Raw genomic sequence first — 87,110 nt, forward strand, 5'->3', positions numbered from 1 at the left:
GAGCTACCTGATGCTTGCGCAGCAGATGATCCGTGCCGACAAAGTCACCGCCATCTTCCGTCTCGGCGTCTCGGCCGACATCGCCGACCTGATCGAAGGCATGAGCAACGCCCAGATCCTGAAGCTCGCCGGCGGCAACATGATGCTGGCCCGCTTCCGCTTCGACGACACCGCCATCCTGTCGATGCTGACCAGCCACACCAAGGACCGCAGCCTGGCCCAGTCGCACGCCGCCATCCTGATGGCCGGCCAGCCAGCTGAAGAGATCGTATAATTCCCGTTACTGCGGCTCCGCCGGGGCTGCAACGCACGTGACACGCAGGGCGGGAACATATGAGCAAGAAAAGCGTCGTATCCGAAGCGCAGGAAATCGGGCTTGCCATCGAGCTGATCAACCTGGGCGCGCGCCTCCAGCTGCTCGAAACCGAAGTCTCGCTTTCCCGCGAGCGCCTGCTCAAGCTCTACAAGGAACTCAAGGGCGTCTCTCCGCCCAAGGGCATGCTGCCGTTTTCCACGGACTGGTTCCTGACCTGGCAGCCGAACATCCATTCCTCGCTCTTCATCAATATCCATGACTTCCTGGTCGACCATGCCGGCGCCACCGGCATCCAGGCAGTGATGAAGGCCTACAAGCTCTACCTCGAACAAATGCCCCCCGAGCCGGGCGAAGAGCCGCTGCTGTCGCTCACACGCGCCTGGACCCTGGTGCGCTTCTTCCAGAGCGGCATGCTGGTACTGGCCCCTTGCGGCAAGTGCCAGGGCAAGTTCATCGTCAACGCCCTCGACCTGAATGCCGACTACCTGTGCGGCCTGTGCCACATGCCTTCGCGCGCCGGCAAGACGCGCAAGGCCAAGGACGCGAAAGACGCCCAGGACGCGCAGGACGCCCGCGACGCGGCGGCCAACCAGGCCGAGTGAAACCCGCCGTTGCGGCGCTGCTGCTGCAGGTCGCTGCTTTCCCCCTGACCCTGGCGAGCGTCTGGCTGCTGGCCAGCAGCGGCCTGCCGATGTCCTACCTTGTCGTCGCCCTGGTGCAGGGCGTGCTCGCCGCCGGCCTGACCTGGTGGCGGGGCCTGGCCAGCTGGTGGCGCCTCATCCAGCTGCTGTTCCCGCCGGCCCTGTACGGCACGGTCCAGCTGGCGGTCCCGCCCCTGGTCTTCCTCGCCATCTTCCTGTTCCTGCTGCTGCTGTACTGGTCGACTTACCGCACCCAGGTGCCGTATTACCCGTCCAACCGCCGCGTGTGGGATGCGGTCGCCGCCCTGCTGCCGGCCGAGGGCAGGGTGCGCGTGATCGACATCGGCAGCGGGCTGGGCGGCCTGGTGCTGGACCTACAGGCGCGCCGTCCCGGCATCGAGGCGACGGGCATCGAGCTGGCGCCGCTGCCCTGGTTCGTCAGCAGCCTGCGCGCGCGGCTCTCGAGCAGCGGTGCGCGTTTCATGCGAGGCGACTACAACCGGCTCGACTTTTCCCGCTTCGACCTGGTCTTCGCCTACCTCTCGCCGGCAGCCATGCCGGCCCTCTGGCGCAAGGCAGCGCGCGAAATGCAACGCGGGTCAATCCTGGTCAGTTACGAATTCGGCATTGACGATCGTTTACCGAACCGTACCGTCTATCCCACAGAGGGTGGCCCAGCCCTTCATATCTGGCACTTTTAGGCGACAAAAGCGGCCTTTTTGCTTGCCCGTAGCCCATTCTCCCGATAGAGTGGTTCCCTGCATCAACTTTGCTTGAAATCACTTTTTTAGTTTGGCGAGCCGGCGGAACGTTTCCCGGCCTTTCTGGAGCGGGATTCCCTTGTTAGTCATTATCGGTTACGTCATCGTCTGCGCCAGCGTCTTCGGCGGCTTCGCCCTGGCCGGCGGTCACCTGGCTTCGCTGTGGCAACCGATCGAGCTCCTGATGATCGGCGGCGCCGCCGTCGGCGCCTTCTTCGTCGGTAACACCATGAAGAACGTCAAGGCCACCGCCAAGGCCTTCCCGAGCATCTTCAAGGGTTCGCAGTACACGCGCGACATGTATATGGAGCTGATGGCGCTGCAATTCGACGTGCTGTCGAAAGTGCGCAAGGAAGGCCTGATGTCGATCGAAGGCGACATCGAGGCGCCGGACGCCTCGCCCCTGTTTTCCAAGTACCCGGCCGTGCTGGCCGACCATCACATCATCGAATTCATGACCGACTACCTGCGCCTGATGGTGTCGGGGAACATGGACGCGATGCAGATCGAAAACCTGATGGACAACGAGATCGAGACCCACCACCACGAAGGCGCGATTCCCGCGCACGTGATCGCCAAGATCGGCGACGGCCTGCCGGCTTTCGGTATCGTCGCCGCCGTCATGGGCGTGGTGCACACGATGGAATCGGTGGGCCTGCCGCCGGCCGAGCTGGGCATCCTGATCGCGAAGGCGCTGGTCGGCACCTTCCTGGGCATCCTGCTGGCTTACGCGTTTGTCAGCCCGCTGGGGAACATCCTCGAACAAAAACTCGAGGAATCTACCAAGATGTTCCAGTGCGTGAAAGTCACGCTGCTGGCGAGCCTGAACGGCTATGCGCCGGCGCTGGCCGTCGAATTCGGCCGCAAGGTGCTGTACTCGACCGAGCGCCCGACCTTCGCCGAGCTCGAAGAACACATCAAGAAGAAGAAATAAGCGCGCGATGCCTGTTCACTCCACTGACTTGACGACGGGAGGGCGCCATGGCCGATGAAGGCATGCGCCCCATCGTCGTCAAGCGCATCAAGAAGGTCGCCGCCGGCCACCACGGCGGCGCCTGGAAGATCGCCTACGCCGACTTCGTGACGGCGATGATGGCCTTCTTCCTGCTCATGTGGCTGCTCGGCTCGACCGCCAAGGGCGACCTGAACGGCATCGCCGAATACTTCGCGACGCCGCTGAAGGTGGCGATGGCGGGCGGCTCCGGTTCCGGCGACTCGTCCTCGGTCATCAAGGGCGGCGGCACCGACCTCACGCGCCGCAACGGACAAGTGAAGAAGGGCGACATCGACCCGAGTTCCAAGACCTACAACCTGGAAGCAGCCAAGGCCCAGGTGGCCAAGGCCGAAGCCGACCGCCTGCAGTCGCTCAAGTCCAAGATCGAGTCGGTCATCGAGGTCAACCCGCTGCTCAAGAAGTACAAGAACCAGATGCTGCTCGATATCACCAGCGAAGGCCTGCGGATCCAGATCGTGGACGAGCAGAACCGCCCGATGTTCGCGCTGGCCCGTGCCGAGGTGCAGCCCTATACCCGCGAAATCCTGAACGTGATCGGCATGGTGCTCAACGAAGTGCCGAACAAGATCGGCCTGTCGGGCCACACCGACTCGACGCCCTATGTGAGCGACGCCGGCTACAGCAACTGGGAACTGTCGGCCGACCGCGCCAACGCCTCGCGCCGCGAACTGGTGCGCGGCGGGCTGTCGGACGACAAGGTGCTGCGCGTGGTGGGCCTGGCCGCGGCCGCCCACCTCGACCGCGCCGACCCGTTCAACCCGATCAACCGCCGCATCAGCATCATCGTGATGAACAAGCGCACCGAGGAGGCTGTCCAGCGCGACAACGCCAGCATCGAGGTGCCCGCGCAGCAACCCGCGGCGGCAGCCGAAGCAGCCCTCGCCGCCGCCGGCGCGCCGGTGAAGAACTAGCCGGCCAGGAGAATGACAATGACAAGAAAAAAGATACTCGGTTCGCACGTGAAGCGCCTGCTCTCGGGCGTGGCCGTGCACGGCCGCCGCCACCTGAACGAGGTCGAGACCGACCTGCTGCAGACCGAACTGCTGCTGGAAGAAGCCATCGACAAGCTCACCAGCAGCTTCATGGCGATCCATTCGGCCGTCGGCACCCGCCAGGAAGCGATCAACCGCCTGCTGGCGGGCGGCACCCCGAGCGCGGAGGACAGCGCCCACCTGGCCGACATGTCCGGCGAAATCGGCCAGCACGTGAACACGGCGATCACCAGCATGCAGTTCCAGGACATGACCAGCCAGCTGATCGACCGCACGCTGCGCCGGGTGGCCGGCCTGCGCGAATTCCTCGGCACGCTGAGCGAACATGGCGCGAACATCGCACCGGAAACGGACAGCGACGAAATCGTCGAGCGCCTCGGCAAGGTCAGCATGGCGCTGGCGATCCAGTCGCTCGAACTGCGCAGCATGCTGCGCAAGTCGGTCGAACAGCAGCATCTCGAAAGCGGGGACATCGAACTCTTCTGAGTGCGACGGCCACCATACCTATAACCGGATCTCCGGACTTAAAACAGCAGGAGCAAAACATGGCAAAAACGATTCTCGCGGTCGACGATTCCAGTTCGCTGCGCCAGATGGTGGCGTTCAGTCTCAAGGCCGCTGGCTATAACGTGGTCGAGGCCGTCGACGGCCAGGATGGCCTGGACAAGGCCAAGCTGCAGAGCGTGGACCTGGTGCTGACCGACCAGAACATGCCGCGCATGGACGGCCTGGCCCTGATCAAGACGCTGCGCACGCTGCCGAACTACGCCAAGACCCCGATCCTGATGCTGACCACCGAATCGTCGGACGAGATGAAGGCCAAGGGCCGCGCCGCCGGCGCCAATGGCTGGCTGGTCAAGCCTTTCGATCCGCAGCGCCTCATCGAAGTCGTTAAAAAAGTCATTGGCTAAGCGATGACGCAGCGGGCCACACAAGGGATAGCATCATGACGATCGACATCAGCCAGTTTTACCAGGTCTTTTTCGACGAGGCAGAAGAGCTGCTCGCCGAAATGGAACGGCTGCTGCTGGGCGTCGACGTGGCACAGCCCGACCCCGAAGACCTGAACGCGATCTTCCGCACCGCCCACTCGGTCAAGGGCGGGGCGTCGACCTTCGGCTTGAGCGACATGAGCGAAGTCACGCACGTGCTCGAGTCGCTGCTGGACCGCATCCGCAAGGGCGAGATGGCGCTGACCTCGAACCACGTGGACGCCTTTTTGGCGGCCAAGGACAGCCTCAAGATGCAGCTCGACGGCCACCGCCATGGCGCCACGGTCGACCAGGAAGCCGTCGCCAACGTGCGCATGGTGCTGCACGACCTGGCCGAGGGCCTGGTGCCGCAGGCGCCCGTGGTCGCGGCGTCCTACCTGACGGCCGAAGCGAAGACCCACCACCAGGTCGAAGGCGCGCACCGCTACAGGATCGAGCTGCCGCCGGTCGAGCAGCGCGACATTACCGCCCTGGTCGACGAACTGGGCCTGATGGGCCGCGCCAAGGTCACGCCGCTCGACGGCGGGCGCAGCGCCATCGTCATCACCACCCACGAAAGCCTGGACGACGTCATCGCGATCTGCTCCTTCGTGCTCAACCCCGAAGACCTGAAGATCTTCGAGGCGCCGGCCCTCACGCCCGAACAGCGCGCAGTGGAAGCGGCCGAGCGCAAGCGCATCGAGAACGACCAGGGCTACGGCTTCTTCGACTTCGACGACGATGCGGCCGGCAAGGTCGAGGACGACCTGTCCGACGACGAGCGCGGCTACGGCTTCTTCCAGCCGATCGAGCAGATCCGCGCGCAAGCCGGCATCGTCGCCGAGGCGCCGCAGCAGGTGGCCTCGGTGCAGCGTCCGGAGCCGATCGAAGTGTCCGAGCTGGCCGCCGAGAAGAAAGTGGCCAGGAAGGACCCGGGCGCCGAATCCTCGTCGATCCGCGTCTCGGTCGAGAAGGTCGACCAGCTGATCAACCTGATCGGCGAGCTGGTGATCACCAACGCCATGCTCGAGCAGCGCAGCAGCAACCTGGACCCGATGGCCAACGAGCGCCTGCTCAATTCCATCAGCCAGCTCGGGCGCAACACGCGCGAGCTGCAGGAAGCGGTCATGTCGATCCGCATGATGCCGATGGACTTCGTGTTCTCGCGCTTCCCGCGCATGGTGCGCGACCTGGCCTCGAAACTGGGCAAGAAGGTCGATTTCATCACCAACGGCGCGGCGACGGAACTGGACAAGGGCCTGATCGAGCGCATCGTCGACCCGCTGACCCACCTGGTGAGAAACAGCATCGACCACGGCATCGAGATGCCGGCCGCGCGCGTGGCAAGCGGCAAGTCGGAAGCAGGGCGCCTGTTCCTGTCGGCCGGCCACCAGGGCGGCAACATCGTCATCGAGGTGGCGGACGACGGCGGGGGGCTGAACCGCGAGCGCATCCTGGCCAAGGCCCTTCAAAACGGCCTGCCGGTGTCGGACAACATGAGCGATTCGGACGTCTGGCAGCTGATCTTCGCGCCGGGCTTCTCGACCGCCGAGCAGGTGACCGACGTGTCGGGCCGCGGCGTGGGCATGGATGTCGTCAAGCGCAACATCATGGCCATGGGCGGCACGGTCGACATCCGTTCGGCGCGCGGCTTCGGCACCACGATCTCGATCTCGCTGCCACTCACCCTCGCCATCCTCGACGGCATGTCGATCCGCAGCGGCGACGAGATCTACATCCTGCCGCTGTCGTTTGTCGTCGAGTCGCTGCAGCCGGCACCAAGCGACATCCGCGAGATCGCCGGCCGCGGCAGCGTGCTGAAGGTGCGCGGCGAATACCTGCCCCTGATCCCGCTGTACCAGATGTTCGAGATCGCCCCGCGCATCACCAATCCCGCCGAAGGCATCGTCGTGATCCTCGAGACCGAGGGCAAGAAGGCGGCGCTGTTCGTGGACGAGCTGGTAGGCCAGCAGCAGGTGGTGGTCAAGAACCTGGAAGCGAACTACCGCAAGGTGGCCGGCATTTCCGGCGCCACCATCCTGGGCGACGGCGGCGTGGCCCTGATCCTGGACGTGGCCGCGCTGGTGCGCTCGTCGCGCCAGCTGGTTGATGGCGCGGCCATCCTATAATCATTTACACCAAGAGGACCTGAATATGTCTAATGTACAAACCCACAAGCCGGCCGACGGCGCCGCGCACGATGGCGCTGGCAGCGAATTCCTGGCCTTTACCCTCGGTTGGGAAGAATACGGCATCGACATCCTGAAGGTGCAGGAAATCCGCGGCTACGAAGCGGTGACCCGCATCGCCAACGCACCGGAATTCATCAAGGGCGTGATCAACCTGCGTGGCATCATCATCCCGGTGGTGGACATGCGCATCAAGTTCAACCTCGGCACCCCGGTCTACGACCAGTTCACCGTCGTGATCATCCTGAACATCGCCGGCCGCATCATGGGCATGGTGGTCGACAGCGTGTCGGACGTCACCACGCTCACCCCGGACCAGATCAAGCCGGCCCCGGAAATGGGCAGCGCCTTCAATTCCGACTACATGATCGGCCTGGGCACGGTGGACGAGCGCATGCTGATCCTGGTGGACATCGACAAGCTGATGTCCTCCGGCGAGATGGGCCTGATGGACAAATTGGCTGCTTGATGGACTCGGTACGGCAAGCGGCCATGCCGCCTGCCCTATCCACCGGTTTTGGCACGCAACACAGTAACGCAGGCCCGGACGACCGGGCACACAGCATCGACGAGGTAAGCACGTGCCGCAGCAAAAAACCGATACGGTCAAGGAATTCGACTTCACGAAGAGTGACTTCGAACGGGTTCGCGCGCTGATCTACCAGCGCGCCGGCATCTCGCTGGCCGACAGCAAGCAGGAAATGGTCTACAGCCGCCTGGCGCGGCGCCTGCGCGCCACCGGCATCCAGTCGTTCGTGCGCTACCTCGACGACCTCGAGGCCGGGCGCATGGCGTCCGAATGGGAGTCGTTCACCAACGCGCTCACCACCAACCTGACCTCGTTCTTCCGCGAGTCGCACCACTTCCCGCTGCTGGCGGACCACCTGCTGGGGCTCAGGCACAAGGCGGGCAGCGGCGCGCCGATCAAGATCTGGTGCTCGGCCGCCTCCACCGGCGAAGAGCCGTATTCGATCGCGATGACGGCCTGCGAAGCCTTCGACACGCTCAATCCGCCCGTGCAGATCATCGCCACCGACATCGACACCAACGTGCTGGCCACGGCCGGCGCCGGGGTCTATCCGATGGAGCGCATGGAAAAGCTCTCGCCCGAGCGCCTCAAGCGCTTCTTCATGCGCGGCAAGGGCGCCAACGAAGGCATGGGCCGGGTGCGCCCGGAGCTGCGCCAGCTGATTACTTTCCGTCCGCTGAACCTGCTGGCCGACGCCTGGCCGCTGGAGGGGCCGTACGATGCGATCTTCTGCCGCAACGTGATGATCTACTTCGACAAGGACACCCAGCGCAAGATCCTGGCGCGCTTCGTGCCCCTGATGAAGCCGGACGCGCTGCTGTTCGCCGGCCACTCCGAGAACTTCCTGTACGTGTCGGACGCGCTGCGCCTGCGCGGCAAGACGGTGTACGAGCTTGACGGAGCAGGGCGCGCCAGCCGCGCGTGAGCAGACCATGAACAACCAGTTTGCCACCAACGTCTATTACGACCGCACCTTCGATTGCGACGCCGCCAAGATCCTGCCGGGCGAGTACTACTACACCGGCAAGAACATGCTGATCGTGACCGTGCTCGGCTCTTGCGTGTCGGCCTGCATCCGCGACCGCGTCACCGGCCTGGGGGGCATGAATCACTTCATGCTGCCCGACGGCGGCGACGTCAGCAACCCGGTGTCGGCCTCGATGCGCTACGGGAGCTTCGCGATGGAGATCCTGATCAACGACCTGCTCAAGGCGGGCGCGCGGCGCGAGCACCTGGAAGCGAAGGTGTTCGGCGGCGGCGCCGTGCTGCGCGGCTTCACGGCGATGAACGTGGGCGAGCGCAACGCCGCCTTTGTGATGAATTTCCTCAAGACCGAGCGCCTCCCGGTGCTGGCCGAAGACCTGAACGACATCTATCCGCGCAAGGTGTATTTCTTCCCGAAGACCGGCAAGGTCCTGGTCAAGAAACTGATGCAAACCCAAAACGACACGCTTGCCAAGCGCGAACTCGACTACGCCAAGCGGCTCAAGGTCGAGCCGGTGGGCGGCGACATCGATTTGTTCTGAAAGGACGCTGCATGATCAAGGTACTGATCGTCGACGACTCCGCGCTGATCCGCAGCGTGATGAGCGAGATCGTCAACTCCCAGCCCGACATGGAAGTGGTGGCCACGGCCCCCGATCCGCTGGTGGCGCGCGAACTGATCAAGCGCCACAACCCCGACGTGCTGACGCTCGACGTCGAGATGCCGAAGATGGATGGCCTCGATTTCCTCGAAAAGCTGATGCGCCTGCGCCCGATGCCGGTGCTGATGGTGTCTTCGCTGACCGAGCGCGGCTCGGAAATCACGATGCGCGCGCTGGAACTGGGCGCCGTGGACTTCGTCACCAAGCCGAAGATCTCGATCCAGACCGGCATGCGCGAGTACACCGAACTGATCGCCGACAAGATCCGCGCCGCCTCGCGCGCCCGCGTCAAGGCGCGCACGCTGCAGCAGGCGGCGCCGTCGAGCCAGCTGGCGGCCCTGCGCAGCCCGCTCATCTCCTCGGAAAAGCTGATCATCATCGGCGCCTCCACCGGCGGCACCGAGGCGATCCGCGAATTCCTGATGCAGATGCCCTCGGACTGCCCGGGCATCCTGATCGCCCAGCATATGCCGGAAGGCTTCACCAGTTCCTTCGCCAAGCGGCTCGATTCGCTGTGCAAGATCAGCGTCGTCGAGTCCCAGGGCAACGAGCGCGTGCTGCCCGGCCACGCATATATCGCGCCGGGCCACTCGCACCTGCTGCTGGCCAGGTCCGGCGCCAACTACATGACCAAGCTCGACCAGGGCCCCCCGGTCAACCGGCATCGTCCGTCGGTGGACGTGCTGTTCCGCAGTGCCGCCGAGGCGGCCGGCAAGAACGCCGTTGGTGTTATCCTGACCGGCATGGGCAAGGATGGCGCCGCAGGCATGCTGGACATGCGCAATGCGGGGGCGCACAATTTTGCCCAGGACGAGGCAAGCTGCGTGGTATTCGGCATGCCGCGCGAGGCAATCGCCCTCGGCGGCGCCCATGAAGTGGGTGCTTTGCAGCAATTGCCACGCATGGTGCTCGAACATCTGGCCTCGCAAGGCAGCCGGGCGTTGCGCGTTTGATGCGGATGCTGGTGTATTGCTGCCATTTTATCGCCGTACGGCAACAAAAATGCTATTCTTGAGGCTGCTTGTCGCTGTTCCCTCGACGCTGCATGATCGGGTCAGGCACGGCGCCCACCATTTAAACCAAAGTAGAAGATTCAACGGAGTAATTCATGGCTGATCCAAAGATGCGTTTTCTGGTTGTTGACGATTTCTCGACGATGCGCCGCATCGTCCGGAATCTGTTGAAAGAATTGGGATACGCCAACGTTGACGAGGCCGAAGACGGCGTGATGGGCCTGGCCAAGCTGCGCAGCGAGCAGTTCGACTTCGTGGTCTCGGACTGGAACATGCCGAACATGGACGGCCTGACCATGCTGCAGAACATTCGTGCCGATCCCGCACTGGCCAAGCTGCCGGTACTGATGGTCACCGCCGAAGCCAAGAAGGAAAACATCATCGCGGCGGCCCAGGCCGGCGCAAGCGGCTACGTGGTCAAGCCGTTCACGGCGGCCACGCTGGACGAGAAGCTCAACAAGATCTTCGAAAAAATGGACAAGGCCGGCTGAGATGATTGAGCAGACTGGCGACAGTGTCCAGGCCTCCAACGAAGAGGTCCTGAGCCGGATCGGGCACATGACGCGCGCGCTCCACGAGAGCCTGCGCGGCCTAGGCCTGGACAAGTTGATCGAGAAGGCGGCAAGCGAGATTCCCGACGCCCGCGACCGGCTCGACTACGTCGCGCGCCTGTCGGAACAGGCCGCCAAGAAGGTGCTGGACGCGACCGATGCGGCCGGCCCCGTGCAGGATGCGATCGAGACCCGCTCCGGCGAGTTGTCCGCCTCCTGGCAGGCGCTGCTGGACAATGGCGCAACCGAGCTTGAGTGGCGTGCGCTGGCGCAGCGCACGGTCGCCGGCCTGGACGAGACGCGCGCCGGTGCAGTGGCCACCCGCGGGCAGCTGATGGACATCATGATGGCCCAGGATTTCCAGGACCTGACCGGCCAGGTGATCGGCCGCATCACGGGCATCGCGCAAAACCTCGAGCAGCAGCTGGTGCAGGTGCTGGTCGACTTCGCCCCGGACGAAATCAAGCGCGAGCTCGACAACGGCCTGCTCAACGGTCCGCAGATCAACCCGGAAGGCAAGCAGGAAGTCGTGGCCGACCAGGGACAGGTCGACGACCTGCTCGACAGCCTCGGTTTCTGACGCGCGTCGGGCCGCGGTTTCTTTCCGGCCTCGTTACAGGTTTCATTACGCGCCCACATGCACCAAACAAACTTCATTGTCCGTGAACCGCTGCTCGACCCGAAGCAGCGGGTCATCGGCTACGAGCTGTCGTGGCAGCACAACGACGGCAAGATCCCCACCGACCAGGAGCTCGAAGACCTGGTCGGCTTCGTCGCCGAGCATGTCGTGCATCCGGAGCACGGCTGGCTGTTGCGCGACAAGATCCTGTTCCTGGACGCCGTTCCGGAAATGCTCTCGCTCGACGCACTGCACGCACTGCCGCCCGAGCGCACCGTCCTGACCCTGCACATCCGCAAGCTGACCGACCCGAACGTGCGTTCGGCGGTGGCGGCCGTGCGCGTGGGCGGCGTGGGCGTGTCGATCCGCGGGGCCGACATCAACCTGCTGGGCCGCAACCTCTCGCCCTATGCCTCGTATGTCGAGGTGCAGTTCACCGGCGTCGACGTGGGGGCCCAGGCACGCACCTATGCCGCCGCCAAGCACGCGGCGATGCGCATGGTGGGCCGTCCGGTGACCACCTGGGCCGATTTCGATGCCTGCGCGGCGCTCGGCCTGGACGCGTTCGTCGGCAAGCTGCACCTGACGCCGCGCCCGGGCAATGCGGTCAAGGGCATGAACGCCACCCAGAGCACCATCCTGCAGCTGATGCAGATGGTGCAGAACAACGAAGACGTGCCCAAGATCGAGAACGTGCTCAAGCGCGATCCGGCACTGACCTACAAGCTGCTGCAGTTCATCAATTCGGCGGGCTTCGGCGCTGGACGCGAGGTGCAGACCCTGCGCCAGGCGATCGCGCTGATGGGCTATGCGCCCCTGTACCGCTGGCTGGTGCTGCTGCTGGCCACGGCCAGCCAGAGCGGGTTTTCGCCGGTGCTGATGGAGACGGCGGTGATCCGCGGCCGCCTGGCCGAGCTGCTGGGCCAGACGGCGCTGGCGCGGGGGGAAGGGGAGAACCTGTTCGTCGCCGGCATGTTTTCGCTGCTCGACCGCCTGCTCGGCCTGCCGATGAAAGAGGTGCTGGAGACGGTGCCGCTGCCGGACGAGGTGGTCAAGGCCCTGCTCACGCGCGAAGGCATCTACGGGCCCTATCTGGCGCTGGCCGAAGCCTGCGAGCTCAACTCGAACCTGGTGGCCTCGCTGGCGGCCTCGCTGGACATCAGCCCGCAGGACGTGAACAAGGCGCATTTGTCGGCGCTGGCGTGGGCGCAGAGCGTGGCAGCCTAGGCGCCTGGAACAGCACGGTCCAGAACGAATTGGGGGAACATTGCCGGTGGCAGTGTTCCCCCAATGTCCTTGGCGCAGCGTAAACGTCTAGCGCGCCACCGAGCGCCGCTCCACCGCCCCGCTGGTCACGAACCGCTCCAGCGTCTGCTTCATCTGCATCGAAATCGCCGAGAAGCTGCAGCCGATCTGCACCTGCTCGCCCAGCAGAAAGGTGCGGAAGGGACGCATCAGGCGCACTTCCAGGTCGGCCGTCAGGGTCAGGTTCGGGCCGAGCTCGAGGCGCACGCCGTCGAGCTTCTTCCCCACATGCAGCCCGAACACCTGCTCGGGCGTGGCACGCAGGCCGACGCCGGTTTCCGAAAAATCATAGAGCGGCAGGTCGACCAGCTTGCCGTTGCAGCGGAACACAGCCGTGTAGTTCACGCCGACGGGGGTTTCGACGCGGCGCGCGGCGCGGCGGTTGAGCACCATGCAGGCGTTCGGGAACTCGGCCGCCACGTGCATGTCCTGGCCGGGCAGGGTGGTCCATTTCTGCTCGAGGTCGAACTGCAGCTTGGCATTGCCGCCCAGCGAGGCGACCAGGGTGGCCTTGCCGCTCGGAGGCAGTTCGCTGCCGGTGAAGTCGATCACGAAATGCGGCAGTTCCGGGTCCACCGAGGCGATGCGCGCCAGCAGCGGCTCGATCCAGCCCGCCGGGAACACCGTGACCGGTTCGCCCGAGAGCGACAGCGTGGTCAGCGCTTCGCCGATGTCGAAGGGGTCGCGCATCTCATGCGGCTCGGCCTTGCCGCCGATGCGGTTGAGGGCGTCGGAGGGCTTGGGCGGGCCTTTGCGGATCTGGGGAGTAGCGATTGCGTTCACGGCGAATTCCTTGGTTGTTGCGCAGTTGCCTGGATAACTAGCCCACTGCGCGGTCAAGTATACAGCCTTCCTTCCCGATATTGCAGTTTCGCAAGCATAGATAGTTTTTTGCTAAGCTCAAATTTCCAGGTTGTCGATCAGGCGGGTGGCGCCCAGCTTGGCCGCGGCCAGCACGACCAGCGGGGCGCCGGCGGCCAGGTCGGACGCCGATGGCGCGCGCAAGTCCATCTGCTTGCGGATCGAGACATAGTCCGGATTCCAGCCGCGCGCGCTGAGGGCTTCCATGGCCGCGCGCTCCACCGCCACCGGGTCTTGCCCGCCCGCGCGCATCGCTGCGGCGACCGCGTTCAGCTGCCGGTACAGGGCCGGCGCCTCGAGCCGCTCGCTTGGGGACAGGTAGCCGTTGCGCGAGGACAGCGCCAGGCCATCCTCGGCGCGGAAGGTTTCCGCGCCGATGATCTCGGTCGGCATGGCAAACTGGCGCGCCATGTTCCGGATGATCATGAGCTGCTGGTAATCCTTCTTGCCGAACACGGCAACGCGCGGCTGCACGCAGGAGAACAGCTTGGTCACGACCGTGCAGACGCCGTCGAAGAAACCGGGACGGAACTCGCCTTCCAGCGTGTTGCCCAGGCCGTCAGGCGGGCGCACGCGGTATTCCTGGGGCTCCGGGTACATGTCCTTCTCGGTCGGCGCGAACAGCACATAGACGCCTTCCTTCTCGAGCTTGGCCACGTCGTCCTGGAAGGTGCGCGGGTATTTGTCGAAATCCTCGTTCGGGCCGAACTGCAGGCGGTTGACGAAGATCGAGGCGACCACCGGGTCGCCGTGCCTGCGCGCCAGTCGCATCAGGGACAGATGGCCTTCGTGCAGGTTGCCCATCGTCGGCACGAAGGCGGTGCGCAGCTGGCCGCGCAACTGGTCGCGCAATTCGTCGATGGAGGAGATGATTTTCATGAGCTATTGGTACAAAGAAAGTAACCGGCCTCAAGCCGGAGAATAGGCCAGCCTGACATAGATCGGCGCGAATGGTTCCGCCTGTGTGATCTCGATCAAGGTTTCCTTCGCAAGTTCGAGCATGGCGACAAAGTGTACAACCACGATCGGCACCGTGTGCTGGCCTGCGAAGAGTTCGGAAAATTCCACGAAGCGCTGCGACTGCAGGGTGCGCAGGATGGCCGACATGTGCTCGCGTACCGACAGTTCCTGGCGGCTGATCCGATGGTGCTGGGTCAGCTTGGCGCGGCGCACGACGTCGAGCCAGGCGCGCTGCAAATCCCAGGGATCGACTTCGGGCAGGTTCGGCGCCAGGCCCTGTTCCACGAACAGCTGCGGGCGCACGAAGTCGCGGCCTTCCTGCGGCAGGCTGCCGAGATTGACCGCCGCCACCTTGATCTGCTCGTATTCCAGCAGGCGCCGCACCAGTTCCGCGCGCGGGTCGCCCACGTCCTCGACCAGCTCGTCGTGGCGCTTGGGCAGCAGCATGCGCGACTTGATCTCGATGAGCATGGCCGCCATGAGCAGGTATTCGGCGGCCAGTTCCAGGTTGTGCTGGCGGATCTGCTCGACATACTTCAGGTATTGCAGGGTCACCTGCGCCATCGGGATGTCGAGGATATTGAAGTTCTGCTTGCGGATCAGGTAAAGCAGCAGGTCGAGCGGACCTTCGAAGGCGTCGAGGAAGACTTCCAGCGCATCGGGCGGGATGTACAGGTCGGTCGGCAGGCGCGTGAGCGGCTCGCCGTACAGGCGGGCGATCGCCGCGTCCGCAGGCGCGGCGGATGCCTCTGGCGCATCAAGGGGGGGCGCCCCGTCCTGCTGGGGTTCGGCCGGCAGCTCGTGCTCGGCCTGCTCGGGCAGCATGGGGGCGCTTCCTGCCTCAGACCTTGTTCTGGTACGGGTAGGCGTTCTGGCGCAGGCGCGACTGCTTGGCGCGCTCCTGCTCGTCCAGCGATTGCGGAGCCTTGTCCCACAGCAGCGAACGGCCTTCCTGCTGGCGCTCTTCCATGCCCGGTGTTTGCGCCTTCAGTTCCTTGATGAACTTGGTGTGCTCGGATTCGTAGAGATTGTGTTTTTTGGAGAAGATCATATTACCTAAGTAGAAGAAGGGGAGGCCGGGCAGATTCTTGTGCCATGGCCTGCATGCGTCAAGTTTACTTGTGCAGTTCGTTCAGCTGGCGCGCGATGATGTCGTGGCTGAGCCACACGACCGGGGCAATCTTTTCCGACGCACCATAGAACATCAAGGGGCCGGCGCCTTCCAGCACCAAGGACGACAGGTGGTCCGTGATCAGGGCTTTCTTGTCCTTGTGCAGGGCCGTGATCGCCTCCGAGGTGCCGATCATGACGTCGGCCAGTTCCGGGGTGTTGTCCATCGGCCAGGCTTCGAAGTTGCGGAACTGGGCGCTGGTGGCGTCCATGTTATAGCGCTCGATGGTTTCCAGCAGCGACTCGAGCGAAGTGCCTTCGCCCAACAGGTCCTGGCAGATCTGCCATTGCTGGTCGGCCCAGGCGCCGCCGCCTTCATTCTTGAGGGCGGTGAGCAGGGGGAACAGCGACAGCTCGACGCCCACGAAGATGTCGGAGGAATTGGTACGGATTTCCGGGCAGTTGAACACGGTGGCATACACGCCCCCGTTCCAGGCAGCCTGGGCCACCGACTCCAGGCGCATCTTGGCATAGCCCTGGGTGTAATTGGTGTAGGTCTGCCACTGGTACTTGCCGTCGATCAGGATCTCGGTGCCGTGGTAGCCGTAGGCGGTGTAGCGCACTTCGCCGCCGGCCTGCGTCACGCGCTCGCGGATGGTGCTCGATGCGTCGATCAGGTATTTCAGGGTATTGGCGGTGACTTCGTCGAAGTTCATCAGGATCAGCTTGCCCAGGTCGCTTTCCAGCAGGGCGCGCGAGGACATGAAGCGATCGCCGCGGCCCTTGTAGATGCGGTTGGCAATGGCCAGGAAGGCCTTGATCTTCGGGATGCCGCCGGCCATGGTGTGAGCGAAGAAGACGTTCGCGCCTTGCGGGATCAGCTTGTCGATCTCGCCCATGACGGTGGCGGCCGAGCTGGTAAAGCGTGCCACGCCGGCGGCGCGGCAGGCTTCGATCTTTTCCCAGTCCAGCTTGTCTTCCTGCCAGCTCTTCAGGGTGATCTTCGAGAGCATCTCGGTCGGGTTCTGCTCGCCTGCCGGGGCGTCCATGTCGAAGCCGGCCATCAGCGGCACGTTGATGATCTTGCCGCCCAGCTTTTCTTCCGCTTCCGCCAGCTCTGCCGCGTCCAGCGCGCGCAGGGCGCCGGTCTCGTCGCGGCGGCCCACGGTGATGCCGACGATGGTCATGCCGGCGGCGCGCGCCTCGTCGATCAGGCCGTTCACGTAGCCGCGGCCGAACAGTTCGCCGAACAGGACGAACACGTCGCCCTTGCGGAACACGTTGGTATGCGGGATGTGGCGGAGAGGGGTCAGTTCAGTCATGTTCTTATCTACCTGTCTTGTATGGTCTGAAGGAAGTCGTGCCGGCGCAGGGCGCAGCGGCGCATGTTTCAGAAAAACACGCCATTATACCGCCGGGGCTGGCGTGGGAACGCATTTCGGGAGCCCTGGCGCAAGGCAGCGGCGGCCCGGCCAGATGAGATCCGGGGGAATAATGCTGCCTGCATTATCCCCCCGAATACCAGGATGGTTTTGCTTAGCGGATGCGCATGCCGGGCGTTGCGCCCGCCATCGGGTCGAGCAGGTACAGGCCCGGGTTCGCCTTCTCGTCCGCCGCCGACGCGCACAGCACCATGCCTTCGGACACGCCGAACTTCATCTTGCGCGGGGCCAGGTTGGCGACCATGACGGTCAGCTTGCCGACCAGCTCTTCCGGCTTGTAGGCCGACTTGATGCCCGAGAACACGTTGCGGTGGCGGCCTTCGCCCACGTCCAGGGTCAGGCGCAGCAGCTTGCCGGCGCCTTCGACGTGTTCGCAGTTGACGATGCGGGCCACGCGCAGGTCGACCTTCAGGAAGTCGTCGATCGAGATTTCCGGAGCCAGCGGCTCGATGTCGCCGGCGACAGCGTCGGCAGCGGGTACGGCAGCTTCGGCGACCGGAGCGGGCGTTGCCGCAACCGCCGGAGCAGCCGCCGGTTTGTCGAACAGGTTCTCGACCATCTTCGCGTCCACGCGCTGCATCAGGTGGCTGTAGGCGCCGATGGTGCGGCCCAGCATGGTTTCGTACACGGCCGCGCCATGGGTGTCGCTCCAGGCCAGCTCGCCGTCGCCCAGGAACTCGGTCACGCGGCTGGCCACCTGCGGCAGCACCGGCGAGAGCATGATGGTCAGCTGGCGGAACAGGATCAGGGCAGTGGTGCAGACGTCGTGCAGTTCGGCCAGTTTCGTTTCGTCCTTGGCCAGCAGCCAGGGCTTGTGCTCGTCCACGTACTGGTTGACGACGTCGGTGATCTCCATGATCTCGCGCAGCGCGCGGCCGTAGTCGCGCGCCTCGAAGGCGGCGGCGATATTCGCCTGGCGCTCAAGGCCATCCTGCATCAGTGCCTTGCAGATCCAGTCCTTGGCGGTGCCGGACAGCGTATCGGCGAGTTTACCGTCGAATTTCTTGGCGATGAAGCCGGCGCAGCGGCTGGCGATGTTGACGTACTTGCCGATCAGGTCGCTGTTGACGCGGGCAACGAAGTCTTCGCCGTTGAAGTCCAGGTCTTCGACCTTGGCATTGAGCTTGAAGGCCAGGTAGTAGCGCAGCCACTCCGGGTTCATGCCCAGTTCCAGGTAGCGCAGCGGCGAAATGCCGGTGCCGCGCGACTTCGACATCTTTTCGTTGTTCACGGTCAGGTGGCCGTGCACGGCGACCTTCAGGCCGTCGATGATCGGGTGGCCCGAGAAGTTCAGCATCGCCGGCCAGAACAGCAGGTGGAAGGAAACGATGTCCTTGCCGATGAAGTGCACCTGCTCGGCTTGCGGGTCATTCAGGAAGGCCTCGAAATCCAGGCCTTGCTTGTCGAAATAGTTCTTGAGCGAAGCCAGGTAGCCGACCGGGGCATCCAGCCATACATAGAAGAACTTGCCCGGCGCATCGGGAATCGGGATGCCGAAATAGGGCGCGTCGCGCGAAATATCCCAGTCGGCCAGCTTCTCGCCGGACTCGCCCAGCCATTCCGAGACCTTGTTCACCATTTCCGGCTGCAGGCGGCCCGGGGTGTTCATCCATTCTTTCAGGAAGGCGAAGCAGCGCGGGTCGGACAGCTTGAAGAAGTACTGTTCCGAAGGCTTGAGCACAGGCGTGGAGCCGGTGAACACCGAGAACGGGTTGATCAGTTCGGTCGGCTGGTAGGCGGCGCCGCAGACTTCGCAGTTGTCGCCGTACTGGTCCTTGGCGTGGCAGGTCGGGCACTCGCCCTTGATGTTGCGGTCGGCCAGGAACATGCCCTTGACCGGGTCGTAGAAGCGGTCGACGGTCTTGGTGACGATCAGGCCGGCGTCGCGCAGCTTGCGGTAGATGCCTTGCGAGAGCTCGACGTTTTCCGGCGAATCGGTCGAATACCAGTTATCGAAAGCGATGTGGAAGCCGTCCAGGTACTGGGCGCGGCCGGCGGCGATCTTGGCCACGAATTCCTGCGGCGTGATGCCTTCCTTTTCGGCGGCGATCATGATCGGCGTGCCGTGGGTGTCGTCGGCGCAGACGAAGTGGACCTGGCGCTGGACTCCATTGTCGCGCTGCATTCGCTGGAACCGGACCCAGATGTCGGCCTGGATGTATTCCATCATGTGGCCGATGTGGAAGGCAGCGTTAGCGTAGGGCAGGGCGGTGGTGACGAACAGCTTGCGGGTCATGGTCGAAGCGCTTTAGGTTTTAGGAAAGAAGCATTTTAACAGCGGATGGCCCTTGCCGCGCAGTGGGTATTGGCTGGTTTTGCCATTCCGGCAAGAGGGTGGCGTGCAATTTGCGCTACACTTCCGCCCATCACATTGGAGAAATACATGAGCATCACAGAGAACGACGTCAAGGCGGCATTATCGGCAGTGATCGATCCGAATACCGGGAAGGATTTCGTCTCTTCCAGGTCGGTCAAGAACATCAAGGTCGACGGCAGCGACGTCGCCTTCGACGTGGAGCTGGGCTACCCGGCCGCCAGCCAGGTCGCGGCCATCCGCGCCAGCGTCGTGGCGGCCGTCAAGGCGCTGCCTGGCGTGGGCAATGTGAGCGCAGGCATCCACAGCAAGATCCTGTCGCACGCGGTCCAGCGCGGCCTGAAGGTCATGCCGAACGTGAAGAACATCATTGCCGTCGCCTCCGGCAAGGGCGGGGTCGGCAAGTCGACCACCGCCGTCAACCTGGCGCTGGCGCTCTCCGCCGAAGGCGCCAGCGTCGGCATCCTGGACGCCGACATCTACGGCCCGTCGCAGCCGATGATGCTGGGGATCAGCGGCCGTCCGGAGAGCACGGACGGCAAGACCATGGAGCCGCTGGAGAACCACGGCGTGCAGGTCTCCTCGATCGGCTTCATGATCGACCCGGACGAGCCGATGGTCTGGCGCGGCCCGATGGTCACCGGCGCGCTGCAGCAGCTGCTCGAGCAGACCAACTGGCGCGACCTGGACTACCTGATCGTCGACATGCCGCCCGGTACCGGCGACATCCAGCTCACGCTCTCGCAAAAGGTGCCGGTCACCGGCGCCGTGATCGTCACCACGCCGCAGGACATCGCGCTGCTGGACGCGCGCAAGGGCCTGAAGATGTTCGAGAAGGTCGGCATCCCGATCATCGGCGTGGTCGAGAACATGAGCACCCATATCTGCTCGAACTGCGGCCACACCGAGGCGATTTTCGGCCAGGGCGGCGGCGAGAAGATGTGCCGCGACTTCGGCGTGGACTTCCTCGGCGCGCTGCCCTTGACCTTGTCGATCCGCGAACAGACCGACGCCGGCCGCCCGAGCGTGGTGGCCGATCCGGACGGCCCGGTGGCCGCGGTCTACAAGGACATCGCGCGCAAGGTGGCGGTGAAGGTCGCCGAAAAGGCCAAGGACATGACCAGCAAGTTTCCGAGCATCGTCGTCAAGAACGACTAAGCGTCATCGGCGCCCACCGCTTCGACGCGGTAGGCGCAGCGCCTGCTGCCCGCCAGCTGGTGCTCGATGCGCACGACCCGGGTGTCCGGCCCCAGCACCCGCTGGAATACCTGGAGCTCGGAGCGGCAGAAGTTCTGGCAGGCGCGCGCCGCCGCGCAGATCGGGCAGTGGTTCTCGACCAGCAGCACGCTGCCGTCTTCCTTCACCTCCGCTTCCGCCATGTAGCCCTCCGCCTCGCGCAGCACGGCCAGGCTTGCGACCCGCTGCATCAGCGGCGCCTGCGGGTCGATCGCGGCCCGGTAAGCCGCTTCGGTTGCCACTTCGCGCGCATCGATCATCTTGTCGATCGCCGCTTCCCCGAACAAGGCGCGTACCTGTCCAATCAGGTCGACCGTCAGCGCGGCATGGCGGTCCGGGTAGCGCGCATGTCCCAGGTCGGTCAGCTGCCACAGGCGCACCGGGCGGCCCACCTTGCCCGGGGTGTCGCGGTAGCTCACCAGCCCCTTGTCCTGCGCCGCTTCCAGCTGCTTGCGCACGGCCATCGAAGTCAGCTTCAATATCGCGGCCAGGCCATGGGCGGTCTGGGGCCCGCGCGTCTTGAGCAGCAGCAGGGTCTGTTGGGCGGTATTCATGCGAACTCCTTGACGGCCACGTGCGTGCGGCTCCAGCGCCGCATCGCGAATGCCGCATAGCCGGCCAGCCCGGCGCCGACAACCAGCACCAGGCGTACGTCGACCAGCGCCAGCAGGGCGCCGGCCAGCGCCATCACGATATTGGCCAGGCAGAAGGTGGTCGACAGCAGGCCCATGACGGCGCCGTGGCCATGGCCGGCAAACTGGTCGGCGGCCCAGCCCTGCAGCGTCGCATTGTAGAAAGCGTGCGGCAGCCCGAAGACGACGATGGCGGCAATGCCGACGCCCAGGCTCCCGACACCCACGCACAGGATCGCCAGCGCCGCGCAAGCTGCCTGCAGGCTGGCGCGCCGGCGCGCATCCATGGCGCTGGCCCTCCCGGCGAACAGCGCGGCGCCGGTCATCACGGCGCACATGGCCATGTTGACCCAGGCGATGCCGGCCGCGTCATAGCTGCCGACCTTGACGAGCCAGAACGGGAAGAATTCGTAGAACGCGGCCACGCCGCAGGCATAGCTGAAATGGACGGCGAACAAAGCGCGCAGGTCGGGATGGCGCAGCAGGGTAAAGGCGTGATGGCGGGTGGCCAGGGTCCACCAGCCGTGCGCGGCGGCGCCGGTCGATTCGGTGCGCAAGGCCAGGCCCGCGAGCACGGCGCCCAGCAACAGCCCGCCGGCAGCGATATAAAACGGAAGGGTGATGCTGTAGCCGGCGCCGAGCCCGGACAGCAGGGGGCCGGCCAGCCAGCCGAGGTGGAAGGCGCCGTTCACCCAGGACAGGGCATGCTTGCGCAGCGGGCCGTCGAGGCGCTCGGCCAGCAGGGCGCGCAGGATGGCGCCATTGCCCTCCAACAGGCCGGTGAAGAAGCGGGCGCCCACCAGCAGCGAGTAAGACTGGATCAAGAGCGCGTAGGCCGTCAGCAGGTGGCCGGCCGCCGCCCCGATCGAGGTCAGCAGCAGCATGCGGCGCCGGCCCAGGCTGTCCGAGACCGGACCGAGCACGGCGCTGCCCAGCAGCAGGCCGACCGGATTGATCATCAGGGCAATGCCGAACAGCAGCGTCGGCGGCAGGCCGAGGAAGGTGTTCAGGCCGTTGGACGCGCCGCCGGCGAAGAGCGGCGGCAACAGCGGATAGGCGACCGAGGCCCCGATCGTGGACAGCAGCGCGAGCAGGCAGGTGCTACCGATCAGCAAGCCGTGTTTCATGACGCCCCCTTGTCGAGAATGGGAGCATGGTAGGGAGCGTTGCCAAATAAGTAAACTGATTTGTTTATTTATTGCCGTTGCCTCTCTAAAGCGAGCGTCCCGCGCACGGTATCCCGGCGCGGCCCGCGCATGTTGTGGGGTATTCTTGTCATTCTGACCAAGGCTGCATGGGTTCGGTTTTTATTCACTCCACGGTTCGGCTATGAATATCTCGGAATTTATTACGCAGAACATGGAGCAGATTCTCGCCGAATGGGAGGCCTTCGCCACCACCTTCGGGGCCGTCGCGGACAAGATGTCCAGCCTGGAATTACGCGACCACGCCAGGCAAATCCTGCAATTCGTGGCGGCGGACATCCAGACCGCAGAGTCGATCCAGGAAAAGCACGACAAATCGCAGGGGCAGGGCGTGCCCGGCCTGGAAGACAGCGCCTCGTCGATCCACGGCAGGCTGCGCTATGCGAGCGGCTTTACCCTGCTGCAGCTGATTGCCGAATACCGGGCGCTGCGTGCCAGCGTGCTCAAACTATGGCAGGAGTGCTGCGCCGAAGCGGCGCCGGACAGCGCGCAAAACATCATGCGGTTCAACGAGGCGATCGACCAGTCGCTGTCCGAGGCAGCCGTGGCCTATTCCGACAAGGTGAACGAGACGCGCGACCTTTTCCTGGCCATTCTCGGGCATGACCTGCGCAGTCCGCTGGCCGCCACGGCGACCGCGGGCGCCTACCTCTCGCGTGCAGGCGCATTCGACGAGCGGGTCCAGCAGATCGGCGTGCGCGTCAAGCGCAGCGCGGCGACGATGAACGGCATGGTCAACGACTTGCTGGGACTGGCGCGCACGCAGCTGGGCGACGGCATACCGATCGAGCGGCGCGAATGCGACCTGCTGGAAATCTGCCAGTGGGCGATCGACGACGCGAATGCCGTGCATCCGCGGGCGCGCTTCGAGCTCGATGCCACTGGCGAGCTGATCGGCGCCTTCGACGGCGCGCGGCTGCAGCAGTTGCTGACCAACCTCGCCAATAACGCCGCCCAGTACGGCAAGCCTGGCGAGCCGATCAGGATCGACATCGCAGGCGAGCCCGAACGCGTGCTGTTCAGGGTGCGCAACCAGGGCCCGGTGATCCCGGCGGCGGCCCTGCCCAAGCTGTTCTGCTCGCTGGTGCAATTGCCCGAGCAAGAGGGCCAGCTCAGGCCGCGCAGCAGCCTGGGGCTGGGCTTGTTCATCGCCAACCAGATCGCGCTGGCGCACGGCGGCGCGATCCACGTCCTGTCCAACGAGGTGGATGGCACCGTGTTCACGGTCGAGCTGCCCCGGCACTAGGCCTGCCGCCGCTCTCCCTTTCGGCCTCGGGTCTTTTCCGCCAAGATCTGTTTCAGAATAAAGTTCCTCGATATTTCCATGCCTACACTCGATATTTAGAGCGTACCGGCATGGGAGTGCGATGAGCGAGAACAGCAAACCGCGGTGGCGCGGGCGTTACCTGGACGCCGCCCACCTGTTCGTACCGGAGCCTTTGCGGCAGGACGCCGCCGTGCTCGCGCGCGCCGAGAACGTCGTCAACGCGGCGTTGATGGCCGCGATCGCCGGGCCGGGCTACGCGCTGGCCTACTGGCTGCTCGGCCTGGAACTGGCGGCCTTCGAGATCCTGGCCTGCTGCGCCATCATGCTGCTGGCGCCGCCCCTGCTGCGCCTGTCCGGCAGCATCGTGGCCGCGCGCGAGCTGTTCCTGTGCGCGCTGTTCTTCAATTTCACCTGGCTGACCTGGCACCTGGGCGGCATCCACGCGCCCACCGCCAGCTGGCTGGTGACCGCGCCCGTGGTCGCCATGTTCCTCGGCGGCGTTGCCAGCGGCGTGTTCTGGCTGGCCATGAGCTGCACCGCGGGGGGCGCCATCTGGGCCATGGGCGCCTTCGGCGTCGCGCTGCCGGCCACGCCCCAGGTCGACATGCCGTTGCTGCACCTGGTGTGCGACCTCGGCCTGTACGTGGTGGTGCTGGTGTTCGTGCTGCTGTTCGAGCTGACCAAGACCGAAGGCTTCGTCAAGCTGCAGCGGGCGCTGGCGACCATCAACGAGCTGGCCATCCGCGACGAGCTCACCGGCAGCCATAACCGCCGCTTCCTGCTGGGCCTGATCGAGCACGAAAAGGAGCGCGCCGACCGCAACGGCCGGCCGTTCTGCCTGTGCCTGTTCGACATCGATTTCTTCAAGCGCATCAACGATACCTATGGCCATGCGGCGGGCGACGTGGTGCTGCGCAGCTTTGCCGAAACGGTGCAGGCCCAGATCCGCGGCACCGACGCCTTCGGACGCTATGGCGGCGAGGAATTCCTGCTCATGTTGCCGGAGACGCCGGCGCCGGACGCGGTGGTGCTGGCCGAACGCATCCGCAAGGCGATCGCCGCGCTGCGCTGCTTCGATCACGGCAACGAGATCACCCTGACCGTGTCGGCCGGGGTGGCCGAATACCGGCTGGGCGAGGCGGCGGCCCAGGCCATCGCGCGCGCCGACGAGGCCCTGTACATGGCCAAGTCGCTCGGGCGCGACCAGGTGCAGTGCCACGGCGACGATGAGCGCATGCCGGTGGTGGCGCGCGCCCAGGAACCAGGCAATGCGCGCAGCACCGCGGCCGCCAACGCGGCGCGCCTGCTGGACGGCCTTCAATGCGACCAGCTCACCGGCCTGCTCAACCGCAGCCTGCTGCGCGACCGCCTGCGCCACGCCATGACCCGCGCCAACCGCAACCGGCGCCTGATCGCGCTGCTGCTCCTGAACATCAACCGCTTCAAGGAGATCAACGACGAGCTGGGCTACGAGGCCGGCGACGTGCTGCTGGCCCAGGCCGGCGCGGCCATCCGGCGCTGCCTGCGCGACTCCGACACCGTGGCGCGCTGGGGCGGGGACGAATTCATCGCCCTGGTCGAAGACCTGCAGTTCGAATCGGACGCCCAGGTCGTGGCCGAGAAGATCCTCGACCGCTTCGGCCTGCCGCTGCAGGTGGCGGGGCGCGACTGTTTCGTCACGCTGGCGGTGGGCGTGGCCCTGTTCCCCGCGGCCGACTGCGACCTCGATGCGCTGCTCAAGCGCGCCGACATCGCCATGCGCGGCGCCAAGGGCTGGGGCGAGAACAGCGTGCAGGTGTATTCGGGCGATACGGTGCAGCCGCAGAGCGAGCGCCTGGCGCTGAAGAACGGCCTGCGCGACGCGCTGGCCCAGGGCCAGCTGTTCCTGGAATACCAGCCGCAGTTCGACCTGGTGGACCGCCGCATCATCGGGGTCGAGGCGCTGCTGCGCTGGCAGCACCCGACCTATGGACGCATCGACCCGGGCCGCTTCATCCCGCTGGCCGAGGAAACCGGCATGATCGTGCCGATCGGCGACTGGGCGCTGCGCACCGCCTGCCTGCAGAACCGCGCCTGGCATGCCGCCGGGCTCCCGGAAATCAAGACGGCCGTGAACCTGTCGGCGCGCCAGCTCAAGGAGCCCGGCCTGCCGGCGCGGGTGCTGGCGATCCTGGCGGAGACCGGCATGCCGGCCGGCTGCCTCGACCTGGAAATCACCGAGGGCATGCTGATCGAAGACCTGGCCGCCAATTGCGCGCTGATGAGCGGGCTGCGCCAGGCCGGCGTGATCGTCTCGATCGACGACTTCGGCACCGGTTACTCGAGCCTGAACTACCTGTCCGAGCTGCCGGTCGACATCCTGAAAATGGACGGGCTGTTCGTGCGCCGCCTGGGCGCGAGCAGCGGGCGCGGCCGTTCTTACGCGATTGCCGAAGCCATCGTTTCGATGGCGCACCGCCTGCACCTGGACGTCATCGCCGAGTCGGTCGAAACGGGCGAGCAGTTGTCCGACCTGTGCGCGATGGGCTGCGACGCGGCCCAGGGTTACCTGTTCGCCCGCCCGCTGCCCTCCGCCGAGGTCGCGGCCCTGCTCGCGCGCCAGGTCGAGGCGGCGCCCCTCGTGCCCGCATGAAGCCATTTGCCATCAGATCCGGAGGATGCTGTGCTCATTGAACCGCTCCATGAATCGATTCCTGCATCGACCCCGCCCGACCCGGCCCAGGACCTGTCCCTGCTGGCCGCCTCGGGCGCGCTCGGCGGCAGCGTGGCGCTGTACCGCCAGCCGCGCGGCCCCGACCTGCTGCGCCGCTCCGGCCCGCTGGAAGAATGGTGCCAGCTCCGCATGCGCCACGGCGTCTGGCCCTATGCGCGCAAGCTCGACGGTCCGCCTGCGGCCATGGCCACCGTCGAGGGCGACGGCTTGAAATCCGCGCGCGGCATCAATTTCGCGTCCCAGGATTACCTGTCGCTGGCCTCGCACCCGGTCGTGCAGGACGCGGCCATGCGCGCGCTGGCCGAGTGCGGGCCGCACAGCGCCGGCTCGGCGATCCTGCTGGGGAACAGCCGCTACACGACCGAGCTCGAACGCCGGCTGGGCGAGCTGCTGCATTGCGAACACGTGGTGCTGTTCCCGACCGGCTGGGGCGCGGCCTTCGGCGCCATCACGGCCCTGGCGCACGGCGCCGACCACGTCCTGATCGACGCCCTGGCCCATGCCTCGCTGCGCCAGGGCGCGGCGGCCGCCACCCGCAACGTCGCGGCCTTCCGCCACCTCGACTGCGACCACGTGCGCGAGCTGCTGGCCGGCATCCGCGCCGTCGACGCCAACGGCGCCATCCTGGTGGTGACCGAGGGCCTGTTCAGCATGGACGCGGACAGTCCCGACCTGCCGCTGATGCAATACCTGTGCCGCGAATACGGCGCCACGCTGCTGGTGGACGTGGCGCACGACCTCGGGGCGATGGGCCCGGGCGGCGCAGGGGTGATCGCGGCCCAGGGCATGCTGGGGCGGATCGACCTGGTGATGGGCGCCTTTTCCAAGACCTTCGCTTCCAACGGCGGTTTCGTCGCCTGCGCCCAGCAGAGCGTGCGGCGCCAGCTGCAGCTGTTCGCGGGCACCCACATGTTCTCGAATGCGCTGTCGCCGGTGCAGGCGGCCACGGTGCTGGAATGCCTGCGCATCGTCGGCAGCGCGGAAGGAGACGGACTGCGCGCCGACGTGCTGCGCAACGCAATCGAGCTGCGCGCATTGCTGGCCGACGAAGGCTTGAAGTGCATCGGCGAGCCGTCGCCGATCGTCCCGGTGTGGACCGGCACGGAAGCGGCCACCCGCATCGCCGGCATGCTGCTGGCGCGCCAGCAGGTGTTCGTGAACCCGATGGAATTCCCCGGCGTGCCCCTGGGCGCGGCGCGCCTGCGCCTGCAGTTGATGGCCCGGCACACGCCCGGCCAGATCCGTCGCGCTGCGCGCCTGATCGTGTCGGCTGTGCAGCGCGCAGGCAGCGCGCCGCGGCCTGTGCTGCGGCAAACCACGCCGGCTTGACGCCGGGGCAGGGCGGCGAACGGCAGGGCAGGGGCGCGCACCCGGAGCAGGGCCGGGGCGCCCCGGCGGCGGCGGGGTAAAATAGCTTCTTTACCTTTCACGCATCTTCGCCATGACCGTCCGCACCCGCTTCGCTCCCAGCCCGACCGGCTACCTCCACCTTGGCGGCGCCCGCACCGCGCTGTATTCCTGGGCCTTTGCCCGCCACTTCGGCGGCACCTTCATCCTGCGCATCGAGGATACCGACCTGGAACGCTCGACCCCGGAAGCCGTGCAGGCGATCCTGGACGGCATGCAGTGGCTCGGCCTGGCGCACGACGAAGGCCCGTTCTACCAGATGCAGCGCATGGACCGCTACCGCGAGGTGGTCAAGACCATGCTGGACGAGGGCAGCGCCTACCTGTGCTATTGCTCGCCCGATGAGGTCGAGGCGATGCGCGAGCGCATGCGCGCCGCCGGGGAAAAGCCGCGCTACGACGGCACCTGGCGTCCGGAACCGGGCAAGACTTTGCCGGCCGTGCCGGAAGGCGTCAAGCCGGTGGTGCGCTTCAAGAATCCACTCGATGGCGAAGTGACCTGGGTCGATGTGGTCAAGGGCAGCATCACCATCGCCAACAAGGAACTGGACGACCTGGTCATCGCGCGCCCGGACGGCACCCCGACCTATAACTTCTGCGTCGCGGTGGACGACTGGGACATGAAGATCACCCACGTGCTGCGCGGCGACGACCACGTGAACAACACGCCGCGCCAGATCAACATCCTGCGCGCGCTCGGCGCCGAGCTGCCGCAGTACGGCCACCTGCCGATGATCCTGGGCGCCGACGGCCAGAAGCTCTCGAAGCGACACGGTGCGGTGAGCGTGATGGAATACCCGGCCCAGGGCTACCTGCCGGAAGCGATGCTCAATTACCTGGCGCGCCTGGGCTGGAGCCATGGCGACGACGAGATCTTCTCGATGGAGCAGTTCACCGAATGGTTCAACCTGGAGCACCTGACCGCGTCGGCTGCCCAGTTCAACCCGGAGAAGCTGGCCTGGCTGAACAACCACTACATCAAGCAGGCCGACAACGTGCGCCTGGCTGGCCTGGTGCAGCCGGTGCTCGAGCGCGAAGGCGCCCGCTTCGAGGGCGCGCCTGCGCTGCCGGGCGTACTGGCGCTGGTGAAGGACCGCGTCCACACCATCAACGAACTGGCCGATGCCGCGATGCTGTTCTACCGCGCGCCCCAGCCGGATGCCGCGCTCCTGGCCCAGCACCTGACCGATGCTGTTCGGCCGGCGCTCGCCGCATTCGCCGAGCGTTGCAAGGACGTCGAGTGGAACAAGGCGGCCCTGGCGGCCATGCTCAAGGAAGTGCTGGGCGCACACGGCCTGAAGATGCCGCAGATCGCCATGCCGCTTCGCCTGCTCGTCACCGGCCAGCTGCAGACCCCGGCCATCGATGCGGTGCTGGAACTGTTCGGGCGCGATGCCGTGCTCGCCCGCGTGGCGAAGTATTTGTAGTCCGGCCGCGACGGCAAAATCGGTATTTGCGTAATGCAAGAACCCCCGCTATAATGCTCGCACTTCAGCACTGCGGGGGTATAGCTCAGCTGGGAGAGCGCTTGCATGGCATGCAAGAGGTCAGCGGTTCGATCCCGCTTACCTCCACCACTTCTGAAGTGTAGTAAGCGGTAAAGTAGTCGCAGTTCGGTAGTTCCAGGTCCCCATCGTCTAGAGGCCTAGGACATCACCCTTTCACGGTGAGTACCGGGGTTCGAATCCCCGTGGGGACGCCAGGATTCTGGTAGCGTGCATCCAGCGGCGCGCATTGGTAGAAGTAGATGCAGCATGGTAGAATGTTGTTCCCTTGGGGGGTATAGCTCAGCTGGGAGAGCGCTTGCATGGCATGCAAGAGGTCAGCGGTTCGATCCCGCTTACCTCCACCAAGTTACCGAATACAGTAGTCAGCAGTCCAGGGTCCCCATCGTCTAGAGGCCTAGGACATCACCCTTTCACGGTGAGTACCGGGGTTCGAATCCCCGTGGGGACGCCAAGCATTTGGCAGCAAGCCGACACGGCATGCAGCACACGGTAGTAAAAGCAGCAAAGACAGTTTTAGGTCCCCATCGTCTAGAGGCCTAGGACATCACCCTTTCACGGTGAGTACCGGGGTTCGAATCCCCGTGGGGACGCCAGTTAAGACCGGAGCAGACCAACGTGCATGCGCGTATAGGTGCTCCGGTTTTTCATTTGCGCGGCCGTTTTCGCGCCGCCAGCGTTGTTCATCTTCCCCGATCCGGTTTGCGCCTCGCGCAACATCGTCGAGTCCGCCGTTCGCACGATTCCGTGTGCGCTTCGCGCAAAATAAATCGATTTCTTTCCAGTTCCCGCGCATCGTCGGCACCATTGGGGCGGCGCGTGGGCACGCGTCATGCCGCGCACTGCGCGGCATGACGAAGGCCGGCTTCGCTGTTCGCACGTATCGGCCGCAGGATGGTGCAGAGCTCTGGCGATGCACCGGCTCTGCGCCGGGCCTGCGCCGGGCCTGCGCCTTTACCAGCCCATCGGCCGTATTCCTCCCAGCGGCATGCCGAACGGGAAGCCCGCGATCCCCGCCGCCTGTTGGGGGACACCGCCGGCATAGCCGGCGCCGTCGCCCATGCCGCCCGCCATGATCCCCGGCGCCATGCCATAGCCCGGTACCGGCACCTGCCAGTTGCCGACCTGCTGGCCCGCGCCCGGCGACAGCCCGAGCGCCACCAGCGCGTCGGGCATGCCGTAGCCGATCCGCGACGGGTCGGACAGGGTCAGCGGCCGCGCGCTGAGCCGCAGGATCTGGAACAGGCGCTCGACCCGCTCGGGCGAACGGGCGCGCAGCATCTGGAAATCGGCCCGGTGCGCCAGCACCAGCGCCGCCAGCCCGGTGACATGGGGTGCCGCCATCGAGGTGCCATCCCAGGCCGCGAAATTATTCGGCGGCACCGACGACACGATGGCCACGCCCGGCGCACACACGTCCACCTGCGGCCCGAAGCAGCTGAAGCGCGCGGTGAAGTAGCCTTGCGCGTCGATGTCGTTGCCGACCGTTTCGGTATGGTAGCTGTCGGGCGGGAATTCATCGACCTTGCCGATGGCGCCCACGGCCAGCACGTGGGGCGAGGCGGCCGGGTATTGCACCGGTCCGCTGGAATTGCCCGAGGCCGCGATGCAGGCCACGCCCGCCTGCTTGGCGCGCACGATCTGGCGCTCCAGCGCTTCGGACGGCGCCCCGCCGCCCAGGCTCAGGTTGACGACGTCGATCTGGTTCTCGATGCAGTATTCGAGGGCGTCGATCAGCTGGCTGATCTGGCCGCCGGGGAACAGCTTGCACACATGGATCTCTGCATCGGGCGCAAAGCCGCGGATGCCCCAGGCCGGGTCGCTGGCGGCGATCACGCCGGCGCAGTGCGAGCCGTGGCCCAGCGTATCGGTGTTCCAGGTGTTGCGGTTGGTGGCCTTGTTGATGACATCGAAGCCGGCGCGGATGCGGGCGAGGTTGCTATGGGTGGTTGCGGCGCCGGAATCGATCACGGCAATCTTGACGCCCATGCCGCCATATTGCGGGGGCACCATGTCCAGGCGCATGGCGCGCGCGCCCCAGCCGAGCGTGCTCTGGCGCGGCAGGTTCTGCAGCGCCGGCCAGTCGGCCAGCGCGCGCAGCACCACGACATTGGCTTCGTCCAGGCTGATGTCGGGGTCGCGCTGGTAGAAGCTCCAGTAGTCGGCGCGCGGTTTGACGTACAGGCCGCTGATGGTGTGCGGGTCGTCGCCGTACAGGCGCAGCAGGGCGGTGCCGTCCGGCCCGGTGGTTGCGGTGCTCGGCATGACCCCGCCGAACAGCGAGACTTCGGCGTCGACCAGCGGCGCACCGTCCTTGCCGAGCACGGCGACGAGGATGTCGACCGTCGGCCCGCTATAGGGCGTGAACGAGGTGACGAGATCGGGCCGCTGCAGCATCGGGTCGAGCAATTGCAGGTGCTGGTCGCGCTCGACCAGCAGCCGGCCCTGACCGCGCATGTGCAGCTCGGCAGCCTTCTGGTCGGTCATGCGCGCCACCAGCACGCCTTCGGTGGCGCCGGTCGTGCCGGCCGCGCCCAGGCCGGCCATGGCGATGCCGGCCGAGCGGGCGCCGCTTTGCACGCCGACAGTGTCGACGATGTCGATGTCGCCCAGGCCCTGCAGCGCCTGCTGGACCGAGGACAGGCTCAGTGCCGGCTCGATGGCGGCCGGTCCCAGCGCGCGGGCAAGCGAGCCGATCGCCATGGGGGCGAACGCGCCGGCGCCGGGCAGGATGCGCGGCGCAACCAGGTATTTTTTCTTGCGCTCGCCGACTGCGCGGCCGCCCGTGGCGTCGCGGGTGCGGGGAGATGCGGCGGCGTCGGCGCTGGACCGCTTGTCGGTGGCGCCGTCAGGCGGCTGCCCCGGCTGCTCGCCTGCCCCGCCTTGGGGAATTTTTGGCATGGTGTTTCCTTTTGACCGGTAGGACCCGCTAGTCGAACAGCGACAGCGGCTGGTCCGGTTCGATCGTTAACTGGTTATGGGTGCGTTGCCGGAGCTGCTCGGCAGTGGCAGGATCTGTTTCGACCACGGCGGTATGCGGCGGCCCGGCGCTCGGTCCGATCGTGTCGATCAGGCGGATAGCAGGATTGGCGCCGAGGCTGTCGATGAACGTGGTGAGCGCGCTGTTGTCGGCAGCAGCGCGCACGATGTAGCGTCCGGCCGCGCGGCCGGATGGGCCGCCGGGCAGTGGACCGCTGGTGGAACTCGGCATAGGCAACTCCTCGATAACACGCCTCCCGCAAACGGGAGGCGCCACGAGCGTGTGAGAAATTCCTTCATGGCTGCGTTGCCTCGTCTCGCCGTACTGGCGTACTGTCTTCGACTCAGCGGCGGATTGCCGCACCACTTGCCCTGAAGGTTTTCTCACTCGCTCCACGGGTGACGATGCAGGTTAATGCAGGGTCTGCTGCGCGCCCAGCTGGGCCTGCTGCGCGTAGGCCGTCCATGGATCAGCCGAGAACGGCAGCATGCCGCCCAGCTGGCCGGCCATGCCGCCGATGGTATTGCCCAGTTGCTGGTTGCCCAGCTGGCCGCCGATGAAGCCGCCGACCGGCTGGGCGACGCGCTTGATCACATTGCCCAGCCAGCCTTGTGGGCCGATCTGGCCCTGCTGCTGTTCGGCCGCCAGTTGCTGCTGCAGCACGGCCTGCTGTTGCTGGAGCTGCTGCAGGATCTGCTGCAGTTGCTGCTGCTGGACCTGCAGCTGCTGCAGCTGCTGGACGATCGGATGCTGGGCCTGCTGCGCACCCTGTGCATCGGCGCCGAAGGGCAGCAAGCCGCCCAGGCCCGACAGGGCGGCGCCGGCGACGTTGCCCAGGGTCGAGTTGCCGGTCAGGTTGGCGATCAGGCCGCCGGCCGGCTTGCCGTACTGGCTGAACAGGTTGCCCACGAAGCCCTGCGGCGCCAGCTGCTGTTGCTGCTGTTGTTGCTGCTGCAGCTGCTGCAGCTGCTGCAGCTGCTGCAGCTGCTGCAATTGTTGCAGCTGCTGGAGCTGTTGCAGTTGCTGGGGCTGGATGCCAGAGGCTGCGCCGGCAGGGTCGGCGCCGAAGGGCAGCAGCCCGCCGCCCAGGCCGCCGGCCATTTCGCCGATGCGGCCGCCGATATTGGCATTGCCGAGGAGGCCGCCGATGCCCTTGCCGATCAGCCCACCCAGCGGTGCGCCGAACATCCCGCCCAGGAAGCCCTGGGGAGCCAGTTGTTGACCGATCCCGTACTGTTGATATTCATTCATGTTCATCTCCTTCGTGTGGTAGCGGCCGCCGATACCGGCTCCGCACCCGGCTGCCGAGGCGCCTGGTGCCGGCGCCCTTACGCACCGGCGGGGGGCGGCTGCTGACATGGCATGCGCGCACTGGAAAGGGCAGGGCGCGCATGGAGGGCAGGGGACCGGTTTTCTCGGCCGGACTCCCTGCAGGTAGGCGTTGGACTGGGCCACCATGGCGAAGTTTTGAACCCGGCATGCCCAACTCCGCCCATCGCGCCCTGGCTTGTGATGGCGCAAACGACCTGCTTCGCACGGTTGCAAATGGCCCGGAAAGTCCTTCCGCCCGCCCGCGCCGCGGCGCCCTGCTCGCCCATGGCGGGCCAGCTTCCTGGCAGGAAGATTCGCAGGTGAAATCGTTTAGAATAGGGCGCTTTGCCGCATCCACCGCCCTCCCGCATGAGCCTGCCTGTATCGCCCACCACGCCGCATTCCCCACCCACGCTGGCGATCTTCTGCAAGGTCGTCGACAATTTCGGCGACATCGGCATCTGCTGGCGCCTGGCGCGCCAGCTCGTGCGCGAGCATGGCGTGCAGGTCACGCTGTGGGTCGACGACCTGCGCAGCTTTCGCCGCATCTGCCCTCCGGTGGTGGTGGAGGCAGGCAGGCAGGAAGTGGCAGGCGTGCTGGTGCGCCACTGGGAAAACCAGGACGGCAGCTTTGCGCCGGAGGAGGTGGCCGACATCGTCATCGAATTCTTCGCCGTCGACCTGCCGCCCGGGTATATCGCGGCGATGGCCCAGCGCACGCCGCGCCCGGTCTGGTTCAACCTCGAGGGCTTGAGCGCCGAAGACTGGGTGGAGGGCTGCCACCGCCTGCCGTCGATGCACCCGCGCCTGAAGCTGACCAAGCATTTCTTTTTCCCGGGCTTTACCGCGAAAACCGGCGGCCTGCTGCATGAAGCGGGGCTGGACGAAGCACGGGCAGCGTTCCAGGCCGACCCCGAAGCCGTGGCAAGCTTCCTCGCGCGCTACGGCGTCGCCAGGGAAGCGCTCGATGCGCTGAAGGTCACGCTGTTCTGCTATCCGCATGCACCGGTGGCCGGGCTGCTGCAGGCCTGGGCCGCGGGCCCGGAACCGGTGACCTGCCTGGTGCCGGAAGGCGTGGCGCCTGAGGCCGTCCAAGCCTTCCTGGGCGCCGAAGCGTGCGCGGGCAGCCATGCGAAACGAGGAGCCCTCTACCTGCACGTGCTGCCCTTCGTTCCCCAGGAGGACTACGACCGCCTGCTGTGGGCCTGCGACCTGAACTTCGTGCGCGGCGAGGATTCCTTCGTGCGCGCGCAGTGGGCCGACCGCCCCTTCATCTGGCACATTTATCCGCAGGACGAGAACCTGCACCACAAGAAGCTGCGCGCCTTCCTGGCGCGCTATGCGGGGCCGGCGGCGCTGGACGCGTTTGCGCTGGGCTGGAACGGAGCAAGGGAGGTCGCGTCGATGCCGGCGGCATGGCAGGACCTGCACGCGGCGTTGCCGCAGCTCGCCGTTCGTGCAGGGGAATGGCGCCGGCAAGTGCTGGCGCATGGCGATTTGACGACGAACCTGCTTGAATTTGCCCGCTCACTGAGGTCGGACGGGGAAATTCCGGTATAATGCGCGGTTAGTCTGGAACGAATATCACACGATCAAACGTAGCCTCCAAGCTGCTTCGCTCCTTGGCCACCGCTGATTTAATGCAACTTACTTTTTACGCAAAACTACTATGAAACCCGCTAAAGAAATTCGTGTTGGCAACATCATTATGGTCGAGGACAAGCCGTTCATCGTGCTGCGTTCGGACGTGAACGGTTCGAGCCGCACGGGCTTCACCTACAAGTGGAAGATGAAGAATCTCCTGACCAACGCTCCGCTGGAAAACGTGTTCCGCGGCGACGACAAGTTCGACGTGGTCGTGCTGGACAAGAAGCCGGTGACCTACTCGTACTTCGCCGATCCGCTGTACGTCTTCATGGACGCCGACTACGAACAGTTCGAAATCGAAGAAGAGAACCTGGGCGACGCGCTGCACTACCTGAAAGACGGTATGGAATGCGAAGCCGTGTTCTATGACGGCAAGGCCATCTCGGTCGAACTGCCGACCACCATCGCACGCCAGGTCATCTACTCGGAGCCGGCAGTCAAGGGCAACACTTCGGGCAACGTCCTGAAGGAAGCCAAGATCGAGAACGCCATCGAAGCCCACCAGCACATCGTCATGGTGCCGCTGTTCGTGAGCCAGGACGACGTCATCGAGATCGACACCCGCACCAACGAATACAAGCGCGTCGTCCGCAACTAAGCGAACGGCCTTGTAGAAAAAAACGCTGCTTTTCAAGCAGCGTTTTTTTTCGCCCCTGCGCCGCGTTCCTGGCCGCATTGCGCTGCTATTCTATTGCTTTCGATAACAACAGGAGACGCGATGGACCGCAGGGATTTCGTACGACTGGGGATGGCGGCCGGAGTAGCGGGCGGCGCGGGAATGGCAGGCGGCGTGCAGGCGAAGACGGGCAGCATGGATGCCATCCTCGAGCTCGGGGTGCGCGAGCAGCAGGCCGCCATGGCATCGGGCAAGCTGAGCTCGAAAACGCTGGTGTCGCGCTACCTCGCCCGTATTGCCGCGCTCGACAAGGCCGGACCGCGCCTGAACGCGGTCATCGAAACCAACCCGGACGCGCTGAAGATTGCCGCCGACCTCGACCGCGAACGCGTGGCCGGCAAGCTGCGCGGACCCCTGCACGGCATTCCCGTCCTGTTGAAAGACAATATCGCAACGGGCGACCGCATGAGCACCAGCGCCGGTTCGCTCGCGCTCGACGGCGTGCGCGCCACCAAGGATGCGCATATTGTTGCGCTGCTGCGCCAGGCGGGCGCCGTCATCATCGGCAAGACCAATCTGTCCGAGTGGGCCAACATGCGCTCGACCAAGTCGGTCAGCGGCTGGAGCGCCCGCGGCGGCCAGACCCGCAACCCGTACGCGCTCGACCGCAATACCAGCGGCTCGAGTTCCGGTTCCGGCGCGGCGGCGGCCGCCAGCCTGGCGACCCTGACGGTCGGCACCGAGACCGACGGCTCGATCGTCTCGCCTGCTTCCTCCTGCGGCATCGTGGGCTTCAAGCCCACCCTCGGCCTGCTCAGCCGCAGCGGCATCATCCCGATTGCGCATTCGCAGGATACGGCCGGCCCGATGACGCGTAGCGTGAGCGATGCGGCGCTGATGCTGGCGGCGATGGCGGGCCTGGATGCGGCCGACCCGGCGACCCTGGACGGCAAGGGCCGCAGCGCCGACTACGCGGCCGCGCTGCGACCCGACGGCCTGAAGGGCAAGCGCATCGGCGTGGCCCGCAATTTCTTCGGCAGCAACGACGCCGTCGACGCCATCATCGAGAAGGAACTGGACGTGCTGCGCGCCCAGGGCGCGGTGCTGGTGGATGTGAAGCTGCCCAATACCGACAAGTATGGCGACAGCGAACTGGAGGTGCTGCTCTACGAATTCAAGCCGGGCCTGGCGGCCTGGCTGGCAAACTACGCGCCGCACGCACCGGTGAAGAACATGGCGGACGTGATTGCCTTCAACGAAAAGCATGCCGGGCGTGAAATGCCGCATTTCAAGCAGGAGCACCTGCTTGCCTCGCAGGCCAAGCCGGGACTGGACGCGCGCGCATACCGCGAGGCGCTGGCCAACGACCTGCGCTATGCGCGCGACGAAGGCATCGACCAGGTCATGAAGGAGCACCGGCTCGATGCGCTGGTGGCGCCCACCGGCGGACCGGCCTGGCTCACCGACTACATCAACGGCGACCATTACGGCGGCAGCTTCTCGACGCCGGCGGCGGTGGCGGGCTATCCGCATATCACGGTGCCGGCCGGGTTCACGCGCGGCTTGCCGGTCGGGATCAGTTTTGTCGGCGGCGCCTGGAGCGAAGCGGCGCTGGTCGGCATGGCCTATGCCTACGAACAGGCTTCCCAGCGCCGCCGCGCGCCGACCTTCCCGGCGAGTATCAACCCCAGGCTGTAGCCAGGGGCCTCAGCGGCCGGCGCCCTGTTTCGCCTTGGCGAACACCGGCCCCCACAGCGGGTGGCCATGCTCGCCGGGCGCGAGGTCGAAGGACGGATCGATGCGCAAGGCACGCTCGAAGGCCTGGCGACAGGGCGCCGGGCGGGAGGTGACGCAATAGCTGAAGGCCGTGTATTTCAGGGCGCTGACGCGGTTGCGCACCGAGCCGCCGTTCATGTCGCCCGAGTTCAGGCGCTTGATGGCGGCGTTGTATTCGCCGTCGTGGTACAGGGCGATGCCTTCGCGCAGCGCATTGTCGTCGCGGTCCGGCCCCGGCTTTTCCGCGCGCGGCGCCGGACGCTCGGGACGCTCGTTGCGGTCGGCGCGGTCGGGACGGTCGCTGCGCGCGCGCGAGCGTTCTTCCACGCGCGGATGGGAGCGGCTGGAATCGCGTCCGCCCAACAGCGCATTCAGGTCGGCGCAGCCGCCCAGGGCCAGCAGGGCCAGCAGTGCGCAGGCGCGCAGGCATCTCGTGTGCATTCGGGCGAAGGCAGTCACTCGCTACTCTCCTCGGTAAAGTTCAGTTCGATGACGGAGGCGCCGCCCTTGACCGCGTTCACCGTAACGATGCGCTCGGGGAAGCTCGGGTTGAAGATGCGGATGGTGTGCTGGCCCGGCGGCAGGGTGAGGCGCTTGAGCGGCGGGCTCACGCCGACGTTCGCGCCGTTGACATCGATCGCGCCCCAGGGCTTGATGAGGAGCTTGTAGGTGGCGCCGGCGCCGGCGGCCGCCTGCGACTGGGGCGCAACCGGGGCCGCAACCGGGCCGGGAGCGGGCGGCGTGGCGGGCACGGCCGGCTGGGCCTGTCCAGGCGCCAGCGCCAGCGCAGGCGCAGCATCGGGCAGGGTAGCCGATGCCGCCTCGGCGGGCGCCGGTTGCGGCGCCGGTGCTGCAGCCGGGGCCGGCTGGGCTGGCGCTTCCTCGGCCGGCAAGGCCAGGGTGACGGTATCGCGCGAATCGGCCTGGTGCAGCAGGGCCAGCAGGGCGCCCAGCGCGCCCAGCAGCACGGCGGCCGCGGCCGCCAGCATCAGCCAGCGCTGCAGGCGTCCGCGTTCGGCTGCCGGGGGCCGGTCTTTGAGGAAGGCCGGTTCGGGCTCGGCTGGCGCTGCAGTGGCTGCTGCGGCGGCAGGCGTGGCCTCGGCCGATGCTGCCTGGAAGGCTTCGAAGGACTGGGCCGGCACGGCGGGGCCGAGCGGGACGATGCCCAGCAGGTTGCGTAATTGTTCGATGTTCTGGGGACGGGCTTGCTCATCCGGCGACAGGCAGCGGTCGACGGCTGCCAGGAAGCTGGCGCTGTAGTCGCCCGGCGCGCGGCCCAGCAGGGGCGCCGCGGGCGGGCTCTCGCGGGTGATGGCGTAGTGGACGACGGCGGCCAGATCGTGCATGTCGCCCGCTTCGCTCCAGGGTGCGCCGCTTTCGGGCGCAGGCAGCAGCATCGGGTCGCCGGAGTCGAGGATCAGGACGGTGTCGGGACTGATGGGGCGATGCGGCATCTGCATCGCGTACTGCAGTTCGACCGATTGCAGGATCTGGCGAAACACGCGCCGGCACCAGACCTCGCCCACGAGTTCGTGGTTGAACTCGACGACTTCGCGGACGGTGCGCCCGTCGGTTTGCTGTTGTTTGGTTACTGGTGTGCTCGTCATCATGGCATGGGACCGTGCCGTGACGCGGAAGGAATCTGTGTCCTGGCTCGGTATTTGTATTTTGACAAATCATGCCAGATTTGACCCGCACGGGTGGCGCTGCTGAGCCAACCGTGCGGAGCTGTTACAACTCTGTTACAACTCAGCCGTTCCGAGCGGCCGGGCGGTGCGAGGAAAGGCTTATACCTCGAGGAAGCGCATCTTGAAGTAGCGGCCCTTGATGCCGCCGAACTCCGGGCTCGGCGCTTTGCTATCGTTCAATTTCGCAACGGCCGCATGGGCGGCATGGCGGTCGAGCGCGACGTAGCTGTTGAACTCGGTAACGTTGATCTTGCCGACCTGTTCCTTGGTGAGACCCGCGTCGCCGGTGAGGGCGCCGAGGATGTCGCCCGGGCGCAGCTTGGCTTTCTTGCCGCCCGCAATGCACAGCGTGACCATCGGCGCCGGCGCCGCGGCTTCCTGGTGCTCGCCCAGGTCCTCGAGTTTGTGCCAGTCGACCTTGATGTCCTGGTATTCCTCGACCAGGCGCACCCATTTCTTTTCGTTCGGCGCCGCCAGGGTCAGCGCCAGGCCGGTCTCGCCGGCCCGTCCGGTGCGGCCGATGCGGTGCACGTGCACTTCCGGGTCTTTCGAGACGTCGGCATTGATCACGACGTCGAGGTTGGCGATGTCCAGGCCGCGCGCGGCGACGTCGGTTGCCACCAGCACCGAGCAGCTGCGGTTGGCGAACAGCACCAGGATCTCGTCGCGCTCCTGCTGTTCCAGCTCGCCGTACAGCGCCAGCGCCGAAAAGCCCTGGGCGCGCAGGGTCTCGGCCAGCTCGCGGCAATGGATCTTGGTATTGCAGAAGGCGAGGGTGGAAACCGGCTGGTAATGCTTGAGCAGCTTGGCGACCGCTTCGTCGCGGCCCTCGAAGCCCACTTCGAAGAAGCGCTGCTCGATCTGGGTCGCGCTGTGCTGGCTTTCGACGGCCACTTCGAGCGGCTCGTTCAGGAATTTCGCGGTGGCGTAGCGGATGTCGTCCGGGTAGGTGGCCGAGAACAGCAGGGTCTGGCGGCGTTCGGGACAGGCGCTGACGATGCCGGCGATCTCGTCGTAGAAACCCATGTCGGTCATGCGGTCGGCTTCGTCCAGCACCAGGGTCTGCACCTTGGACAGGTCGAGGGTGGCGCGGCCCAGGTGGTCGCGGATGCGGCCCGGCGTGCCGACCACGATGTGGGCACCGTGTTCGAGCGAGGCGATCTGCGGGCGCATGGCCACGCCACCGGTCAGGGTCAGGATCTTGACGTTGCCCACGCCGCGCGCCAGCCGGCGCAACTCATTGGCGACCTGGTCGGCCAGCTCGCGCGTGGGGCACATCACCAGGCCCTGGATCGCGAACCAGGCGGGATTGAGCTTGTGCAGCAGGCCGATGCCGAAGGCCGCGGTCTTGCCGCTGCCGGTCTTGGCCTGGGCGATCAGGTCGCGCCCTTCGAGCACCGAGGGCAGGCAGGCGGCCTGGATCGGCGTCATCTCCTTGTAGCCGAGGGTAACGAGGTTGTCGAGGAAGCGCGGCGCGAGCGGCAGCGAAGTAAACGATTGGGTATGCATGGTAGTCCGAGGAGTGGCCAAAGGGAGACCGATGTGCGGACTACCGGGGCGCCGGCGCCCATACCGGCAAGCCGGTCAGGTCTAGGTTGTCGTCACGGCGCCAGGCAGGCAGGCCGGAGGTGTCGGTTTCTTCCAGCAGGCCGAGCAGATCCAGTTGTTCCTGCTTCAGGGAGACGCGGCGGGCCCTGGGCGTGGCGCGCTGCGGTTCGACAACGGGTGCAGGCGGGTCGACCGGCTCGAAGCCGGGCAAATCGATCGTCGCGTTGTCTTTCTTGTCTCTCATCGGCTCGTGCTGCTTTTTGCTGCCGCAGAAAACAAAAGCCCGGCTGCAGGAGTCGGGCTTTTGTACGATATTGGTTGCGGGGACAGGATTTGAACCTGTGACCTTCGGGTTATGAGCCCGACGAGCTGCCAGACTGCTCCACCCCGCGGAACAGATTATAGCGGGGTTTGGGCTCGGGCGCAAACTTCGATATTTCCGGGCTCCGCAGCGCATGGGGAATGCGGGCGCGCTGCGAGGCAACATGACAATCCGGCGGCAGGGCAGCTTACCGCCGGATGTCGCGGCAGATGGCTACGCGCCCGCGCGCAAACGCCACAGCGAGGTGACTTCGCGCGAGCGCGCCGCATGCAGCGGATCGTCCGCGTCGCTCGCTTTCGCATGGGTCGGGCGCACGTCGTGGCGCGCCGCGACGTCCAATCCGGCCTCGGCTATCCAGCCGAGCAACTGCTCGCGCGAGCGCAGGCCGAGGTGCTCGGCCAGGTCCGACAGGACCAGCCAGCCTTCGCCGTCCGGTTCCAGGTGCCCCGCGAGGCCGCCGAGGAAGCCCTTGAGCATGCGGCTGTCGGGATCGTAGATTGCGTACTCGATGGCGGAACTCGGTTTGCCGGGCAGCCAGGGAGGATTGCAGACCACCAGCGGAGCCCTGCCTTGCGGGAACAGATCGGCCTCGATGACGTCGACCTGGCTTGATAAGCCCAGGCGCGCGATGTTCTCGCGCGCGCAGCCGAGCGCCCGTGCATCCATGTCGGTGGCCACCACGCGCTGCAGGCCGCGGCGGGCCAGCACGGCCGACAGCACGCCGGTGCCGGCGCCGATGTCGAAGGCGAGTTTCGCGCCGGGCGGCAGCGGGGCCTGGGCCACCAGCTCGACGTACTCGCCGCGCACCGGCGAGAACACGCCGTACCAGGGGTGGATGCTGGCGTCCAGCGCCGGGATCCGCACGCCCTTGCGGCGCCATTCGTGGGCGCCGATCAGGCCCAGCAATTCGCGCAGCGACGCGACATAGGGCTCGTCGGCAGGGCCGTAGGCTTCGTGGCAGGCATCTTGCACATCCGGTGCACGGCGCAGCAGGATCGTGTGGCCGGCCTCGAAAGGAATCAGGAGCATGGCCAGGGTGCGGGCGCGCTGCAGCTGCTGCAGGCGGTGGCGGTGGAACAGTTCTGTCGGCGTAGGCGCAGCCTTGCCCGGCCTGGGGCGTTTCGCGCGCTCGCTCTTGTGGTCGATCCGGCGCACCAGGGCGTTCAGCAACTGGCGCGCATTCTGGAAGTCGCCGCGCCAGAGCAGGGCGGTGCCGTCAAGGGCCAGGCGGTAGGCGGTATCGGCGCTCATGGTGTCATCGGCGACGACCACCTTGTTCGGCGCCGGCCAGCCGCTTTCGGAGCGCCAGCGCGCCACGTGCTCGGCGCCGCCTTCAAGCCATGTGATCTGGTTCATCGATGCGCCATCAATGGTGGTGGTGCCAGTTGCCGTCGACGGACTCGATATAGGACTGCACCGCGTCCGGATTGCCGGTGGCGTGGCGCTTGACTTCGCCGCAGGCGCAGATGCCCTGGTAAGGCTGGATATGCGAGCAGGCCGAGACCTTTTGCAGGAAGACCTTGACGGGTTTGGTGCACTTGGCGCACTTGAAGGTCAGGATACGTGCTGGCTTCATATTTGTTCGATGTATAGTTTCAGGAAGAGCGGCATTCTACACCCGCCTGCCGGCGGGCCATTCATGCCACCACGACCGCGCTGCTGCCACCACCGGCCGGACGCACCAGCACCTTGGTGGCGATGCGCTCGGTCATTTCCTGCACGTGCGAGATCACGCCGACCTTGCGGCCCAGCGATTGCAGCGCGTCCAGCGCATCCATGGCCACGCCCAGGGTTTCGGTATCCAGGCTGCCGAAGCCTTCGTCGATGAACAGCGATTCGACGCGCACCCGGTTCGAGGACAGCGAGGCCAGGCCGAGCGCCAGGGCCAGCGACACCAGGAAGGATTCGCCGCCGGACAGGGAATTGACCGAGCGCACCTCGCCGCCCATGTCCTGGTCGCGCACCATCAGCGCCAGAGACGGCGCGCCGGCGTGGGTGACGCGTTCCAGGCGGTAGCGGCGCGCCAGCTGGCCGAGGTGGGCGTTGGCATAGCCGAGCAGCACGTCGAGCGTGAATTGCTGGGCGTAGTTGCGGAATTTCTTGCCGTCGCTGGACCCGATCAGCTCGGCCAGCTTGCCCCAGCGCTGCTCCTGGGCCTGCTGGCGCTCGATCTCGTCGAGCATGGCTTGCGCCTGGATGCGGCGGGCGTCGTCCTGCACCGACTTCATGCGCAATTCGGTTGCCAGGTCGTGGGCGGCGCGGCGCTCGGCCGTGAGCGCCTCGACGGCGGCGGCCACCGTGGCGGCCGACAGGCCGCTTTCGGGCTGGCCCTCGCCATGCAGCGCGCGCTGGGCGCGGCGCTCGGCCAGCACGGCGGTGGCGCTGCCGACCTGGGCGTCGAGGGCGCCCAGCGCGGCGCGTTCCTGCGCCAGCCAGGCGCCGCCCACCAGCAGCAGCTTGCCCAGTTCCGCAGCGTCTTCGACTGGCGCCAGCCCGAGGGTGAAGTGGTTGCGGCGGTAGTCGTCCAGCCAGTCGGCCAGGGCCGCCGCGGCGCGCACGCCGGCACTGTCGAGCGCGGCGATCTGCTCGCCCAGCTGGGCCAGGGCGGTGCGGGCGCTGGCCTCGCGCTGGGAGGTTTCGTTGGCGATCGCCTGGCGCGCGGCCTGGTGGTTGCGCGCGGCAGCGAGGGCGGCGCCCAGTTCGCGCTCGACCTCGGCTACCGGCCGGCCTTCCCACAAGGCGAGGCGCTGCGCGCGTTTGTCCTTCAGCTCGGTGTCGATGCGGGTGAATTCGGCGGCAACCCCGGCGCCGTGGCGGTCGGCCTGGGCGATGCGCTCCAGCGCGCCGGCAGCTTCGGCCTCGAGGGTCGCGGCCGCCGCGGCGCTGCGGGTATGCTGCGCGGTCTGCTCCTGCCACTGCGCGGCTTCCTGGGCGCGGGCGTCGCGCCAGGCGGCCGGGCTGCGCCGCCATGCGGTTTGCCAGCCGTCGCTGCAGGCGCCGCACAGCACCGGGTCGAGTTCCGCCAGCGCGGATGCGAGCTGGGCAGCGAGAGCTTCTTGCTGGACGGACATGGCGCGCAGTTCGGTCTGCAGGCGGACGCCGGCTTCGCGCGCGCCGTCGGCTGCCTGGCGCAGGCGGGCATGCTCCTGCTGGGCCTGGTCGTACGCGGCCTGGGCGGCATCGCGGGCCTGGGCCGCGCGGCGCAGGCCGGCTGCGCGCGCATCGAGTGCAGCGATGGCGCTGCGCAGGGCATCGCGCGCCTCGCCGAACCAGGCCTTGTAGGGCTCGGTGGACAGCTCAAGCCTGGACGGGTCGATCGGCGGGGCTTCGGCCGCCAGCGGGTGGGCCGTCCATTCGGCTTCGAGTTCGCCCACCAGCTTGCCCAGGGACGCACGTTCCCGTTCGAGCCCGCCAAGGCGCTCGGTGGCGGCAGCCAGCGTGGCCGCCTGCGCAGCCTGCACGGCTTCGTTCTCGCGCACCAGCTTGCGGCATTCGACGACTTCAGTGTGCAGGCTGGCCAGCATGGTGCGCAGCAGGTCTTCGCGGCCGTCGTCGCGATAAGGGTGCTCGTGCGATCCGCAGACCGGGCAGGGCGTGTCGTCGTCCAGCGTGGCGCGCAGTTCTTCCATGCTGGCGGCGCAGGCCAGCTCGGCGGCGCCCAGCGATTTCTCGGCCTGCTGCATCGCCGCCAGCAAGGACGGCGCCGCCAGGCGCGCCTCGTCGAGCAGGCGGCTGGCGCCGGCGCGCGCGGTGTCGACGCGGTCGAGCTCGCCAGTTGCCTGGAGCAGCTCCTGGCGCGTCGTCACCAGGGCGGACCAGGCCTGTTCGCCGCTGCCCAGGCGTTCGCGCCGGGCTTCGAGCGCCTGGCGCTCGTCGTCCAGCGCCTGCGGATCGTTCGATTCGAGCGCCGCCATGGCATCGCGGCGCGCGGCGTCGAGCGTGCCGAGGCGGCCGGTGGCATCGGCCAGGGCGAGGGTGGCGCTTTGCTCGTGCCGGGCGGCTTCCTCGGCCTGGCGGCTGGCGCCCAGCAGGGCGTTTGCCGCGGCAGCTTCGGCGGACATGGCATGCGCGGCCTGCGCCAGCAGCTTGTCCCAGCGCGGCCATTGCGAGGCCATCGGCTCCAGGCGGGCATGGGCGGCCAGCCATGCCGCGGCGGTGTCGCGCCCCTTGCGCGCGTTGTCGAATTCCGCCGATTTGGCGCCGTGCACCGCGCGTGCCTGGCGCGCCTCGTTGCGCGCGGCGTCGAGCGCGGCGGCGGCCTGCCCGTGCGAAGGCGCCAGTGCCGAGATGGCGGCGTCGAGCGCCTTGGCGCCGTCGAGTTGCGGCGCCGCGGCGCGCAGCGCGCTGTCGGCAGCGTCGACCCCGGCCAGGGCGGCGTCGACGTCGAGCACGGCCTGGCGCCTTGCTTCCTGTGCGGCGACGAGGTCCGTTTCGAGCTTGCTGCTGGACTCCACCGCCAGCTTGCGCTCGCCTTCGAGGCGGACCACGTCGGCCAGCAGCGGCCGCGCCGGCTGCACTGCGTCGAGCGTGGCCAGGCGCCGGCGCCGGTCGGCGGCCTCGACCTGCGCCGCCTGCGCCAGCGCCAGCGCTTGCGCGGCCTGAACCTCGCCGCGCTCGAGTTTTTCGGCTTCCTGGTGCCAGCGCAACTCGTGCTCGAGCGCCGAGCGGCGCGCGTCGACCGCTTCCAGGGCCAGCTCGGCATTGACGCGGTCGGCGTCGAGCTTGCTGCGCTCGTCAAGCGGCAGTGGCGCCTGGTTGGCCAGTTGCGCGGCCAGCATGCGGGTGCGCTCCTGCTCGGCGCGGTAGCGCTCGAATGCGCGCCTGGAGATGTCGCTGTAGATCGTGGTACCGGTGAGGGTTTCCAGCAGTTCGCCGCGCTCGTTCTCGTCGGTCTTGAGGAAAGCCGAGAACTCGTTTTGCGCCAGCAGCACGGCGCGCGTGAACTGCTCGAAGGACAGGCCGATGCGCGCCACGATCTCGGCCGCGACCTCGGTCTTGGTGCCGCCCAGCGGATCGAGCTCGGGCAGGCGGTGCAGGGTCATCTTGGACGGCTGCAGCGCGCCGCCCGGCTTTCCGTAGGCGCGGCGCACGCTCCAGCGCGCACGGTAGCGGATGTCGTCGTTGCCGGCGAAATCGACTTCGGCCCAGCCTTCGGCGGCGCCGCGGCGCAGCAGGGTACGCGGGTCGAGCGCCGAGATGGTGTCGCCGCCGACGTCGGGCAACTGGCTGCCGGCGCGCTTGAGCAGGCGCGGCGTGGCGTCGTACAGGGCCAGGCACAGCGCGTCGAGCAGGGTGCTTTTTCCTGCGCCGGTGGGGCCGCTGATGGCAAACAGGCCGGCGGAGGCGAGTGGCTCGGTTTCGAAATCGACCTGGAATTCGCCGGCCAGCGAAGCGAGGTTCTTGCCGCTGATGCGCAGGATCCTCATGCCGCGTCTCCGCCCAGGGAGCGCGTGAGCTCGGCGAAGGCGGCGAGCTGGTCCGGCGGGGCTTCGTCGCCGAAGCGCTGGGCCCACAGGCGGCGGAAGATGTCGTCGGGCTGGAGCTGGCCCAGCTGGTCGAGCGTGAGCGCCTCGGACGCGTTGTCGGGCGTGGCGTGGCGGCGGGTCGGTTCGATCTTGGCCAGGCGCACCGGTTTGCCGGCCAGCGCCGCCTCGACCCGCGAACGCAGGCCCGGCTCGGGCCCGTCGAGCAGCACGCGCACCTCCAGGAAGGGCTGGGCATGCTGGGGCGCGTCTACCAGGTCGAGCGCTTCGAGTGCGGCCAGGACTTCGTCGAGCGGGGCCGGCTTGGGCGGTACGCGCAGCAATTGCACCGCGCGCGGGACGTAGAGCGGGGTGACGGACGCCACCGAAGGGCCCTCGAGGTCGATGCGCAGCACCTGGTGCTGGTAGCCCACTTCGGAGAAGGACAGCGGCAGCGGGCTGCCGCAATAGCGCCGGTGCTCGTGGCCGCCGACGCGCTGGGCCAGGTGCAGGTGGCCCAGCGCCACATAGGCGACGGCCGGGTCGAACATGGTGGCCGGCAAGGCTTCGGTGCCGCCGATGACGATGCGGCGCTCGGAGTCTTGCGAGGACTGGCCGTCGACCATGTGGCAATGGCCCATGGCGATGATGGCTTCGCCCTGTGTGCAGCGCGACCGGGCCAGCGCGAATGCCTGGCGGTAGAGCAGGGCGGTGCCGTTCAGGTAGGGGTCGAGCGCCAGCGTGTCGTCTTCTGTCACCGCGCGCGGCACGTCGCCGGGACGCAGGAAGGGAATCGCCAGGCACCAGGCGCGCACGCTGCCGTCGCGGCCGCGCAGCGGCACTAGCAGGCGCTCGAGGTCGATGCCGCCATCGGGCGTGCGGCCGACGTTGCCGACCACGATGGTGCCGTGGGCTTCGAGCAGCGGGGTGGGGGCCTCCAGCCGGCCCGGCGAATCGTGGTTGCCGGCGATGACGACCACCTGCAGATGCGGCACCCTGGCCTTGGCCTGCTGCAGGAAACGGTAGAGCTGGCGGTGTGCAGCCGCCGACGGATTGGCGTTGTCGAAGATGTCGCCGGCGACCAGCAGCACGTCGATGTCCTCCGCCGCGAGGGTGTCCACGAGCCAGTCGAGGAAGCACCCATGCTCGTGGGTCCGGTCGAAATTGTGCAGGGTCTGGCCAAGGTGCCAGTCGGAGGTGTGCAGCAGCCGCATGGTTAAAATGGAAAGTTCGGGGTTGGCGCCTACTATATCGCAGACTGCTCGCCCGACCCAACAAATACTGTGTATTTTTACAGTAGTATTGTATCGTCATGAGAAAACGCAAATGGGCGCAAGCATGCCGACACCGGATATCGAACTGACCCCTGGCGCCGCACGCGCCCTGCACCTGGCGGCCCAGGACATGCTCGCCCCGCGCCGCCGGCGCGCCGCCAAGGCCGACGTGCTGGCGGCGATCCGGCGCATGGGCATGCTGCAGATCGATACCATCAGCGTGGTCGCGCGCAGCCCCTACCTGGTGCTGTGGAGCCGGCTCGGCGACTACCAGCCGGCCTGGCTGGACGAATTGCTGGCCGAGGGCAGCCTGTTCGAATACTGGGCGCACGAAGCCTGCTTCCTGCCGATCGAGGACTATGGCCTGTACCGCCACCGCATGCTCGATCCGGAAGCGATGGGCTGGAAATATTCGGCCACCTGGATGCGCGAGCGCGCGCTCGATGTCGCGGCGCTGCTGGCACATGTGCGCGCCAACGGGCCGGTGCGCTCCTCGGATTTCGAGCGCAGCGGCGGCAAGGGCGGCGGCTGGTGGGAGTGGAAGCCGGAAAAGCGCACGCTCGAGGTGCTGTTCACGGCCGGCGAGCTGATGATTGCGCGGCGCCACAACTTCCAGCGCATCTACGACCTGGCCGAGCGGGTGCATCCGCAGTGGCACGACGGCCGCATGCCGGCATTGGGCGAGGTGCGGCGCGCTTTCGTGCTGCAGGCGGTGCGCGCGCTCGGGGTGGCCAAGGCGGCCTGGATTCCCGATTACCACCGCACCCGGCGCCCGCATCCGGATCCGGCGGCGCTGGCCGCCGAAGGGCTGCTGCTGCGCGCCCGGGTCGCGGGGTGGGACGAGCCGGTCTACATCCACCCCGAGCACGCGGCCCTGGCCGGGCAGGCGGCGGCCGGCAAGCTGGCGCCCAGTCTCACGACCCTGCTGTCGCCTTTCGACCCCATCGTCTGGGACCGCCGCCGCGCGCTCGAGCTGTTCGGCTTCGACTACCGCCTCGAATGCTATACGCCGGCGCACAAGCGCACCTACGGTTATTTCACGCTGCCCATCCTGCGGCGCGGCGCGCTCATCGGCAGGGTCGACGCCAAGGCCCACCGCAAGCTTGGGGAATTCGAGTTGCGCAGCATCGTGCTCGAGCCGGGCGTGCGGATCAGCGACCGGCTGGTGGGCGATGTCGCGGCCGCGATACAAGCTTGTGCGCGCTGGCACAGCTGTCCGGATGTGCGTCTCACCCATGCTGTGCCGGAAGAATTTGGCGAACGGCTCATGGCCGCATCTTCGTAGCCGAAACTGACCCCGCCGGCGTGCGTGCGAAGTCGGCAATGTCTTTTCGCCCAGTAATGGACCACGTAGAGCGGCGAACACATGCTTGTGTTTATGGAAATAACTGAATCACAGCCTACTTAACCGATGTCATCTTCCCCAGGAAATTCCAGTCCTCTGATCCGGCTTGCCACCAGAGGCGCATGTTTTGGCAGTCTTTGTCAGGGATAAATATTTTAAAACCCAGATTGTCTTGGCGTTCGACGACGATTCCTTCGCATCCATCGTGCTTGGTCCTGCCGATTTCTCGAAAGGCATTGAAAATGTCACCATTGGGATAGGTTTCGATCCACACCCCCTCTTTCACCTGGTTCCAGTGACGCTCTCCGGCAAACTCCCCGTGGGGGTAATGGAAGATGAACTTGATGGGACGTCCCAGCGATTCGCTGCTCGCGATCGTCCCTTCCTTGCTTGGATTGAGATCGTCCGGCAGCGCACGTTTATCCAGGTCTTTCCCTACGGGCACCGGACCCTGGCATGAGGCATTAGAAAACTGCATTTCTGCTTCACTGGCGCCAAGGGTGACCGGCTTGAGGAAGACCACCATTGCGAAAACCGCTATGGCACCCCCGGATTTTATTCTGGAAGAAGCGCCTGGATCGAGCGTGATGTGTAAAACGCCCGGTATCTGGCTTGCCACCAAGGCAGCCATGAGTCCAAGCGCGATTAGAAAATACCAGCCCTGGGTGCGGGTCGGGCAAGGCACGAACGAGATCAGCGTGATAATCGCGCCGACACCTACGAGCCCCACCAGAAACAAGGTACGTTCGTCTTTCTTCATCGCGGGCCCCTGTTGTCGTATCGCGTAAGGACGATCGTATTTGGACAACACGGTTACCAAAAAGTCTCCAAAGTCCACCGGTTCGGGCTTGCGCCACCTCAAACCCGCGAAGGGACATGTCTCTACACTACGAGATCCCACAGGCCAGCGACAAGAACAACAACTGCGCGCCTGCCACTAACAAAAGCTTCCCCAGCCAAGTCAATGCGGCCCGACCGGGCCCCATGCTGGCGGCGGCATTCTGAGAGGAGACATGATGCTCACGTCAACCTATACGCTGGTCGCGCTGTCCATCGAGCAGGCCAGCGCCCGCATGGCCCTGCAGTCGTTGCTGGAGCACTGGCGCCCGGCCGCGGCGCGGCACGCCGCTCCTACGGCGCGCCAGTTCGAGCTGGCCTGCGATGCCTTGCGCGTAGCGTTCGACAATTGCTATTGGCGCAAGCTCGACAAGTTCGTAGTGCCGGCGCTGCGCCGCGCCGGTGTCGCCCAGGAATTGCTGGCCGAACTCGACGCGCTGACCATGGACGCCATCGAAGCCCGCGCCGACGCCCATGCGGCGGCCGCCGTGCATGACAAGAGTTTCGGCGCTGCGCTGGAGCGTTGCTGCAAGCTGCTGCTCGAGCGGCTCGACCGCGAAGAGCGCGAGCTGTTCCCGGTGGCGCGCACCCATATCCCGAGCGAGTCCTGGTTCGCGATCGCCAACCAGATGCTGGCCCATGACGCCTGGCAGCATGAGAATCGCACGCCGGCGCCGGGCAGCGCACTGCCCCAGCATTCCAAGAGGCAAAACGCTTCCGTGGAAGCCGCACGCTTCGTCACGCATTGAGCTGCGGCGGACGGGCGCCGCCTTGGTTCTTTGCTATGATGGGGGTTTTGGAAGTGCGATTTCATCATGTTCGAATTCCTATTCAAACGGCAAGGTGGCGACAAGCCCGGAGCCGGCGCTGCCGCTGAGGGAACGCCCGGGCAGGCGCCCCAGCCGGCGCAGCCCGGCCCGCCGGGCGCGGCGGCCGGCGCACCGACGCCGCGCGAACGGCAGGCCGAGCAGCTCAAGCATCTGGACGGCGACGAAGAAGCGGCCGTCGCCTTCATCCTGTCTTCCGAATTTTCCGAACTGCGCCTGAGCGCGGCCGAGCTGGTCCACAGCCGGCCCCAGCTCGAGCGCGTCCACACGGCCATGCGCAACCTCGACCGGCGCGTGGCCAAGATGATGCAGTCGCGCCTGGACGCCATCCGCCACCACGAATCCGAGCTGCGCCGCGCGCAGGAAGCGATCACCCAGGCGCGCACGCTGCTCAGCGACGAGCTGCTGACCCCGAACCATGTGGCCGAGCTCGACCGCAAATGGGCGGTGATCGTCGCCCCCGAACTGAAGGCCGAATTCGATGGCGTGCGCGCCGAGCTGGGCAAGCGCCTGGAAGCCCAGGTGCAGTTGCAACGCGCCATGATCGACCGCCTTGCCGCCCTGCGCAAGCTGGACGCAAGCGCCCTGGATGCCGCGGCCTTCGGCGAGCGCCTGGAAGCATTGGCGCGCGAGCAGGCCGAGGCGCTGGTCGCTCCGGGCCACGCGGCGCTGCCGCGCGCGCTGGTGGCCGATTTCGCCACCGAGCATGCGCGCCTGGGCGCCAGCCTGGCCACGCTCGAGCAAGACCAGGCGGCACTGGCCGCGCGCGAAGCCGCGCTGCAGCAGTGGCAGGCCCAGCCTGTAGCCGAGCTGAAAGCGGATGCGCTGCGCCGGGAATGGCAGCGCCTGCCGTCCTTGCCCTCCAGCCCCCAGGGCGCTGAACTGCAGCGCCGTTTCGACGAGCTGGTGGGGAGCCTGCCGCAGGAAGTGCGCCGACCAAAAGAGCCGGCGCCGGTTGCCGGAGGCGCCCCTGCGGGACCGAAGCCAGCGCAAAAGCCGCAGAACAATGGCGCCGACCAGGATTTCCTCGACCGGCTCGACGCCATGGAAGCGGCCTTGCAGCAAGGTTCCTTGGGCACAGCCGCGGAACTCGACAAGTCGCTCAAGGACAGCAAGGACAAGGGCGTACGCCTGACGCCTGCCCAGGCCGACCGCCTGGCCCACGTGCGCGCCGATCTCAAGCGCCTGTCGGACTGGGCGCGCTGGGGCGGCAATGTCTCGCGCGAAGAACTGGTCAAGGCGGTGGAGACGCTGGCCACGCAAAGCCTGGCCATGAGCGAGCTGGCCAAGAAGGTCGGCAGCATGCGCGAACGCTGGAAGGCGCTCGACAGCCTGTCCGGCCCGGCGCCGCGCTCGCTGTGGGAGCGCTTCGATGCCGCCTGCACCGCTGCCTACGCCCCGGCCGCGGCCCACTTCCGCCACCTGGCCGACGAGCGCCATGCGAATGCCGCGCGCGGCCAAGCGCTGGTTGACGAAGCGCAAGGCGAGATCGCCAGGCTCGAATCGGGCGAGGCCGACTGGAAGCATGTCTCCGGCACGGTGCAGCGCCTGCGCACCGCCTGGAGCCACCTGGGCCCGGTCGACCGCAAGGAAAAGAAACGGCTCGACGGTTTGTTCTCAAGCGCCTTGAACACCCTGCAGCGCCCCCTGGAACAGCAGCGCAAGGGCGAGATGGAAGTACGCGAGCAATTGATTGAAGAAGCGCTTGCGCTCGATCCGCACGATCGCCACGCGGTCGACCGGCTGCGCGACCTGCAGCACCGCTGGCAGGAACATGCGCGTGCGCTGCCGCTCGAACGCAAGGCCGAACAGGCGCTGTGGCAACGCTTCCGCGCCGCCTGCGACGCCCTGTTTGCCGGCCGCAAGGAGCATGCCCATTCGCTCGATTCCGAACGCCGCGCCCACGAAGCCGCCAAGGAAGCCCTGTGCGCCCGCCTGGAAGCGGCCGCGCCCGACGTCACTCCCGGCAGTGCCGGCAAGCTGCTGCGCGAGGCAGCCGCCGAGTGGCAGGCAATCGGCCCGGTGCCGCGCGCCCACGAAGCGCGCATCGACAAGCGCTACCACGCAGCCGTGGCGGCGGTGCAGCACCATGCCGACGTGGCGCGCCGCGCCGCCGGCCAGGCGCTGGCCGGCGCCGTGCGCGACAAGCTGCGCCTGATCCAGGCGCTCGAATCTGCGCTGGTCAATCCGGACGCCCATACCAATCCGCAAGACTGGCGCGCGCGCTGGGATGTGCTGCTGCCGCTCGAGGGCGGCTACGAAGCCGTGCTGCGCACGCGTTTCGATACCGCCCTTGCCGCGCTCGAGGGCGACCGCGCGGGCTATGTGCGCCAGCTGGAATCGAACCGCGAGCGTCTGCTGCACGAGCTGTTGCGGCTCGAGATCGGGGCCGGCATCGACAGCGGCGCCGAGTTCGCCCGCGAGCGCCTCAAGCTGCAGGTCGAGGTGCTGCAAAGCTCGCTCAAGTCGGGCCATAAGCCTGGCCCTAAAGCGGGGCAACAGCACGCAGGGAGCGGCCCGGCCGCCGAATTGCGCGCGCTGCTCGCACTGCCGGCGCTGGCCGACGCCCGTACCGAAACCCGGATCGAGCACCTCCTGATGCGCCACGCCAAGGACGGCCGATGAGCAAAGTGCAGGCGTCGCCGGTCACCGAGATCCGGGTGCAGCAGGCGGACTTCGACCTCTCGCGCGAGGTTACACGCCTGCGCGAAGGCGATGGGCGGGTCGGCGCCGTGGTGAGTTTCGTCGGCACCGTGCGCGACCTGAATGAAGGCGCCTCCGTCTCCGAAATGGAGCTCGAACACTATCCCGGCATGACGGAGCGCGCGCTGGAAGACATCGTCGCCCAGGCACGCGCGCGCTGGGAACTGTTCGGCGTGCTGGTGATCCATCGCATCGGCCCGCTGGCGCCGCTCGACCAGATCGTGCTGGTCGCATGCGCATCGCGCCACCGCGGCGAAGCCTTCGCGGCCTGCGAATTCATCATGGATTACCTCAAGACCGACGCCCCCTTCTGGAAAAAAGAGCAGACCCCGGAAGGCGCGCGCTGGGTCGACGCCCGCAGCAGCGACGACTCGGCCAAGGCCAAGTGGCTCAACCCTTGAGCTGGCTGGCGGTCGGTGTGGGCGCGGCCATCGGCGCCTGGCTGCGCTGGGGACTGGGCATCTGGCTCGGCAGCCTGCATGCCCATGTCCAGGCCGGCACGCTGGCGGCCAATCTCATCGGCGGCTACCTGGTCGGCCTGGCACTGGGCTTCTTCACGGCGCATCCGCACTTGCCGCCCGAATGGCGGCTGTTCGCGATCACGGGTTTCCTCGGTGGCCTGACGACCTTTTCCACCTTCTCGGGCGAATCCGTGGTGCTGCTCCAGCGCGGCGAGTATGGCTGGGCGCTGGCGCACACGGTGCTGCACCTGCTGGGGTCGATCCTGTTCTGTGTCGCGGGCTTTGCAACCTGGCGCGCCCTGCGCGCCTGAAGGGCTGCTCCGCGTCAAGGTTCGCTGGGCCGGGTGTGGCAGAGTTGCGGCTGGACAATTAATTGGAGCCAGCCATGACCACTGCTCAACGACCGACCGGCGCTTTCGTCGGCGCCTCCTGGACCGCACTCCTGATCGGCGCCTGCACTTATCTGGTCGGGCTGTGGAACGCGACCATGCAGCTCAACGAGAAAGGGTATTACCTGACTTTGCTGCTGTACGGCTTGTTCGCCGCGATTTCGCTGCAAAAGACCGTGCGCGACCGCAGCGAAGGCATGACGGTGACCAAGCTGTATGCCGGGCTGTGCTGGGTTTCCCTGGTGTCGTCGGTGCTGCTGCTGGCGGTGGGCCTGTGGAACGCCACCCTGGCCCCGAGCGAGAAGGGCTTCTATGCGATGTCCTACCTGCTCAGCCTGTTCGCCGTGGTAGCCGTCCAGAAGAACGTGCGCGACCTCGCCGCGCTCCCCGACACGACGGCCAGGCTTGACCCCGCCTGAACCTTTATTGCTGAGTTAACCGGGCTGCACCATTGCACATCTTGAAAAGCGTGCAGCCATCCCAACTTTGCTCCTCAGTCAAGAACACCACTAGGGAGCAATACCATGCGGCAAGACAAACTGACGACCAAGCTCCAGGAAGCGCTGGCGGATGCCCAGAGCCTGGCGGTCGGCAACGATAACCAGTACATCGATCCGGTCCACCTGCTGGTCGCCCTGTTGAACCAGGACGACGGCGGCGCCCGCTCGCTGCTGCAGCGCGCCGGCGTCAACGTCGGCGGCCTGTCCAATGCCCTGAAGTCGGCGCTGGAACGCCTGCCGAAGGTGACCGGCACCGGCGGCGACGTGCAGGTCGGGCGCGAGCTGGTCGCGCTGATCAACCTGGCCGACCGCGAATCGCAAAAGCGCGGCGACCAGTTCCTGTCGTCCGAGATGATCCTGCTGGCCCTCACCGACGACAAGGGCGATGCCGGCCGGCTGGCGCGCGAGCACGGCCTGGCGCGCAAGGCGCTCGAATCCGCCATCCAGGCGGTGCGCGGCGGCGACACGGTGAACTCGCAGGATGCCGAAGGACAGCGCGAAGCGCTGAAAAAATACACCCTCGACCTGACCGAGCGCGCGCGCATGGGCAAGCTGGACCCGGTGATCGGCCGCGACGACGAGATCCGCCGCGCGATCCAGGTCCTGCAGCGCCGCACCAAGAACAACCCGGTCCTGATCGGCGAGCCGGGGGTGGGCAAGACCGCGATCGTCGAAGGCCTGGCCCAGCGCATCGTCAACGGCGAGGTGCCCGATTCGCTCAAGGGCAAGCGCGTGCTCTCGCTCGACATGGCGGCCCTGCTGGCCGGCGCCAAGTACCGCGGCGAGTTCGAGGAGCGGCTCAAAAGCGTGCTGAAGGAACTGGCGCACGACGAAGGCCAGACCATCGTCTTCATCGACGAGATCCACACGATGGTCGGCGCCGGCAAGGCCGAGGGCGCGATGGATGCCGGTAACATGCTCAAGCCGGCCCTGGCGCGCGGCGAACTGCATTGCGTCGGCGCGACCACGCTCGACGAATACCGCAAGTACGTGGAGAAGGACGCCGCGCTGGAGCGCCGCTTCCAGAAGATCATCGTCGACGAGCCGAGCGTGGAGGCGACCATCGCCATCCTGCGCGGGCTGCAGGAAAAATACGAGCTGCACCACAAGGTCGAGATCACCGACCCGGCCATCATCGCCGCGGCCGAACTGTCGCACCGCTATATCAGCGACCGCTTCCTGCCGGACAAGGCGATCGACCTGATCGACGAAGCGGCCTCGAAGATCAAGATCGAGATCGACTCCAAGCCGGAAGTGATGGACAAGCTCGAACGCCGCCTGATCCAGCTGAAGATCGAGCGCGAAGCCGTGCGCAAGGAAACCGACGAATCCTCGCTGCGCCGCCTGGAGCTGATCGGCGAGGAGATCGCACGCCTGGAGCGCGACTACAACGACTTCGAGGAGATCCTGAAATCCGAGAAGGCGGCGGTGCAGGGCAGCACCCACATCAAGGAAGAGATCGAGCGCCTGCGCTTCCAGATGGAAGAAGCCAAGCGCCAGTCCAACTGGCAGGTGGTCTCGGAGCTGCAGTATGGCCGCCTGCCGGAACTCGAGGCGCAGCTGAAAAAAGCCGAGGAAGCCGCGGGCAGCACGGATGGCGACGCGGCCAACCCTGGCGCGGGCCGGCCCAAGCTCCTGCGCACCCAGGTCGGCGCCGAGGAAATCGCCGAGGTGGTCTCGCGCGCGACCGGCATCCCGGTCTCGCGCATGATGCAGGGCGAGCGCGACAAGCTGCTGCACATCGAGGAGAAGCTGCACGAGCGCGTGGTCGGCCAGGACGAGGCGATCGAAGCGGTGTCGGACGCGATCCGCCGCTCGCGCGCCGGCCTGTCGGACCCGAACCGCCCGTATGGCTCCTTCATGTTCCTGGGGCCGACCGGCGTGGGCAAGACCGAGTTGTGCAAGGCGCTGGCTTCCTTCCTGTTCGATACCGAGGAATCCATGATCCGCATCGACATGAGCGAATTCATGGAGAAGCATTCGGTGGCGCGGCTCATCGGCGCGCCGCCCGGCTATGTGGGCTACGAGGAGGGCGGCTATCTGACCGAGGCGGTGCGCCGCAAGCCGTACAGCGTGATCCTGCTCGACGAGATCGAAAAAGCGCACCCGGACGTGTTCAACGTGCTGCTGCAGGCGCTCGACGACGGCCGCATGACCGATGGCCAGGGCCGCACCGTGGACTTCAAGAACACGGTCATCGTGATGACCTCGAACCTGGGCTCGCACAAGATCCAGTCGATGGACACGGATGAACCGGAAGTCGTGAAGCTGGCCGTGATGGCCGAGGTGCGCGGGCATTTCCGCCCCGAGTTCATCAACCGGATCGACGAGATCGTGGTCTTCCATGCGCTCGACGAGAAGAACATCGGCGCCATCGCCCGCATCCAGCTGCGCCAGCTCGAACAGCGTCTGGCCAAGATGGAGATGCAGCTCGACCTCGACGAAGAGTCGCTGCAGAAGATCGCGGAAGCCGGCTACGACCCGATCTACGGCGCGCGCCCGCTCAAGCGCGCGATCCAGCAGCAGATCGAGAACCCGCTGTCGAAAGCCATCCTGTCCGGCAAATTCGGGCCGAAGGACACGATCCCGGTGCGGGTACGGGGCGGGCAGCTGGTGTTCGGGGAAGTAGTGGAACTGGCCAAGTAAGCCAGGCCGGGCGAGACCGCCCGCCGAAAAAAAGGCGCGTCCCCGCAAGGGCACGCGCCTTTTCTACATCCGGGATGCTCAGGCGGCCGGCTTCCTGCGCCGCGCCATCGCGCCCATCACGCCCAGCCCGCCCAGCATCAGTGCATAGGTCTCGGGTTCGGGCACGGGCGACACCACGTTCGATGCGATCGCCTGCGACAGCAGGCTGCCGACCTTGCGCTCACCCTCGCCAAAGAAATTCACCTTCAGGTGCGGCGCATCCAGCGCCGGCGTGCCGCCCGCGAAGCTGAACTGGAAGACCATGTCGTCCGACAGCGCCAGCCGCGGGCCCGAATAGCACAGGCTGCTCCCGGCATGGCCGCCGCCGGTGCAGCCGTGGGCATTGAGCTCGTTCGAGGACAGGGTCCAGTCGCCGGCCACGCCGGGCGCGGCCACCAGGGTCACGTCCTCGAACGTGCCCAGGTCTTTCAGTTGCAAGGCGCCGATGGTGGTGGCGTTCGCCCAGTCGCCGGTGCGGTTGGCGGCGTCGATTTCCAGCGTGAGCAGGTTGCCGGACCAGGATGAAGTGAAGGTGACGCCCTGGTAGGTGAGGGTGCCGGCCTGGGCCGAGGTGGCGAATCCGGCCGCCAGGGCCAGGCTGATTGCTGCGTTGCGTAAGGTCTTCAATTCAATCTCCTCGATGATATTGAATGACCGGGCCTGCGCGTCGGCGAAGGGCCCGGACTCGCGTACGGATGAGTACGCGAGGCCAGACTAGGCGCTTCGGATCGACCTTTCCGTGTGGCGACTAACCAATGGCTGACTTAGCGCGGCGCCCCGTCAGGCCAAACAAAAGGGCCGCACATGGCGGCCCTCAGATGGTCGTCGGGTTGGGGTCAGGCCGCCGGGCGGCGCTTGCGGCGCACCATTCCCATCAACGCCAGGCCGGCGCCGATGATGGCGATCGATTGCGGCTCCGGGACCTGGGCGGCGGAAGTGCCGCCGATCGTGGCGCCCGGCAGGGGGAGCGCGTCCGGGGAGGCGACGGCGTCCTTGCCGGTTTCGGTCAGGATCGGGGCGGGAATCAGTTCCGGCGGGACCGGGGCGGGAGCAGGCTGGGTCACCACAGGCTGGGTAACAACAGGTTGGGTCACCACAGGCTGGGTCACCACAGGCTGGGTCACCACAGGTTGGGTGACAGGCTGGGTGCCTGCGCCGTTCCCTGCAACAGGGGCGCTGGCAGCCTGGAACGGGAAGTCCATCGACAGCAGGCTGCCGGCCTTGGTGCCGTTCGCGTTCACGAAGTGCACCTTCAGGTGCGGCGCGGTCAGCGTCGGCGTGCCGTCGAAGGTGAAGGTGAACAGCATGTTGTCGGTCAGCGCCACGCCGGCGCCGGTGACGCACAGCAGGCGTTGCGCAGCGCCGCTGCTGGTGGAGGCGCCGGCGCAGCCTTTGGCCTTGAGCTCGCTGGCGCTGAGCGACCATGCCGCGCCGGTCGACGAGCTCATCTGGACGCCCGAGAAGCTGCCGATCGTCTTCAGGGCGAGGGCGTCGATGGCGGTGGCCGCTGCCCATCCGCCGCTGCGGCGGGCCGCATCGATCTCGAGCGTCAGCACGTTGCCCGTAAATGTCGAGGTGAACACCACCCCATCCTGGGTGATGACGCCTGCCGATGTATGACTGGCTGCAACGAGGAGGAGGCTGGACAAAGCGGTGCGGAGAGGGAAGCGCATAATCACTTTCAATGGTTCGAGGAATTATTTGATGAATTTGACGATGCGATCATGGCATCCAATTTTCCGACAGTCAATACAAATAATTAGTCGAAAGTATCTATTGATGCGTCGAGGCAACGAAGTGTGAAATTATCATTTTCACACTGTGAACTGGCGTTCCGATATCACTGCGGATTGCAGCATCCAGAGGTCCTCTTTCGCTCCCATTTTAAGAAAATTCATGCCGCATCATGAAATGATGGAGATAAGCGTCTGAAATCAAACGAGAAAAAATAGTTTCTATGTCTTATATAAGACCAATTGTGCTGCGCACAAACTGATTTATGATTGTGTCAACGGATTCCTCTGCAAACGGCTTTTTTCATTCAGGAGAAACACCATGGCAACGCGTGAACAGCAAATCAGTGAACTCCAACAAGACTGGGACACCAATCCGCGCTGGAAGGACGTCACCCGCAACTACACGGCGGCCGACGTGGTGCGCCTGCGCGGGTCGGTGCGCATCGAGTACACGCTCGCCAGGCGCGGCGCCGAAAAGCTGTGGGACCTCGTCAACAACGAGCCCTATGTGAACGCCCTGGGCGCGCTGACCGGCAACCAGGCCATGCAGCAGGTGAAGGCTGGTCTCAAGGCCATCTACCTGTCGGGCTGGCAGGTGGCGGGCGACGCCAACGTGGCCGGCGAGATGTATCCGGACCAGTCGCTGTATCCGGCCAATTCGGTGCCGCTGGTGGTGCGCCGCATTAACAATACCTTCCAGCGCGCCGACCAGATCCAGTGGTCGGAAGGCAAGGACGACATCGATTACTTCGCCCCGATCGTGGCCGATGCCGAAGCCGGCTTCGGCGGCGTGCTCAATGCCTACGAACTGATGAAATCGATGATCGACGCAGGCGCGGCCGGCGTGCACTTCGAAGACCAGCTGGCCTCGGTCAAGAAATGCGGCCACATGGGCGGCAAGGTGCTGGTCCCGACCCGCGAAGCCGTCGAAAAGCTCAATGCCGCGCGCCTGGCCGCCGACGTGATGGGCACCCCGACCCTGGTCATTGCCCGTACCGATGCCGAAGCCGCCGACCTCCTGACCTCGGACGTCGACCCCAACGACCAGCCCTTCTGCACCGGCGAGCGCACGGTCGAGGGTTTCTACCGCGTCAGGCCCGGCGTCGAGCAGGCGATCTCGCGCGGCCTGGCCTACGCGCCTTTCGCCGACCTGGTGTGGTGCGAGACCGGCAAGCCGGACCTGGAATTCGCCAAGCGCTTCGCCGAAGCGATCCACGCCAGGTTCCCGGGCAAGATGCTGGCCTATAACTGCTCGCCTTCGTTCAACTGGAAGAAGAACCTGGACGACGCCACCATCGCCAAGTTCCAGAAAGAGCTGGGCGCCATGGGCTACAAGTTCCAGTTCATCACCCTGGCCGGCTTCCACGCGCTGAACTACAGCATGTTCAACCTGGCGCACGGCTACGCGCGGCGCGGCATGTCGGCCTTCGTCGAATTGCAGGAAAACGAATTCGCCGCCGCCGACAAGGGTTTCACGGCCGTGAAGCACCAGCGCGAGGTCGGCACCGGGTATTTCGATGCCGTCACCCAGACCATCCAGCAGAACCAGAGCTCGACTACCGCGCTGCACGGGTCCACCGAGGACGAACAGTTCTTCGACGAGAAAAAGGTCGCATAAGCAGCCTTACAGCATGGCTTGATGCATCCAAAACCGCAGTGCCCGCAAGGGCCTGCGGTTTTTTCGCAAGGAGGGGCGCGAGGGCCCGCCCACCCCACGAATGGCCCGGTAATGGGCGATGTAGTGGATAATGGCGACCATCCAGCCGCTTGAACGCACGCGGCGCCGCCACTTTTCTCAGGAATTCCAGCTTATGTTGAGCTACCGCCACGCCTATCACGCGGGTAACCACGCCGATGTCCTCAAACACTTTGTCCAGGTCCAGCTGCACCTGTACATGAACCAGAAGGACGTGCCTTACACCTATATCGACACCCACTCGGGTGCGGGCGTGTACGCGCTCGACGGTGCCCAGGCGAGCAAGAATGCCGAATACAACACCGGCATCGGCCCGCTGTGGAATGCCACCGATGTCCCGGCGGCGCTGGCGCCTTACCTGGCGCTGGTCAAGGGCATGAACCCGAGCGGCAAGATGCGCTATTACCCGGGCTCGCCCTATGTGGCCGACCAGTTGTCGCGCGCCGAGGATCGCCTGCGCCTGTTCGAGCTGCACCCGTCGGATTGCCGCATCCTGGCCCAGAACTTCCGCAAGGTCGAAGAGCACAAGGCGGAGCAGGGCGAGCGCGCCCGCGGCCGGCGCGTGCTGATCGAGCATGGCGACGGCTTCCAGAGCCTGAAGAAACTGCTGCCGCCGCCGTCGCGCCGTGCGCTGGTGCTGGTCGACCCGCCGTATGAAATCAAGGACGACTACAAGAAGGTGCGCGAGGCGCTGGACGAAGCGCTGGGCCGCTTCCCGGCCGGCATCTACGCGGTCTGGTATCCGGTGCTGCAGCGCATGGAGTCGCGCCAGTTCGCCGACCGCCTGAAACGCCTGCCGGCCAAGGAATGGCTGAACGTGACCCTGACGGTGTCCACGCCCGGCCCGGACGGCTTCGGCCTGGCCAGCAGCGGCATGTTCATCCTGAACCCGCCCTACACGCTGGAGCCGATGCTGCGCGAGACCCTGCCCTGGCTGGTGCAGGCGCTGGGCAAGGACGCCGGCGCGCGCTTCACCATCGAGACCGGCACCCAGGTGACCGGCGCCGCGGCACGCATGGCCGCCGACGGCCCGCGCGTGCCGGTGGGCAATGCCCGCCGCGCCAGCCCCTTGTCGGGCAAGGGCAGCCTGCGCCTGCCGGGCCAGAGCATGGTGCGCGAAGGCGAGGAAGATGCGCGCGGCATCGGCCAGGCGGCCGGCGCCGCGCCCGCGAAAAAGACCGGCGCGCGCCGCGTCTGGCATCCGGACGGCAGCGCCGCCCCAAGCCAGCGTCCGGTGGCGCCCGGCGCCGGCACCGGCCTGCGCACCAGCAGCCCGCGCAAGGATGGCCCGCGGCCGGCCGGCGCCGGCGCGGCGCGTGCGGGCGGCAAGAACGGGAAGGGCGGCAAGGCTTAGCAAGCCCGTGCGGACCCGCGATTCGATGTAAAAATGCTAAGGTTAGCGTTTTTGTAGTATAGTTTCCATGCTGGCTTTCCCCCGCCAGCCTGGCGCGCGCATGTGCGCCCCAAACGTTTCCCAGGAGTTTAGATGCATGCCGAAGCAACGGCAGCGGCATCCGTGCCGTCCAACGATTTTTTTCTCGCACGTCAGCCCATCCTCGGCCGTGACCAGCATCTCGTAGCATTCGAGCTGCTGTTTCGTGCGGCCGGCGAGGACGACGATGCGAAGCTGACCGATAACGCTGCAGCGACGGCGGCGGTGATTTCGCACGCCTCGCAACTCGGCATGGAGCACGTGGTCGGCGAGCAATTGGCCTTTGTCAACGTGGACGAAGTCGTCCTGATGAGCGACTTCGTACGCTTCCTGCCTCCACATAAAGTTATCCTCGAAATCCTCGAGACCGTCAAGCCGACCCGGCAGTTGCTGGCGCGGATCGCCGAGCTCAAGGAACTAGGGTTCAAGTTCGCGGTCGACGACGTGGTCGAGCATTCGCCCGAGCTCGACCGCCTGGTGGAACTGGTCGATGTGATCAAGGTGGACGTCAAGGGCGTCCGTCCCGACGAGCTCGCGGGCCTGGTGGCCTCGCTCAAGCGCACCGGCAAGAAGCTGCTGGCCGAAAAGGTCGAGACGCTCGACGAATTCAAGCGGTGCATGGACCTGGGTTTCGAATACTTCCAGGGCTATTATTTTGCGCGCCCGGTGATTTTGTCGGGCAAGAAGATCACCCCATCCGAGATGGCCATCCTGCACCTGCTGGAGCTGGTGAGCTCGGACGCGGACAGCCAGGCCATCGAATCGGCGGTCAAGCGCGACGCCCTGATCAGCCTGAACCTGCTGCGCCTGGTGAACAGCCGCGCCGCGCCGGGGCCGCAGATCGAATCGCTGTCGCAGGCGCTGAACCAGCTCGGCCGGCGCCAGCTGCAGCGCTGGCTGCAGATCCTGCTCTACACGACCGCGGGCGGCGTGGAACTGGCTTCGCCGCTGCTGCAGCTGGCCACCACGCGCGGCAAGCTGCTCGAGCTGATGACCCTGGTGGTGCGCCCGCACGACGCCGCCAGCGCCGACCGCGCCTTCACGGTGGGCATCATGTCGCTGGCCGATGCGCTGTTTTCGATCCCGATGTGCGACATCCTCGACAATGTCGAGGTGGCGGCCGACGTGCGCGCTGCGCTGCTGGCCCGCGAAGGGCAGTTCGGAACCATGCTGAAGGTGGCGGAGCTGCTGGAAGCGGCCGAGGGCGGCTGCAAGCTCGCCGGGGCGCTGCGCAAGCTGGGCTTGACGGTGGCGCAGATCCGCGAGATCGAGCTGGCGGCCTTCGACTGGGTGCGCGAACTGACGCACGAAGTGCACTGACGATGCTTGTCGCGGCATGGACGGGCCCCGTCCATGCCGGCGCTTACTGCGCCAGGAACAGGAACACGGTCGGCTTCTTGTGAAACTCCGGCGCCTTCCCGGCCGCCAGCTGTGCCTTCCACTTCGCCGCCGTCAGGGTCTGCACCGACTCGCTCGCCAGGGTGAGATCCGTCGCCACGCATACCAGCGTGCCCGGCTGGCAGGACGCGACCAGGGCCTCGAGCATCTGGCCATTCCGGTAGGGTGTCTCGATCAGCAACTGGGTCTGCTTTTCCGCCCGCGAACGGCCTTCCAGTTCGCGGATGCGCTTGGTGCGCAGCGCCGCGTCGGTCGGCAGGTAGCCGTTGAACGCGAAGCTCTGGCCATTCAGGCCGCTTGCCATCACCGCCAGTAGCAACGAAGAGGGCCCCACCAGCGGGCGCACCGCGATGCCGTGCTGGTGCGCCAGGCGCACGAGGTCGGCGCCCGGGTCGGCCACCGCCGGCACGCCGGCTTCCGAGACCAGTCCCGCATCGCGTCCGGCCAGCAGGGGCGCCAGCAGTTGCGCCAGCGCGGCCTGCGGGGTGTTCACGTTCAGTTCGGCGATCTCGATTTCCTGCAGCGGCCTGGCCAGCGGATGGTCGATGGCAATCAATTTCAGGAAGGCGCGGGCGGTCTTGGCGTTCTCGGCGACAAAATAGTCGAGCTTCGCGGTGAGCGCCTGCACCTGCGTCGGCAGCAGGGCGGCAAGGGCGCCGGGTGCGGCCTCGACAGGGCCAAGGGTGTTCGGGATCAGGTAGAGGGTGCCGGGCATCGTTCAGGAAAAGTGAAAGTTGTTATAGACCGAACATGCGCACGCCGGCGCGGCGCAGCATGCCGGTCAGCGCAATGAGGGGCAGGCCGGTGAGGGCGGTCGGGTCGTTCGATTCGATGCGTTCCAGGAGGGCGATGCCCAACCCTTCGTTCTTGGCGCTGCCGGCGCAGTCGTAGGGCTGCTCGATGCGCAGGTAGGCGTCGAGCTCGGGATCGGGCAAATCGCGGAAGTCCACGAAGACCTGCACGTTCTCGACTTGCGCGGCAAGCAGGGGATCGGCCACGCGGCCGTCCCACAGGCACAGCGCCGTATGGAAGACGACGCGCCGGCCCCGCATCAGCTGCAATTGCTCCAGCGCGCGGGCGTGGGTTCCGGGCTTGCCGATCTGCAGGCCGTCGAGCGTGGCGACCTGGTCCGAACCGATCACGAGGGCGCCGGGATGGCGTGCCGCGACGAAGGCGGCCTTGTCGCGCGCCAGGCGCAGGGCGGTATCCTGCGGCGCCTCGCCGGGCTGCGGGGTCTCGTCGATATCCGGGGCAATGGCTTCGAAGGGCAGGTGCAGGCGGCCGAGCAGTTCGCGCCGGTAGGCAGAGCTTGAAGCAAGAATGAGGCGCGGCGGCGCGGAACTTGGTATCATATGGGGCTGTCGAAAACGCGGAAACTATAAGCCAGGCAGATAGATAAGCCCTCCCGGCAAGCAAATCTTATGAATACCCGCGAATTGCGCGGCACTGCCTAGGCATGCAACACGCACCGGGCAAAAACGACGCAAGTCTTTGACTCTGCGGGGATAAGCCTGTTATTATCGCAGGTTTTCCGGGGATGTTTTCCAAATGAGCGCTTTTGTCATTGACGCCTTCGAGTTTTGCCGGAATGACGGACACCGCGAGGGCGTGACGCCGGTGGCCGAAATGACCCGCCTGGCAGCCGATTGCGCCGACAATTCCGGCGAGATCCGCTGGGCCATGCAAGGCGGCCAGACCAAGCAAGGCTATCCGTCGCTGACCCTCGAGGTCGCCGGTCCCGTGAAGCTGGTCTGCCAGCGCTGCCTGGGCCCGATGGAATACGAGCTCGACTCGTCCACCATGCTGGTGCTCGGCAAGGACGACGAAGAAGCCGACAGCATCGAGGAAATCCTCGACGACGAGAGCATCGACGTGATTGTCGGCAGCCATGCCTGCGACATCCGCCAGCTGCTGGAAGACGAAGCCCTGCTGGCCCTGCCGCAGGCACCGAAACACGAGGTATGTCCGGACACCAAGCTCCTGGACGCCCTGAAGACCGACAAGGTCTCGCCGTTCGCCGGCTTGAAGACCCTCAAACCAGAATAAGCAGTAACCGAATCAGTAGCAGGAACAAGTAGTGCTGTCTCACCGCAGCATGAAGCAGGACGTGTCAAACGCGTGCAGTCATCGAGTATGGCATTGGGCAGTTGAAGTAGCAGCAAACATGTAGGCAAGCGATGGTCGCAAGACTGGAAATTGCCGATGGGATACTCGATCTGCATGTATTTGCGCATCGGTTGTGTTAAAATTTTAGAACTTATGTATTAGGAGTCATCATGGCAGTTCAGCAGAATAAGAAGTCCCCGTCGAAGCGCGGCATGCACCGTTCGCACGATTTCCTGACCGCACCAAACCTGGCAGTCGAGCCGACCACCGGCGAAACCCACCTGCGTCACCACATCAGCCCGAACGGCTTCTACCGTGGTCGCAAAGTCCTGAAGACCAAGAACGACGAGTAATCGACGTCTTGTCCTTTAGTACCATCAAAGCGGTGCGACGTATGTTTTCTGCGTGGCGCCGCTTTTTCTTTCGCATTCCGGTTTACTGCGGCTCCCACCAGAGCGCTCGCTACCTTGAATTGCGCGGACAGCGGCTGGCCACAAGCCACGCCCCGATCCCCACTGCCGCCCGCTTTGCGTGAGCCGGCAAATCCCAGCAAATGACCATCACAATTTCCATTGACTGCATGGGCGGCGATCACGGCCCCTCGGTGACGATCCCTGCAGCCCTCTCGTTTCTCAAAAAACACGATGACGTCCACCTGATCCTGGTGGGCCTCGATGCGACCCTGCGCGCAGAATTAAAAAAACACCGCGCCGAGTCGCACCCCCGCCTGACGCTGAAGAACGCCACCGAAGTCGTCGAGATGGACGACCCGCTCGAGATCGCGCTGCGCAAGAAAAAAGATTCCTCGATGCGCGTCGCGGTCGAGCTGGTGAAAGACGGCAGCGCCAATGCCAGCGTCTCGGCCGGCAACACCGGCGCCCTGATGGCAATCTCGCGCTATGTGCTCAAGACCATGGCCGGCGTCGACCGTCCGGCGATCTGCTCGATCATGCCGAACCAGAAGAACGGCCCGACCTACATGCTGGACCTGGGCGCCAACGTCGACTGCGAGCCGCATCACCTGCACCAGTTCGCCATCATGGGCTCGGTGCTGTGCTCGGCCATGGAACACATCCCGCGCCCGACCATCGGCCTGCTCAACGTCGGCACCGAGGACATCAAGGGCAACGACATGGTCAAGGCCACCGGCGAACTGCTGCGGGCCGACCATGCGCGCGGCAAGCTCAATTTCCACGGCAATGTGGAAGGCAACGACATCTTCAAGGGCACGGTCGACGTGGTCGTCTGCGACGGCTTCGTCGGCAACGTCACGCTCAAGGCCGTCGAAGGCCTGTCGCGCTTCGTCAAGTCGGTGTTCACCGAGAACATCTTCTCGATGGCCGGCGCCTTGCTGGCCCGTAAATCGCTCAAGAAGCTCAATCCGGAACGCTATAACGGCGCCGGCTTGCTCGGCCTGAAGGGCCTGGTCTTCAAGAGCCACGGCGGGGCCAATGCCTATGCCTTCGAGTGGGCGCTCCAGCGCGCCTACGATGCGGCAAAATACGATGTACTGGAGCAGCTGTCGGCGCTGATCGCCGAACTGATGCCGACCTCGCCAGGCGAAGAGCGCCAGGCGTAACCAACCCAGCAGGATGGTGGAGCAATGACTCTGTATAGCAAGATCACCGGCACCGGCAGCTACCTGCCGGCCAACCGCGTCAGCAACGAGCAGCTGGCAGCCCAGCTGGCGCAACAGGGCGTCGAGACGTCCGACGAATGGATCGTCTCGCGCAGCGGCATCTCGAACCGCCACTATGCGGCGGCCGACGAGAATTCCTCCGACCTGGCCGTGCACGCCGCACGCAAGGCGCTGGAGATGGCCGGCAAGCAGCCCGGCGACATCGAACTGGTGATCGTCGCCAGTTCCACCCCCGACTACCACGGCAGCTTCCCGAGCACCGCCTGCATCGTGCAGCAAAAGCTCGGCATGGCCAACAACAGCGCCGCATTCGACGTGCAGGCCGTGTGCAGCGGCTTCGTGTATGCGGTCGCCACGGCCGACGCCTTCATCCGCTCGGGCATGTATAAAAGCGTGCTGGTGATCGGGTCGGAAGTATTCTCGCGCATCCTCGATTTCACCGACCGCACCACCTGCGTGCTGTTCGGCGACGGCGCCGGCGCCGTGGTGCTGGAAGCCTCGCCGGAAGCCGGCATCCTGGCCACGAAGCTGCATGCCGACGGCAGTCATGCGAACATCCTGTCGATCCCGGGCAACCTGGCCGGCGGCGCGGTCGCCGGCAGCGGCTTCCTGTACATGGACGGCCCGGCAGTGTTCAAGCTGGCCGTCACCGTGCTGGAAGAAGTCGCGAAGGAAGCGCTGGCCCACGCGCAGATGCAGCCGTCCGACATCGACTGGCTGATCCCGCACCAGGCCAATTTGCGCATCATGAAGGGCACGGCCAAGAAACTCGACCTGCCGATGGAAAAGATGGTCGTCACCGTCGATCAGCACGGCAACACCTCGGCCGCCTCGATCCCGCTGGCGCTGGACGCAGCCGTGCGCGATGGCCGCGTCAAGAAGGGCGACAATGTCTTGATGGAAGGCGTTGGCGGCGGCTTTACCTGGGGCGCGGTGCTCGCGCGCATGTAAGTCCAGGTGCAGCGCAAACCGTTCGCCGCGCCCGCGGCGAACGTGGGGCCGCGGGCCCCGTCATCCACAACAATACAAGAAGAGATAACACGATGAGCAAATTCGCATTCCTGTTTACCGGGCAGGGCGCCCAGGCCGTCGGCATGCTGAACGGCTTCGCCGGCAATCCAGTGGTCGAGCAGACCGTGCAAGAAGCATCCGACGCCCTCGGCTTCGACCTTGGCCGCCTGATCGCCGAAGGCCCGAAGGAAGAGCTCGACCTCACCACCAACACCCAGCCGGTCATGCTCACCGCAGCCGTGGCCGTCTACCGCGCCTGGATCGCCGCCGGCGGCCCGGCGCCAAGCATGGTCGCCGGCCACAGCCTGGGAGAATATTCGGCCCTGGTCGCCGCGGGCGTGATCCAGTTCAAGGATGCGGTGCCGCTGGTGCGCTTCCGCGCGCAATCGATGCAGGATGCGGTGCCGGTCGGGCAGGGCGGCATGGCCGTCGTGCTGGGCCTGCAGGCCGACGAGGTCCGCGCCGTGTGCGCGGAGGCGGCCCAGGGCGAGGTGGTGGAAGCCGTGAACTTCAACGAGCCGACCCAGATCGTCATCGCCGGCCATGCGGCCGCGATCGACCGCGCCTGCGAGATCGCCAAGGCCAAGGGCGCCAAGCGCGCCATGAAGCTGTCGGTCTCGGCGCCGTTCCACTCGTCGCTGCTCAAGCCGGCATCGGATCGCCTGCGCGACTACATGGAAAACATCGCTTTTTCGGCGCCACGGATCGATTTGATCAACAACGTCGACGTGGCGGTCCTGCACGATCCGGCGGCGATCAAGGATGCGCTGGTGCGCCAGGCGGCCGGCCCGGTGCGCTGGGTCGAGACCATGCAGAAGATGGCGGCAAGCAGCATTACCCAGGTCGTCGAATGCGCACCGAGCAAGACCCTGGTCGGCATGGCCAAGCGCATCGACCCTGCGCTGGTGGGCGACGCCCTGGTCGACCAGGCCGCGCTCGAACGCGTGCTGGCGTCGCTGCAGGCAGCTTGAGCCTGCCTGAACTAGATTACTACAAGAGGAAAAGCATGAACCTGCAGAACCAAGTTGCCCTCGTGACCGGCGCCTCGCGCGGTATCGGCAAAGCCATTGCGCTGGAACTGGCGCGCCAGGGCGCGAAAGTCGTCGGCACCGCCACCAGCGACGCCGGCGCCCAGGCCATCACCGATTACCTGGCTGAATTCGGCGGCAAGGGCCTCGTCCTGAACGTCACCGACGCCGCCAACTGCGCCGCCGTCGTCGACGAAGTGCAGAAGGGCTTTGGCAGCCTGTCGATCCTGGTCAACAATGCCGGTATCACCCAGGACAACCTGGCCATGCGCATGAAGGACGACGAGTGGGACAGCGTCATTTCCACCAACCTGAACGCGGTCGGTCGCCTGTCGCGCCTGGTGCTGCGCGGGATGATGAAGGCCAAGCATGGCCGCATCATCAACATCACCTCGGTGGTGGGCGCCTCGGGCAACCCGGGCCAGATGAACTACGCCGCCGCCAAGGCCGGCGTGGCCGGCATGACCCGCGCCCTGGCGCGCGAGATCGGCAGCCGCAATATCACCGTCAACTGCGTGGCGCCCGGTTTCATCGACACCGACATGACCCGCGGCCTGGGCGAAGGCCAGCACGAGGCGCTGCTCACCCAGATCCCGCTGGGCCGCCTGGGCCAGCCGGAAGACATCGCCCATGCGGTGGCTTTCCTGGCCGGTCCGCAGGCCGCCTATATCACCGGCACCGAATTGCACGTCAATGGCGGCATGTATATGAATTAATGTGACACACTGCGGTTTCACTCGCGGCTTTGCGGTGGAACCGCCGTATTCACATCTTTTAGCTGTAATTTCGGCGGACTTAGCAGGAATCGCCGAAAGTAGTTTTTCACCGCGCAAACCTGATAAAATGCGCGCACTTTCCGCAACACATACCTAATGGAGCCATAACATGTCGGATATCGAACAACGCGTTAAAAAAATCGTCGCTGAGCAGCTGGGTGTTGCAGAAGCAGACATCAAAATCGAATCCTCGTTCGTTGACGACCTCGGCGCCGACTCGCTGGACACCGTGGAACTGGTGATGGCACTGGAAGACGAGTTCGAAATGGAAATCCCTGACGAGCAGGCTGAGAAGATCACCACCGTCAAGCAAGCCATCGACTACGCCACCGCGCACGTCAAGGCCTAAGTAGTAGATCGCGCTTTAAAAGTTTTTGGGAGAATCGCTTGAGCCGTTCACGCAACCGCCGTGTCGTCGTTACCGGCCTGGGCTGCATTTCACCAATCGGCAACACGATTGCCGAGGCGTGGGACGCGGCGCTGGCAGGTAAGTCTGGCATTGCCAACATTACCAAGTTCGATGCGTCGCAGTTCACGACCCGTTTTGCCGGCGAAGTGAAGAACTTCGTCGTCGAGGACTACCTGCCGGGCAAGGAAGGCCGCCACATGGATAGCTTTATCCATTACGGCATGGCAGCGGGCATCCAGGCCCTGCAGGATTCGGGCCTGGAAGTGACCGACGAGAACCGCGACCGTATCGGTGTGAACATCGGTTCGGGTATCGGCGGCCTGCCGATGATCGAAGCCACGAAAGAAGAATACACGGCCAAGGGCCCGCGCCGCATTTCGCCGTTCTTCGTGCCGGCATCGATCATCAACATGATCTCGGGCGATCTCTCGATCAAGTACGGCCTGCGCGGCCCGAACCTGGCCATCGTCACCGCCTGCACCACCGGCCTGCACTGCATCGGCGCCTCGGCGCGCCTGATCGAGTACGGCGATGCGGACGTGATGATCGCCGGCGGCGCCGAGTCCACGGTATCGCCACTGGGCCTGGGCGGTTTCGCCTCGGCACGCGCGCTGTCCACCCGCAACGACGACCCGGCCACCGCCTCGCGTCCGTGGGACAAGGACCGCGACGGCTTCGTGCTGGGCGAGGGCGCCGGCGTGATGGTGCTCGAAGAGTACGAACACGCGGTCGCACGCGGCGCCAGGATCTATGCGGAAGTCATCGGCTTCGGCATGAGCGCGGACGCCAACCACATCACCTCGCCGGTCGAGGATGGCAGTGGCGCGGCGCGCTGCATGGTCTCGGCCCTGAGCAACGCCGGCCTGAACGCCAGCGAAGTCCACTACGTCAATGCACACGGCACCTCGACGCCGCTGGGCGACGCAGCCGAAGTGCGCGGCATCAAGCGCGTGTTCGGCGACCATGCGCAGAAGCTCGTCGTGAACTCCACCAAGTCCATGACCGGCCACCTGCTGGGCGGCGCGGGCGGCCTGGAATCGGTATTCACCGTGCTGGCGATCCACAAGCAGGTGTCGCCGCCGACGATCAACCTCTTCAACCAGGATCCGGAATGCGACCTGGACTTCTGCGCCAACACGGCGCGGGACATGAAGATCGATTACGCGGTGAAGAACTCGTTCGGTTTCGGCGGTACCAACGGCACCTTGGTGTTCGCAAAAGTTTAAGTTTGTTCTGAACTAGCGTCCCCCATCCCAGTCCAATGGGATGGGGCGTCTGACGGCCTGGACCATTCGGTCCTGCGCATCTCTGCTTTTCCGCTCGACGCTCCGGCCGGCAGCGCCCTTTCTTTCTCCACTCTTTCGCCTGTCCGTCCGCATGTCGATCGCGATGACCGTCGTCGTTGCGCCGTCGCGCCGCCTGCGTGTGTTGCTGGCCGGCTTCGGCGCCTGCCTGTGCGCGGCCGCGCTCGCCGTGGGCTGGCTGGCGCCCGCGCGCTTCGCCGCAGCGCCGCTTGTGGCGGCTGCGCTGCTGTTCGCCGGGCTATGCATGGCGCATGCGACCTGCCGCGCGCCGGCGGTGAATCGGATTGATATTTCTGGACCCGGCCAGCTACGGCTGGCGGTACAACAGGATGTGGGGAAGCAAGCGAACGGCGGCGTGCCGGTAACGCTCCTGCCCGGTTCGACGCTGTGGCCGCGGCTCATGCTGCTGCGCCTTGGCGGCGCCGGCGGCGCGGCGGGCAGGGCCTGCCGCACCGTCCTGGTGTTGCCCGACAGCGTAGAGCCTGGCGCCTTCCGGGCCCTGGCGGTGGCGCTGGGCGGCATCGGCGGGCAGCTTGCTGGCTCATCCATAGAACACAAAATACTTTGAACTTATTGCAGCGAGCCAACTCTTATGGAAGAGGGCCGCTGCAGCCGATGGGGCGTGGTCCGTGACGACAGAACGCGAGGGTGATCAGTTGTTGGTGGAACGGGTCCAGGCTGGCGACCGGGGAGCATTCGACCTGCTCGTGGCGAAATACCAGCGTCGCCTGATGCGCCTGGTGTCGCGCCTCGTCCACGATCCGGCGGAAGCCGAGGACGTGGTGCAGGAAACCTTCATCAAGGCCTATCGCGCCCTGCGTCACTTCCGTGGCGATTCAGCCTTCTACACCTGGCTGTACCGCATCGGGATCAACACGGCAAAGAATTTCCTTGTCACCCAGGGCAGAAGGGCGCCGACCTCCACCGAGGCCGATGCCGAAAAAGCCGAAGGCTTCGAGGACGCAGACAGCCTGCGTGATATCAATACGCCAGAGTCTATGCTGGCGAGCAAGCAGATTGCCCACACGGTGAACGCGGCGATGGAAGCATTGCCGCTGGAACTGCGCACGGCGATCGTATTGCGCGAAATAGAAGGACTCAGTTACGAGGAAATCTCTGAAGTGATGGCGTGTCCAATAGGTACCGTGCGTAGCCGGATTTTCCGCGCGCGCGAAGTCATTGCCGAGAAATTGCGCCCTTTGCTCGATTTCCCGGTTGACAAACGCCGGTAGGTCGCGGGATCGTAGACGGGCGGGTAATTTTGAACATACCGATGCGGCAAGGCAACCAGATGGACACGAATAAAAAAATACGCGAAACGATTTCGTCCTTCATGGACGACGCATTGTCCGATGCCGACGCCGAGCTGGCGCTTGCCGGTTTACGGGAGCGCGACGGCATCGAGGCCTGGCGACTCTATCACGAGATCGGCGATACCCTGCGCGCCGAAACGGACGGCCCGGCGCTGTCGCCCGGCTTCGCCGCCCGGCTGGCCGAGCGCCTGGCCGCCGAGCCCGTCCCCCTGCGGCGCGAGCCGCGCAAGCCGGAACTGCCCCTCGATACGCTGGCGGCCATCGCGCCGGCCGTGGTGGGTGCGAACGGGCCCGCGAATGGGCCGGTCAACGGTGCTGCGGCGGTGGTGGAGCCGGCGGTGCAGGGGGCGCAGCACGAGGTGCAGCCTGCGCAGGCCAGTTCCGTTACCAAGCGCCTGTAGGGCGGTGGGCAAGAGATCCGCCCACCCCGCGAAAAACGAACCGCAAGCGTCCCATCCTCGCGATCCGCATGGCGCCGCACGCCCGCGCACTCCGCGACAATTCCCCTGTTTTGGCTTACCATAAAGTCAATCTCAGCCTTCTCATTCGAACCCCATGACCAGTAAAACTGCCAGCCTGATCCTGTCAGGCCTGCTGCTCTCCGGCGCCAGTGCGCTCTTTGCTCCTGCGGCGCTTGCCGCCGCCCCGGTGCAGACGCCGGTCGTCACCGGCCTGCCCGATTTCACCGACCTGATCGACAAGGTCGGTCCGGCCGTTGTCAACATCCGCACCACCGAGCGCGTGCAGCGCAACGGGGGCGTGCCGGGCGAAGAAGAGATGCAGGAATTTCTGCGCCGCTTCTTCGGCGGCCAGATCCCGCGCGGGCGCCGCGGCGCGCCGCAGGCGCCGGGCGGCGCCGACGAGCAGCAGGTCACGCGCGGCGTCGGCTCCGGCTTCATCATTTCCAACGACGGCTTCGTGCTGACCAATGCCCACGTGGTCGAAGGCGCCGACGAAGTCACGGTCACGCTGACCGACCGCCGCGAGTTCAAGGCCAAGGTGCTGGGCAGCGACCGCCGCTCGGACGTCGCGCTGCTCAAGCTCACCGCGACCAACCTGCCGTATTTGCGCACCGGCGACTCCAGCAAGATCCGGGTCGGCGAATGGGTGGTGGCGATCGGTTCGCCTTTCAACCTCGACAACACCGTCACCGCCGGCATCATCTCGGCCAAGTCGCGCGACACCGGCGAATACCTGCCGCTGATCCAGAGCGACGTCGCGGTCAACCCGGGCAATTCGGGCGGCCCCCTGATCAACATGCGCGGCGAAGTCATCGGCATCAATTCGCAGATCGCCACGCTGTCGGGCGCCTACAACGGCATTTCGTTCGCCGTGCCGATCGATGAAGTCATGCGCGTGGCCGACCAGCTCAAAACCACCGGCAAGGTCACCCGAGGCCGCCTGGGTGTGCAGATCAGCGAAGTCACGCGCGACGTGGCCGAGTCGCTCGGCCTGGGCAAGGCGCGCGGCGCCGAGGTGTCCATGGTCGAAGCCGGCGGCCCGGCGGAGAAGGGCGGCATCAAGGTCGGCGACATCATCCTCAAGTTCAACGGCCAGGCCATCGACACCACCCGCGACCTGCCGCGCGTGGTCGGCGCCACCCGCGTCGGCACCCGCGCCACCGTCACCGTCTGGCGCCGCGGTACCCAGCTCGAGCTGCCGGTGACGGTCGTCGAACTGCAGGACGAGAAAGTTGCCGCCACCCGCCCGGCGCCAAAAAAGGGGGCGCCGCAGGGCGTGGCCAATGCCCTCGGCCTCGTGGTGGCCGACATCACGGCGGCCCAGCGCGCCGAACTCGGCGCCGATGCCGGCGTGCTGGTCGAGAACGCCGACGGCGCCGCGGCCCTGGCCGGGATCCGCGTGGGCGACGTGATTTCGCAGGTCGGCAACACCCCGGTCACCAGCGCCGCCCAGTTCAATGGACTGGTCGCCAAGCTCGACCCGAAAAAGCCCGTGGCCCTTCTGGTGCGCCGCGAGAACGTGTCGCAGTACGTCGTCGTGAAGCCGCGTTCATGACGCGCAGCGTGCCGTTCACCCTGTATTCGCGCAGCTACTGCCATCTGTGCGAAGACATGCGCCTGGCCCTGCTTGCCCTGCAGGGGCCCGGCGAGCGCTTCGAAGTGGCCGTGATCGACGTCGACGCCGATCCGGCCCTGGTGGAGCGTTTCGACGAGCTGGTGCCGGTCCTGTTCGGCGATCCGGCCGGGCTGGAGCTCTGCCATTACTTCCTCGACGCCCGGGCCGCCCGCGCCTGGGCGGACAGCTGCGCAGCCGCCGCCTGAGCCCCGTTTGCGCCGCAGGCCGGGCCCCTGGCCGGCGCAAACCGCGCCAATCCGTGCAGCCGCGGCCAAAAACCGGCTTTCTGCCGCCTATCCAGCCCTGAATTGGGCTTTCCGCTCTGGAATCCGGTAAAATACCGGGGTCGGAAAAGCGTCTGCACGTTGCAACCTCTTTCTTCCGCTTGATGAAGCGCTTCGGCCGGGGACCGGCATGCTCCCCACGGAGCGCTTTTCGCATTTGATCCGTCGCCTTGCGCCACCCTCCGTGCCGAGTTTTTCGCCGGCTGGTGTGCCGCTCACTGCGCCGTATCGTGGCCTCGCCGCACTGTCCGCGGCCTTTTTGGTTTTGAGCTTTGTTAATGAACAACATACGTAATTTCTCCATCATCGCCCACATCGACCATGGCAAATCGACCCTGGCCGACCGCATCATCCAGCTGTGCGGCGGGCTGTCGGATCGCGAAATGGACGCACAGGTGCTCGATTCGATGGACCTCGAGCGCGAGCGCGGCATCACCATCAAGGCCCAGACCGCGGCGCTGCAGTACAAGGCGCGCGACGGCCAGGTCTACAACCTGAACCTGATCGACACCCCCGGCCACGTCGACTTCAGCTATGAAGTCTCGCGCTCGCTGTCGGCCTGCGAAGGCGCGCTGCTGGTGGTCGACGCCTCCCAGGGCGTGGAAGCCCAGACGGTCGCCAACTGCTACACCGCGCTCGACCTGGGCGTGGAAGTGGTGCCGATCCTGAACAAGATCGACCTGCCGCACGCCGATCCGGACAACGCCAAGAAGGAAATCGAAGACGTCATCGGCATCGATGCGACGGACGCCACCGTGTGCTCGGCCAAGACCGGCCTGGGCGTGGAAGACGTGCTGGAAACCCTGATCGCGCGCGTGCCGCCGCCGAAAGGCGACAAGGAAGCGCCGCTGCAGGCCCTGATCGTCGACTCCTGGTACGACCCGTATGTGGGCGTGGTGATGCTGGTGCGCGTGATGAACGGCACCCTGCGCCCGAAAGACAAGATCTTGCTGATGGCGACCGGTTCGGTGAACCTGGTCGAGAGCGTCGGCGTGTTTACCCCGCGCTCGGTGCCGCTGCAGGAACTCTCGGCCGGCCAGGTGGGCTTCATCATCGCCGGCATCAAGGAACTGACCGCCGCCAAGGTGGGCGATACCGTCACCCTGGCCGGCAAGCCGGCGCCAAGCCCGCTGCCGGGCTTCAAGGAAGTCCAGCCGCAGGTCTTCGCCGGCCTGTTCCCGGTCGAGGCGAACCAGTACGACGCGCTGCGCGACTCGCTGGAAAAGCTGAAACTGAACGACGCCGCCCTGATGTACGAGCCGGAAGTGTCGCAGGCACTGGGCTTCGGCTTCCGCTGCGGCTTCCTGGGCCTGCTGCACATGGAGATCGTGCAGGAACGCCTCGAGCGCGAGTTCGACATGGACCTGATCACCACCGCGCCAACCGTCGTGTACGAAGTCGAGATGCGCGATGGTTCGATCCTGCGCGTGGACAATCCGTCGAAGATGCCGGAGCCGTCCAAGATCAACGAAGTGCGCGAGCCGATCGTCAACGTCAACCTCTACATGCCGCAAGAGTACGTCGGCTCGGTCATGACGCTGTGTAACGGCAAGCGCGGCGTGCAGATGGACATGGCCTACCACGGCCGCCAGGTCAAGCTGCACTACGAAATCCCGATGGCCGAAATCGTCCTCGACTTCTTCGACCGCCTGAAGTCCACCTCGCGCGGCTATGCCTCGATGGACTACGAGTTCAAGGAATACCGCGCTGCCGACGTCGTGAAAGTCGACATGCTGATCAACAGCGAGAAGGTCGATGCGCTGGCGATCATCGTGCACCGCGCCAACGCCCCTTACCGCGGCCGCCAGGTGGCCGCCAAGATGCGCGAACTGATCCCGCGCCAGATGTTCGACGTGGCGATCCAGGCCGCGATCGGCGCGACCATCATCTCGCGCGAGAACGTCAAGGCGCTGCGCAAGAACGTGCTGGCCAAGTGCTATGGCGGCGACATCTCGCGCAAAAAGAAGCTGCTCGAGAAGCAAAAAGCCGGTAAGAAACGCATGAAGCAGGTCGGTTCCGTGGAAATCCCGCAGGAAGCCTTCCTTGCCATTCTCCAGGTGGAAGACAAATAAATGGACCTGCAACCCATCCTGGGCAGATTTGCCCTGATCCTGTTCGTCTTGATGGTTATCACGGGCATCATCTGGTGCCTGGATGTGTTCGTCTTCGCCAAGCAGCGCCGCCGCGCGGCGGACGCGGCACTGGCCGAGTTCGACGCGCGCACCAACAAGCTGACCGCCGAAGGCATCAAGGTCGACAGCACCGGCAAGCGCGCCGAAATCGAGGCGGCCCACTTGCGCCAGCCGACCTGGATCGAATACTCGGGCAGTTTCTTCCCGATCATCGCCATGGTCTTCGTGCTGCGCTCCTTCCTGTGGGAGCCGTTCAAGATCCCATCCTCGTCGATGGTGCCGACCCTGCTGGTGGGCGACTTCATCCTCGTGAACAAGTACGCCTACGGCATCCGCCTGCCGATCATCAACAAGAAGGTGATCGACATCGGCGACCCGCAGCGTGGCGACGTGATGGTGTTCAAGTATCCGAAGGACATGAGCCAGGATTACATCAAGCGCGTCATCGGCGTGCCGGGTGATACCATCAGCTACGAGAACAAGCGCTTGACCGTAAACGGCAAGCCGGTCGCCTACACCCCGATGGACGACTACCTGGACGACCAGCACCCGGTCTACCACAAGCAGTTCACCGAGAACCTGGCCGGGGATGGCAAGGCCGTGCCGCACCAGATCCTGAACACGAATGGCAAGCAGGTGTTCGACCTCGGCGCCGTCGAGAACTTCCCCCACCGTGAAGCATGTGACTATTCCTACGATAAATTTACCTGTATCGTACCGGAGGGCAACTATTTCATGATGGGCGATAACCGCGACAACAGTGCCGACAGCCGCTATTGGGGCTTCGTACCGGACAAGAACATTGTTGGCAAGGCGATCGTCGTCTGGATGAATTTCGGCAATCCCAAGCGGATTGGCGGCATCCAGTAACCGGGAGAACCACCATGCGTCAAAAGCAATCCTTTACCCGCGAAGCCGGCGTCTCGCTGACCGGCCTGATGTTCGTGCTGGCCGTGCTGGGCCTGGGCGTGGTGCTGGCCTTCAAGCTGATGCCCGCCTACCTGGAATACGGCGCGGTCAAGGACGCCATGGCGCGGGCCAAGGAAGCTGGCGGCACGCCGCGCGAAATGCAGGTAGCCTTCGACAAGAGCGCGGGCGTCAACGACGTGACCGCACTGCGCGGCCGCGACCTGGTCATTACCCGCGACGGCGGCGAGACGCAGCTCAGCTTTGCCTACGAGAAACGGGTGCCGCTGATGGGCAATGTCAGCCTGGTCATCGACTTCGCCGGCAGCACCGAGGCGGGCGCTGCCGAGTAAGGCACGCCATCGGCAAGCTACGAACAGGACAGCAAACGATGCTCGATCAACACACGACCGCACAATGAATCTCCAGTTATTGCAAACACGCTTGGGTTACACGTTTCGGGACATGGGCCTGCTCCAGCAAGCCCTGACCCACCGTAGCCATAGCGCGCTGCATAACGAGCGCCTCGAATTCCTGGGCGACTCGATCCTGAACTGCGTCGTGGCCTCGATCCTGTACGAACGCTTCAACACCCTCGACGAGGGCGACCTGTCGCGCCTGCGCGCCAACCTCGTCAAGCAGCAGTCGCTGTTCGAGATCGCCCAGAAGCTCGAGCTGTCGCAATTCCTGCGCCTGGGCGAGGGCGAGCTGAAATCCGGAGGATTCCGCCGGCCTTCGATCCTGGCCGATACCCTCGAAGCCCTGCTGGGTGCGATCTTCCTCGACAGCGGTTTCGACGCCGCGCGCGACGCCATCCGCGCCTTCTATATCCCGCTGCTCGATACGGTCGACCCGGCCACCCTCGGCAAGGATGCCAAGACCCTGCTGCAGGAATTCCTGCAAGCCAAGCGCATCGCGCTGCCGACCTATAACGTGGTAGCCACCCATGGCGCCGCCCACAGCCAGGAATTCGAGGTCGAATGCCTGGTGCCGAAACTGAACGTGCAGGTGTTCGGCCGCGGCGGCAGCCGCCGCGCCGGCGAACAGGCCGCCGCCCGCCTGGCGCTCGAGGGCGCCCAGGCGGCGCTGTCGAAGTCGCCTGCCGCGCGCAAGGCCAAGCCGCGTGCCGCCCAGCTCAAGCTGGCCGGCATCGCCACCATCCAGACGGACGCTAGCACGCCGCCGGAACAACCAGGAACAACCTCAGCATGAACACCGATAGCATCGACAACGGCAGCAGCATCGAAGGCGCCGGCAGCATCCCCGAACATTTCCGCTGTGGCTATATCGCCATTGTCGGCCGTCCGAACGTCGGCAAGTCGACCCTGATGAACGTGCTGATCGGCGCCAAGGTGTCGATCACCTCGCGCAAGGCCCAGACCACGCGCCACCGCATCACCGGCATCCAGACCCGTGACGACGCCCAGTTCATCTATGTCGACACGCCCGGCTTCCAGACCCGCCATGCGAATGCGCTGAACAAGACCCTGAACAAGACCGTGTCGAACACGCTCACGTCCTCCGACGTGATCCTGTTCCTGGTCGAGGCCGGCACCTTCGGCCCGGCCGACCAGCAGGTGCTGGACCTGCTGCCGACCAATGTCCCGGTGGTGCTCGTCATTAACAAGTCGGACCGCGTCAAGGACAAGGCCGTCCTGATGCCGTTCGCCCAGAAGGTCGCCGCACTGCGCGAATTCACGGCCATCGTGCCGGTGTCGGCCAAGATGCGCTTCCAGGTCGATGCGCTGGAAAACGAGATCAAGCGCCACCTGCCCGAGAATGCGCCGGTGTTCGGCCCGGACGACATCACCGACCGCAGCGAGAAATTCCTCGCCGCCGAGATCGTGCGCGAGAAGGTATTCCGCCTGCTGGGCGACGAGCTCCCCTACACCAGCACGGTGATCATCGAGCAGTTCCTGCAAGAGGGGAATCTGCGCCGCATCTTCTGCGCGATCCTGGTCGAGCGCGATACGCACAAGTCGATGATCATCGGTAACAAGGGCGCCAGACTGAAAGAAATCTCGTCCCAGTCGCGCCTGGACATGGAAAAGCTGTTCGGCGGCCCCGTGTACCTGGAGATCTGGGTCAAGGTCAAATCCGGCTGGGCCGACAACGAAGCGGGCCTGCGCGCCTACGGCTACGAGTAAGACCCAGGCGCCGGAGGACCGACCCCCACGCATGCCCAGCCAAGACACCATCGCCACGCCGGACGCACCTGACCAGGCGCAGCCGGCCGCCCCGGCAGCGCCCAAGCGCAGCCGTCCTCCCGTGCGCGAGACCCGCGTTACCGGCCAGCCGGGTTTCGTCCTGCACAGCTATCCCTACAAGGAAACCAGCCTGATCGTGGACATGTTCACGCGCGACTACGGCCGCGTGGGGCTGGTGGCAAAAGGCGCCAAGCGGCCGCTGTCGAAATTGCGCGGGGTGCTGCAGACCTTCCAGCCGCTGTCGGTCTCGTTCAGCGGCAAGTCCGAACTGCGTACCCTGATCGATGCCGAATGGGTGGGCGGCATGTTGCCGCTGGAGAAAACGCCGCTGCTATGCGGCTTTTATCTGAACGAATTGCTGGTCAAGCTGATTGCCCGCGACGACAAGCATCCGGCCCTGTTCGACCACTACGTGTCCACCCTGAACCAGCTCGCGCACGGAGAACCTGTGCCCATCGTCTTGCGAAAGTTCGAACGGGCCTTACTTAAGGAAACAGGCGTCGCTGCCGACCTCGGCCGTTGCACGACGACCCGCGGGGCGGTCGATCCAGGCTGCGACTACGTGGTCGATCCGGAAAGGGGCGCGCGCGCGGCCGGCATGGGCGAGGTCTGGCCTGTCGTGACGGGCAAGACCCTGCTCGACATGGAACGCGAAGATTATGCCGACCCGTCCACCCAGGCCCAGAGCAAGCAGCTGATGCGCTTCTTGCTGGCGCACCACCTGGGGGGCGCGCCGCTGAACACGCGCCAGATCCTGATCGACCTGATGCAGTTATGAACAAAGTTAACGCCAACGTTTACAAAGAGCCAGAATGAGCTTCCTGCAACCCGCCGGCCCCGTCATCGACCTGGGCGTGAACATCGACCACATCGCCACCGTGCGCAATGCGCGCGGCACCACCTACCCGGACCCGCTGCGCGCGGCGCTGCTGGCCGAGCAGGCCGGCGCCGACCTGATCACGCTGCACCTGCGCGAAGACCGCCGCCACATCAAGGATGCCGACGTCATCGCGCTGCGCCCGATGCTGGCCACCCGCATGAACCTGGAAGCGGCGGTCACGCGCGAGATGATCGATTTTGCGTGCCAGGTCAATCCGCAGGACGTCTGCCTGGTGCCCGAGCGGCGCGAGGAAGTCACCACCGAGGGCGGCCTGGACGTGATCCGCTACTTCAAGGAAGTCGAAGCCGCAACCCGCCAGCTAAAGGAAGAGGGGATCCGCGTCTCGCTGTTCATCGACGCCGACCCGGCCCAGATCGAAGCGGCCGCTGCCGTGGGCGCCACCGTGATCGAGCTGCACACGGGCCGCTATGCGGAAAGCGAAGGCGAGGAAGCGCTGCGGGAGATCGAGCGCATCAAGATCGGCGTGCATGCCGGCAGGCAGCGCGGCCTGCGCGTGAATGCCGGCCACGGCCTGCACTACACCAATGTGCAGCCGATCGCGGCGATCGCCGACATCCATGAGCTCAACATCGGCCACGCCATCGTCGCCCACGCGCTGTTCGCGGGCTGGGAAAACGCCGTGCGCGAGATGAAGGCGATCATGGTCGCGGCGCGCCTGGGCCACGTCCTACCCGCGTTGAGGAACCCGGCATGATCTACGGCATCGGTACCGACATCGTCCAGATCTCGCGCGTCGAAGCGGCGCTGGCGCGCAGCGGCCCGCGCTTTGCCGAGAAGATCCTGGGTCCCCAGGAACTGGAAAAATACCACGCGCGCAGCGCCAAGAACGCCGCGCGCGGCCTGAGCTTCCTGGCGACCCGCTTTTCGGCCAAGGAAGCGTTCTCGAAGGCGATCGGGCTGGGCATGCGCATGCCCATGACCTGGCGCTCGGCCCAGGTCGTCAATGCGCCGGGTGGCAAGCCTGTCATCGTCTGCAGCGGGGCGCTCGAGGAATTCATGCGCGCCAACCGCTTGACGGCGCAGGTATCGATCAGCGACGAAGCCGACTACGGCGTCGCCTTCGTGATCGTCACGCAGGACGGCAACGGCTAGAATACAAGCGCGATCGGGCAAGCGACAGACAGTGGGCAAGTATCAAGTACCCGCACCGGCGGAGCCGGCGCAGGATGACACCGTGGTGGAACCGGCAGCAGCCCCCGCGGTCTTCGTGGCGGCGGGCGGGGCGGCAATGCCCGCGGCTCCGCGCAAACCGGCGCGCGCCCCCTCCACCGGCAAGACGAACAAGCCAGTGCCGCGGCCGCGCGCACGGCCGGACAGTTGGCAGGCGATGAAAGAAGAATTGAAAGCGACATTGAAGGAAGACGCGCAAGACCCGGTCAAGCCCACCGAACAGGCGCGCCTGCGCGTGCTCGAGACCGTCGCCAAGCTGCCCGACCTGCCGGGCGTCTACCGCTATCTCGACGCCAACGGCAATGTGCTGTATGTCGGCAAGGCGCGCAACCTCAAGAAGCGCGTGTCGAGCTATTTCCAGAAGACGCTGTCGAGCCCGCGCACCGCGATGATGGTGTCGCAGATCGCGAACCTGGAAACCACGGTCACCAGCAGCGAAGCCGAAGCACTGATCCTGGAAAACAACCTGATCAAGTCGCTCAAGCCGCGCTACAACATCCTGTTCCGCGACGACAAGAGCTACCCCTACATCAAGATCTCGAGCGGCCCGGCGCCGCGCATGGGCTACTACCGCGGCGCGCTGGACAAGAAGAACCAGTACTTCGGCCCGTTTCCCTCCGCGTGGGCGGCCAAGGAATCGATCCAGCTGCTGCAGAAGGTGTTCATGCTGCGCACCTGCGAGGACAGCGTGTACGCCAACCGCACGCGTCCCTGCCTGCTGCACCAGATCGGGCGCTGCAGCGCGCCGTGCGTGAACCTGATCGAGCCGGACCAGTACCTGCTTGATGTCGACAATGCCGCGCGCTTCCTGCGCGGGCGCCAGACCGAGGTCCTGCAAGACCTCGAGCAGAAGATGCAGTCGTACGCGATGGAGCTCAAGTTCGAGCAGGCCGCCAGCGTGCGCAACCAGATCCAGGCGCTGTCGAAAGTGCTGCACGCGCAAAGCATGGAAACCGTGGGCGACGCCGACGTCGACGTGATCGCCGTGGTGGTGCAGGGCGGGCGCGCCTGCGTCAACCTGGCGATGGTGCGCGGCGGGCGCCACCTGGGCGACCGCGCCTACTTCCCGACCCATGTGGGCGAATCGCTGGGCGAGTGCCCGATCGAAGTGGAGGTGCTGTGCGCCTTCCTGGCCCAGCACTATTCCGGCCAGTTCATCCCGGGCACCCTGATCCTGAACATCGAATTCGACCAGCCCGACCTGATCGTGGCGCTATCCGAGCAGTGCGGCCACCGGATCAACCTGATCTTCCAGCCGCAGGGCCAGCGCCGCCAGTGGCTGGAAATGGCCTGCAAGGGCGCCGAGCTGGCGCTGGCGCGGCTGCTGTCCGAACAGGGCTCGCAGCAGGCCCGCACCACCGCGCTGGCCGACGTGCTGGGACTGGACCACGACACGCTCGACGAGCTGCGCATCGAATGCTTCGACATCAGCCATACCGGTGGCGAGGCGACCCAGGCATCCTGCGTGGTGTTCCACCACCACCAGATGCAGAACGGCGAATACCGCCGCTTCAACATCAACGGCATCACGCCCGGCGACGACTACGCCGCCATGCGCCAGGTGCTGACGCGCCGCTACGAAAAGGTGGCGAACGGGGAGGGCGTGATGCCGGACATCGTGCTGGTCGACGGCGGCAAGGGCCAGGTGGAAATGGCGCGCCAGGTGTTCGTCGAGCTGGGCCTGGACATCGGCATGATCGTCGGCGTGGCCAAGGGCGAAGCGCGCCGGGTGGGCCTGGAAACCCTGATCTTCGCCGACAGCCGTGCGCCCCAGGAACTGGGCAAGGAATCGGCCGCGCTGATGCTGGTGGCCATGATCCGCGACGAGGCGCACCGCTTCGCCATCACCGGCATGCGTGCCAAGCGCGCCAAGGCCCGCCAGGCCTCGCGCCTGGAAGAGATCGAAGGCATCGGCGCCAAGCGCCGCCAGCGCCTGCTGGCCCGCTTCGGCGGCCTGCGCGGGGTGGTGGACGCCAGCGTGGAGGACCTGATGTCCGTCGAGGGGATCTCGAGCACGCTGGCCGAAGAGATCTACCGCCAGCTGCATTGACGGAAGCGGCAGGGGCGCGTATGTTCCCTGCCGGCCTGCACCTTTTATTCCCCATTGATTCCGGCTGGACAATTCCGTCCGCTACCCCGCGCGCATGTTTGCCTGCCGATCGATGCAATCGACACGTAATTAATATCATCAAATTGAGACTCGGAAACTAACCCGAAACACATATTTTCGGGTATGACACACGGCCTCTCACCTTTGGTAGTGCCGACGAATTTGACGATTTTGCGTTCCAGATTTTGGCACGGATTCCAAGTGCTTGTATTTACTAATATTTACTCCTTGGCATGATTTATGCTTATAAAGTAATGCAGTATTTATAACCATAAAGGGATCGTGCCATGAAAGCCTCGTTACTCAAGAACCTGATGATCACCACTGTCGCCGCTACCGCATTCGCGGCCGGCGCAGTCCAAGCAGCCCCCGTGTCGTTCACCATCACCGCAGCAACCGTCACCGGCGGAACCGGCTACGGTACGGAAACCACCGAAAGCAATGCGTCGACGCTGCTGGACGTGCTGTTCCCGACCACGGCCATCGCCACCCAGAATTTCGCCCTGACCGTGGGCGGCATGCCATACACCTTCAATATCGGCAACATCGTCTTCCGCGAGGCGAACGGCAACCCAGGCATCACCGCCGGTGAAACGGACAACCTGGGCGTCACGGCGACCTTCACCTTTACCGCCCCGGCTGGCGGCGGCACCAAGATCGTCACCACGACCGGTGTGGCGGATCTGGGCCAGACCCAGGATAACGTCACCGATTTCTCGATCGACTGGGCGCCGCTGACCGTCGGCTTCGGCACCTATGGCAAGTACCAGATTTCGCTGAACGACCTGTTCTTCGACGGGCGTGACCAGTCGAACGCACGTACCCGGATGCAGAGCGCCACGGTCACCCTGCTGAGCGAAGACGTTCGTCCTGCCGATGTGCCCGAGCCGGGTTCGCTCGCGCTGGCAGGCCTGGGCATGCTGGCTGCGGCCACGGTGCGCCGCCGCAAGCAGTAATCCTGCCCGGGAGGGCGACGAGAGACTGTGCGGCTCGCCGCGCAGTTTTTTTCGCGCATTTTTCCGGAAAGCCGGGCAGGGCGAGAGGGTAGCGGCAGGAATCTCGGGGATACGGTCGCGTCACCTAGTCCAATTGGCAATAGCCATGTAGACTAGCGGCGCAAACTTTCATTCCTGTAATCAGTGCTTCCCTATGCCTTTCAACATCCCGATTCTCCTGACCTGGTTACGCGTAGCGCTGATTCCCCTCGTTGTAGGCGTCTTCTACCTTCCCACCCACTGGCTGCCGCTGGCCGACCGCAACCTGGCGGCGACCCTGGTGTTTACCATTGCCGCCATCACCGACTGGTTCGACGGCTTCCTGGCGCGGCGCTGGAACCAGACCTCCGCCTTCGGCGCCTTCCTCGACCCGGTAGCGGACAAGCTGATGGTGGCCGGCGCCTTGCTGGTGCTGGTGCAGCTCGACCGGGTCAATGCCATCATCGCCTTCATCATCATCGGCCGCGAGATCACGATCTCGGCCCTGCGCGAATGGATGGCCCAGCTCGGCGCAACCAAGTCGGTCGCCGTCAGCTCGCTGGGCAAGATCAAGACCGCCGCCCAGATGACGGCGATCCCGATGCTGCTCTTCCATGACGTGCTGTTTGGCATCGACACCCATTACTGGGGCGAATACTTCCTGTGGCTGGCCGGCGTGCTGACCGTCTGGTCGATGTTCTACTACCTGCGCCGCGCCTGGCCGCTGATCAAGGAGAAGGCGTCCAGCCTGTAATATTGGGATTGTAGAAATGTTCTGCGTCATCCTTGACGTATGGAATAGAATCTCTATAATGCCTGCCTGTTGCGACAACATCGCAGCAGGATGGTCGACAAAGCGGGAGTAGCTCAGTTGGTAGAGCGCAACCTTGCCAAGGTTGAGGTCGAGAGTTCGAGACTCTTCTCCCGCTCCA

At 65.8% G+C, this 87,110-nt stretch carries 81 protein-coding genes and 7 tRNA genes (1 of these 88 running past the window's edge); 63 read left to right on the top strand and 25 right to left on the bottom strand.

The genetic code is table 11. The features are described from left to right. From flhD to AC3XQU_RS17530, 15 genes are all read left to right on the top strand, one after another. On the top strand, positions 1–274 hold the 3' portion of the coding sequence (flhD, locus tag AC3XQU_RS17460) for a flagellar transcriptional regulator FlhD (protein ID WP_171081135.1). The gene continues 44 nt to the left of window position 1, outside the view; the window shows 274 of its 318 coding nt (coding positions 45–318); its start codon lies off the left edge, out of view; it ends in the stop codon at positions 272–274. A 59-nt stretch (positions 275–333) separates the two neighbouring features. Continuing rightward, positions 334–918 (top strand): flagellar transcriptional regulator FlhC, encoded by a 585-nt coding sequence (gene flhC / locus AC3XQU_RS17465; RefSeq protein WP_489875437.1) that lies wholly within the window; start codon positions 334–336, stop codon positions 916–918. Then, positions 915–1,658 carry a class I SAM-dependent methyltransferase gene (locus AC3XQU_RS17470; RefSeq protein ID WP_489875438.1) on the top strand — a complete coding sequence of 248 codons (744 nt, stop codon included), beginning with the start codon at positions 915–917 and terminating at the stop codon, positions 1,656–1,658. The genes flhC and AC3XQU_RS17470 overlap by 4 nt, the downstream gene beginning before the upstream one ends. A gap of 139 nt (positions 1,659–1,797) precedes the next feature. Beyond that, complete coding sequence (gene motA / locus AC3XQU_RS17475; RefSeq protein WP_489875439.1) at positions 1,798–2,652, top strand: flagellar motor stator protein MotA; 855 nt, start codon at positions 1,798–1,800, stop codon at positions 2,650–2,652. A 47-nt stretch (positions 2,653–2,699) separates the two neighbouring features. Further along, positions 2,700–3,644, top strand: coding sequence for a flagellar motor protein MotB (gene motB / locus AC3XQU_RS17480; protein WP_489875440.1), 945 nt, complete (start codon positions 2,700–2,702; stop codon positions 3,642–3,644). Positions 3,645–3,662: 18 nt separating this feature from the next. Continuing rightward, positions 3,663–4,211: a chemotaxis protein gene (locus AC3XQU_RS17485; RefSeq protein ID WP_489875441.1), complete on the top strand. Its 549-nt coding sequence runs from the start codon at positions 3,663–3,665 to the stop codon at positions 4,209–4,211. A 59-nt stretch (positions 4,212–4,270) separates the two neighbouring features. Further along, a complete protein-coding gene (locus tag AC3XQU_RS17490; RefSeq protein WP_436105262.1) occupies positions 4,271–4,636 on the top strand; it encodes a response regulator in 366 nt (121 codons plus the stop codon). A gap of 35 nt (positions 4,637–4,671) precedes the next feature. Next, on the top strand, positions 4,672–6,825 hold the full coding sequence (cheA, locus tag AC3XQU_RS17495; protein WP_489875442.1) for a chemotaxis protein CheA: 2,154 nt from the start codon (positions 4,672–4,674) through the stop codon (positions 6,823–6,825). 25 nt (positions 6,826–6,850) lie between these two features. Next, a complete protein-coding gene (locus tag AC3XQU_RS17500; protein ID WP_489875443.1) occupies positions 6,851–7,354 on the top strand; it encodes a chemotaxis protein CheW in 504 nt (167 codons plus the stop codon). A gap of 112 nt (positions 7,355–7,466) precedes the next feature. Then, positions 7,467–8,339: a CheR family methyltransferase gene (locus tag AC3XQU_RS17505; protein WP_489875444.1), complete on the top strand. Its 873-nt coding sequence runs from the start codon at positions 7,467–7,469 to the stop codon at positions 8,337–8,339. Positions 8,340–8,346: 7 nt separating this feature from the next. After that, on the top strand, positions 8,347–8,940 hold the full coding sequence (gene cheD, locus AC3XQU_RS17510) for a chemoreceptor glutamine deamidase CheD (protein WP_489875445.1): 594 nt from the start codon (positions 8,347–8,349) through the stop codon (positions 8,938–8,940). Positions 8,941–8,951: 11 nt separating this feature from the next. Beyond that, the gene (locus tag AC3XQU_RS17515) at positions 8,952–10,013 is read left to right on the top strand and encodes a protein-glutamate methylesterase/protein-glutamine glutaminase (protein WP_489875446.1); all 1,062 of its coding nucleotides are present in this window, start codon (positions 8,952–8,954) and stop codon (positions 10,011–10,013) included. 155 nt (positions 10,014–10,168) lie between these two features. Next, on the top strand, positions 10,169–10,564 hold the full coding sequence (cheY, locus tag AC3XQU_RS17520) for a chemotaxis response regulator CheY (RefSeq protein WP_171081109.1): 396 nt from the start codon (positions 10,169–10,171) through the stop codon (positions 10,562–10,564). A gap of 1 nt (position 10,565) precedes the next feature. Next, positions 10,566–11,204: a protein phosphatase CheZ gene (gene cheZ, locus AC3XQU_RS17525; RefSeq protein ID WP_489875447.1), complete on the top strand. Its 639-nt coding sequence runs from the start codon at positions 10,566–10,568 to the stop codon at positions 11,202–11,204. A 57-nt stretch (positions 11,205–11,261) separates the two neighbouring features. Then, entirely contained in the window at positions 11,262–12,470 is a 1,209-nt protein-coding gene (locus AC3XQU_RS17530; RefSeq protein WP_489875448.1) for an EAL and HDOD domain-containing protein, read from the top strand. Positions 12,471–12,557: 87 nt separating this feature from the next. On the opposite strand, the gene AC3XQU_RS17535 is transcribed toward AC3XQU_RS17530, so the two are convergent. From AC3XQU_RS17535 to metG, 6 genes are all read right to left on the bottom strand, one after another. Continuing rightward, a complete protein-coding gene (locus AC3XQU_RS17535) occupies positions 12,558–13,331 on the bottom strand; it encodes a flagellar brake protein (protein ID WP_489875449.1) in 774 nt (257 codons plus the stop codon). A 117-nt stretch (positions 13,332–13,448) separates the two neighbouring features. Then, positions 13,449–14,288 carry a pantoate--beta-alanine ligase gene (gene panC, locus AC3XQU_RS17540; RefSeq protein WP_489875450.1) on the bottom strand — a complete coding sequence of 280 codons (840 nt, stop codon included), beginning with the start codon at positions 14,286–14,288 and terminating at the stop codon, positions 13,449–13,451. A gap of 30 nt (positions 14,289–14,318) precedes the next feature. Further along, a complete protein-coding gene (locus AC3XQU_RS17545; protein ID WP_489875451.1) occupies positions 14,319–15,194 on the bottom strand; it encodes a segregation and condensation protein A in 876 nt (291 codons plus the stop codon). Between the two features lie 16 nt (positions 15,195–15,210). Beyond that, entirely contained in the window at positions 15,211–15,420 is a 210-nt protein-coding gene (locus AC3XQU_RS17550; protein ID WP_489875452.1) for a DUF3460 family protein, read from the bottom strand. Between the two features lie 64 nt (positions 15,421–15,484). Further along, on the bottom strand, positions 15,485–16,801 hold the full coding sequence (locus AC3XQU_RS17555; protein WP_489875453.1) for an enoyl ACP reductase FabMG family protein: 1,317 nt from the start codon (positions 16,799–16,801) through the stop codon (positions 15,485–15,487). Between the two features lie 214 nt (positions 16,802–17,015). Next, positions 17,016–19,157, bottom strand: coding sequence for a methionine--tRNA ligase (gene metG, locus AC3XQU_RS17560; protein ID WP_489875454.1), 2,142 nt, complete (start codon positions 19,155–19,157; stop codon positions 17,016–17,018). A 147-nt stretch (positions 19,158–19,304) separates the two neighbouring features. On the opposite strand from metG, the gene apbC reads away from it, so the two are divergent. Beyond that, positions 19,305–20,393 carry an iron-sulfur cluster carrier protein ApbC gene (gene apbC / locus AC3XQU_RS17565; protein ID WP_489875455.1) on the top strand — a complete coding sequence of 363 codons (1,089 nt, stop codon included), beginning with the start codon at positions 19,305–19,307 and terminating at the stop codon, positions 20,391–20,393. On the opposite strand, the gene AC3XQU_RS17570 is transcribed toward apbC, so the two are convergent. Together AC3XQU_RS17570 and AC3XQU_RS17575 are read right to left on the bottom strand one after the other, a co-directional pair. Then, positions 20,390–21,025, bottom strand: coding sequence for a helix-turn-helix transcriptional regulator (locus AC3XQU_RS17570; protein WP_489875456.1), 636 nt, complete (start codon positions 21,023–21,025; stop codon positions 20,390–20,392). The genes apbC and AC3XQU_RS17570 overlap by 4 nt on opposite strands. Next, complete coding sequence (locus AC3XQU_RS17575; protein ID WP_489875457.1) at positions 21,022–22,230, bottom strand: MFS transporter; 1,209 nt, start codon at positions 22,228–22,230, stop codon at positions 21,022–21,024. Before AC3XQU_RS17575 ends, AC3XQU_RS17570 begins: the two co-directional genes overlap by 4 nt. A gap of 232 nt (positions 22,231–22,462) precedes the next feature. Between AC3XQU_RS17575 and AC3XQU_RS17580 the strand changes: the two genes are divergently transcribed. From AC3XQU_RS17580 to AC3XQU_RS17620, 9 genes are all read left to right on the top strand, one after another. Beyond that, complete coding sequence (locus tag AC3XQU_RS17580) at positions 22,463–23,554, top strand: sensor histidine kinase (protein ID WP_489875458.1); 1,092 nt, start codon at positions 22,463–22,465, stop codon at positions 23,552–23,554. A 121-nt stretch (positions 23,555–23,675) separates the two neighbouring features. Beyond that, the gene (locus AC3XQU_RS17585; protein ID WP_489875459.1) at positions 23,676–26,207 is read left to right on the top strand and encodes a bifunctional diguanylate cyclase/phosphodiesterase; all 2,532 of its coding nucleotides are present in this window, start codon (positions 23,676–23,678) and stop codon (positions 26,205–26,207) included. A 30-nt stretch (positions 26,208–26,237) separates the two neighbouring features. Further along, a complete protein-coding gene (locus tag AC3XQU_RS17590; RefSeq protein ID WP_489875460.1) occupies positions 26,238–27,617 on the top strand; it encodes an aminotransferase class I/II-fold pyridoxal phosphate-dependent enzyme in 1,380 nt (459 codons plus the stop codon). A 112-nt stretch (positions 27,618–27,729) separates the two neighbouring features. After that, entirely contained in the window at positions 27,730–29,121 is a 1,392-nt protein-coding gene (gene gltX, locus AC3XQU_RS17595; protein ID WP_489875461.1) for a glutamate--tRNA ligase, read from the top strand. A 74-nt stretch (positions 29,122–29,195) separates the two neighbouring features. Next, positions 29,196–29,271: transfer RNA gene (locus tag AC3XQU_RS17600), tRNA-Ala, on the top strand. Positions 29,272–29,320: 49 nt separating this feature from the next. After that, a tRNA-Glu gene (locus AC3XQU_RS17605) sits at positions 29,321–29,396 on the top strand. 74 nt (positions 29,397–29,470) lie between these two features. After that, positions 29,471–29,546: transfer RNA gene (locus AC3XQU_RS17610), tRNA-Ala, on the top strand. A gap of 31 nt (positions 29,547–29,577) precedes the next feature. Beyond that, a tRNA-Glu gene (locus AC3XQU_RS17615) sits at positions 29,578–29,653 on the top strand. 66 nt (positions 29,654–29,719) lie between these two features. Beyond that, a tRNA-Glu gene (locus AC3XQU_RS17620) sits at positions 29,720–29,795 on the top strand. Between the two features lie 358 nt (positions 29,796–30,153). Here AC3XQU_RS17620 and AC3XQU_RS17625 read toward each other — a convergent pair. The 3 genes from AC3XQU_RS17625 to AC3XQU_RS17635 form a co-directional block, all read right to left on the bottom strand. After that, entirely contained in the window at positions 30,154–32,100 is a 1,947-nt protein-coding gene (locus AC3XQU_RS17625; RefSeq protein ID WP_489875462.1) for a S8 family serine peptidase, read from the bottom strand. Between the two features lie 28 nt (positions 32,101–32,128). Further along, positions 32,129–32,410 (bottom strand): hypothetical protein, encoded by a 282-nt coding sequence (locus AC3XQU_RS17630; protein WP_489875463.1) that lies wholly within the window; start codon positions 32,408–32,410, stop codon positions 32,129–32,131. Between the two features lie 180 nt (positions 32,411–32,590). Further along, positions 32,591–33,430, bottom strand: a complete 840-nt coding sequence (locus AC3XQU_RS17635) for a hypothetical protein (RefSeq protein ID WP_489875464.1) — start codon at positions 33,428–33,430, stop codon at positions 32,591–32,593. A gap of 429 nt (positions 33,431–33,859) precedes the next feature. Between AC3XQU_RS17635 and earP the strand changes: the two genes are divergently transcribed. The 3 genes from earP (at position 33,860) to AC3XQU_RS17650 (ending at position 37,451) form a co-directional block, all read left to right on the top strand. Then, entirely contained in the window at positions 33,860–35,050 is a 1,191-nt protein-coding gene (gene earP, locus AC3XQU_RS17640) for an elongation factor P maturation arginine rhamnosyltransferase EarP (RefSeq protein WP_489875465.1), read from the top strand. A 109-nt stretch (positions 35,051–35,159) separates the two neighbouring features. Next, on the top strand, positions 35,160–35,735 hold the full coding sequence (locus AC3XQU_RS17645) for an elongation factor P (protein ID WP_171081079.1): 576 nt from the start codon (positions 35,160–35,162) through the stop codon (positions 35,733–35,735). 120 nt (positions 35,736–35,855) lie between these two features. Next, positions 35,856–37,451: an amidase gene (locus AC3XQU_RS17650; RefSeq protein ID WP_489875466.1), complete on the top strand. Its 1,596-nt coding sequence runs from the start codon at positions 35,856–35,858 to the stop codon at positions 37,449–37,451. A 9-nt stretch (positions 37,452–37,460) separates the two neighbouring features. Here the strand turns inward: AC3XQU_RS17650 and AC3XQU_RS17655 are convergent, their stop codons facing one another. The 9 genes from AC3XQU_RS17655 to AC3XQU_RS17695 form a co-directional block, all read right to left on the bottom strand. Beyond that, positions 37,461–37,970 carry a TssQ family T6SS-associated lipoprotein gene (locus tag AC3XQU_RS17655; RefSeq protein ID WP_489875467.1) on the bottom strand — a complete coding sequence of 170 codons (510 nt, stop codon included), beginning with the start codon at positions 37,968–37,970 and terminating at the stop codon, positions 37,461–37,463. A gap of 14 nt (positions 37,971–37,984) precedes the next feature. Further along, the gene (locus AC3XQU_RS17660) at positions 37,985–39,136 is read right to left on the bottom strand and encodes a serine/threonine-protein kinase (RefSeq protein WP_489875468.1); all 1,152 of its coding nucleotides are present in this window, start codon (positions 39,134–39,136) and stop codon (positions 37,985–37,987) included. A gap of 180 nt (positions 39,137–39,316) precedes the next feature. Continuing rightward, positions 39,317–40,726, bottom strand: a complete 1,410-nt coding sequence (gene dbpA, locus AC3XQU_RS17665; RefSeq protein WP_489875469.1) for an ATP-dependent RNA helicase DbpA — start codon at positions 40,724–40,726, stop codon at positions 39,317–39,319. A 40-nt stretch (positions 40,727–40,766) separates the two neighbouring features. Next, positions 40,767–41,009, bottom strand: a complete 243-nt coding sequence (locus AC3XQU_RS17670) for a hypothetical protein (RefSeq protein WP_489875470.1) — start codon at positions 41,007–41,009, stop codon at positions 40,767–40,769. Between the two features lie 71 nt (positions 41,010–41,080). Next, positions 41,081–41,157, bottom strand: a tRNA-Met gene (locus AC3XQU_RS17675). A 143-nt stretch (positions 41,158–41,300) separates the two neighbouring features. Further along, on the bottom strand, positions 41,301–42,443 hold the full coding sequence (locus AC3XQU_RS17680; protein WP_489875471.1) for a methyltransferase: 1,143 nt from the start codon (positions 42,441–42,443) through the stop codon (positions 41,301–41,303). Between the two features lie 10 nt (positions 42,444–42,453). After that, positions 42,454–42,663, bottom strand: a complete 210-nt coding sequence (locus AC3XQU_RS17685) for a hypothetical protein (protein ID WP_489875472.1) — start codon at positions 42,661–42,663, stop codon at positions 42,454–42,456. 61 nt (positions 42,664–42,724) lie between these two features. After that, entirely contained in the window at positions 42,725–46,513 is a 3,789-nt protein-coding gene (locus AC3XQU_RS17690) for an AAA family ATPase (protein WP_489875473.1), read from the bottom strand. Continuing rightward, positions 46,510–47,763 (bottom strand): exonuclease SbcCD subunit D C-terminal domain-containing protein, encoded by a 1,254-nt coding sequence (locus AC3XQU_RS17695; protein WP_489875474.1) that lies wholly within the window; start codon positions 47,761–47,763, stop codon positions 46,510–46,512. Before AC3XQU_RS17695 ends, AC3XQU_RS17690 begins: the two co-directional genes overlap by 4 nt. A 124-nt stretch (positions 47,764–47,887) precedes the next feature. Here AC3XQU_RS17695 and AC3XQU_RS17700 point away from each other — a divergent pair, with 124 nt between their 5' ends. Further along, positions 47,888–49,108 (top strand): winged helix-turn-helix domain-containing protein, encoded by a 1,221-nt coding sequence (locus AC3XQU_RS17700; RefSeq protein ID WP_489875475.1) that lies wholly within the window; start codon positions 47,888–47,890, stop codon positions 49,106–49,108. A gap of 115 nt (positions 49,109–49,223) precedes the next feature. Here AC3XQU_RS17700 and AC3XQU_RS17705 read toward each other — a convergent pair whose 3' ends face one another. Further along, on the bottom strand, positions 49,224–49,928 hold the full coding sequence (locus AC3XQU_RS17705; RefSeq protein WP_489875476.1) for a hypothetical protein: 705 nt from the start codon (positions 49,926–49,928) through the stop codon (positions 49,224–49,226). Positions 49,929–50,181: 253 nt separating this feature from the next. Here AC3XQU_RS17705 and AC3XQU_RS17710 point away from each other — a divergent pair, with 253 nt between their 5' ends. From AC3XQU_RS17710 to clpB, 6 genes are all read left to right on the top strand, one after another. Next, positions 50,182–50,754 (top strand): hypothetical protein, encoded by a 573-nt coding sequence (locus tag AC3XQU_RS17710; RefSeq protein WP_489875477.1) that lies wholly within the window; start codon positions 50,182–50,184, stop codon positions 50,752–50,754. A 66-nt stretch (positions 50,755–50,820) separates the two neighbouring features. Continuing rightward, complete coding sequence (locus tag AC3XQU_RS17715; RefSeq protein WP_489875478.1) at positions 50,821–53,457, top strand: DUF349 domain-containing protein; 2,637 nt, start codon at positions 50,821–50,823, stop codon at positions 53,455–53,457. After that, complete coding sequence (moaE, locus tag AC3XQU_RS17720) at positions 53,454–53,936, top strand: molybdopterin synthase catalytic subunit MoaE (protein WP_489875479.1); 483 nt, start codon at positions 53,454–53,456, stop codon at positions 53,934–53,936. Before AC3XQU_RS17715 ends, moaE begins: the two co-directional genes overlap by 4 nt. Next, entirely contained in the window at positions 53,933–54,307 is a 375-nt protein-coding gene (crcB, locus tag AC3XQU_RS17725) for a fluoride efflux transporter CrcB (protein WP_489875480.1), read from the top strand. Before moaE ends, crcB begins: the two co-directional genes overlap by 4 nt. A 74-nt stretch (positions 54,308–54,381) precedes the next feature. Further along, positions 54,382–54,804 carry an inner membrane protein YiaA gene (gene yiaA / locus AC3XQU_RS17730; RefSeq protein WP_489875481.1) on the top strand — a complete coding sequence of 141 codons (423 nt, stop codon included), beginning with the start codon at positions 54,382–54,384 and terminating at the stop codon, positions 54,802–54,804. A 105-nt stretch (positions 54,805–54,909) separates the two neighbouring features. After that, positions 54,910–57,531: an ATP-dependent chaperone ClpB gene (gene clpB / locus AC3XQU_RS17735; RefSeq protein WP_489875482.1), complete on the top strand. Its 2,622-nt coding sequence runs from the start codon at positions 54,910–54,912 to the stop codon at positions 57,529–57,531. A 78-nt stretch (positions 57,532–57,609) separates the two neighbouring features. On the opposite strand, the gene AC3XQU_RS17740 is transcribed toward clpB, so the two are convergent. Together AC3XQU_RS17740 and AC3XQU_RS17745 are read right to left on the bottom strand one after the other, a co-directional pair. Next, on the bottom strand, positions 57,610–58,197 hold the full coding sequence (locus AC3XQU_RS17740) for a PEP-CTERM sorting domain-containing protein (RefSeq protein WP_489875483.1): 588 nt from the start codon (positions 58,195–58,197) through the stop codon (positions 57,610–57,612). Positions 58,198–58,406: 209 nt separating this feature from the next. Continuing rightward, a complete protein-coding gene (locus tag AC3XQU_RS17745; RefSeq protein ID WP_489875484.1) occupies positions 58,407–59,243 on the bottom strand; it encodes a PEP-CTERM sorting domain-containing protein in 837 nt (278 codons plus the stop codon). A gap of 382 nt (positions 59,244–59,625) precedes the next feature. Between AC3XQU_RS17745 and aceA the strand changes: the two genes are divergently transcribed. The 3 genes from aceA to AC3XQU_RS17760 all read left to right on the top strand — a co-directional run bounded on the left by aceA (position 59,626) and on the right by AC3XQU_RS17760 (position 63,754). Beyond that, entirely contained in the window at positions 59,626–60,924 is a 1,299-nt protein-coding gene (gene aceA / locus AC3XQU_RS17750) for an isocitrate lyase (RefSeq protein WP_489875485.1), read from the top strand. Between the two features lie 193 nt (positions 60,925–61,117). Next, on the top strand, positions 61,118–62,356 hold the full coding sequence (locus AC3XQU_RS17755; RefSeq protein WP_489875486.1) for a 23S rRNA (adenine(2030)-N(6))-methyltransferase RlmJ: 1,239 nt from the start codon (positions 61,118–61,120) through the stop codon (positions 62,354–62,356). A 132-nt stretch (positions 62,357–62,488) separates the two neighbouring features. Then, a complete protein-coding gene (locus AC3XQU_RS17760; RefSeq protein ID WP_489875487.1) occupies positions 62,489–63,754 on the top strand; it encodes an EAL and HDOD domain-containing protein in 1,266 nt (421 codons plus the stop codon). 43 nt (positions 63,755–63,797) lie between these two features. Here AC3XQU_RS17760 and AC3XQU_RS17765 read toward each other — a convergent pair whose 3' ends face one another. Together AC3XQU_RS17765 and AC3XQU_RS17770 are read right to left on the bottom strand one after the other, a co-directional pair. Further along, a complete protein-coding gene (locus AC3XQU_RS17765; RefSeq protein WP_489875488.1) occupies positions 63,798–64,547 on the bottom strand; it encodes an SAM-dependent methyltransferase in 750 nt (249 codons plus the stop codon). A gap of 22 nt (positions 64,548–64,569) precedes the next feature. Continuing rightward, positions 64,570–65,184 carry a Maf-like protein gene (locus tag AC3XQU_RS17770; protein ID WP_489875489.1) on the bottom strand — a complete coding sequence of 205 codons (615 nt, stop codon included), beginning with the start codon at positions 65,182–65,184 and terminating at the stop codon, positions 64,570–64,572. Between the two features lie 196 nt (positions 65,185–65,380). Here AC3XQU_RS17770 and AC3XQU_RS17775 point away from each other — a divergent pair, with 196 nt between their 5' ends. From AC3XQU_RS17775 to AC3XQU_RS17895, 25 genes are all read left to right on the top strand, one after another. Then, positions 65,381–65,878: a YceD family protein gene (locus AC3XQU_RS17775; RefSeq protein ID WP_489875490.1), complete on the top strand. Its 498-nt coding sequence runs from the start codon at positions 65,381–65,383 to the stop codon at positions 65,876–65,878. Between the two features lie 230 nt (positions 65,879–66,108). Then, positions 66,109–66,291: a 50S ribosomal protein L32 gene (gene rpmF / locus AC3XQU_RS17780; protein WP_005666806.1), complete on the top strand. Its 183-nt coding sequence runs from the start codon at positions 66,109–66,111 to the stop codon at positions 66,289–66,291. Positions 66,292–66,491: 200 nt separating this feature from the next. Beyond that, the gene (gene plsX / locus AC3XQU_RS17785; RefSeq protein ID WP_489875491.1) at positions 66,492–67,517 is read left to right on the top strand and encodes a phosphate acyltransferase PlsX; all 1,026 of its coding nucleotides are present in this window, start codon (positions 66,492–66,494) and stop codon (positions 67,515–67,517) included. A 24-nt stretch (positions 67,518–67,541) separates the two neighbouring features. Beyond that, positions 67,542–68,528 (top strand): beta-ketoacyl-ACP synthase III, encoded by a 987-nt coding sequence (locus AC3XQU_RS17790; protein ID WP_489875492.1) that lies wholly within the window; start codon positions 67,542–67,544, stop codon positions 68,526–68,528. Between the two features lie 92 nt (positions 68,529–68,620). Beyond that, entirely contained in the window at positions 68,621–69,559 is a 939-nt protein-coding gene (gene fabD, locus AC3XQU_RS17795) for an ACP S-malonyltransferase (protein WP_489875493.1), read from the top strand. Positions 69,560–69,594: 35 nt separating this feature from the next. Continuing rightward, the gene (fabG, locus tag AC3XQU_RS17800; RefSeq protein ID WP_489875494.1) at positions 69,595–70,332 is read left to right on the top strand and encodes a 3-oxoacyl-ACP reductase FabG; all 738 of its coding nucleotides are present in this window, start codon (positions 69,595–69,597) and stop codon (positions 70,330–70,332) included. 169 nt (positions 70,333–70,501) lie between these two features. Next, the gene (gene acpP / locus AC3XQU_RS17805) at positions 70,502–70,741 is read left to right on the top strand and encodes an acyl carrier protein (protein WP_020653257.1); all 240 of its coding nucleotides are present in this window, start codon (positions 70,502–70,504) and stop codon (positions 70,739–70,741) included. A gap of 38 nt (positions 70,742–70,779) precedes the next feature. Beyond that, complete coding sequence (gene fabF / locus AC3XQU_RS17810) at positions 70,780–72,027, top strand: beta-ketoacyl-ACP synthase II (RefSeq protein WP_489875495.1); 1,248 nt, start codon at positions 70,780–70,782, stop codon at positions 72,025–72,027. Between the two features lie 151 nt (positions 72,028–72,178). Beyond that, the gene (locus AC3XQU_RS17815) at positions 72,179–72,673 is read left to right on the top strand and encodes a protein YgfX (protein WP_489875496.1); all 495 of its coding nucleotides are present in this window, start codon (positions 72,179–72,181) and stop codon (positions 72,671–72,673) included. Positions 72,674–72,734: 61 nt separating this feature from the next. Further along, a complete protein-coding gene (gene rpoE, locus AC3XQU_RS17820; RefSeq protein ID WP_489875497.1) occupies positions 72,735–73,337 on the top strand; it encodes an RNA polymerase sigma factor RpoE in 603 nt (200 codons plus the stop codon). Positions 73,338–73,396: 59 nt separating this feature from the next. Continuing rightward, entirely contained in the window at positions 73,397–73,819 is a 423-nt protein-coding gene (locus AC3XQU_RS17825) for an RseA family anti-sigma factor (protein WP_489875498.1), read from the top strand. 154 nt (positions 73,820–73,973) lie between these two features. Beyond that, the gene (locus AC3XQU_RS17830; protein WP_489875499.1) at positions 73,974–75,434 is read left to right on the top strand and encodes a DegQ family serine endoprotease; all 1,461 of its coding nucleotides are present in this window, start codon (positions 73,974–73,976) and stop codon (positions 75,432–75,434) included. Further along, positions 75,431–75,700 carry a glutaredoxin family protein gene (locus AC3XQU_RS17835; RefSeq protein WP_489875500.1) on the top strand — a complete coding sequence of 90 codons (270 nt, stop codon included), beginning with the start codon at positions 75,431–75,433 and terminating at the stop codon, positions 75,698–75,700. Before AC3XQU_RS17830 ends, AC3XQU_RS17835 begins: the two co-directional genes overlap by 4 nt. A 356-nt stretch (positions 75,701–76,056) precedes the next feature. Then, positions 76,057–77,850, top strand: a complete 1,794-nt coding sequence (lepA, locus tag AC3XQU_RS17840) for a translation elongation factor 4 (protein ID WP_489875501.1) — start codon at positions 76,057–76,059, stop codon at positions 77,848–77,850. Continuing rightward, positions 77,851–78,780, top strand: a complete 930-nt coding sequence (gene lepB, locus AC3XQU_RS17845) for a signal peptidase I (RefSeq protein WP_489875502.1) — start codon at positions 77,851–77,853, stop codon at positions 78,778–78,780. It abuts the gene before it with no gap. Between the two features lie 14 nt (positions 78,781–78,794). After that, positions 78,795–79,169 carry a DUF4845 domain-containing protein gene (locus AC3XQU_RS17850; RefSeq protein ID WP_489875503.1) on the top strand — a complete coding sequence of 125 codons (375 nt, stop codon included), beginning with the start codon at positions 78,795–78,797 and terminating at the stop codon, positions 79,167–79,169. Positions 79,170–79,260: 91 nt separating this feature from the next. Continuing rightward, positions 79,261–80,028: a ribonuclease III gene (gene rnc, locus AC3XQU_RS17855; RefSeq protein WP_489875504.1), complete on the top strand. Its 768-nt coding sequence runs from the start codon at positions 79,261–79,263 to the stop codon at positions 80,026–80,028. Then, entirely contained in the window at positions 80,025–80,963 is a 939-nt protein-coding gene (gene era, locus AC3XQU_RS17860) for a GTPase Era (RefSeq protein ID WP_489875505.1), read from the top strand. Before rnc ends, era begins: the two co-directional genes overlap by 4 nt. A gap of 31 nt (positions 80,964–80,994) precedes the next feature. After that, on the top strand, positions 80,995–81,801 hold the full coding sequence (gene recO, locus AC3XQU_RS17865) for a DNA repair protein RecO (RefSeq protein WP_489875506.1): 807 nt from the start codon (positions 80,995–80,997) through the stop codon (positions 81,799–81,801). 34 nt (positions 81,802–81,835) lie between these two features. After that, the gene (locus AC3XQU_RS17870) at positions 81,836–82,618 is read left to right on the top strand and encodes a pyridoxine 5'-phosphate synthase (RefSeq protein WP_489875507.1); all 783 of its coding nucleotides are present in this window, start codon (positions 81,836–81,838) and stop codon (positions 82,616–82,618) included. Then, the gene (gene acpS, locus AC3XQU_RS17875; RefSeq protein WP_489875508.1) at positions 82,615–83,016 is read left to right on the top strand and encodes a holo-ACP synthase; all 402 of its coding nucleotides are present in this window, start codon (positions 82,615–82,617) and stop codon (positions 83,014–83,016) included. The genes AC3XQU_RS17870 and acpS overlap by 4 nt, the downstream gene beginning before the upstream one ends. 136 nt (positions 83,017–83,152) lie before the next feature. After that, entirely contained in the window at positions 83,153–85,144 is a 1,992-nt protein-coding gene (uvrC, locus tag AC3XQU_RS17880; RefSeq protein WP_489875514.1) for an excinuclease ABC subunit UvrC, read from the top strand. Between the two features lie 347 nt (positions 85,145–85,491). Continuing rightward, complete coding sequence (locus AC3XQU_RS17885) at positions 85,492–86,160, top strand: PEP-CTERM sorting domain-containing protein (protein ID WP_489875509.1); 669 nt, start codon at positions 85,492–85,494, stop codon at positions 86,158–86,160. A gap of 193 nt (positions 86,161–86,353) precedes the next feature. Further along, positions 86,354–86,932: a CDP-diacylglycerol--glycerol-3-phosphate 3-phosphatidyltransferase gene (pgsA, locus tag AC3XQU_RS17890; RefSeq protein WP_489875510.1), complete on the top strand. Its 579-nt coding sequence runs from the start codon at positions 86,354–86,356 to the stop codon at positions 86,930–86,932. Between the two features lie 102 nt (positions 86,933–87,034). Then, a tRNA-Gly gene (locus AC3XQU_RS17895) sits at positions 87,035–87,110 on the top strand.

The organism is Telluria sp. AZSoR62 (genome assembly GCF_058111565.1).

Bases quoted from the DNA above. Each gene is read 5' to 3' on its own strand.
- AC3XQU_RS17515 (WP_489875446.1), top strand. From the start codon at position 8,952: ATGATCAAGGTACTGATCGTCGACGACTCCGCGCTGATCCGCAGCGTG.
- fabD (WP_489875493.1), top strand. From the start codon at position 68,621: ATGAGCAAATTCGCATTCCTGTTTACCGGGCAGGGCGCCCAGGCCGTC.
- AC3XQU_RS17870 (WP_489875507.1), top strand. From the start codon at position 81,836: ATGAGCTTCCTGCAACCCGCCGGCCCCGTCATCGACCTGGGCGTGAAC.
- cheA (WP_489875442.1), top strand. From the start codon at position 4,672: ATGACGATCGACATCAGCCAGTTTTACCAGGTCTTTTTCGACGAGGCA.
- clpB (WP_489875482.1), top strand. From the start codon at position 54,910: ATGCGGCAAGACAAACTGACGACCAAGCTCCAGGAAGCGCTGGCGGAT.
- AC3XQU_RS17630 (WP_489875463.1), bottom strand. From the start codon at position 32,410: ATGCCGAGTTCCACCAGCGGTCCACTGCCCGGCGGCCCATCCGGCCGC.
- AC3XQU_RS17815 (WP_489875496.1), top strand. From the start codon at position 72,179: ATGTCGATCGCGATGACCGTCGTCGTTGCGCCGTCGCGCCGCCTGCGT.
- AC3XQU_RS17830 (WP_489875499.1), top strand. From the start codon at position 73,974: ATGACCAGTAAAACTGCCAGCCTGATCCTGTCAGGCCTGCTGCTCTCC.
- cheD (WP_489875445.1), top strand. From the start codon at position 8,347: ATGAACAACCAGTTTGCCACCAACGTCTATTACGACCGCACCTTCGAT.
- AC3XQU_RS17705 (WP_489875476.1), bottom strand. From the start codon at position 49,928: ATGAAGAAAGACGAACGTACCTTGTTTCTGGTGGGGCTCGTAGGTGTC.
- acpS (WP_489875508.1), top strand. From the start codon at position 82,615: ATGATCTACGGCATCGGTACCGACATCGTCCAGATCTCGCGCGTCGAA.
- AC3XQU_RS17490 (WP_436105262.1), top strand. From the start codon at position 4,271: ATGGCAAAAACGATTCTCGCGGTCGACGATTCCAGTTCGCTGCGCCAG.
- AC3XQU_RS17690 (WP_489875473.1), bottom strand. From the start codon at position 46,513: ATGAGGATCCTGCGCATCAGCGGCAAGAACCTCGCTTCGCTGGCCGGC.
- AC3XQU_RS17625 (WP_489875462.1), bottom strand. From the start codon at position 32,100: ATGCCAAAAATTCCCCAAGGCGGGGCAGGCGAGCAGCCGGGGCAGCCG.
- AC3XQU_RS17695 (WP_489875474.1), bottom strand. From the start codon at position 47,763: ATGCGGCTGCTGCACACCTCCGACTGGCACCTTGGCCAGACCCTGCAC.
- AC3XQU_RS17670 (WP_489875470.1), bottom strand. From the start codon at position 41,009: ATGAGAGACAAGAAAGACAACGCGACGATCGATTTGCCCGGCTTCGAG.
- plsX (WP_489875491.1), top strand. From the start codon at position 66,492: ATGACCATCACAATTTCCATTGACTGCATGGGCGGCGATCACGGCCCC.
- earP (WP_489875465.1), top strand. From the start codon at position 33,860: ATGAGCCTGCCTGTATCGCCCACCACGCCGCATTCCCCACCCACGCTG.
- AC3XQU_RS17770 (WP_489875489.1), bottom strand. From the start codon at position 65,184: ATGATACCAAGTTCCGCGCCGCCGCGCCTCATTCTTGCTTCAAGCTCT.
- cheZ (WP_489875447.1), top strand. From the start codon at position 10,566: ATGATTGAGCAGACTGGCGACAGTGTCCAGGCCTCCAACGAAGAGGTC.
- moaE (WP_489875479.1), top strand. From the start codon at position 53,454: ATGAGCAAAGTGCAGGCGTCGCCGGTCACCGAGATCCGGGTGCAGCAG.
- AC3XQU_RS17580 (WP_489875458.1), top strand. From the start codon at position 22,463: ATGGAGCAGATTCTCGCCGAATGGGAGGCCTTCGCCACCACCTTCGGG.
- lepB (WP_489875502.1), top strand. From the start codon at position 77,851: ATGGACCTGCAACCCATCCTGGGCAGATTTGCCCTGATCCTGTTCGTC.
- AC3XQU_RS17555 (WP_489875453.1), bottom strand. From the start codon at position 16,801: ATGACTGAACTGACCCCTCTCCGCCACATCCCGCATACCAACGTGTTC.
- AC3XQU_RS17655 (WP_489875467.1), bottom strand. From the start codon at position 37,970: ATGCACACGAGATGCCTGCGCGCCTGCGCACTGCTGGCCCTGCTGGCC.
- AC3XQU_RS17485 (WP_489875441.1), top strand. From the start codon at position 3,663: ATGACAAGAAAAAAGATACTCGGTTCGCACGTGAAGCGCCTGCTCTCG.
- AC3XQU_RS17700 (WP_489875475.1), top strand. From the start codon at position 47,888: ATGCCGACACCGGATATCGAACTGACCCCTGGCGCCGCACGCGCCCTG.
- AC3XQU_RS17755 (WP_489875486.1), top strand. From the start codon at position 61,118: ATGTTGAGCTACCGCCACGCCTATCACGCGGGTAACCACGCCGATGTC.
- AC3XQU_RS17710 (WP_489875477.1), top strand. From the start codon at position 50,182: ATGATGCTCACGTCAACCTATACGCTGGTCGCGCTGTCCATCGAGCAG.
- lepA (WP_489875501.1), top strand. From the start codon at position 76,057: ATGAACAACATACGTAATTTCTCCATCATCGCCCACATCGACCATGGC.
- AC3XQU_RS17645 (WP_171081079.1), top strand. From the start codon at position 35,160: ATGAAACCCGCTAAAGAAATTCGTGTTGGCAACATCATTATGGTCGAG.
- gltX (WP_489875461.1), top strand. From the start codon at position 27,730: ATGACCGTCCGCACCCGCTTCGCTCCCAGCCCGACCGGCTACCTCCAC.
- apbC (WP_489875455.1), top strand. From the start codon at position 19,305: ATGAGCATCACAGAGAACGACGTCAAGGCGGCATTATCGGCAGTGATC.
- AC3XQU_RS17530 (WP_489875448.1), top strand. From the start codon at position 11,262: ATGCACCAAACAAACTTCATTGTCCGTGAACCGCTGCTCGACCCGAAG.
- AC3XQU_RS17585 (WP_489875459.1), top strand. From the start codon at position 23,676: ATGAGCGAGAACAGCAAACCGCGGTGGCGCGGGCGTTACCTGGACGCC.
- flhC (WP_489875437.1), top strand. From the start codon at position 334: ATGAGCAAGAAAAGCGTCGTATCCGAAGCGCAGGAAATCGGGCTTGCC.
- AC3XQU_RS17760 (WP_489875487.1), top strand. From the start codon at position 62,489: ATGCATGCCGAAGCAACGGCAGCGGCATCCGTGCCGTCCAACGATTTT.
- AC3XQU_RS17885 (WP_489875509.1), top strand. From the start codon at position 85,492: ATGAAAGCCTCGTTACTCAAGAACCTGATGATCACCACTGTCGCCGCT.
- AC3XQU_RS17715 (WP_489875478.1), top strand. From the start codon at position 50,821: ATGTTCGAATTCCTATTCAAACGGCAAGGTGGCGACAAGCCCGGAGCC.
- AC3XQU_RS17790 (WP_489875492.1), top strand. From the start codon at position 67,542: ATGACTCTGTATAGCAAGATCACCGGCACCGGCAGCTACCTGCCGGCC.
- dbpA (WP_489875469.1), bottom strand. From the start codon at position 40,726: ATGCATACCCAATCGTTTACTTCGCTGCCGCTCGCGCCGCGCTTCCTC.
- AC3XQU_RS17835 (WP_489875500.1), top strand. From the start codon at position 75,431: ATGACGCGCAGCGTGCCGTTCACCCTGTATTCGCGCAGCTACTGCCAT.
- AC3XQU_RS17825 (WP_489875498.1), top strand. From the start codon at position 73,397: ATGGACACGAATAAAAAAATACGCGAAACGATTTCGTCCTTCATGGAC.
- panC (WP_489875450.1), bottom strand. From the start codon at position 14,288: ATGAAAATCATCTCCTCCATCGACGAATTGCGCGACCAGTTGCGCGGC.
- fabG (WP_489875494.1), top strand. From the start codon at position 69,595: ATGAACCTGCAGAACCAAGTTGCCCTCGTGACCGGCGCCTCGCGCGGT.
- yiaA (WP_489875481.1), top strand. From the start codon at position 54,382: ATGACCACTGCTCAACGACCGACCGGCGCTTTCGTCGGCGCCTCCTGG.
- AC3XQU_RS17575 (WP_489875457.1), bottom strand. From the start codon at position 22,230: ATGAAACACGGCTTGCTGATCGGTAGCACCTGCCTGCTCGCGCTGCTG.
- uvrC (WP_489875514.1), top strand. From the start codon at position 83,153: ATGCCCGCGGCTCCGCGCAAACCGGCGCGCGCCCCCTCCACCGGCAAG.
- AC3XQU_RS17570 (WP_489875456.1), bottom strand. From the start codon at position 21,025: ATGAATACCGCCCAACAGACCCTGCTGCTGCTCAAGACGCGCGGGCCC.
- aceA (WP_489875485.1), top strand. From the start codon at position 59,626: ATGGCAACGCGTGAACAGCAAATCAGTGAACTCCAACAAGACTGGGAC.
- AC3XQU_RS17500 (WP_489875443.1), top strand. From the start codon at position 6,851: ATGTCTAATGTACAAACCCACAAGCCGGCCGACGGCGCCGCGCACGAT.
- AC3XQU_RS17775 (WP_489875490.1), top strand. From the start codon at position 65,381: ATGAGCGCTTTTGTCATTGACGCCTTCGAGTTTTGCCGGAATGACGGA.
- era (WP_489875505.1), top strand. From the start codon at position 80,025: ATGAACACCGATAGCATCGACAACGGCAGCAGCATCGAAGGCGCCGGC.
- AC3XQU_RS17635 (WP_489875464.1), bottom strand. From the start codon at position 33,430: ATGAATGAATATCAACAGTACGGGATCGGTCAACAACTGGCTCCCCAG.
- AC3XQU_RS17545 (WP_489875451.1), bottom strand. From the start codon at position 15,194: ATGCTGCCCGAGCAGGCCGAGCACGAGCTGCCGGCCGAACCCCAGCAG.
- AC3XQU_RS17550 (WP_489875452.1), bottom strand. From the start codon at position 15,420: ATGATCTTCTCCAAAAAACACAATCTCTACGAATCCGAGCACACCAAG.
- rpmF (WP_005666806.1), top strand. From the start codon at position 66,109: ATGGCAGTTCAGCAGAATAAGAAGTCCCCGTCGAAGCGCGGCATGCAC.
- AC3XQU_RS17685 (WP_489875472.1), bottom strand. From the start codon at position 42,663: ATGAAGCCAGCACGTATCCTGACCTTCAAGTGCGCCAAGTGCACCAAA.
- AC3XQU_RS17850 (WP_489875503.1), top strand. From the start codon at position 78,795: ATGCGTCAAAAGCAATCCTTTACCCGCGAAGCCGGCGTCTCGCTGACC.
- metG (WP_489875454.1), bottom strand. From the start codon at position 19,157: ATGACCCGCAAGCTGTTCGTCACCACCGCCCTGCCCTACGCTAACGCT.
- AC3XQU_RS17765 (WP_489875488.1), bottom strand. From the start codon at position 64,547: ATGCCCGGCACCCTCTACCTGATCCCGAACACCCTTGGCCCTGTCGAG.
- AC3XQU_RS17650 (WP_489875466.1), top strand. From the start codon at position 35,856: ATGGACCGCAGGGATTTCGTACGACTGGGGATGGCGGCCGGAGTAGCG.
- acpP (WP_020653257.1), top strand. From the start codon at position 70,502: ATGTCGGATATCGAACAACGCGTTAAAAAAATCGTCGCTGAGCAGCTG.
- cheY (WP_171081109.1), top strand. From the start codon at position 10,169: ATGGCTGATCCAAAGATGCGTTTTCTGGTTGTTGACGATTTCTCGACG.
- recO (WP_489875506.1), top strand. From the start codon at position 80,995: ATGCCCAGCCAAGACACCATCGCCACGCCGGACGCACCTGACCAGGCG.
- motB (WP_489875440.1), top strand. From the start codon at position 2,700: ATGGCCGATGAAGGCATGCGCCCCATCGTCGTCAAGCGCATCAAGAAG.
- AC3XQU_RS17660 (WP_489875468.1), bottom strand. From the start codon at position 39,136: ATGACGAGCACACCAGTAACCAAACAACAGCAAACCGACGGGCGCACC.
- AC3XQU_RS17680 (WP_489875471.1), bottom strand. From the start codon at position 42,443: ATGAACCAGATCACATGGCTTGAAGGCGGCGCCGAGCACGTGGCGCGC.
- pgsA (WP_489875510.1), top strand. From the start codon at position 86,354: ATGCCTTTCAACATCCCGATTCTCCTGACCTGGTTACGCGTAGCGCTG.
- AC3XQU_RS17745 (WP_489875484.1), bottom strand. From the start codon at position 59,243: ATGCGCTTCCCTCTCCGCACCGCTTTGTCCAGCCTCCTCCTCGTTGCA.